At 56.0% G+C, this 115,343-nt stretch carries 100 protein-coding genes, 3 pseudogenes and 3 riboswitches (2 of these 106 only partly in view); of the genes and pseudogenes, 76 read left to right on the top strand and 27 right to left on the bottom strand.

Features of this window, described 5'->3' with window-relative positions; genetic code table 11:
• The 17 genes from JD108_RS21585 to JD108_RS21505 all read left to right on the top strand — a co-directional run.
• Nucleotides 1–19, top strand: the 3' portion of a protein-coding gene (locus tag JD108_RS21585; protein WP_198830226.1) for an ABC transporter ATP-binding protein. The gene continues 725 nt to the left of window position 1, outside the view; only the last 19 of its 744 coding nucleotides appear in the window; its start codon lies beyond the left edge, outside the window; the stop codon is at nt 17–19.
• A 37-nt stretch (nt 20–56) separates the two neighbouring features.
• Entirely contained in the window at nt 57–1,280 is a 1,224-nt protein-coding gene (locus JD108_RS21580) for an ABC transporter substrate-binding protein (RefSeq protein WP_198827952.1), read from the top strand.
• 106 nt (nt 1,281–1,386) lie between these two features.
• A complete protein-coding gene (locus JD108_RS21575) occupies nt 1,387–2,214 on the top strand; it encodes a methyl-accepting chemotaxis protein (RefSeq protein WP_198827951.1) in 828 nt (275 codons plus the stop codon).
• 137 nt (nt 2,215–2,351) lie between these two features.
• A complete protein-coding gene (gene paaA, locus JD108_RS21570) occupies nt 2,352–3,320 on the top strand; it encodes a 1,2-phenylacetyl-CoA epoxidase subunit PaaA (RefSeq protein ID WP_198827950.1) in 969 nt (322 codons plus the stop codon).
• A gap of 9 nt (nt 3,321–3,329) precedes the next feature.
• A complete protein-coding gene (gene paaB / locus JD108_RS21565) occupies nt 3,330–3,680 on the top strand; it encodes a 1,2-phenylacetyl-CoA epoxidase subunit PaaB (protein ID WP_198827949.1) in 351 nt (116 codons plus the stop codon).
• Between the two features lie 15 nt (nt 3,681–3,695).
• A complete protein-coding gene (paaC, locus tag JD108_RS21560) occupies nt 3,696–4,529 on the top strand; it encodes a 1,2-phenylacetyl-CoA epoxidase subunit PaaC (RefSeq protein WP_198827948.1) in 834 nt (277 codons plus the stop codon).
• Nucleotides 4,530–4,543: 14 nt separating this feature from the next.
• Nucleotides 4,544–5,047: a 1,2-phenylacetyl-CoA epoxidase subunit PaaD gene (paaD, locus tag JD108_RS21555; protein ID WP_198827947.1), complete on the top strand. Its 504-nt coding sequence runs from the start codon at nt 4,544–4,546 to the stop codon at nt 5,045–5,047.
• A gap of 29 nt (nt 5,048–5,076) precedes the next feature.
• Entirely contained in the window at nt 5,077–6,501 is a 1,425-nt protein-coding gene (locus JD108_RS21550; protein WP_198830225.1) for an NAD-dependent succinate-semialdehyde dehydrogenase, read from the top strand.
• 65 nt (nt 6,502–6,566) lie between these two features.
• Nucleotides 6,567–7,355 (top strand): alpha/beta hydrolase, encoded by a 789-nt coding sequence (locus tag JD108_RS21545; RefSeq protein ID WP_323958393.1) that lies wholly within the window; start codon nt 6,567–6,569, stop codon nt 7,353–7,355.
• A 252-nt stretch (nt 7,356–7,607) separates the two neighbouring features.
• Complete coding sequence (locus JD108_RS21540; RefSeq protein ID WP_323958392.1) at nt 7,608–8,435, top strand: undecaprenyl-diphosphate phosphatase; 828 nt, start codon at nt 7,608–7,610, stop codon at nt 8,433–8,435.
• 227 nt (nt 8,436–8,662) lie between these two features.
• Nucleotides 8,663–10,858 carry a DNA topoisomerase III gene (locus tag JD108_RS21535; protein WP_198827945.1) on the top strand — a complete coding sequence of 732 codons (2,196 nt, stop codon included), beginning with the start codon at nt 8,663–8,665 and terminating at the stop codon, nt 10,856–10,858.
• A 213-nt stretch (nt 10,859–11,071) separates the two neighbouring features.
• A complete protein-coding gene (locus tag JD108_RS21530; protein WP_198827944.1) occupies nt 11,072–11,572 on the top strand; it encodes a DinB family protein in 501 nt (166 codons plus the stop codon).
• Between the two features lie 86 nt (nt 11,573–11,658).
• A complete protein-coding gene (locus tag JD108_RS21525; protein WP_198827943.1) occupies nt 11,659–12,723 on the top strand; it encodes an ABC transporter substrate-binding protein in 1,065 nt (354 codons plus the stop codon).
• A gap of 4 nt (nt 12,724–12,727) precedes the next feature.
• Complete coding sequence (locus JD108_RS21520; protein ID WP_198827942.1) at nt 12,728–13,501, top strand: ABC transporter ATP-binding protein; 774 nt, start codon at nt 12,728–12,730, stop codon at nt 13,499–13,501.
• Between the two features lie 4 nt (nt 13,502–13,505).
• Complete coding sequence (locus tag JD108_RS21515; RefSeq protein ID WP_198827941.1) at nt 13,506–14,297, top strand: ABC transporter permease; 792 nt, start codon at nt 13,506–13,508, stop codon at nt 14,295–14,297.
• Between the two features lie 172 nt (nt 14,298–14,469).
• Nucleotides 14,470–15,054 carry an RNA polymerase sigma factor gene (locus JD108_RS21510; RefSeq protein WP_198827940.1) on the top strand — a complete coding sequence of 195 codons (585 nt, stop codon included), beginning with the start codon at nt 14,470–14,472 and terminating at the stop codon, nt 15,052–15,054.
• The gene (locus JD108_RS21505) at nt 15,029–15,946 is read left to right on the top strand and encodes a hypothetical protein (protein WP_198827939.1); all 918 of its coding nucleotides are present in this window, start codon (nt 15,029–15,031) and stop codon (nt 15,944–15,946) included. Before JD108_RS21510 ends, JD108_RS21505 begins: the two co-directional genes overlap by 26 nt.
• 150 nt (nt 15,947–16,096) lie before the next feature.
• Here JD108_RS21505 and JD108_RS21500 read toward each other — a convergent pair whose 3' ends face one another.
• Nucleotides 16,097–16,600 (bottom strand): CarD family transcriptional regulator, encoded by a 504-nt coding sequence (locus tag JD108_RS21500; RefSeq protein WP_323958391.1) that lies wholly within the window; start codon nt 16,598–16,600, stop codon nt 16,097–16,099.
• A 306-nt stretch (nt 16,601–16,906) separates the two neighbouring features.
• Between JD108_RS21500 and JD108_RS21495 the strand changes: the two genes are divergently transcribed.
• The 3 genes from JD108_RS21495 to JD108_RS21485 all read left to right on the top strand — a co-directional run bounded on the left by JD108_RS21495 (nt 16,907) and on the right by JD108_RS21485 (nt 19,499).
• Nucleotides 16,907–17,683, top strand: a complete 777-nt coding sequence (locus JD108_RS21495) for an ABC transporter ATP-binding protein (protein WP_198830222.1) — start codon at nt 16,907–16,909, stop codon at nt 17,681–17,683.
• Between the two features lie 68 nt (nt 17,684–17,751).
• Nucleotides 17,752–18,726 carry an ABC transporter substrate-binding protein gene (locus JD108_RS21490; protein WP_198827938.1) on the top strand — a complete coding sequence of 325 codons (975 nt, stop codon included), beginning with the start codon at nt 17,752–17,754 and terminating at the stop codon, nt 18,724–18,726.
• Nucleotides 18,727–18,731: 5 nt separating this feature from the next.
• The gene (locus tag JD108_RS21485; RefSeq protein ID WP_198830221.1) at nt 18,732–19,499 is read left to right on the top strand and encodes an ABC transporter permease; all 768 of its coding nucleotides are present in this window, start codon (nt 18,732–18,734) and stop codon (nt 19,497–19,499) included.
• Nucleotides 19,500–19,547: 48 nt separating this feature from the next.
• On the opposite strand, the gene JD108_RS21480 is transcribed toward JD108_RS21485, so the two are convergent.
• Nucleotides 19,548–20,000, bottom strand: coding sequence for a winged helix-turn-helix transcriptional regulator (locus JD108_RS21480; protein ID WP_198827937.1), 453 nt, complete (start codon nt 19,998–20,000; stop codon nt 19,548–19,550).
• Between the two features lie 170 nt (nt 20,001–20,170).
• On the opposite strand from JD108_RS21480, the gene JD108_RS21475 reads away from it, so the two are divergent.
• The 5 genes and pseudogenes from JD108_RS21475 (at nt 20,171) to recQ (ending at nt 25,878) form a co-directional block, all read left to right on the top strand.
• Nucleotides 20,171–20,704 carry a DUF4242 domain-containing protein gene (locus JD108_RS21475; RefSeq protein WP_198827936.1) on the top strand — a complete coding sequence of 178 codons (534 nt, stop codon included), beginning with the start codon at nt 20,171–20,173 and terminating at the stop codon, nt 20,702–20,704.
• Nucleotides 20,705–20,792: 88 nt separating this feature from the next.
• Complete coding sequence (locus JD108_RS21470; protein ID WP_198827935.1) at nt 20,793–21,896, top strand: acyl-CoA dehydrogenase family protein; 1,104 nt, start codon at nt 20,793–20,795, stop codon at nt 21,894–21,896.
• Between the two features lie 133 nt (nt 21,897–22,029).
• Nucleotides 22,030–22,233, top strand: a pseudogene (locus tag JD108_RS21465) (lipoyl protein ligase domain-containing protein); the annotation flags it as partial.
• A 346-nt stretch (nt 22,234–22,579) separates the two neighbouring features.
• Nucleotides 22,580–23,938 carry an MATE family efflux transporter gene (locus tag JD108_RS21460; protein ID WP_198827934.1) on the top strand — a complete coding sequence of 453 codons (1,359 nt, stop codon included), beginning with the start codon at nt 22,580–22,582 and terminating at the stop codon, nt 23,936–23,938.
• A 143-nt stretch (nt 23,939–24,081) separates the two neighbouring features.
• Nucleotides 24,082–25,878 carry a DNA helicase RecQ gene (gene recQ, locus JD108_RS21455; RefSeq protein ID WP_198830220.1) on the top strand — a complete coding sequence of 599 codons (1,797 nt, stop codon included), beginning with the start codon at nt 24,082–24,084 and terminating at the stop codon, nt 25,876–25,878.
• Here the strand turns inward: recQ and JD108_RS21450 are convergent.
• A complete protein-coding gene (locus JD108_RS21450) occupies nt 25,862–27,703 on the bottom strand; it encodes an SH3 domain-containing protein (protein ID WP_198827933.1) in 1,842 nt (613 codons plus the stop codon). The two genes, recQ and JD108_RS21450, sit on opposite strands and share 17 nt — an antisense overlap.
• Before the next feature lie 14 nt (nt 27,704–27,717).
• Nucleotides 27,718–28,656 carry a hypothetical protein gene (locus JD108_RS21445; RefSeq protein WP_198827932.1) on the bottom strand — a complete coding sequence of 313 codons (939 nt, stop codon included), beginning with the start codon at nt 28,654–28,656 and terminating at the stop codon, nt 27,718–27,720.
• A gap of 355 nt (nt 28,657–29,011) precedes the next feature.
• Here JD108_RS21445 and JD108_RS21440 point away from each other — a divergent pair, with 355 nt between their 5' ends.
• The 7 genes from JD108_RS21440 to JD108_RS21410 are packed head-to-tail and all read left to right on the top strand — an operon-like array spanning nt 29,012 to nt 42,643.
• Nucleotides 29,012–30,805 carry a VWA domain-containing protein gene (locus tag JD108_RS21440; protein WP_198827931.1) on the top strand — a complete coding sequence of 598 codons (1,794 nt, stop codon included), beginning with the start codon at nt 29,012–29,014 and terminating at the stop codon, nt 30,803–30,805.
• A gap of 12 nt (nt 30,806–30,817) precedes the next feature.
• Nucleotides 30,818–34,207, top strand: a complete 3,390-nt coding sequence (locus tag JD108_RS21435; protein WP_198827930.1) for a tubulin-like doman-containing protein — start codon at nt 30,818–30,820, stop codon at nt 34,205–34,207.
• A gap of 34 nt (nt 34,208–34,241) precedes the next feature.
• On the top strand, nt 34,242–36,674 hold the full coding sequence (locus tag JD108_RS21430; protein WP_198827929.1) for an FtsZ/tubulin family protein: 2,433 nt from the start codon (nt 34,242–34,244) through the stop codon (nt 36,672–36,674).
• A complete protein-coding gene (locus JD108_RS21425) occupies nt 36,671–37,954 on the top strand; it encodes a vWA domain-containing protein (RefSeq protein WP_198827928.1) in 1,284 nt (427 codons plus the stop codon). Before JD108_RS21430 ends, JD108_RS21425 begins: the two co-directional genes overlap by 4 nt.
• 24 nt (nt 37,955–37,978) lie before the next feature.
• Nucleotides 37,979–38,614, top strand: a complete 636-nt coding sequence (locus JD108_RS21420; protein ID WP_198827927.1) for a beta-mannanase — start codon at nt 37,979–37,981, stop codon at nt 38,612–38,614.
• Between the two features lie 13 nt (nt 38,615–38,627).
• On the top strand, nt 38,628–39,896 hold the full coding sequence (locus JD108_RS21415; protein WP_198827926.1) for a TRAFAC clade GTPase domain-containing protein: 1,269 nt from the start codon (nt 38,628–38,630) through the stop codon (nt 39,894–39,896).
• Complete coding sequence (locus JD108_RS21410) at nt 39,893–42,643, top strand: GAP1-N2 domain-containing protein (protein ID WP_198827925.1); 2,751 nt, start codon at nt 39,893–39,895, stop codon at nt 42,641–42,643. The genes JD108_RS21415 and JD108_RS21410 overlap by 4 nt, the downstream gene beginning before the upstream one ends.
• A gap of 179 nt (nt 42,644–42,822) precedes the next feature.
• Here JD108_RS21410 and lplT read toward each other — a convergent pair whose 3' ends face one another.
• From lplT to JD108_RS21385, 5 genes are all read right to left on the bottom strand, one after another.
• Nucleotides 42,823–44,022, bottom strand: coding sequence for a lysophospholipid transporter LplT (lplT, locus tag JD108_RS21405; RefSeq protein ID WP_198827924.1), 1,200 nt, complete (start codon nt 44,020–44,022; stop codon nt 42,823–42,825).
• On the bottom strand, nt 44,019–46,133 hold the full coding sequence (locus JD108_RS21400; protein WP_198827923.1) for an AMP-binding protein: 2,115 nt from the start codon (nt 46,131–46,133) through the stop codon (nt 44,019–44,021). Before JD108_RS21400 ends, lplT begins: the two co-directional genes overlap by 4 nt.
• A 150-nt stretch (nt 46,134–46,283) precedes the next feature.
• The gene (locus tag JD108_RS21395) at nt 46,284–46,931 is read right to left on the bottom strand and encodes a response regulator (protein WP_198827922.1); all 648 of its coding nucleotides are present in this window, start codon (nt 46,929–46,931) and stop codon (nt 46,284–46,286) included.
• A gap of 50 nt (nt 46,932–46,981) precedes the next feature.
• Nucleotides 46,982–48,355, bottom strand: coding sequence for a sensor histidine kinase (locus JD108_RS21390; RefSeq protein WP_198827921.1), 1,374 nt, complete (start codon nt 48,353–48,355; stop codon nt 46,982–46,984).
• A gap of 233 nt (nt 48,356–48,588) precedes the next feature.
• Complete coding sequence (locus JD108_RS21385; protein ID WP_198827920.1) at nt 48,589–49,137, bottom strand: GbsR/MarR family transcriptional regulator; 549 nt, start codon at nt 49,135–49,137, stop codon at nt 48,589–48,591.
• Between the two features lie 253 nt (nt 49,138–49,390).
• Here JD108_RS21385 and JD108_RS21380 point away from each other — a divergent pair, with 253 nt between their 5' ends.
• The 3 genes from JD108_RS21380 to JD108_RS21370 are packed head-to-tail and all read left to right on the top strand — an operon-like array spanning nt 49,391 to nt 52,502.
• Entirely contained in the window at nt 49,391–50,710 is a 1,320-nt protein-coding gene (locus tag JD108_RS21380; protein WP_228728242.1) for a quaternary amine ABC transporter ATP-binding protein, read from the top strand.
• A gap of 1 nt (nt 50,711) precedes the next feature.
• Nucleotides 50,712–51,551, top strand: coding sequence for an ABC transporter permease (locus JD108_RS21375; RefSeq protein ID WP_198827919.1), 840 nt, complete (start codon nt 50,712–50,714; stop codon nt 51,549–51,551).
• Nucleotides 51,552–51,563: 12 nt separating this feature from the next.
• Nucleotides 51,564–52,502, top strand: a complete 939-nt coding sequence (locus tag JD108_RS21370; RefSeq protein ID WP_198827918.1) for a glycine betaine ABC transporter substrate-binding protein — start codon at nt 51,564–51,566, stop codon at nt 52,500–52,502.
• 136 nt (nt 52,503–52,638) lie between these two features.
• On the opposite strand, the gene JD108_RS21365 is transcribed toward JD108_RS21370, so the two are convergent.
• The 4 genes from JD108_RS21365 to JD108_RS21350 all read right to left on the bottom strand — a co-directional run bounded on the left by JD108_RS21365 (nt 52,639) and on the right by JD108_RS21350 (nt 56,424).
• Nucleotides 52,639–54,819: a sensor histidine kinase gene (locus JD108_RS21365; protein WP_198827917.1), complete on the bottom strand. Its 2,181-nt coding sequence runs from the start codon at nt 54,817–54,819 to the stop codon at nt 52,639–52,641.
• Nucleotides 54,797–55,489, bottom strand: a complete 693-nt coding sequence (locus JD108_RS21360) for a response regulator transcription factor (RefSeq protein ID WP_198827916.1) — start codon at nt 55,487–55,489, stop codon at nt 54,797–54,799. The genes JD108_RS21365 and JD108_RS21360 overlap by 23 nt, the downstream gene beginning before the upstream one ends.
• 207 nt (nt 55,490–55,696) lie before the next feature.
• On the bottom strand, nt 55,697–55,996 hold the full coding sequence (locus tag JD108_RS21355; protein WP_198827915.1) for a YxcD family protein: 300 nt from the start codon (nt 55,994–55,996) through the stop codon (nt 55,697–55,699).
• Nucleotides 55,984–56,424, bottom strand: coding sequence for a hypothetical protein (locus JD108_RS21350; RefSeq protein ID WP_198827914.1), 441 nt, complete (start codon nt 56,422–56,424; stop codon nt 55,984–55,986). The genes JD108_RS21355 and JD108_RS21350 overlap by 13 nt, the downstream gene beginning before the upstream one ends.
• A gap of 345 nt (nt 56,425–56,769) precedes the next feature.
• On the opposite strand from JD108_RS21350, the gene cspD reads away from it, so the two are divergent.
• Both cspD and JD108_RS21340 read left to right on the top strand, forming a co-directional pair.
• On the top strand, nt 56,770–56,967 hold the full coding sequence (gene cspD / locus JD108_RS21345; RefSeq protein ID WP_407649383.1) for a cold-shock protein CspD: 198 nt from the start codon (nt 56,770–56,772) through the stop codon (nt 56,965–56,967).
• 116 nt (nt 56,968–57,083) lie between these two features.
• Nucleotides 57,084–58,589, top strand: coding sequence for a degradosome RNA helicase CshA (locus JD108_RS21340; RefSeq protein ID WP_323958390.1), 1,506 nt, complete (start codon nt 57,084–57,086; stop codon nt 58,587–58,589).
• A gap of 226 nt (nt 58,590–58,815) precedes the next feature.
• Here the strand turns inward: JD108_RS21340 and JD108_RS21335 are convergent, their stop codons facing one another.
• Nucleotides 58,816–60,093, bottom strand: a complete 1,278-nt coding sequence (locus JD108_RS21335; protein WP_198827913.1) for a Glu/Leu/Phe/Val family dehydrogenase — start codon at nt 60,091–60,093, stop codon at nt 58,816–58,818.
• A gap of 202 nt (nt 60,094–60,295) precedes the next feature.
• On the opposite strand from JD108_RS21335, the gene JD108_RS21330 reads away from it, so the two are divergent.
• A complete protein-coding gene (locus JD108_RS21330; RefSeq protein WP_198827912.1) occupies nt 60,296–61,201 on the top strand; it encodes a glutamate biosynthesis transcriptional regulator GltC in 906 nt (301 codons plus the stop codon).
• On the opposite strand, the gene JD108_RS21325 is transcribed toward JD108_RS21330, so the two are convergent.
• The 3 genes from JD108_RS21325 to JD108_RS21315 form a co-directional block, all read right to left on the bottom strand.
• Nucleotides 61,173–62,399, bottom strand: a complete 1,227-nt coding sequence (locus JD108_RS21325) for an ABC transporter permease (RefSeq protein WP_198827911.1) — start codon at nt 62,397–62,399, stop codon at nt 61,173–61,175. The two genes, JD108_RS21330 and JD108_RS21325, sit on opposite strands and share 29 nt — an antisense overlap.
• On the bottom strand, nt 62,396–63,106 hold the full coding sequence (locus tag JD108_RS21320) for an ABC transporter ATP-binding protein (RefSeq protein ID WP_198827910.1): 711 nt from the start codon (nt 63,104–63,106) through the stop codon (nt 62,396–62,398). Before JD108_RS21320 ends, JD108_RS21325 begins: the two co-directional genes overlap by 4 nt.
• Before the next feature lie 103 nt (nt 63,107–63,209).
• On the bottom strand, nt 63,210–64,283 hold the full coding sequence (locus JD108_RS21315) for a YeiH family protein (RefSeq protein ID WP_198827909.1): 1,074 nt from the start codon (nt 64,281–64,283) through the stop codon (nt 63,210–63,212).
• Nucleotides 64,284–64,453: 170 nt separating this feature from the next.
• Here JD108_RS21315 and JD108_RS21310 point away from each other — a divergent pair, with 170 nt between their 5' ends.
• From JD108_RS21310 to JD108_RS21275, 9 genes are all read left to right on the top strand, one after another.
• Nucleotides 64,454–65,362 (top strand): LysR family transcriptional regulator, encoded by a 909-nt coding sequence (locus tag JD108_RS21310; protein WP_198827908.1) that lies wholly within the window; start codon nt 64,454–64,456, stop codon nt 65,360–65,362.
• Between the two features lie 98 nt (nt 65,363–65,460).
• A complete protein-coding gene (locus JD108_RS21305) occupies nt 65,461–66,090 on the top strand; it encodes a PucR family transcriptional regulator ligand-binding domain-containing protein (RefSeq protein WP_228728241.1) in 630 nt (209 codons plus the stop codon).
• Nucleotides 66,091–66,125: 35 nt separating this feature from the next.
• Nucleotides 66,126–67,010, top strand: coding sequence for a PucR family transcriptional regulator (locus JD108_RS22495; protein WP_228728453.1), 885 nt, complete (start codon nt 66,126–66,128; stop codon nt 67,008–67,010).
• 172 nt (nt 67,011–67,182) lie between these two features.
• Entirely contained in the window at nt 67,183–67,932 is a 750-nt protein-coding gene (locus tag JD108_RS21300; RefSeq protein ID WP_198827907.1) for an IclR family transcriptional regulator, read from the top strand.
• Between the two features lie 19 nt (nt 67,933–67,951).
• The gene (locus JD108_RS21295) at nt 67,952–69,475 is read left to right on the top strand and encodes an OPT/YSL family transporter (RefSeq protein WP_198827906.1); all 1,524 of its coding nucleotides are present in this window, start codon (nt 67,952–67,954) and stop codon (nt 69,473–69,475) included.
• 11 nt (nt 69,476–69,486) lie between these two features.
• A complete protein-coding gene (locus JD108_RS21290) occupies nt 69,487–70,542 on the top strand; it encodes an S-methyl thiohydantoin desulfurase family protein (RefSeq protein ID WP_198827905.1) in 1,056 nt (351 codons plus the stop codon).
• Nucleotides 70,543–70,586: 44 nt separating this feature from the next.
• Nucleotides 70,587–71,519, top strand: a complete 933-nt coding sequence (locus JD108_RS21285; RefSeq protein WP_198827904.1) for a DUF1177 domain-containing protein — start codon at nt 70,587–70,589, stop codon at nt 71,517–71,519.
• A gap of 47 nt (nt 71,520–71,566) precedes the next feature.
• Complete coding sequence (locus tag JD108_RS21280) at nt 71,567–72,244, top strand: AroM family protein (RefSeq protein WP_198827903.1); 678 nt, start codon at nt 71,567–71,569, stop codon at nt 72,242–72,244.
• A 17-nt stretch (nt 72,245–72,261) separates the two neighbouring features.
• A complete protein-coding gene (locus JD108_RS21275) occupies nt 72,262–73,203 on the top strand; it encodes an aminopeptidase (protein WP_198827902.1) in 942 nt (313 codons plus the stop codon).
• Here JD108_RS21275 and JD108_RS22490 read toward each other — a convergent pair.
• Nucleotides 73,174–73,434, bottom strand: a pseudogene (locus JD108_RS22490) (aromatic ring-hydroxylating dioxygenase subunit alpha); the annotation flags it as partial. The gene JD108_RS21275 and the pseudogene JD108_RS22490 sit on opposite strands and share 30 nt — an antisense overlap.
• Nucleotides 73,435–73,442: 8 nt before the next feature.
• On the opposite strand from JD108_RS22490, the pseudogene JD108_RS21270 reads away from it, so the two are divergent.
• Nucleotides 73,443–74,007 (top strand): annotated as a pseudogene (locus tag JD108_RS21270) (solute carrier family 23 protein); the annotation flags it as partial.
• A gap of 92 nt (nt 74,008–74,099) precedes the next feature.
• Here the strand turns inward: JD108_RS21270 and JD108_RS21265 are convergent.
• The gene (locus JD108_RS21265) at nt 74,100–74,492 is read right to left on the bottom strand and encodes an OsmC family protein (protein ID WP_198827901.1); all 393 of its coding nucleotides are present in this window, start codon (nt 74,490–74,492) and stop codon (nt 74,100–74,102) included.
• Nucleotides 74,493–74,595: 103 nt separating this feature from the next.
• Nucleotides 74,596–75,777 carry an amino acid deaminase/aldolase gene (locus JD108_RS21260; RefSeq protein ID WP_198827900.1) on the bottom strand — a complete coding sequence of 394 codons (1,182 nt, stop codon included), beginning with the start codon at nt 75,775–75,777 and terminating at the stop codon, nt 74,596–74,598.
• A 186-nt stretch (nt 75,778–75,963) separates the two neighbouring features.
• On the opposite strand from JD108_RS21260, the gene JD108_RS21255 reads away from it, so the two are divergent.
• The 16 genes from JD108_RS21255 (at nt 75,964) to JD108_RS21180 (ending at nt 94,120) form a co-directional block, all read left to right on the top strand.
• Nucleotides 75,964–77,388: an alanine/glycine:cation symporter family protein gene (locus JD108_RS21255; protein WP_198827899.1), complete on the top strand. Its 1,425-nt coding sequence runs from the start codon at nt 75,964–75,966 to the stop codon at nt 77,386–77,388.
• Between the two features lie 305 nt (nt 77,389–77,693).
• Nucleotides 77,694–77,793: riboswitch (purine riboswitch) on the top strand.
• 51 nt (nt 77,794–77,844) lie between these two features.
• Complete coding sequence (locus JD108_RS21250; protein WP_198830216.1) at nt 77,845–79,293, top strand: NAD(P)/FAD-dependent oxidoreductase; 1,449 nt, start codon at nt 77,845–77,847, stop codon at nt 79,291–79,293.
• Between the two features lie 194 nt (nt 79,294–79,487).
• Entirely contained in the window at nt 79,488–80,966 is a 1,479-nt protein-coding gene (locus JD108_RS21245; protein WP_198827898.1) for a methyl-accepting chemotaxis protein, read from the top strand.
• A gap of 81 nt (nt 80,967–81,047) precedes the next feature.
• Nucleotides 81,048–81,162, top strand: a riboswitch (SAM riboswitch).
• 166 nt (nt 81,163–81,328) lie between these two features.
• On the top strand, nt 81,329–82,360 hold the full coding sequence (locus JD108_RS21240; RefSeq protein WP_198827897.1) for a BMP family lipoprotein: 1,032 nt from the start codon (nt 81,329–81,331) through the stop codon (nt 82,358–82,360).
• A gap of 85 nt (nt 82,361–82,445) precedes the next feature.
• Nucleotides 82,446–83,975 carry an ABC transporter ATP-binding protein gene (locus tag JD108_RS21235; RefSeq protein ID WP_198827896.1) on the top strand — a complete coding sequence of 510 codons (1,530 nt, stop codon included), beginning with the start codon at nt 82,446–82,448 and terminating at the stop codon, nt 83,973–83,975.
• Nucleotides 83,950–85,020: an ABC transporter permease gene (locus tag JD108_RS21230; RefSeq protein WP_198827895.1), complete on the top strand. Its 1,071-nt coding sequence runs from the start codon at nt 83,950–83,952 to the stop codon at nt 85,018–85,020. The genes JD108_RS21235 and JD108_RS21230 overlap by 26 nt, the downstream gene beginning before the upstream one ends.
• Complete coding sequence (locus JD108_RS21225) at nt 85,007–85,930, top strand: ABC transporter permease (protein ID WP_198827894.1); 924 nt, start codon at nt 85,007–85,009, stop codon at nt 85,928–85,930. The genes JD108_RS21230 and JD108_RS21225 overlap by 14 nt, the downstream gene beginning before the upstream one ends.
• 82 nt (nt 85,931–86,012) lie before the next feature.
• A complete protein-coding gene (locus tag JD108_RS21220) occupies nt 86,013–86,675 on the top strand; it encodes a sulfite oxidase-like oxidoreductase (RefSeq protein ID WP_198827893.1) in 663 nt (220 codons plus the stop codon).
• Nucleotide 86,676: 1 nt separating this feature from the next.
• Nucleotides 86,677–87,402, top strand: a complete 726-nt coding sequence (locus JD108_RS21215) for a nucleoside phosphorylase (protein WP_198827892.1) — start codon at nt 86,677–86,679, stop codon at nt 87,400–87,402.
• Between the two features lie 323 nt (nt 87,403–87,725).
• A complete protein-coding gene (locus JD108_RS21210) occupies nt 87,726–88,328 on the top strand; it encodes a glycerol-3-phosphate responsive antiterminator (protein WP_198827891.1) in 603 nt (200 codons plus the stop codon).
• Complete coding sequence (locus tag JD108_RS21205) at nt 88,306–88,962, top strand: HAD-IA family hydrolase (RefSeq protein WP_198827890.1); 657 nt, start codon at nt 88,306–88,308, stop codon at nt 88,960–88,962. The genes JD108_RS21210 and JD108_RS21205 overlap by 23 nt, the downstream gene beginning before the upstream one ends.
• Nucleotides 88,963–88,965: 3 nt before the next feature.
• Nucleotides 88,966–90,135: an ABC transporter ATP-binding protein gene (locus JD108_RS21200; RefSeq protein WP_198827889.1), complete on the top strand. Its 1,170-nt coding sequence runs from the start codon at nt 88,966–88,968 to the stop codon at nt 90,133–90,135.
• The gene (locus JD108_RS21195) at nt 90,132–91,088 is read left to right on the top strand and encodes a carbohydrate ABC transporter permease (RefSeq protein WP_198827888.1); all 957 of its coding nucleotides are present in this window, start codon (nt 90,132–90,134) and stop codon (nt 91,086–91,088) included. Before JD108_RS21200 ends, JD108_RS21195 begins: the two co-directional genes overlap by 4 nt.
• 61 nt (nt 91,089–91,149) lie before the next feature.
• Nucleotides 91,150–91,977 (top strand): carbohydrate ABC transporter permease, encoded by an 828-nt coding sequence (locus JD108_RS21190; protein ID WP_198827887.1) that lies wholly within the window; start codon nt 91,150–91,152, stop codon nt 91,975–91,977.
• Between the two features lie 44 nt (nt 91,978–92,021).
• Complete coding sequence (locus JD108_RS21185; RefSeq protein WP_228728240.1) at nt 92,022–93,356, top strand: ABC transporter substrate-binding protein; 1,335 nt, start codon at nt 92,022–92,024, stop codon at nt 93,354–93,356.
• A 44-nt stretch (nt 93,357–93,400) separates the two neighbouring features.
• On the top strand, nt 93,401–94,120 hold the full coding sequence (locus tag JD108_RS21180; RefSeq protein ID WP_198827886.1) for a glycerophosphodiester phosphodiesterase: 720 nt from the start codon (nt 93,401–93,403) through the stop codon (nt 94,118–94,120).
• 168 nt (nt 94,121–94,288) lie between these two features.
• Here the strand turns inward: JD108_RS21180 and JD108_RS21175 are convergent, their stop codons facing one another.
• Nucleotides 94,289–96,283 (bottom strand): methyl-accepting chemotaxis protein, encoded by a 1,995-nt coding sequence (locus tag JD108_RS21175; RefSeq protein ID WP_198827885.1) that lies wholly within the window; start codon nt 96,281–96,283, stop codon nt 94,289–94,291.
• A gap of 80 nt (nt 96,284–96,363) precedes the next feature.
• On the bottom strand, nt 96,364–98,094 hold the full coding sequence (gene ggt, locus JD108_RS21170; protein WP_198827884.1) for a gamma-glutamyltransferase: 1,731 nt from the start codon (nt 98,092–98,094) through the stop codon (nt 96,364–96,366).
• Between the two features lie 135 nt (nt 98,095–98,229).
• Nucleotides 98,230–98,318, bottom strand: a riboswitch (cyclic di-GMP riboswitch).
• Nucleotides 98,319–98,584: 266 nt separating this feature from the next.
• On the opposite strand from ggt, the gene JD108_RS21165 reads away from it, so the two are divergent.
• The 5 genes from JD108_RS21165 to JD108_RS21145 all read left to right on the top strand — a co-directional run bounded on the left by JD108_RS21165 (nt 98,585) and on the right by JD108_RS21145 (nt 103,526).
• Complete coding sequence (locus JD108_RS21165) at nt 98,585–100,249, top strand: glutamine--tRNA ligase/YqeY domain fusion protein (RefSeq protein WP_198827883.1); 1,665 nt, start codon at nt 98,585–98,587, stop codon at nt 100,247–100,249.
• A gap of 224 nt (nt 100,250–100,473) precedes the next feature.
• The gene (locus tag JD108_RS21160; RefSeq protein ID WP_198827882.1) at nt 100,474–101,079 is read left to right on the top strand and encodes a QueT transporter family protein; all 606 of its coding nucleotides are present in this window, start codon (nt 100,474–100,476) and stop codon (nt 101,077–101,079) included.
• Nucleotides 101,076–101,924, top strand: a complete 849-nt coding sequence (locus JD108_RS21155; protein WP_198827881.1) for an energy-coupling factor ABC transporter ATP-binding protein — start codon at nt 101,076–101,078, stop codon at nt 101,922–101,924. The genes JD108_RS21160 and JD108_RS21155 overlap by 4 nt, the downstream gene beginning before the upstream one ends.
• Nucleotides 101,921–102,757, top strand: a complete 837-nt coding sequence (locus tag JD108_RS21150) for an energy-coupling factor ABC transporter ATP-binding protein (RefSeq protein ID WP_198827880.1) — start codon at nt 101,921–101,923, stop codon at nt 102,755–102,757. Before JD108_RS21155 ends, JD108_RS21150 begins: the two co-directional genes overlap by 4 nt.
• Nucleotides 102,738–103,526 carry an energy-coupling factor transporter transmembrane component T family protein gene (locus JD108_RS21145; RefSeq protein WP_198827879.1) on the top strand — a complete coding sequence of 263 codons (789 nt, stop codon included), beginning with the start codon at nt 102,738–102,740 and terminating at the stop codon, nt 103,524–103,526. The genes JD108_RS21150 and JD108_RS21145 overlap by 20 nt, the downstream gene beginning before the upstream one ends.
• Before the next feature lie 93 nt (nt 103,527–103,619).
• On the opposite strand, the gene JD108_RS21140 is transcribed toward JD108_RS21145, so the two are convergent.
• Nucleotides 103,620–104,441: a hypothetical protein gene (locus JD108_RS21140; protein WP_198827878.1), complete on the bottom strand. Its 822-nt coding sequence runs from the start codon at nt 104,439–104,441 to the stop codon at nt 103,620–103,622.
• A gap of 150 nt (nt 104,442–104,591) precedes the next feature.
• Between JD108_RS21140 and JD108_RS21135 the strand changes: the two genes are divergently transcribed.
• The 4 genes from JD108_RS21135 to JD108_RS21120 all read left to right on the top strand — a co-directional run bounded on the left by JD108_RS21135 (nt 104,592) and on the right by JD108_RS21120 (nt 110,091).
• Nucleotides 104,592–105,332 (top strand): gluconate 2-dehydrogenase subunit 3 family protein, encoded by a 741-nt coding sequence (locus JD108_RS21135; RefSeq protein WP_198827877.1) that lies wholly within the window; start codon nt 104,592–104,594, stop codon nt 105,330–105,332.
• A 12-nt stretch (nt 105,333–105,344) separates the two neighbouring features.
• The gene (locus JD108_RS21130; RefSeq protein WP_198827876.1) at nt 105,345–107,063 is read left to right on the top strand and encodes a GMC family oxidoreductase; all 1,719 of its coding nucleotides are present in this window, start codon (nt 105,345–105,347) and stop codon (nt 107,061–107,063) included.
• Nucleotides 107,064–107,358: 295 nt separating this feature from the next.
• Entirely contained in the window at nt 107,359–108,567 is a 1,209-nt protein-coding gene (locus JD108_RS21125) for a trans-sulfuration enzyme family protein (protein ID WP_198827875.1), read from the top strand.
• Between the two features lie 42 nt (nt 108,568–108,609).
• Nucleotides 108,610–110,091, top strand: a complete 1,482-nt coding sequence (locus tag JD108_RS21120) for a sigma-54 interaction domain-containing protein (RefSeq protein ID WP_198827874.1) — start codon at nt 108,610–108,612, stop codon at nt 110,089–110,091.
• Between the two features lie 196 nt (nt 110,092–110,287).
• On the opposite strand, the gene JD108_RS21115 is transcribed toward JD108_RS21120, so the two are convergent.
• Nucleotides 110,288–110,806, bottom strand: coding sequence for a stalk domain-containing protein (locus tag JD108_RS21115; RefSeq protein WP_198827873.1), 519 nt, complete (start codon nt 110,804–110,806; stop codon nt 110,288–110,290).
• 290 nt (nt 110,807–111,096) lie between these two features.
• On the opposite strand from JD108_RS21115, the gene JD108_RS21110 reads away from it, so the two are divergent.
• Entirely contained in the window at nt 111,097–111,819 is a 723-nt protein-coding gene (locus tag JD108_RS21110) for a uracil-DNA glycosylase (protein WP_198827872.1), read from the top strand.
• A 45-nt stretch (nt 111,820–111,864) separates the two neighbouring features.
• Here JD108_RS21110 and JD108_RS21105 read toward each other — a convergent pair whose 3' ends face one another.
• Nucleotides 111,865–112,530 carry a thiamine diphosphokinase gene (locus JD108_RS21105; RefSeq protein ID WP_198827871.1) on the bottom strand — a complete coding sequence of 222 codons (666 nt, stop codon included), beginning with the start codon at nt 112,528–112,530 and terminating at the stop codon, nt 111,865–111,867.
• Nucleotides 112,531–112,684: 154 nt separating this feature from the next.
• Between JD108_RS21105 and JD108_RS21100 the strand changes: the two genes are divergently transcribed.
• Complete coding sequence (locus tag JD108_RS21100; RefSeq protein ID WP_198827870.1) at nt 112,685–113,074, top strand: YkvA family protein; 390 nt, start codon at nt 112,685–112,687, stop codon at nt 113,072–113,074.
• A 1-nt stretch (nt 113,075) separates the two neighbouring features.
• On the opposite strand, the gene JD108_RS21095 is transcribed toward JD108_RS21100, so the two are convergent.
• On the bottom strand, nt 113,076–113,522 hold the full coding sequence (locus tag JD108_RS21095) for a DinB family protein (protein WP_228728239.1): 447 nt from the start codon (nt 113,520–113,522) through the stop codon (nt 113,076–113,078).
• 186 nt (nt 113,523–113,708) lie between these two features.
• On the opposite strand from JD108_RS21095, the gene JD108_RS21090 reads away from it, so the two are divergent.
• Entirely contained in the window at nt 113,709–114,599 is an 891-nt protein-coding gene (locus JD108_RS21090; RefSeq protein ID WP_198830213.1) for a GNAT family N-acetyltransferase, read from the top strand.
• On the opposite strand, the gene mutM is transcribed toward JD108_RS21090, so the two are convergent.
• Nucleotides 114,596–115,343, bottom strand: the 3' portion of a protein-coding gene (mutM, locus tag JD108_RS21085) for a DNA-formamidopyrimidine glycosylase (protein ID WP_198827869.1). 62 nt of this gene lie beyond the right edge of the window; 748 of the gene's 810 nt are visible here — the last part of the coding sequence; its start codon lies off the right edge, out of view — the gene reads right to left on this strand; its stop codon occupies nt 114,596–114,598. The genes JD108_RS21090 and mutM overlap by 4 nt on opposite strands.

Genomic DNA, 115,343 nt, shown 5'->3' with positions numbered 1-115,343 from the left:
TGCTCATGAAGCGGTTTGACCTATACATGAAAGCAAAAAACCAAGGGGGATTTACCATGCAAAAGAGAAAGATGAGCAACTGGCTGTATCCGTTGGCACTCGCTTCCCTCGTCCTGCTCAGTGCCTGCGGCGGGGGCGCGAAGCCAGCCGCTGATGCCGGAGCCGGACAAAATGTCGGCGCGGGACAAAGTGCCCCGGCTGCCGAGGCCAGCAAAGATCCGATCAAGGTCGGGGCGATCTTCTCCTTGACCGGTCCGAACAGCCCGCTCGGCGTACCGGAGAAGCAGGCCGTCGAGATGCTGGTCAAAGAAGTGAATGCCGCAGGCGGCGTGGATGGGCGTCCGCTGGAAGTCATTTTTGAAGACGACAAGTCGGACAACACCGAAGCTGTGAAAGCGATCAAGAAACTGGTATCCAAAGAGAAGGTTGTCGCGGTCCTGGGCTCCTCCGGAAGCGGCCCGTCACTCGGGATGGCTGAATTCGCCCAAGCGGAAAAACTGCCGATGATCTCCATGGCAGCAGCCGACCAAATTACCAACCCGGTGCGTCCCGGCATCTTCAAAACACCTCACACCGATGTGCATGGTACCAAACGCGTCTTTAAATATCTGAAAGAAAAAGGCATCACCAAAATCGCCACGCTGAACGACAGCAATCCGTACGGCAGCGGCTGGACGGCACAGATTCAAAAATATGCGCCTGAATACGGGATCACCATCGTAGCCGAAGAAAAGTACGGCACCAAAGACCCGTCCATGAGCTCCCAACTGACCAAAATCAAAGGGACCGATGCCCAAGCGCTGATCATAGCAGGCACCAACCCGGGGCCGGCGACGATCGTCAAAGAAGCCAAGCAGCTGAATCTGAACATTCCGATTATCAGCAGCCACGGTTCCGCCAACAGCAAGTTCCTGGAGCTGGCCGGCGATTCGGCCAATGGCGTCCTGATGGTAGCGGGCAAACTGCTGGTGCCGGACCAGGTAGATCCAAACGACCCGCAGGCCGCGATCATCAAGAAGTTCGTAGACGGTTACAAAGCGGCTTACAATACGGAGCCGGACGGTTTTGCAGGTTACGGCTACGACGGTCTGAACCTCTTGGTCGAAGGCCTGAAGCAAGCAGGAGGCGATGCATCCAAGCTGGGCGAAGTGCTGGAAAAAGTGAAATACGTAGGGGTAACCGGTGAGTTTGCCTTCTCCGCGGAAGATCACAACGGTCTGACGGAAGACAGCATGATCATGGTCGAAGTGAAAGACGGCAAATTCCAGATCATTAAATAGCCTGCAAAAGATACGACACGGCAACCTATACGGCTGTTCTTTCCGCGAAAGGATGGATGCGGAGGGAATAGCCGTTTTCGTGACCAGATGCGAGGAGGGTACGAACATGTCTCATTTGCTGGAAAGTATTTTGACCGTTGCGCCCATTTTGCAAAAGGCGTTTTTATTCGATTGCATGGTCGGGGTTACGGACAGAGAAAAATTTTTGGCCTATTATCCGGCACCGGGGTTACATCTGGGGATCAAGGTGGGCGACCCGCTCCGTCCGGGTAGCATCAATGCCACGGCAGTAGCGGAGGGGCGGCGTGTCGTGCGCAAAATCAGCAAAGAGATATACGGAATTCCCTATGTCGCCGTAGGCTATCCGATTATGGAAGGCGGACAGGTAGTCGGGTGCCTGTCGACGGGTGTCACCACTGAGCAGGAGGACCGGCTGCGGGAGATTGCGGAGAATCTGACCGGTGCGCTAGGAGATATCGCACTGCATACCGAGAGCCTGGCCAAAGAAGCGGACTACCTGGCCCAGGCCTCTCACACGCTGAGCGACACGGCGGCGCAGATGGAGAGCAAGATTGCGGAAACCTCCCAGATTAACGACCTGATCCGCACGATCTCCACGCGCTCCAATGTGCTGGGCCTCAACGCGGTGCTGGAGGCGGCACGTGCGGGAGCAGCCGGACGCGGTTTTTCCGTCGTAGCGGAAGAAATCAGGCACTTATCCCAGACCACATCGACGTCCGCCAAGAGCATTTTCCGGATCCTCGATGAAATGAATCAACTGGTCGGCGTGGTTTCCGCGGAAATGGAGCGAACATTAAACCACAGCATCGAGCAGTCCACGCGCATCCAGGAGCTGTACGCCGTCATGCAGCGGCTGCGGGACATGGCGGAACAGCTGAAGACAGCCGCGGCAACCACTGCGTATGAGGAATAACCGCATCCAAAATAAAGCATGAATCAAATGAAAGTTGCGCCTATTGCGAAAACGTATGACGGTATGTTATTATAACGTTACAAAAACGTATTATAAAAAATTCATTGATCATATCGGCATAAAGGAGGGCTTACTCCATGCAAGCACAAATTGACCGTTCTCATTTGACAGAGGAAGAAAAAATGGAAGCGTTTTTGGCGCGGATCGACCGCGGCGAAAAAATTGAAGCAGACGACTGGATGCCGGATGCGTACCGCAACCAGCTGATCAAACTGATCTCGATGCACGGCATCAGCGAAATTATGGGAGCGCTTCCGGAGAAGGAGTGGGTCCCGAAGGCGCCGACGCTGCGCCGCAAGCTGGCGATCATGGCGAAGGTACAGGACGAGATGGGTCACGGGCAGCTCCTGCTTCGGGTAGCCGAAGACCTGATGGCCCCCCTGGGCAAGACGCGCGAAGACTTGATGCAAGATCTGTTTGCCGGCCGGCTGAAGTTTCACAACGTATTCCACATGGAGGCGCCCACCTGGGCAGATGCCGGCGTGATTGGCTGGCTGGTAGACGGGGCGGCGATCATCACCCAAACGATGTCGCTCGACTCCTCTTACGCTCCCTACGCCAGAGCCCTGCATCGTATCTGTGCGGAAGAGAAGTTCCACGCGCAGCACGGCGAGAGCATCGTACTGGAGCTGGCCGAGGGAACGGAAGCTCAGCGACAAATGCTCCAGGAAGCGATTACGCGCTGGTGGCCCTCTCTCCTGATGTTCTTCGGACCGCCGGAGAATGGCGTGATCACGAGCAACCAAGAGATGAACATGCGCTTTAAAATCCGCTCGCAGACAAACGAAGAGCTGCGTCAGGCATTCCTGAAGAAATACGTCCCGCGGATTTTTCACCTCGGATTTACGCTACCGGATGAGACCATCCACTTTGATGAGGCCGCCGATCAATGGGTGTACCAACAGCCTGATTGGGAAGAGTTCAAGCAGATTGTCAAAGGAAACGGCCCTCGTTCGGCCCATCGACTGAATTTGCGGCAGATGTCCTACGAAGAAACCAAATGGGTGCGCGACGCCATCATGTCGTACGGCCGCCAAGCAGGGTAGGTGAAGGAAATGAGCATGGATACACAGGCAAAAGAGAGTTTTTTCATCTATGAAGTATTCAGTCAAAAAAACGTAAGCAGCTCGTTTGTGCATCAATTCAGCCTGCTTGCGCCAAACGCCGAGGTAGCGCTGGCCATGGCGCGGGAGAACTTCCTGCGCCGCGAGCCTTGCTTCAACCTCTGGGTGGTCAAGCGGGATGACATTCACGGCCTGGCCCCCGAGGATCGTCCGCTATTGGAGCGCCTCGACAACAAGAGTTACCGGGAAACCAAAGGCTATGGAGATCTGCAAGCCAGATGGCGGACCCATAAGGAAAAATACGAAGAACAGCAGCAGAAACGTGCAACAAGCGGCAGCTGAGAAGGAGGAATCAAGATGGGCGACCTTTTACGGGTAGAAACAGTAGAACAAGCAAAACAGAACCGGGAATACGCGCAGGCCTTGACGGATCTCCTGTTCCAGCTTGCCGATGACGATTTTATTCTCGCGTATCGCGGGTCGGAGTGGCTCGGCCTGGCCCCCCATATTGAAGAGGACGTAGCCTTCTCCTCCATGTCGCAGGACATGATGGGCCATGCGGTTATGTTTTACGAAATGCTGGAGGAGCTGGGTGTGGGCAAAGCAGACGACCTCGCGCAGCTCCGCGAAGCCAAAGATTTCCGCAATGCCATATTGGTCGAGCGGAAAAACGGGACGGGCGAATACAACGACAATCCCCATTACGACTGGGCCTATGCGATTGTCCGCAGCTACGTATACGGGCTGCACAAGCTGGTCCGTCTGGAGGCGCTGCAGAACTCCTCGTATGTGCCGCTCACGCTGGTCAGCCGCAAGATGCTGACCGAGCACCGCTATCATCTGATGCACTGGCACGTATGGCTGAAGCAGCTGGCGAACAGCACGGATATCGCCCGCCAAAAGGTAGAGGCTGCGGCCCAAAAAGTATGGGCGGATGCGGGTGAACTGAGCGATCTCGGACCCAATGCAAAGAATATCGCGCGCTTTGGCCTGATTGCCGGCGAAGAGCTGCTCCGGCAGAAGTGGGTAGCCAAAACCAAGGACGTATTCAAAAGCGCAGGCCTGGAATGGCCGGGCGAACCGGGCAGACCGGAGAAGCGCGGTCGCGCCGGAGAGCATACCGCAGATCTGACAGTGGCACTGGGGACTTTGTCGGAAGTGTATCGCATGGATCCAGCCGCGAGCTGGTAAAAGGGGTGATCCGCATGACGCAAGACATCAATAAGCGACGGGAAGCGGCATGCTGGGAACTGCTGCAAGAGGTAAAAGATCCGGAGATCCCGGTGATCAGCATGGTAGAAATGGGCATGATTCACCGGGTGCGGGTGGACGACGGAGTGGCGCACGTTGAGGTGCTTCCCACTTTTGTCGGCTGTCCGGCGCTGGAAATCATGAAAAAGAACATCACGGAAAAATTGGTGGAAGCAGAGGGGATCTCGGGTGTGCAGGTGCAATTCGTCTACGATCCCCCGTGGACATCGGACCGCATCGCCGTCGAGGCGCGGGACAAACTGCGCAGCTTTGGAATCGCTCCCCCGCCGCTTGATTTCAAGGCGGGCGACGAATGGAAAGTGGTCTGTCCGTACTGCGATTCACCGTATACACAGATGGAGAATCTGTTTGGCCCTGCAGCTTGCCGCAGCATTTTGTACTGCCGGCACTGCAAGAATCCGTTTGAAGCCTTGAAACCAATCTATTCAGGTGATTGAAAGGAGCGAGTGTCGTGGAGAGCAAGCAAATGTATATCAATGGAGAATGGGTTTCCGCTGAAAGCGGGGAGACGGTGGAGATCGTCAATCCGGCTACGGGAGAGATCGTCGGGGCGGCCGCTTTCGGCGACGGCCGCGATGCCAAGAAAGCAATTGACGCTGCGCACGAGGCATTCGCAAGCTGGTCCCGCCTGACAGCACGCGAGCGTTCCAAGTATCTGACCAATCTGGCCGAGCTGGTGAGAAAGAGCCGCGACGAGCTGGCCGGCATCATTTCTGCCGAGATGGGCAAGCCGCTGGGCGAAGCCAAAGGCGAGGTGCTGGGCGCTGCGGACAACTTCCTCTGGTACGCGGAAGAAGCGAAGCGGGTCTACGGTGAAACCATCCCCTCATCCCTGGCCAATAAGCGCATCATGGTGCTGAAGCAGCCCGTCGGTCCGGTCGGCGCGATCACCCCGTGGAATTTCCCGGTCAACATGGTCGCCCGCAAGATCGCTCCCGCCCTGGCAGCAGGCTGCACCGTCGTGCTGAAGCCGGCTGAAAGCACACCGCTGTCTGCGATTCGCCTGTTTGAGCTGATTGAGCAGGCTGGATTCCCGAAAGGCGTGGCAAACCTCGTCATCGGCAAACCGGAATCGATCGGCCAGGAGTTCATCGACAATCCGAAGCTGAGCAAAATCGCCTTTACCGGCTCCACCCGCGTCGGCAAACTGCTGATGGAGGGCGCCGCCAAGCATGTGAAACGCGTCAGCATGGAGCTGGGCGGTCACGCGCCATTTATCGTCTTTGCGGATGCGGACCTGGATGCGGCGGTCAAAGGGTTGTTTGAGAGCAAATTCCGCAACTCCGGTCAAATGTGCATCTGCACCAACCGTCTATACGTGCATGAGGACGTGGCAGACGCATTTACGGAGAAATTGGTGGAGCGCCTCAAGCAGACCAGGGTGGGCGACGGCCGTCAGAAAGAGACGGAGATCGGTCCGCTGGTGAACGAGCGGGCGCTGAACAAGGTCCTGGAGCACATCGAGGACGCCAAGGCCAAAGGCGGTCAGGTCGTATACGGCGGTACCCGGTTGACGGATGGCGAGTACGCCAACGGCTTCTTCTGCGCACCGACGGTCATCACCGGTGTGACAGATGAGATGAAAATCTCCTACGAAGAAACATTTGGTCCGGTGGTGCCGATGATTCGCTTCACGGATGAAGCGGAAGTGGTGCAAAAGGCAAATGACACGCGCTACGGTCTCGCCGCGTATGTCTACACCCGCGACAATGCCCGCTGCTTCCGCATGGCAGAGCAGCTGGAGTACGGCATCGTCGGCATCAACGACGGTGCGCCGACCCAGACCCAGGCGCCATTTGGCGGCTTCAAGGAGAGCGGAATTGGCCGCGAGGGCGGACATTTCGGCATGGATGAATACCTCGAGACCAAGTTTGTTTCCTTTGGTTTGTAAGCCGGGTTAGAGATTCGAAAAGGAGAAGCTGACACCTGTATTTTGCGGGCGTCAGCTTTTTTGACTTGGAGCATCCCCTGCATCTCCTCTATGATAGGAAACATACGGCTTGCACAGGAAAATGTAAAAAGGAGACGGTGGAGCGTTACAACCAGGCGGGCTTCTCGGTATTCTCCATCGACTACCGTCTGGCTCCGGAAAGCCGACTGCCCGAGATCGTGGAGGACGTGCGGGATGCCCTCGCCTGGCTGAAACAAGAAGGCCAGAGCCGCTTTGATCTGGATGTCTCCCGGATCGCTGTGGCGGGCAGCTCCGCCGGCGGCTACCTGGGCTTGATGACGGGGACGTTCGCGGACAAACCGACAGCCATCGTCTCCTTTTACGGATACGGAGACATCGTCGGGGATTGGTACGGCAGACCCGACCCGTTCTACTGCCGGATGCCGCTGGTCACCCGGGACGAGGCGTATTCGATTGTCGGCAATCGGGTCATTTCAACAGCCGGGCTCGGCAGATTCTCTTTCTACCAATACTGCCGCCAACAGGGGGTCTGGGCCAAGGAAGTGAGCGGCATCAATCCTCGTCTCGACAAGCAGCCGCTCTTGGCGTATTGCCCGCTGTACCGAGTCGAACCGGATTATCCGCCCACCCTGCTCCTGCACGGCACCAAGGACACGGATGTACCGTATGAGCAGTCCGCGCTCATGGCCGAAGAGCTGACGAGAAAAGGCGTCCCGAATCAGCTCATCCGGCTGGAGGGTATGGGTCATCTCTTCGACCGAAACATGAGTGATCCTGTCGTGGCGCAAGCCTTTGATCAAGTAATCGATTTTCTCCAAACACATCTGCGCTGATCCGAATCGGCTACATGAAGCCTCTCTCCGCCAATGGGGGGAGGCTTTATCGTTTGTAGGCAAATCGTAAGCCCATTTCAACCATTTGAAATTTATGTAAAAGCCAGAGGGCTGCCAGATAGGGGTTGGATTCCGGGCGGCGTTCATGTATTTTAAATAGGTACTGCTTTTTACAAAGGTATTTTGCCAAATACCCGCCTGGCTTTTTTAATAGAGAGGAAAGTGCACAGCCAAGAGGAGTGTGAGAATCCGTTGAATTTGTATGAATTGTTTGTCGCCCTGATTTTGGGAATGGTCGAAGGGCTTACCGAATTTGCGCCTGTGTCCTCCACGGGCCATATGATCATTGTCGATGATTTTCTGTTCCAGACCCAGCAGATGTTTGCCCCGGGCGTAGCCAATACGTTTAAAGTGGTGATTCAGCTGGGCTCCATCCTGGCCGTCGTCGTGCTGATGTGGGACCGTTTCATGAATCTGTTGGGGTTGAAAAAAATGCCCGGACAGACGGCATCCGGCCCGCGCCTGAACCTGCTGACCGTCTTGATCGGCCTCATTCCGGCAGGGGTATTCGGCGTCTTGTTCAATGATTACATTGATGAATACCTGTTTTCGACCAAAACCGTGATCATCGGGCTCGTCCTGGGGGCCTTGCTCATGATCGCAGCGGACTGGTTCCGACCCGCTCGTCCCAAGGTGGATACCGTCGATCAGATTACGTACAGACAAGCCCTCTTGGTAGGCTTGGTCCAATGCCTCTCGCTGTGGCCGGGATTCTCCCGCTCCGGCTCGACGATCTCCGGCGGGGTGCTGCTGGGGATGAGTCACCGGGCTGCGGCTGACTTCACCTTTATCATGGCGGTACCGATCATGGCAGGGGCCAGCTTCCTCTCGCTGCTCAAAAGCTGGGATGCGATCACGATGGATGTGGTGCCCTTTTTCGTCGTCGGCTTCATCAGCGCGTTTGTCTTTGCGCTCATCTGTATCCGCTTCTTCCTGAAGCTGATCAATCGCATCAAGCTGGTGCCGTTTGCGATTTACCGCCTGGCTTTGGCTGCGGTCCTCTATTTTGTCTTCTTTTAAGATCAGGTGATCATGGTAACCAGCCCTGCTGGAAGCGCAATAACCCGGAGTGAAAAGGCTCCGGTTTTTTTGTGCGGCACAGTCTACGGTGCCGGCTGCGGGACCGGCTGCGACTGGCGGTACCCCAACTGGCGATGATCTCTGACCGGAGCCCGGGCAGTCGATTCATCACCCGGTTGGTCAAGGACGAAGGAATTGTTTATGATGGAACTGGAGGTGTTTTTTATATGAGCAAAACACTGGTGTTGGCAGAGAAACCTTCTGTGGGGCGCGATATAGCCCGTGTCCTGCATTGTCATAAAAAAGGGAACGCTTTTCTGGAGGGCGACAAATACATTGTGACGTGGGCTTTGGGCCATCTCGTCACGCTGGCTGACCCGGAAGGATACGGGGAGCAGTACAGCTCGTGGAAAATCGAGGATTTGCCGATCCTGCCGCCGTCTTTTCGCCTGGTGGTCATCCGCGAGAGCAGCAAGCAGTTTCATGCTGTGAAAACGCAGTTGAACCGAAAGGACGTAAAGGAGATCGTCATCGCCACCGATGCGGGACGGGAAGGAGAGCTGGTCGCAAGATGGATCATCGACATGGCCCGGGCGCAGAAGCCGATCAAGCGGCTGTGGATATCATCGGTGACGGACAAAGCGATCCTGGAGGGATTTCGCCGTCTCAAGGACGGCAAGGAGTTCGAGCCTCTCTACGCCTCTGCGGCCGCTCGGGCCGAAGCCGACTGGGTAGTGGGCATCAATGCGACGCGGGCGCTCACCTGCAAACACAATGCCCAGCTGTCCTGCGGCCGGGTACAGACCCCTACCTTGGCGATCATCGCCAGACGGGAGCAGGAAATCCGCGATTTTGTGCCGCGCACCTATTACGGCATCACGGCAGTGGCCGAGAACCAGCTTCGGCTGATCTGGCAAGACTCCAAGTCCAAAGACATCAAAACCTTCTCCAAAGAGACCTGCGATCAAATCATGAAGGCGATCAAGGGGCAAAAAGCGGAGATCACCGATGTGATCAAAACCCAGAAGAAAAGCTATGCCCCGCCGCTCTACGATCTGACCGAGCTGCAGCGGGACGCCAATAAGCTGTTCGGCTTCTCGGCAAAAGAGACGTTATCCGTCATGCAAGGTCTCTACGAACATCACAAGGTGCTGACCTATCCGCGCACCGACTCCCGCTATCTATCGTCCGATATCGTGGAGACGCTTCCCGATCGGATCAAAGCGGTGCAAATCAAGCCCTATGCGCCGCTCGCGGCCAAAGTGCTGCGCTCCCCGATCAAAGCAAATAAAGCGTTTGTCGACGACAGCAAAGTAACGGATCACCATGCCATTATCCCGACGGAGCAGTCGGTATTTCTCGGAGATCTCAGCGACAAGGAACGAAAAATCTACGACTTGGTCGTCAAGCGCTTTTTGGCTGTCCTGTTCCCGCCTTTTGAATACGAGCAGACCACGATTCAGGCCAAGATTGGCGATCATTCGTTTTTTGCCAAAGGGAAAAGAGTGACCCAGCCGGGGTGGCGGGAAGTATACGATTTCGAGTGGGAAGAAGACGAGAGCGGGGATGGCATCGGCGATCAGCTCCTCCCTCGCATGGAAAAAGGCGATCGTCTGTCGATTGCCTCGTTGACCCAGACCGCTGGAGAGACCAAACCGCCGGAGCCTTTCACGGAGGCCACACTCCTTTCCGCGATGGAAAATCCGGCCAGGTACATGGCGCATGAGAAGAAAGAACTGATCCAGACGATCGGGGAAACGGGCGGACTGGGGACGGTGGCTACGCGGGCCGACGTGATCGAGAAGCTGTTCAATACCTTCCTGATCGAAAAGAGAGGGAAGCACATCCACCTCACGTCCAAGGGAAAACAATTGCTGGAGCTGGTCCCCGACGAACTGCAATCCCCGACACTGACGGCCCAGTGGGAGCTGAAGCTGGCCGCGATCGCCAAAGGAAAGCTGAGCAAGCAAGCCTTTATCGGCGAGATGAAGGCGTATGCCCGGCAAGTGGTTCAAGAGATCAAGAACAGCGAAAAAAAATTCCGGCATGATAACCTGACGCGCAGCAAATGCCCCGAGTGCGGCAAGTTTCTGTTGGAGGTTAACGGGAAAAAGGGAAAAATGCTGGTCTGTCAGGACCGCGAGTGCGGTCACCGAAAGAAAATTTCCAAAGTCACCAATGCGAGATGCCCGCAGTGTCACAAGAGACTGGAGATGCGAGGCGAAGGGGAGGGGCAAACCTTTGTCTGCAACTGCGGGCATCGGGAGAAGCTTTCTGCCTTCCACGAGCGTAGAAATCGCGAGAAAAGCAGCAAAATGTCCAAGAAAGAGGTATCCAAATACCTGAAGCAGCAGAGCCAGGACGATGACGATATGGTGAATCCGGCCCTGAAAGAAGCGCTGGCCAAGCTCAAGCTGGAATAATACAGAATGACAGAGACCGAGATCGCCTCACGGAAGAGAATATAGCGGGCGGCTCATCTGGCGGCGGCAGGTCCTTTGGTTCGTTGCAATGGCAGAAAAAATGTCCAAAACGGCTGGAGCGGCAGCCGTTTTTTCTTTGCAGGCAATTTTTGGCTTGGCAACCGTCGCGAAGAGACTGTGGTATGCTTAGGAACGAGAGGGGAGAGGGAGGTCATGCATCTGTTTTACAAACAAACGCTGCACCTGCTCGATACGGAGCTGGACCGCATCCAAACAGCGGTGAACCGCTTGCCGGAGGAGCATTTGTGGAAAAAAGCGCGCGAGGGGACAAACAGTATTGGCAATCTCTGTCTGCACCTGGCCGGAAATGAGCACCAGAACATCATCAGCGGCATCGGACAAAAGCCGTTCATCCGCGAGCGGTCTGCGGAGTTTTTGGCCGAGGGGGGCATGGAGTCTTCTGCTTTGCTGACGAAGCTGCGCGATGTGCGCGAGCAGTCGAGAAGCGTGCTGGCAAATCTCTCCGCCGCCGATCTGGACAGAGAGGTATTGATCGTCTATCCGCCCGGCAGCGGCATTGAGTCCTATACGCGAACCGTGCTGGAGCTGCTGTATCACACCACGTCGCATTACTCGTATCACACGGGTCAAATCGTGTATATGGCCAGGCTGCTCCAGCATATGGACGAGCATATACTCAAGTGGAAGCATTGATCTATCGAGCTTTTTATGTTACTTTGTCGAAATATAAAGTCAATAGTTTAGCCTTATAGAAAAAGAAAATTTTGGAGGGACGTTTGGTGAAGAAATCAGTATTGTTTGCTGCAAGTGCACTGCTGACATTGTCATTGGCACTGGCTGGCTGTGGGCAGAAGGACACAGGAAATACAGCCGAGCCGAAGCCGGAACAGAAAACGGAAGCGGAAGCCGCAACCGTACAGATCGGAATGCTGAAACTGACCAGCTCCGCACCCCTGTTTATCGGGATTGAAAAAGGCTTTTTCCAAGAGGAAAATATCGATGCGCAGGCCAAGTGGTTTGAGGCGGCTCAGCCGATCGCTGTCGCGACTGCAGCGGGCAGTGTGGATGTAGGGGCTACCGGGATCACGGCCAGCCTGTACAATATGGTGGCCGGCGGGCAAAAACTGGTCATCGTCGCTGACAAAGGAAGAGAACAGCAAGGTTACTCCTCCTCTGCTTTATTGGTCCCTGGGGATTCACCGCTTAAAAGCATCGAAGAGTTAAAGGGCAAGAAAATCGGGATCACCCAGACGGGTTCCACCTACCACTACATGGCGGGCAGAATGCTGGAAAAGTACGGGGTTGGTCTCAGCGATGTCGAGCTGATTCCGCTGAACAGCATCAAAGGTCTGATGGAAGCCCTCAAGAGCAAGCAGGTTGATGCCGTGCTGCTGAATGAACCCAATATCTCGACCGTCGTAGCGGAGGGCTACGGAAAAGTGATCGCGCAGGTAGGGGACGAAATCGAGTACCAAACTTCGGGCATTTTCTTCTCTCCCGCGTTGGCTGACAACAAAGACGTGGCCGAGCGTTTCCTCAAGGCGTACGCAAAAGCAACGCGCTACTACTATGATGCCGTCCTGACGAAGAAAGACGGTCAAATCGTGCCGGGCGAAAACTTTGACGAAGTCGTTCAGATTATCGCCAAGTACACGGATCAAGAGCCGGACATGATCAAAAAAGGTCTTCCTTATATGGATCGAGACGGCAAACTGTTGGAGTCCGATATCAAGACGCAGGTAGAATGGTACGCCAAAGAGAAGCTGATTGACAAAGCGATTGATACGAGCGAAATCGTGAATACCCAACTGCTGGAAGACGCCTTGCAGAAATTAGGGAAGTGATTGCATGAGAATTGTCATCGAGGATGTGGGAAAGTCCTTTCTCGATTCGAAAAAAAGAGAAGTGACCGCCCTGCAGAACATCAATTTTTCCATCGAAGAGCAGGAATTCGTCGTGCTGGTGGGCCCGAGCGGCTGTGGGAAGTCCACGCTGCTCAACATCGTCGGGGGGCTCATGTCTCCGACGAGCGGCAGCGTCTATTTTGAGGGAACCGGGGGCAAAAAGCCCAAGCTGGGCATCGTCTTTCAGGAGATTGCCCTGTTTCCCTGGCGGACCGTCTATGAGAATGTGATCTTCGGTCTGGAGGAAAATGGCGCAAGCAAACAAGAGCAAGAGGAAAAGGGCAAGCATTATATCGAGATGGTCGGCCTGCAAGGATTTGAAGGCGCCTATCCCAAACAACTGTCAGGCGGTATGAGGCAGCGGGCCGGAATCGCCCGGGCACTCGCGATCGAACCGGATCTGCTGCTCATGGACGAGCCTTTTTCCGCTCTCGATGCACAGACGCGGACGCTGATGCAGGAGGAGCTCTTGACCATCTGGGACCGCACGCGGCTCAGCACGCTGTACGTGACCCATAACATCCAGGAAGCCGTATACCTGGCCGACCGCGTGATTGTCCTGTCGAGACATCCCGGCCAAATTAAGAGCATTATCCACATCGATTTGCCAAAAATGGGCAGAGATCAAGAGGAATACCGCAGCCAGTTTGAGCAGTACGCCGATCAAATCTGGCAGTTGATTCGTCACGATGCCCAGGAAGCGCTGAAAGAGGGGTGAGGGGATGAACGACCAAAGACAAGTCATCACCAACCGCGTCGCCTTTCTGGAACAAAAAATTCCCGGGTACGCGGCGGCCATGGGGATCGCCGGTCTGTTAATCCTGTGGGAGATCGTGTGCCGGATGAACATCGTTCCGCCGCTGTTTTTGCCAGCTCCTACGGCGATTCTGGCGGCAGCGTGGGATATGCTGACCAATGGCGAGCTGCTGCAAAATCTGCTCGCCAGCATGTCGCGGATCGGGGCAGGCTATGCGATCGGAGCGCTTTGCGGCATTGTGATCGGGCTGCTCCTCGGCTTCTCCCGCTGGGTGGACGCGATCCTGACGCCGATTGTCTATTCGATTTACCCGATTCCCAAGATCGCCTTGCTGCCGCTGATCATCCTCTGGCTGGGGATCGGCGAGATGCCCAAGGTGGCGATCATCGCACTCGGCGTCTTTTTCCCGGTCGTCATCAACACCTACTCCGGCGTGAAGAGCGTGGACCCGATGCTGATCAAGGCAGCCGTCACCTTTGGCTCCAATCACTTCAACGTGATACGCAAGGTGATCTTGCCCGGTTCGCTGCCGATGATTTTCGCCGGGCTGAAGCTGGCGGCCGGCACCTCGCTGCTGCTGCTGGTGTCCGCCGAAATGATTGCGGCCCAACAAGGGATCGGCTCCATGGTGCTGCATTACGGGAACCTGATGATTACGACCAAACTGATGGTCGGCGTCCTGCTCCTCTCCCTGCTGGGCCTGATCTTTAACCGTACGCTGCAATGGCTGGAGCGCAAGCTGCTCCCGTGGAAATAAACACAACCAAGCGCTTCTCCTCAAGCGGGGAAGCGTGCGAAGCACCACCAAAGCTGATGTCTGTATGCGAAATGCATAGCAGATGTCGGCTTTTTCTTTTTGCGGCAATTTTTTCAAACACGTCACAAATGACGCATGCGATTTGTTATACCTAACAAAGGGGGTGAAGATTGTGGAAAGAGAGCATATGGAACAAATCGTAGAGGAGATCAAAGTCTCCGGTTCCCTGGAGCAATTTGGAGTCCTCGTGGAAGCTCTGCAACAACCGATTTTTACCTACTGCTATCATATGCTGGGCCATAGACAGGAAGCCGAGGATGCCGTGCAAGAGGTGTTGATCAAAGCCTATGAGCATCTGGAAAAATACAATCGCTCCGTATCCTTTTCCGCTTGGGTATACAAGATTGCCTACCACCACTGCCTCAACCTGATCAAAAGGAAGAAACTTCATCAGCTCATCCTGTTCTGGAAAAAGGATGAGGCTATACAGGAACACCATCAGGCAGCGGTCCGGCTGGATCAGGAGCCAATCAGCGAGCCGCTTCATCAGGCGCTGTCGATTCTATCGCCGGAGGAACGAAATCTCGTGATCCTGCGGGTGATCGAAGAAAAGGGCTACGAAGAACTTGCGGCATTATTCCATACAAATTCAGCTGCCTTGCGAAAAAAATACGAACGAGCCATCAAGAAATGCAAACGTCAAATTTTGTCACAGAAGGGAGGGGAAGCGAATGAAGCATACCGAGCCATTCGATGAATTCGAGAAAAGTTTGAAGCACATGCCTGTTCCGCAGATTGATATCAAGGACCAGGTGTTGAATCGATTGCGTGAGCAAAATATGCAAAAGGAGGCAGTTCGAGTGAAAAAGAAAATGAGTTTGATCGTAGCGGCATGTTTGGTGTTTGGCGTAACGTCGGCGTATGCGGCGGTCAAGGTGTATGAGTTGAAAAACGAACAGGGAGAAGTGATCTCCAGGGTTGAGCATACGATGGAGAAACCGGATGTGGAGAAGCCCATGACGTATATGGAGTTGCTTGAGGAGGTTCGCAACTCCGTCACGCCGGGCGGTGCGGTGGCCGTCTATATCGTCCCCGATAATCCGGATAAACGGATCAGCTTCTTCCAGAAGCCGAAGTCGTTTGAAGACCGCTCGGCGCTGCTGGAGGCAGTAGGCGGGGGAGTCACTCTTCCGGAGGAGCTTGCCGGCGGCTACCAATTTAAAGAAGGTGTACTTGGAAATGAGATCATCCGCGATTACAAAGACGAAGATTTTTACAAAGAGGCAGAGGAAACCAAGAAAGATGTGGTGGTGAAGGAACTGAAGGTAAAACCGGACTATCAATATGCGGTGGCGAGATACGCCAAAGACGAGAGCGAAGTAAGCATCCGGATCGAAAATTTCGAGAAGGTGCTCTATACCACCGCGGAAGCCGGTCCCGATGACACCGTTGAAAACATCAAGGTAAAAAACAGAGACGCCCTCTACATCCTGCGCAAATTTATGGACCAAGACGGAAAGGTGGCATCGATCCAGCAGTCCGTCGAACTTTACAAGGATGATGAAAAACAGCTCTACACCGTTTTTACCTCCTCTCCGAACGTGACCAAGGAAGAGTTGATGGCGATCGTAGACAAAATGGAATGGTAATGCCCGTGTTTCTTTGCTGAAAAAAAGGGCGCTCCCTAAATGGAAGCGCCCCTCAGCCACATCAAAACAGAGAAAGCCCATAAAAAGAGGCTGCCCCCGCCCCTGCAAAAGGACGGTGGACAGCCTCCATTCTATATAAGCGGCCTGCATTCAGGCGATAGATCCGCTGCCTTGAATCGCCTGGATCAGCATGTCCGACGCTTCTTCTGTCGAAATGCCTTTGACCAGTTCCACTTCGCTGATTAACAACTGCTGGGCCTGATCCAGCATCAGCCGATCGCCGGTTCCCAGCCCTTTCAGTCGATTGAGATAGGACAAATCGCGGATGACGATAGCGCCTTCATAGATATCGCCGCTTTTGAGTTTTTCGTGGTTGATCCGCTGCCTTTGCGCGGCGGTGACGCTCAGATCCGGTTCGCCCTCATGAAGCAAGACAAGCACCTCATTCAAAGTGCTTTCTTCTACGACGGGTCGAATATTTAGGCCATCGATTTTATGCAGTGGGACCATGATATGCAGCTCTCGGAGCAGCATGTCCAAGACGTAATACTGTTGTTTTTCCCCGAGGAACTCCTTCTCAACGATCGTTTCGACAATCCCGGCACCATGGACAGGATAAAAGATCTTGTCGCCAATCTGAAACAATAAGCCCACCCCCGATCTCGTAATATCTTTATTATATCACAAAATGGCGATTGAAATAAAATTATTAATCTTACCATAGAAAAATATTTACTGTCAATATTTCTGACTAAAAAAATGTAAGCGCTTTTATCGCAGGAAACGCTTTGTTTTTTCACGTCAAAAATAAGGGCGCGAATGTTCTCATTTTTAAGTTGTTTTTTTAAACAAAGTATCATAAAATAACCTCTAAATAAAACCGATTAAAAACATAGGAATTAACGTATTTAATGTGGCTACGGCTTGACCGCGGGCGAAGGAGGGGGTCAGGTGGAGCATATGGATGCCGTGCGGGTTGAGCATGTGTGGAAAAGCTTCTCTTCCCGAGAGAAGAACCAGCCGGTGCTGGCCGATGTTTCGTTTCAGGTGAAAAAGGGAGAAATCGTCTCGATTCTGGGGCAGAGCGGGTGCGGGAAGAGCACGCTTCTGAATATGATCGGAGGCTTTGAGCGGCTGGACAGCGGACGGATCGAATGCGGAGGGACGGCCGTCGAGAGACCGAGCCGGAAGTGCGTGATGCTGTTTCAGCATTATGGGCTGCTGCCCTGGCGCTCCGTCCTGAAAAATGTGGAGCTGGCTCTCGAAGAGCTGCCGCTCTCGCCCGCAGAGCGCAGGGAGCGTGCCGTGGAGTATCTCAGGCTGGTTGGTTTGGAGGATAGGCTGGAGATGTTTCCTCACCAACTGTCCGGCGGGATGCAGCAGCGGGTGGCCATCGCCAGGGCGCTGTCCATCCAGCCGGAGCTGATCCTCATGGATGAGCCGTTTGCCGCGCTGGATACCTTTACCCGCTATCACCTGCAAAATGAGCTGCTGCGCATTCAGAGCCGGGAACAGACGACGATTATCCTCGTGACGCATGACATTGATGAAGCCGTGTATCTGTCTGACCGCGTGCTGATTATGGGCGCGGGTCCCGGACGGATTCACCGGGAGATCCGGATTCGCGCATCGCGTCCAAGAGACAGGGGACATGACGAATTCCAGTATTTCCGCAAATTGATCCTGGAGGAATTCTCTTTCAATAATCCGTTGCCCACTGTGGAGTTCAGCATCTAGCGTCGCCGGGCAATGGGATTGCATTGCCAAGCTTTCCCATATCAGAAGAGTGGATAGGAGAACGACAAATGGACAAGAGACTGAGAAGATGGTTAACCTCATTTATATTGCTGGCTCTGGTGATCGGCCTGACGGCTTGCGGTCAGGGAAATGCGGAGAAGGCTGGCAAAGAGACAGGGAAACCGACGATCAAGATCGGCTATCTGCCGATTACGCATGCCGCACCGCTCTACATCGAGGATGAGCTGGGCAAGGGGAAGTTTCAGCATTTTCAGCTGGAGCTGGTGAAATTCGGTTCCTGGCCGGATTTGATGGACGCGCTGAACACGGGGAAGATCGACGGCGCCTCAGTGCTGGTCCAGCTGGCGATGAAGGCCAAGGAGCAAGGCATTGACCTGAAGGCCGTAGCACTGGGCCATCGAGATGGCAATGTCATCGTCACGGCCAACGATATTCATAGCGTGAACGATCTGAAGGGAAAGAACTTCGCGATCCCGCATAAATTCTCCACCCATAACATCCTCTTGTACCAGATGCTGAAGCAGGAAGGCTTGCAGTATACCGATGTCAATGTAATCGAGCTGCCACCGGCGGAAATGCCGGCTGCGCTGGCAGAAGGAAGAATCGCAGGCTATGTGGTAGCAGAGCCTTTTGGCGCAAAATCAGTCGTGATCGAAAAGGGGAAGGCTTTCCTGCAGTCTGAAGAGCTGTGGAAGGATTCCGTAGATTGCGCTTTGGTCGTTCGGGGAGAGCTGATCCGGGATAACCGGGCAGCGGCAGAGGAATTTATCACCGAGTATGCCAAGGCGGGCGAGAAGGCAGAGTCCAAGGATGAGCAGGTAAAAAGCATCCTGTCCGCCTATATGAATGTGGAGGAAAAGGTGCTGGATTTGTCCCTGCAGTGGATCGCCTATGATCATCTGCGGCTGGATGAGGAGGCGTATGAGAAGCTGAGGCAGTATCTGATCGAGATGGGACTGTCGGAGAAGCCGCCGACCTTTGCCGAGTTTGTAGACAATTCATTCATGGATAAGGCGAAGTGAAGAAGATGAATGCGCTGAAAAAGACCTCCAATATCCTGATTGGCGTTGTGATTTTGGTGGCTATCTGGCAGGCGATTATCATCGTGGGCAAATACGAGCAGTCCCTGCTGCCGCCGCCCGGAAAAGTGCTGCGGGGAGTCATCTCGCTGATCCAAGACGGCACCTTGTTTGTCCACCTGCAGGTAAGTCTGGTTCGGTTCGCCGTCGGCTATCTCGCCGCGGCGATACTGGCGATCGGACTGGGACTGGTCCTCAGCCGCCTGCAGCGGGTATGGGAAATCGTCGATCCCATCGTCCAGGTTCTGCGCCCCGTTTCCCCGATCGCGTGGTCGCCGTTTATTGTCCTGTGGTTCGGGATCGGCGATGCGCCTGCCATTGTGATCATCTTTTTGGCCGCCTTTTTTCCCGTGCTGCTCTCTACCATCGCCGGTGTGAGAAAAGTAGATTCTACCTATTTGAAGCTGGCGGAGAATCTGGAGATTCGCAAGACGAAGCTCTTGACCAAGATTATTTTCCCGGCCGCTTTCCCCTCGATCGCCAACGGCTTGCATATCGCGATCGGCACATCCTGGATTTTTCTCGTATCCGGTGAAATGGTGGGAGCCCAGTCCGGGCTGGGCTATCTGATCGTCGATGCGAGAAATCAACTGCGTCTGGATCTGGTGTTAGCCGGTATTATCCTGATCGGTCTCTGCGGACTGCTGCTGGATAAAGGGATTCGGCTGTGCGAGCGCTGGATAGAGCGGCAGTGGGGGATTGTGCCCAAGACGTAAGCTGCCTTCGCGAGCCGTCCTCCCGTGTCCGCCCGGGAGGACGAAGACTCAGGAAGAGGCCGTTTCCCGCACGGCCGTATCCAGCTCGACGACGGCCACGTCTTCCACCGTTTGCTTGCAGTGAGGGCAAAAGTAAGCCAGTTCCACTTCATGGTCGCAGGAGAGGTGCACCATCTTTTTGTAGCACTTTTGCAGATGGCGTCTCCCCCAGAGGACCAGCGCGTGAAAGACGCCCTCCAGATCCCGGCCGCTTTCCGTAATCGTGTAGCGGTAGCGCGGCGGGTGCTCGGAATAGAGCGTGGAGCTGATCAGCCCTTGTTCCTCTAAATACTTGAGGCGGTCGGACAACAATTTGGAGGAGATCCCCACCAGCGATTTTTTGATCTGGTTAAAAGTGCTGTGGCCGATCAGCACCTCGTGGATGACGAGCAGGGTCCAGCGATCGCCGATGATGTTCAGCGCCTGGGCGATATTGCAAGGCAAGTCGTATCTGTCTTTCATGGAAAAAGCAACCTCCGTTCCGTCTCGGTAGGTTCATCATAACACATTTTGTCAAAAACAAGGTTGAATTTATAAACCAAGTAACTTATTATTACCTTAATACCAAGTAAACAGGTTTGTATTGTTTAGTTTAAACAAAAAAATCGATTACAGTCAGGAGAGAAGAACCTATGTCCCTTTATCTCGTGGAATCTGTATTGCATGGCATCGTCCAGGACCAGGAATCATTTGAGCAAAAAATCGCCGATCTGCAGGAGCAGCTGGCCCAAAAGCAGATTCACCTCATCGAGGTGCAGGTCTCCAAGGATTTCGCGCGCGCCTTCTTTATCTTTGAAAGCGAGGAGCGCTCCGTCTTGAATGAGAGCTTGCGCGCGCAAGGCGTGCCTGTCGCTCTGATCAAGCCCGTTCGCCTCGTCGGCAGCGATCTGGACGAAGTGAAAAAACAGGCGGACCGCGTCAACTACCTGGTCGAGTGGAATCTGCCCGAGAATCTGACGATGGAGCAATACCTGGACCGCAAAAGCAAAAACTCGGTTCACTACGCCGAAGTACCGGAGGTTTCTTTCTCCCGGACCTATGTCTGCGAGGATATGACCAAGTGCCTCTGTTTCTATCAGGCGCCGGACGAAGCCGCGGTGAAAAAAGCGCGCGAAGCCGTAAAAGCGCCGATCGACACGATTACGGAGATCGCTTCGGGCAAATAACCTGGCCGGAAAGCCGGGCAGGCAGAACCGGCGGGGAAGGATCGGCGCGGCAGGAGAGACACTAGCAAATGTCAGGGGGGGAACAGGGATGGAAAAGAAGGAAGCGGGGGGAGCCGCCGAGGACCTCGTGCAGCGGATCATTCATCAGACGGTAAAGCCGATCGTCAAAAAGATTGATGAAGAAGCATGCTACCCCCTGGCGTTTTTTGAGGCACTGGGCCATTCCGGCCTGCTGCAATCCGCCGGCCGAACCGACCAGGAGGTGCTGGGACAGGGCGTCCGGCTGGTGGAGGAGACAGCGAAGACCTGCATGACGACCGCGTTTAATCTGTGGTGCCATATGGCGGCACTCACCTATGTGCGCAAGAGCGAGAACTCCTTTCTGCGGAGGTCGATTTTGCCCAAGCTGGAAAACGGCGAGCTTCGCGGCGGCACCGGACTGTCCAATCCGATGAAATATTACGCCGGTCTGGAGCGGCTCTGCCTGAAAGCCGAGCGTGTCCGCGGCGGGTATACTATCAGCGGACAGCTCCCGTCCGTCTCCAATCTCGGGCCGGATCACTGGTTTGGGATCGTCGCTGCGGTGGAGGAGAAGTACCGGGTGATGGCATTGGTTCCATGCCGTGCGGACCATCTCGTCTTGAAGGAAAAGCGAAACTACCTCGGGCTGAACGGGAGCGCCACCTATGCTTGCGAATTCCGCGGGGTCTTCGTCCCGGATGAATGGGTCATATCCGAAGAGGCGGATGATTTTATCAAAGAGATTCGCCCGCCCTTTCTCCTCTATCAAATTCCGCTGGGGCTGGGAGTGACGGAGGCGTCGATCTCATCTATCGAAAAGGTGAAGGGCAAACAGGGCGGCTGCAACCAGTACCTGCCCGTACAGGCGGAGGATTTGCGCGAGGAGCTGCTGCCGCTGCGCGAGGAGCTGTACCGCCTCTCGGTATCCGCAGAGCTCGCCGAAAAATGGCCGGAGTTGGTGAAGCTTCGCTTGGCCGTCGTCCATCTGACTTCGAAAGCGGTCTACGCCAGCATGCTGCACCACGGGGGAGCCGGCTATCTGCAAGCGAGCGATCCCTCGCGGAGACTGAGAGAGTCGCTTTTCCTGGTGAACCTGACGCCCACGGTCAAGCATCTGGAAAAGCTGGTCCGGGAGGCAGCGCCGCTTTCTGCCTCCGCGCGGGCCAAGTAGGCCATACAACAGGATGGGATGGGGAGAGAAGCCTTCGCGCTTCTCTCTTTTTGTTTGGTGGGAAAAGGCAAGCAGATCAGGTATAGTCAAAGGTGAGGAAACTCGCATACACCCATCTTGAGGAGGGAAACGGATGCTGTTTATCGACAATCAAAACATCACCGATCCGCGGATCAATCTGGCCATCGAGGAATACGCGCTGAAGCATCTCCCGGCCCAGCAAGACTACCTGCTTTTTTACATAAATGAGCCTTCGATCATCATCGGCAAGAACCAGAATACCGCGGAGGAAATCAATGCGGACTACGTGGCGAAAAACGGAATCCATGTCGTGCGCCCGGCGCCGCTCAGGAGCAGCTCGCTACCAATGAGGAGATCAGCTCTTCCATCGAGACCCTGCATCGGTTGGCCGATGAGCTGAAGCGGACCATGCAGCGGTTTACGGTCTAGAGATGGCCACCGGTAAACGGAAGCCTCCAGCCGAGGGCGGAACATGCCAGTAAAAAAGGAAAATCAAGCGGGACTGCCCCCGAAGTAGACGACTACAAAGGGAGGCGGTCCCGTTTTTTTCCTCTATCCACCAGGGGGCGGCAGGCGCACATTTCTTTGCTATTCCCCCCGCCTTTCCCTATAATAACATTCAGTATGTTTCAAAATTCTGTAGAGCAAGGATGTTACCAGCCATGTACCAGACGTATTCGCTAGGAGAAAAAGTCCGTCAGTTTCTCACGGTCGTGCTTCCGATTTTGGTCACCCAACTGGCCCTGTTCAGCATGACTTTTTTTGATACCGTCATGTCCGGCCAGGCGAGTCCGGTAGATTTGGCGGGAGTGGCCATTGGCTCCAGTTTGTGGACGCCGATTCAGGCCGGATTGACAGGCATTCTGCTCGCTGTCACGCCGATGGTTGCGCAGATGGTGGGCGCGATGCGAAAGGATCAGGTGCCCTTTACCGTCATGCAGGCGATGTACTTGTCCGTGGTGATCGCCGTGGGGGTTGTGATAGTAGGAGCTCTCGCTTTGGGTCCCGTGTTGAATGGGATGAGTCTGGAGACTGAGGTGCGGCATATCGCCTTTTATTATCTGGTCGCTATCTCGCTGGGGATCATTCCCCTGTTTCTCTATACGGTTATTCGCTGCTATATCGATGCGCTCGGCATGACCCGAGTGACGATGGTGATCACGCTCGCTTCCCTGCCGATCAACGTAGCGCTGAATTACGTGCTGATTTTCGGCTATCTCGGGTTTCCCCGGCTGGGCGGCATCGGAGCCGGACTTGCGTCTGCCATTACCTACTGGATCATTACCCTGATCAGCCTCTATGTCGTGCATCGCGTAGAGCCATTTGCGGAATACGGCATCTTCCGCAAGTTCTTCCGCGTCTCGCTCGCTTCCTGGAAGGAGCTGCTCAGGCTCGGGGTTCCGATCGGATTTGCCATTTTTTTCGAAGTGAGCATTTTCGCGGCCGTCACCCTCTTGATGAGCCAGTTCAACACGACCACAATCGCCGCACACCAGGCGGCGATGAACTTCGCTTCGTTTCTCTACATGGTGCCGATGAGCATCTCGATGGCGCTGACCATTGTGGTCGGATTCGAGGTGGGAGCACAGCGTTACCGGGACGCTCGCCAATACGGCTACATGGGAATTGGCGGAGCGCTTGTGATGGCCTCCTTGTGTGCAGTCGGCCTGTTTTTCTTTACCGAGCAGGTAGCCGGATTTTATACCAATGACCCTGGCGTGCTTGATCTCGCCCAGCACTTCTTGATGTACTCGATCCTGTTCATGCTGTCTGATGCTGTTGCTGCGCCGATTCAAGGGATCCTGCGCGGCTACAAGGATGTGACCGTCACCTTCGGCGTCGCATTGGTATCGTATTGGGTGATCGGACTTCCGCTGGGCTATGTCCTGGCCAATTACACTGCGATGGCCGCCTTTGGATATTGGGTGGGCTTGATCGCAGGTCTGGCCGCAGGCGCGATCTTCCTGTTCGTCCGCCTGCTCTCTCTGCAGAGACGGAAGATCAGAGAGATGGCGAGCTAATCGCGGGGGAGATCGACAAAACGGACTGGATTTGTCCCAGTCCGATCTGGCATAAGTGATTCGAGAGCGGCCCTCGGGCATGCGCTCGAATTCTTTTTTACGCGAATGCTTTGACCAGAATCACGGGATGGAAGGTGATGGGATTGTTGCAGAAAGCGGAGGAGAAGCTGCGGACATACTTTGGCTACACCAGTTTTCGGCCTGGACAACAAACAATCGTGAAGAGCCTGTTGTCCGGATGCGACACGCTCGGCATCATGCCGACCGGGGGCGGAAAGTCGATCTGCTACCAGATTCCCGCCCTTTTGTTCGACGGCGTCACGATAGTCATTTCTCCCTTGATTTCCTTGATGAAGGACCAGGTGGATGCGCTGGCCAGCGCCGGGATCGCTGCCGCCGAGATCAATAGCACGCTGGATGCCGCCGAGGTGCGGGAGCGGATGAGAAAAGCCCGCGAAGGGGTGTACAAGCTGCTCTATGTCGCCCCGGAGCGGCTGGAGACGGACAGTTTTATGGCGCTCGTGAGCGAGCTGCCTATCGCGATGGTAGCCGTCGACGAGGCACATTGCGTCTCGCAGTGGGGGCATGATTTCCGTCCCAGCTATCTGGCCATCTCCCGGTTCATCCAATCCCTGCCAAAGCGGCCTGTCATCGCGGCCCTGACCGCCACCGCCACACCGGAGGTCACAGCAGATATTCAGCGTCTGCTCAGCCTGCAGGACGAGCGCATCTACATCAGCGGCTTCGGCCGGGATAATCTTCATCTCTCCGTCCGCAAAGGGGAGGACAGGCGCCGGTTTATCCGCGACTATCTGGAGGCGCGCCGCGAGCAGGCGGGCATCGTCTACGCCGCTACGCGAAAAGACGTGGATGCCTTGTACGATTACTTTCAGGAGCGGGGCTTTTCCGTCACCCGCTACCATGCCGGGCTGTCGGAGGCGGAGCGGGCGCGCAATCAGGAGGCCTTTCTCTATGACGATGCCCGCGTGATGTTTGCGACCAATGCGTTCGGGATGGGCATCGACAAGTCCAACGTCCGCTACGTGATTCACTACAGCCTCCCAAAAAATCTGGAAGCCTATTACCAGGAAGCGGGACGGGCCGGACGCGACGGGGAGCCGAGCGAGTGCATCCTGCTGTTTCATTCGCAGGATATCCAGACCCAGATGTTTTTTATCGAGCAGAACCAGCAGGGAGCCGAGCGCCGGGAGCATGAGTACAAAAAGCTGTACGCGATGATCGATTACTGCCGGACACCGCGCTGCCTGCAGCAGTATATCGTGCAGTATTTTGGGGACCACGCCGCCGGGGAGTGCGGCCGCTGCGGCAATTGCACCAATGAAGCGGAGCTGGCTGATATCACCCTGGAGGCGCAAAAGGTCTTCTCCTGCGTCAAAAGGATGCGGGAGCGCTACGGAGCCTCGCTGGTCGCTCAGGTGCTGAAAGGCTCCCGCAATAAAAAGGTGCTGGAATTCGGCTTTGACAAGCTGCCCACGTACGGTCTGATGAGCGATTACACCGAAAAACAGATTGTCGATTTGATCGAGCTGTTTATCGCCGAGGGCTATCTGCGGGTCACCGAAAACAAATACCCGATCCTCGCGCTGGGGGACCGGGCACTCCCTGTATTAAAAGGGGAGGAGCAGGTATGGCAAAAGGTGCTGATCCGGCCAATCAAGCGGGAGGAGGATGACGAGCTGTTCGAGCGGCTGAGACAGCTGCGCAAAGAGCTGTCGCAAAAAGAAGGCGTGCCGCCGTATGTCATCTTCCACGACAGCACGCTCAAAGAGCTGAGCCAGATATGCCCGACAGACAAGGAAACCATGTTGACGATCAAAGGGATCGGGGCGGCCAAGTTTGAGAAATACGGATCCTATTTTCTCGCTTGCGTGCAGGAATACCTGCAGAAGAAAGAAGGGGCCGCTACGGCATCCGATTGATCCAGCCCTTCTTGCCTTGGTAGGAGATCTGATACCACCCGTCCGCCTCCGCCAGCACCTCGACGGCTGCCTTTGCGGGGAGATCCCCGATCTGTCCGTACTGCTCGCCCGGTCCCGCGTAGAGCGTGATCGGGGCCGCTGCGCCAGCGATGTCGGGCGGCGCTCCCGATTCTTCCTGATGTGTACCCGTACCCGGCTCCCGGTGTTGATCCTGCCCCGTGCGCTCCGTCGCAGTCGGGGGTGCAATATCCGGGGGCGCTCCACCCGGAGTCTCCATGCCTTCCTCAACTGGAGGCGTATCCGCCTCGTCTGCCCCTTCCGGCAGATAGTCCTCTATTTTTCCCGTGTAGACGAGCCCCTTTTCCTCCAGCCGGAACGAGGCGACCTCATTTTCCCCGTCTCCAGTCGGATGCGTGAGGATGATCTCCTCCGGATTCTCGGCTTGAAACCCTTCCGCCTCGATCTCGAATCCTTTGACGAGTGAGGATCGTTCCATGTCCGGAATGAATCCCGAATACAGATGCGTGCGCTCCGTCCCCTCTGCCTCCAGCAGTATCAGCGGGGCTTTTTTGATGCCTCGGATGTCGGAGAGAGTGAGCCGGAGCGGCTTGCGGCCGGAGCTGACCGCTCGCTCCAGGTAGACGACGGTGCCGTCCGCCATTTTGCCGGCGAGATGCAGCTCGGGCTGATCGCCCTGGGTCAATCCGATGGCGTAAGCCTGCGTACCCCAGAGCTGTTCTCCGGTCAAAACGAATCGGTAGGTGTTGTCCGGATGTTTTTCCGCCAGCAAGCGGGCGGGGTCATCCTCGCTCCAGCGGCTTTCCGCTTCGGCAATCAGCGCGGAAGTATTCTGGAGCGGGCCGATCTGCCGGTACAGTTCGATCGCCTTTTCATACTGGCCGGCGGCGATGTACCGTTCCGCCTGGCGCAACCGGGCTTGCAGGTGGCTTTCGATCTCGTCCAGCGCTTCCGACTCAGGAGGAAGCACATCCTCGATCTGCCGATAGGCCTTGGCGAGCGCGATGAAAACAGCCAGGTCGTCTTGTCTGACGGCTGTGCGGATTTCTTTTTCCGCGTAGCTTTCCAAAAGGCTGGTCAGCCATTCGGCTTCGATGTTCAGCCGCTTATAGGCGCGTAGGCTGTCGGCCGTGCGGGCGACGACTTCGGAAAACGTTCCCGTGCCGGTAGAAGCGCGAAATTTCTCCCGGTCGTATGCGCGCAAGAGACGGGACAATTCCCGCTGTTTGTTCTCTGCCCCTCCATAGTATTCGTCCGGGATCAGGACGAGCGTGGCGACAAAGCTGTCGTCGTGAAAACTCTTTTGCGCCAGATTGGTTTCAAGTGTCCGCCTCGCCCCGTCCTTTGCCCGCTGAAAATAATCGTCTACCTGTTTCCCCAGCGCGAGCCGTTGGGCGGTCTGCCGGAAGAAAGAGGCATCGAGACCGCCGGGCGAAGCATAGTTCCCCGCCAGCGTGCGATAGCGCTCATAGACGGCCAGCATCCGGGCATGATCCTGTTCCCGGCTGGCAGCCTCGGCCTGAGCCGCTAAGGACTCCAGCTCCGCGCGTATGGCGGTCAGGGCAGACATGGAGCGGCTCCATGCCTCGTCCCCATAGCGGATGGCAGAGATCGCCTCCGCGCGGGAAAAGGTCTCTTCGGCCAGCAGCAGGTTGTCGTCCCGGTAATAGGCCAGCGCCCGGTCATACAAGCTGATCTTGTGCACCGTCTGGCCCAGTTTCCAGAAGACGGCGGCCATCGCAATCGCAAATACCAGAGAAAGGACGCGCAGCACCCAGAGAGATTTTCGATAGGAAGAGACAATCATGCCACCATACTCCTTCACAGCACGCCTTTGAACTCGGGATCGAACGAGTAGCGGGTCTCGATCAGTCTCGCCGCAGCTTCATAGAGAGGAGCCCAATCCTCTTGGGGATGGGCCTTCAGCAGCTGGGCGAGGCGGAGCAGACGCTCGCGGGGCATGTACTCCAGCGACTCCCGGATAAACTCCTGGTATTGCACCACGTACGACTTCATGCGCAGGGCGCAGCCCGCCACCAGGCCCAGCACCCGCTGACCGTCTTCCTCCAGCAGGATATTTCCCTTGTAGCGGATGACGTAGTCGATCACCGCTTTCTTCAAGAGCCAGGGCTGCACCTTCAGCACGTCATGCAGATACTCCACGAAATCCCGGTCGTAGCGGGAGGGGATGAGCGAAGCCAGCTCCAGCTCCATATCCTTGCGCAGAACGAAGCGGCCCAGCAGCATGATTTGACACTGCTTGACCGAATCGGAATCGAGTAGGAAGCCCACTTCCCGCATTTTTTCGTAGGCCTCCTTGTACCGCTCCGCCTCCACATCCTCGTTTACCTCGACGGCATTTCGCTTCAGCCCGTTTTTGATCTTGTCTGCTTCCCTGGGGAGGAAGCGCAGAAAATGGCCGTTTCTCTCATAGACGCCATACTTTTTTTGCATCCATAGAGCGACCAGGAGGGCCAGCACGCCCCCGATCCCTGCGGCCGCCAGCTGTCTGACTGTATCAGCACTGAGGATCGCGACACAGATCAGCAGCCCCAGGATCAGCAGTTGTTTCTGAAAGCGGTGGCGGGTCAGGACATGGGAGAGCTGACGCAGGGTGAGAAAGCGGCTTTTGCCGCAGACATCGCACTCCTCATGCCAGAGCACGGTATACGAGTGGCAGTGCTTGCAGCAGCGCAAGCGTTCAAAGGCGTACGTCGTTTTCGGACTTTTGCGGAACTGGACTCCCAGCTTTTTTCTCATTGGAACCCCTCTCGTCGTGTAGCAAAGTAAGTAACTGCCGATCAATCTCCATCTCCGACACATTTCGCCGCTTGTGCATCAAAAGGACGATGTACCGAATCACCAGCATCAGCAGGACTACGGCAAGGATATAGTACGTGAGCATCGAGCATTCTCCCCACTTGGTTTGTCGGATGATGTAACAAAAAAAGAAGTGGCCCGTATTACGTTATAGAGGCCGCGAGATTCTTTTTGTTTCAGATTCATGTAGAATATAATGGTAATATTGTTATAATCTTGGTTTGTTTGCAATTCATTCAAAATCTTCCGACCTATTCGATTCGACAAATATCTACATAAGCGGAGGTTCTTACAGATGATACGTTTACCCGCACTCTTTCGATACATCCTTTGTCTGATTCTTCTGCTGGGAATGTTCATGTCCGGGGAAACGGCAGCCTTTGCCCAGACAGCCTCAGGGGCTGACAAAATGGACGCCGTGCTGGTCGTCGACGTCAGCAACTCCATGTCCCAAAGCGATAAAAACGGCGTCAGCCTGGAAGCGATGAAGATGTTCGTCGACATGACGTCGGCACAGGGCAACAAAATCGGAGTGGTCGCCTACACGGATAAAATCGAGCGGGAAAAAGCGCTCATGGGCGTCAATGCCGAGCAGGACAAGAAGGACATCAAGGCCTTCATCGACAGCCTGCAAAAAGGAGCGTACACCGATATCGCGGTCGGGGTGAGCGAGGCGATCAAAATCCTGGAGGACGGGCATGACCCGGCCCACTCGCCGATCATCGTACTCTTGGCCGACGGCAACAACTATCTCAATCCCGCCACCGGACGCACCCAGCAGAAGTCAGACCAAGACCTGGACGAAGCGGTCAAAAAGGCCAAAGCCAAAGGGTATCCTGTCTACACGATCGGACTGAATGCGGACGGCCAGCTCAACCGGACACCTTTGCAGCAGATCGCCGCAGAGACAGGCGGCCTGTTTTTCGAGACGAGCACGGCTGACAAGCTGCCGCAGATTTTAAGCGAAATTTTTGCCAACCATTCAAAAGTTAAGGTAGTTCCGTTGAAAAATTTCACTTCAAACGGGCAGTTCCAGGAGGTGCCGCTCTCCATCCCGAACAGCAGCGTGCTGGAAGCCAATATTTCGATCACATCGGGCCAAGCAGTCGAGCTGAAGCTGATCGATCCCTCCGGCAAGGAAGCGGCCATCCCGTCCGCAGATATCCTGCTGTCCCGCTCCCGCGCCTATACGATGGTGAAGATGATCCAGCCGGCCCAGGGCGAGTGGAAGCTGCAGGTAAAAGGAGCGGACCGGGACAAGATCGCGATGAACCTGATATTCAATTACGACGTCCTGCTGGAGATGGAGCCGATTGCCGCGCAGCCTTACAAAAAAGGGGATATCATCCCGATCAAAGCGGCGCTGGTCACGGCCGGACAGCAAGCGGTCAGCCCCGATCTCTACAAAAAAATGAAGGCCAAGCTGATCGTCCGCGAACTGGGAAGCCAGCAGACCAGCGAGCTGGAGCTGGCCAATACGGGCAGCGGCTTTGAAGGCAGCTTCACCGTCCCGGACGCCAAACAGTACGAGCTGAAGGTAAAGGCGGAGGAGACCAGCTTTTACCGGGAGACGAAGCCGGTGACGATAGACGCTTCCCAGGGAGCTGGCGGAAGTGCGTCCCAGCCGCCCGCCGGAGCGCCCGCAGCCGAGGACGACAGACCATTTCCCTGGCTGCCGGTCATCATCGGTACGGCTGGCCTGATTCTCGTCGCCGCTGGGGCCCTCGCTCTCCTGTCCGCCTGGAAAAAGGCAAACAAGGGCTTCACCGGCCAGATCGCCATCGAGATCGTCGACGAGGATACCGGGGAGAAATCCCATCCGCAGTATAAAAAGCTGAATGCCTTCAAAGGAAAGGTGAAGCTGCATCAGCTCTTGCAGCTCGCACCCGAGTTCCAGGAGACGGACAAGGTCCTCTTTTTCCCCGGGAAAAACGACACCCTCGTCTTGGAAAACCGCTCCGGCTGCCGGGTGGAAAAGGCCGGCCGCGTCCTGGACGCCAGCAAGGGGCGGGAGCTGAAAAAGAATGACCGCATCAAGATTTCCCTGACCAGCGTCAACAAGTCCGTCTATGTAGACTACATCGTGTAGGAGTGATCGAAGATGAAAGCAGTCGTCAGAGAACATATTCAGCAATTGGACGTATCGCTCGGCGGCGGGATTGTCAGTGACAAGATCCGCGTCGATACCATCGACAATCCGATGCTCGTCATCGGCCTTGGCGGCACGGGGATCGACGCGCTGCTCCGCCTGAAGTATCAGGTGAACCGCCGCTTCAAGCTGCCCGTCGACCCGCTTTCCAAAAAGCGCAAGGAAAAGCCGGACAATATCGAATTCCTCGCCTTTGAAACCAATGAGCATGACCGCAACAAGAAATACAAGGGCATCGGCCTCGACCCGGTCACCGAATTCGTCCTGTTGTCCAACCCGGAGATTGGCGGCGTCCTGCAAAACAGGAGCATTCTGGAGCCGTACATCACCGACTGGCTCTCGCCCGAGCTGACCATCACCGACGGGATCAGCGGCGCGTCCGGTGTGCGTCAGGCCGGACGTCTCCTGCTCTTTACCAAAATCACGCAGGTCGTGCAGACCATCGAGAAAAAGATCAAGATGCTGTCCGAGGGCACGAACAAAAAACTGATCGTCTTTTTGCTCACCGGGATCTCCGGGGGCACGGGCAGCGGCTGCTTCCTGGATGTGGCCTACATCGTGCGCGGGATCATGGAGCGCGACTTCGGCAGCGCGGGCGTAGACAAGGTGAACACGCTCGGTTACCTGTTCACGCCGGACGTCAACCTGTCCAACAAAAGCCTCAGCTCGCACACGCGCGACTACATCATGAAAAACGGCTACGCCGCGCTGAAAGAGCTGGACTACTGGATGAATGCCGACGAACGGATGGAGCGCTTCCGCCAGCAGTACGGCAATGTGCTGACGGTCCAGTCGCCGATGCCGCCATTTAACCTCTGCCACCTGATCTCTGCCACCAATTTGGAGGGCAAACCGCTGGAAAACGCCTATGACTACTGCATGAACGTAACAGCGGAGAACATCACCAACTTCATGGCGAGCGAAGAGAAGCGGTCCGGCGAGGAATTTGCCATTCACGACTACATCAGCAATATCCGCACCAATATCAACCAGATGCCCAAGGCCTACGCGGCCAACTACCAGTACAACGTCATCGGCGCCTCCTCGGCCGTGCTGCCGATCGAAGAGATGACCACCTATCTGGCCTACCGTCTGTTCAAAAAGATGGAAAAGATGTTCGCGGTGGCGCCGTCGCAGGAGGATGCGGAGAAATTCGCCCGCAAGCTGGGCATGGATGTGGACTCCATCTCCCGCAAATTCGAGGAGCGCGTGCCCGATCCGCTGCCCGGCTACGAAAACAGCGAAAGACTGAATTACAGCAACGTCATCAGCCAGCAGGTGGTCAGCATCGATCACGAGCTGGAGCAAGGCTATCTGGCCAAAGCCCGGGAAGAGTACATCAAGAGCAAAAAGCAGCTTCCCGGCGAGCTGACCGCCGCTTTTGGGGACATGATCACCCGCGTCTTCCTGCATCCGCAGCAAGGGCCGTTTTACGCGTCCCGCCTGATTCATTCGGATAAAGGCTACTGCCTGCTGAAAATGATCCAATCCTACATCGAGACGCTGAAGGCCAATCTGGAGAGTTATCCGCGCGAAATCGAGGGCGCCCGCGACAATGCCCTCGAAAAGCTGGGCGACGCCCGCAGCGCCTTTATCTCCAAGGAGAAAAAGAAAAACGCCTACATCGAAGCGAAGATTAGCGAATACCAGCTCCTGGCCGACCAGGAAAAGCTGGAGCAGATGATCGAGTTCTACGAAGAGCTGTATCGTCTGCTGAACGATGAGAACAACCGGATTTACAACGTCTTTACCGAGATTTTGAATACGCTGAACCAGATTTTTGAGAAGAACGGCGACATCCTGATCAACGGCAGCGAGGAAGTGGACCGCACCGGCAACAAGACCTACTACTGGAATATCGTCGGGGTGCCGGACATCGCCAAGGTGATCAGCAGCATCATGGAGCAAAAGGAAGCCGAAGACCTGATCCGCGACTTTACGAGCGAGCTGTTGAAGCGCTCCGACCAGTGGGTAAAGGAGCAGGAGCTGGATATCGTCAGCGCCATCTCCGAGTTTTTGTCCGAGAAATTCGGGGATTTGATCACCAAGTCGATGGAAGAATTCCTCGTGATCAAATACGGGCAGGAGGAGACGCTGGACCGCATCGTAGAGCGCAAGATCGCCGGCAAGCTGGACGAGGAGGCGATCCCGGTCTTCCATCTGAGCAACAATCTGGGCAATCTCCACTTCCCGTCCTGGGGCTTCGTCTCGGTGCCGGTGAAGGCGCCCGGCATCCTGAAGGGGATCAAGAACTACCAGAATACCTCGATCAGCGGCTCCCGCTTTACGGTCAAGGAGAGCGAGGTCAAGAACCGCATTTTCTGGCTGAACACCAAAAACGGCATTCCGCTGTTTGTCTATACGCCGCTCAAGGTCTACGAAGAAAGCTACGAGCGCACCATCCTGGAGCGGGAAGGCATTGGCCGCCACCTCGTCCAGACAGAGAAAAACAACTGGGCCTATCTGCCGTCGCCGATCCCGGAAAAGTCCTGGGGCGATGTCTACAGCAACAACCGGGTCAAGGAATACAACGCGCAGGTCAGACGCTTGTTTGACCGGGCGCTGCGCTATGGCTGCATCCGCGAGAAGGGGATGAGCAGCCAGACCAGCAGCCGCTACGAGTGCGTGATCACGAAGCCGTTTGCGCTGAAATCATTCCTCGCCGGCTTTGGCCTGGACGGGGAAGCGAAAAAGGCCGCTCCCGGGGAAATCAAGCGCTGTCTCGCCGCGCTGAAGGGCTTCATGGCCGAGGGGCTGGAGCAGGAAGCGATCCGCGACATCTTTGGCAGCACCAATGAAGAGATGGCCAAGGAAAACCTGATCCGCTACCCGGAGCTGATTCGCCTGATGCAGGAGGAAGTGCGCAAATACGAAGAGATCGAGCGAAAGATCGGCGAGCTGGAGACGATCGTCAGCGCGATGCAAGGGGAAGAAGAGCTGATCAGCCTCTTTATCGAAGCGATGTACACCGGAACCATCTGCAAAAAGGGTGCGCTCTATGTGTATGACAAGGATGAAGAGGAAGAAGCCTGGGAGCCTTTCGTCAATTTAATGAAGGTAAACAAGCACGCCGAGTTCGTCATCTTTGACCAGCTGCGCAGTCTGGAGCCGAAGCGCATGTCCAGCCTGAAGCGCAAGGCGGACCGGCGCAGCGATGCCATGACCATGTCCGAGGATACGTCCGCGCTGATCGGCAAGCTGGACGAGATCGCGGCCGCCTTCCAGGAAGCGAAGAATGATCTGGAATACGACCGCGACCAGTACGTGAACGGAGAAGAACTCTATCATTTCTATAAAAAAGTGTGGGCAAAGGTAAACGACATGCGCAAAACCCTGCAGTAACTGCAGGAGCGGCGGACCCACGCGGGAGGATCGCATGAGGGAAGGAATCGAACAGCTCGCGACGACATACGCCACGGGACTTCATTCACAGCAGGACAGCGAAAACGGGCAGCGAAGCATACTGAACCCCGTGCTGTTCCTCTTTGTCGGGGACGACAGCCTGGAAGCACTCCAGGCTGTTTATGCCCTTAATGAACGACAGTGGGAGAATCATGCCGGTGCGCTCTATCTCCATGCCGGCACGGGCTGCGGTACTGGCCCCGGCACCAGCGACGGCCCCGGCCACAGTACCAGCCCCACCACCGGCCAAGGCACCGCTTCCACCGCCGGTCACGCCGACCGCATCTACACCTGCCCGCTGCCCCGGCTCCAGACGGCCCGGCATACGCTGCGGCGGAATCTCTATCAACAGTTTTACGAGAGGGAGACCCTGCGCATCGAGATGAACAAGATCATGAAAAAAGTGAGCATCCATCTGGCAGAAGCCGCGAAGCACTGCTCGCAAGTCCAGCACGTCAATCTGGCCGTTGTCGCCCGTGCCGATGACCCGGCCACTGTATTGATGCCGGAGCTGGTGCTGTTGATGAAAAGCTATCTCGCCGAGGTATTCAAGTACGTGACAGTAGACCTCTACACGTTGATCCAGGAAAAGAGCAGCGGCGAGGAGTTCGGGTTCTCCGCCTCTCTGGGCGTCAGCTTTTTGGAGGAGCTGACCGCGTACCAAGAGAGCGGCTACCGATTCCGCGAAGCGCTGCAGGTGACCGAGGATCACGTCACCCTGGAGGTGGCGCATGAGGGTCCCCTCTTTTCGCTGATGTATCTGCTCTCCGACAAAAACGAGCGGGGGCTGTTTGCGGACAGAGGCCAGCAGGAGAATTACGAGCTCATCAGCCGGCTGGTCCTGTTGAACAACAAGCCGGCGGAGTCGGAGCTGGAAGAGGGCAATGAAAGCTACAACAAGCATCAGTTTACGCGCAGCATCGGCGTAGACAGCGGCCATGCCGCCTTTGCTACCGCAGGCCTGTCCAGGGTGCGGCAGCCCCGGGAGGCCATCGCGCTGACGGTGCTGGCCCATGTATGCGATGACTTTCTCCAGCGCATGAAAGAAACGGCTCTCCCCGATATGGCCGAACTGCTGGAGGGGCTGGAGCTGACACCCCGCCACATCCAGCGCGAGGTGCGCTCCCTCTTGCCGGATGGCAGCAAGCTGGACGAGATGAGCGGCCTGATGACGGCTGGGATCAGCTACGCCGAGCTGAAGGGCATGACGCTCAAGGAAGCGGAGCAAGCCCTGTTTAGGGGGAGCAGCCAGGCGTTTTTTGACAGGCATTTTGCCGAGCGGGCCCGCAGCCAGCTGGAGCATCTGCAAAAGCAACGCAGACTGACCGGGTTGCTCCGCGATATTGTCGTGGATGAACCGCGCTGGGGCCTGTACGCTGCCTGCCTGCTTACATCGGCACCGGAGACGGGAAGCGCCAAGAGCAGCATCCGGGCCGAACTGCTCGCCAGGATCCGGGAGACCACTCGGCTGCTGGAAGAGACTCGCGCAGAGTGGGAGGAGCTGTACCGGGAGCGGGTGGAGCAGCAGGATTGGAAGCTGGGCGGCATTTTTACCCGGGATAAAGAGCGTGTGCGCAGCCTGATTCGCCATCTCCTGCCGCATCTGTACGAGAAGCGCTACGAGCTGCTCGGACTGGAGCTGGAGCTGGAGCTCCTCAGAAGCTACGAGCAGGAGGTGGAAGAGCTCCACGATCGGCTCCGGCAGGATTGGGAGCGGCTCGAAGCGCTGCAAAGGCAGCTGCGGGAGCTGGCCGAAAAACATGTGAGCGAGGCATCTGATTACCTGGGGAAAAACATCCACGAATACTACGGTATGATCGCGAGGGAAGCCCTGGCCTCCCTGGAGGCGCGCAGGGGCCCGTTTTTCTACTGGGAAGACCGCTCGGCTGTCCCGCCATCCCGGATCGTGCAAGCCGCCGATGCTTCTGTGCTGATCGAACGGCTCACAGAGCTCTGCCGCCGCGAGATATGGAGCCGTGCCCCGTTCGCCCTTCCCTTTGAGGATGAGCTGCTCGCACGCGCCAATGTCGCGGTGGCGTATGAAAACAGAGAGGTCTTGACCAAAGAAGAGCTGTTTGCCGATCTTTACCGGGCTTTGGAAGAGAGGGCGGCGGTGCACGTGGAGATCTTCCACTTTTCGCAAAAGCACCGCTACGAAGAAAAGTACTTTTTTGCGGACAATCGCAGTGAATTCATCCAATACGTGATCGGACGGGAGCAGGGCTTCCGCACCTGCAAGCAGGGTTATCTCCATGAAGCAGGCAAAAGCGGGATTGAAAAGCTGAACCTGATGGGCGGCTTTGCCAAAAATGATTTGATGTACTACCGCAACAACAAAAAGTATTACGACTCCTACGTGGCCAATGGCTTCGCATTTCACCGCCGGGAAGAGGGGGTATCCATATGATTCAAAAAAGGATCAGCGTGCCGCTGGTGATGTCCAGTCTCTTCGGCGGACTCGTCGGGTTTGGCATCGGGGAGATTTTGCTGCACCGGCTCTCGGGAGAACTGGCGGAGTGGCTGCTGGTGGGACTGTACATCGGGCAGTTTGCCTTTTTCGTCGGGCTGTTCTGCCTGATCGCCGAGATGATTTCGCCCAAGCTGAACGGGATGGGCTGGCGGCAGCGTTACGCCGGATTTTCCTGGAAAATGCTTGTCCCCGCGACGTTCGTGATGCTGGGGATCGCCGGTCTTTTGTTCCAGTTGTTGTACGGTTCCACCTTTCAACGTGCGGCTGGCTCCGACAGCATCGTGATGCTGCTGGACACCTCCGGCAGCATGAGGGACACGGACCCGGACGACCAGCTTTTTGCGGCAGCCGCTGATCTCATCGGCCGCATGGACCATGACATGCGTGTGGCCGTTATCACCTTCCAGGACGATGCCCGCGTGCTGCAGCCGATGGTGTCTCTGGGCGATCCTGCCGCACGGGAAGCGGTGCTGCAGAAGCTGCGGGATCACGAAGCGCCCGGTGGGGGCACGAACATCGAAGCTGCCCTCCAGCGGGCTTTGGAGCTGGTGCAGGACCCGGCATCGGGAGCGGGCAACAGCACCGTCGTTCTCATGTCGGACGGGTACAGCAGCGTGAATATGGGCCGCGCCCTGCCTCCTTATCAGGAGCAGCAGATTCCCATCCACACGGTCGGGATGAGCCAGGTCAGCGCGGACGGCACCAATCTGTTGAAGCAAATCGCGGCCGAAACAGGCGGTACATACACGGACGTGGTCAACACCCAGCAGCTTTCCGCCGCTTTCGGCCAAATTTACGAGCTGAACCGGCAAGAACGCAATCTGCTGACGGAGAGGACAGGAGCAGACAGTGGCCGCATGTTGTATGCGGTGGAGCGCGTCGCCTTCGTGACGGTCATCGGCGCTTTGCTGGGGCTCGCCCTTGGACTTATTTTTGATAACAAATTCATAGCCAAAAGCTTTTCGATCGGCGGCGCGGTGGCCGGGGTGCTGGCCGGTTTGGTGCTGGAGGCGGGGTTTGCCTCCGCGGCTCTTCCGGACTTTGTGCTTCGCATGCTGGCGGATCTGTTGCTTGCTTTGGTGCTGGCCTTATGGAGCGTGAGCGTGTCGGCTCCGGCGAGCGGCCAGGCGTCGGACCGCGGGAGTTTTTCGCGGCGACGCTATGCACCGGCCCAGAGCCTGGATGCCGGGTCCTCCGGATCGAAGCGGTTTCACTAGCCTTACCGAGGAGCATGATGCCAGATGATAGAGCGGGAAGAAACGGTTGAACGACTGATCAAGGATGTGGTTTGTCAGATTCAGGGGAACGAGTGCGTGATCACGTGGCATTGGCCGGAGTCGGTCCCCTTTGTGTACGTGCACAGGATGCCGTTCGACGCCTCTTTTGAGCCTTCCGCGATCACCCCGGGGGATGTGAAGTTGTACACCCGGGAGGAGTACAAGGCAAATCTCGGCTATCGGGAGCCGGTGGAAGGAATCGGACGGCATACCTACCGGATTTTTCCCGGCCAGCTGAGGGACGGCAAGCGGGTGATGCTGCTCCCGCGGGGCGAAGCGCATCTCGGCCATCTCAGTACGGGAAAAGCCAAAATCTATTACTCCGTAAAAAGCAAGAAAAGCTGGTTTCGCCCGTATCAAACGATCCAGATCCGCATCTTTTCCGAATGGCCGATCGCAAGCGAAGTGCTGTGCTACGTCAAAAAAGAGGGCGGCTACCCGAGCGGCAGGGAGGACGGCACCCAGTACGCGTTTATCCGCGACCTGGAGCCAGGCGAAAACCTGATGCCGGAGATCGAGATCGGGAAAAACGACTTTATCCGGCTATTCTTTACCGATGGAAAAAAATACGGGGAACTTTACGAACTGATTCCCGAATAGGAGGGAACGGAGAATGCTGACCTTTTTCAAAAACATGTTTGAAAAGAAGCCGCCGCAAAAGGAGAGGCTGCCTTTTTACGATATCGTCTGTCCCTTTTGCTTTGCCAAGTTTTCGCCGGAGCAGGTCGTCTTTCGGGCCGCCCATCACCGGGAGGAGGACGAGGATTACGCCCTTCAGGAAGACGTGATTTTGAACCAATACCGCAATAAATTCGGTTTGGACGACATCGAGGAGATCGAGGCGGTGATCGACCCCGAGACGATTCCCGACGAGAACCGGATCGTGGTGGACAATGTGCTGGTGGGCATCACGGACAAGTACGGCGTCGCGACCAAGCGGAGACTGTGTCCGCACTGCCACAACGAGCTGCCGATTACCGCGGGCAAAGCCCCGAGCAATATCATCTCCATCGTCGGCGCTTCGCAGGTGGGCAAGTCGGTCTACATGACCTCGCTGATCCACACGCTGCAAAACACGACAGCGAACCGCTTCGATGCCGCCTGCATGCCGCTCAACGCCCAGATCAGCCGGAAGTTCCGGGAAAACTACGAGTCCCCCTTGTTTGAGCGCGGACAGCTGCTCGATTCCACGCAAAAAGAAAAGCGGCAGGAGCCGTTTATCTTTCAGTTTATCTTCAAGGACAACGAGCGGGCGCCGCTGATCCTCGTCTTTTTCGACGTCGCCGGCGAGGGCATGGTGGATCGCGAATACCTGGAGATCTACGCGGCTCACGTGCGCAATTCCTCCGGTATCCTCTTTCTCGTCGATCCCCTGCAGATCCGGACGATCCGGGACAAGATCCAGCTCAACATCGGCGACGAGCCGGGCGAATTCACAGCCAGATACGACGAGCCGCGCGAGGTCGTCATCACGATGTTTGAGAATTTCATCGGGTACGAGCAGGCGAGCAAGACGCATATCCCGACGGCCGTGGTGCTGACCAAGAGCGACATGCTGCACATGCTGAAGGAAGAAGACGGCGAGTACATCAAGACCAACAGCAATGTGTTCCGCAATTATGTCCATGAAAAATACCTGAACCTGTCCGAGTTTGAGAACATCAACGGGGAAGTGCGCCGGTTTATCGAAAAGGTGGATCGGCCGTTTAAGGATGCGCTCGACGTGTATTTTACCAACACCGCCTTTTTCGCCGTATCCGCCCTGGGGAGCAATCCGGTCAATCAAAAGGTAAGCGGTGTCGTCACGCCTGTCCGGGTCGATGAGCCATTCATCTGGCTCCTGCATCAATTGGATTACATCGAGGGGAGAGAACGATCGTGACGCGGCATTTGATTGGGCAGCAGTATTACACACGCGGGCGTGCGGGCGTGTTTCGCTCCAATGAAGGTTACGATACCGTCGCCAAATCGCCGGGACTGGACTCCTCCTTTGTCAAAAAGGTCCTGCATCCGTTCTGCGTCTACGACGCACCCCGCGAGCTGCAGGAGAGAGAGGCGGACCCGGGCGAGTACCCGGAAGCACTGGTCTCCTTTCGCGCCGAGACGGGGGAGCTCGTGATCGGCAACAGCGTGTATGCCGGTGCCGATTTCACCGGCCAACGAAATACCTTTTTCTCCCATAACTACGTGATCCCGGCCGCGAGACAAGAGGAATTCATCCGGCATCCGCGCAAGATTTTCGGGATTGACTCCTTTGCCAAACGGCACGATGAGGGAGCCGGAAAAGAGTTGCCCGCACTGGAAGATCTTCCGTATGCGGAGAGTACCTCCGCCGCTCCCAGACAAGCTCTGGCTCGCATGGGGATCGGGGAACACGAGTGGAAGCAATTGCTCTATGCGGTGATGGTGTCGCTCTCCGCGAGGAAAAAGGTATTCATCAGTCTCGCAGGCGGGGAGAGGGAAGCGGCCCAGTCGGCCAAGGAGCTGATGGAGATCCTCTACGGCTGCCTGCCTTACGAGATGCGCCGTCATCTCGGTTTTCTGACGTACAGCGGCGAGCCGCAGAGCAAAAAGCATATCCATGTGATGTTTGTGCCAAAGGGAAGCATCCGGCCGGGAAACGGCCATATCGACAAGGAGTTTCTCTTTGACTTTGCCGGTCAGCGGATATGGAATGCGGACCTGCAGGAGGGGGAGCACGAGTACCTCCATTTTGCCTGGGAGTATCTCCAGGAGCCGCGCGTCATGGAAGAGTTTTTTCTGTTTGCCGAAGAGGTGCTCGCTGGCGATGACAGCGGGCTAGGCTTGCGGCCGGGCACCTATTACGAGCTGTGCGCGCTGTTTTTGATCGAAAAAGGGCGGATGGCTGTATACGAGCAAAGCCGCGCGGCCGTGTGGCAGGTGCTGCTCGGTTATCTGGAAAACGCTCAACTGACCGGGAAAAAGCGTCTGTATGAACTCTTGGCCAGTCTCTTTCGCGAGGAAAAGAAGGAGCTCGCCGCGCGAAAGCTGCCCGCCACGGAGCTGGTGCGGCTGATCATCCAGTCCAGTCGCGTCGTGGAGGGACGAAACAGGCAAACGGAGCGGGTGCTGTATCTGATGGATGTGCTCCTCAAGGGGCGATTGCTGCAGGAGAAGGCGTATCTGGACGAGGTGTACAAGCATTTGGCGGCTTGCCCGGAATTGTTTTCACCCGTGATGAACACAGCCCTCAGACATGAACAATTTGCAGCACCGCTCTTTGAGGCGTATGTAGCCCAACGGCTGAGTGCGGCTCTGCGGATGGAAGACGTGCTCCGGGAAGTGGCGTTTTGGGAGGCGCATGTGCCGGATGCGCTGCGGAACCCCTTTTTTAAGGAGGCGACGCAGAAGAAGATGCTGGCCACATTCAAAGGGAGCGGACAGAAGGTGGAGGCCGCCCTTGCGATTCACCGCTTCTTGGAACCGATGCAAAAACGAAATGCGTTCGCGAGCGACATCCTGGACGAAATCGACCGCTGCCTGCTGAAATACACCGAGCTGGACGCCTTGACGCCGCAGGAATTCGCAGGCATTGTGTCGCTGTTGGAGGATAAGCCGCAAACCTTTTTCTGGGAGCTGGATCTGGAAAGCCGCGCTACCTGTGATCTGCTGCTGAAGCTGGCTTCGCTGCAAGAGGGAACCGGGGGCGATTGCCCGCCGCCGGAGGTGTTCTACCGCTCTTTTGACCAGGAGGAGAGGTACCAGCTGCAGCGCTTGCTCCGGAAGCTGCTCGGGGAAAAACTGGACGAGCCGGACTTCCCCAAAGTGTGGCTGGCTTTTTACGAAACGGAATCAGGGGGAATGCATTCGCCGGCTTATGAGCAGATGCTGACGTTTGTGCAGGAGCGCGGCGGCGAGCAGATCATGCGCTCGTTTATCCGCTGGACGCTCTCTGTGGATGAATTTTTCCGGGGGACATCGCTGACCCCGGTCTATCGCGACGCGCTGAAGCGCTATTTCCTGGAGGAGAAGGGCATCCGGCTGCGCAAAAAAGAGCAGCGAAAACAGTGGTACGGATTGAGACATGCTGAACTTCGCAAGCTGCTGGATGAGGTGCGGGACGAAACCGCAAATGGGCTGGTCCGGCTGTTTCGCCGACATACGGGGATCATGGCGGCCGTGACGCTGTTGATCGTGGCTGGAGGCACTGCGGGCGGGTTCTACTTGTATGCCGCGACGCAGGCACCTGCCACCGATCAGACGGTAGAGCCCGGCCCTGATGCTGACCCCGGCGCGACTCCTCCCGGCGGTACGGAAAGCCCTGCCGCCTCCGATCCTCTGCCTCCGCCGATCTATGGGCCGTTCTTGCCCGGTGGGGACAGGGAGCCCGGGACAGGCTCCGATGGAGAGACGAGCCCGGCAACCGGGGGCTCCGGCGAAGGAACCGGCAGCGCCGGAACTGGAAACGATGGGGCCAGCTCCGGAGGAACTGGCGGCGCAGGAGCAGGAAACGGTGAAGGCAATCCCGAAGGAACCGGCGGCGCAGGAACCGGGAACCGAGGAGGCACTCCCGGAGAAACCGGCAGCGCGGACACCGGAAACGGAGGAGGCACTCCCGGAGAAACCGGCAGCGCGGACACCGACAACCCTGGAGCCACTCGTCCTTGAAGCAGCGCTAACCGCCCGCAGCGGGAGGGATATTCCCGCCTCGCGCTATAAGCAAAGAGAGGCCGTGACGATCATTCCGTCACGGCCTCTCTCGATTGGCTGAGAAGCGATCAAATTGTCCTTATCCGTATAATGACACCAAGGCTTCGTTGCACCATTCTCCCGCTTTGGCTGTCCGTTTACACTCGGCCCGCTGCCAGCCGCTTTGTCTGGCCTGCCAAATAGAGCAGGAACAGCAGGAGCAGCAGCCCTTGGGCGACGATGGCGCCGGAGATCGAGACGCCCAGGTAGACGATGATGTAGTAAATGCCCGATCCGATGAGCATGAGTGCATTTTCCGCGAAGTTTTGGATCGCGATCGTCTTGCCGGTGCCCATCATTTTCTTGCCTTCATCCTGAAGCACGGTGTTCATCGGGACGATAAACACGCCGCCCATAAAGCCGACCATAAGCAGAAGCACGATCGACACAGCCGTGATGTGGAAGAATGGGAAGAGCAGAATCAGCACGAACATCAGAAAGCCGTACAGGAGGGAGCGATAAAAGCGCTGCAAAGGGATCAGCCTGGGGGCCAGGAAGGCGCCCGTGATGATGCCGATCGACGTCGTCGCCAGGATCAGCGAGACAGCCGAGCTCTTGGGATCGATCCCGAGGGAGATCGGGATCCAGGCGATGACCGCTACCCGCAGCACTGCCGAGCTCATCCAGAAGGCTCCCGTGCCGATGATCGCAAATCCCGTCTCCGGCTTTTTCAGCAGCTGGAAAAAGTGGGCGAAGAACAGTCGGGTCTCCGTGCCGTAGCGTGTCATCGGATTTCCGTTGATGCGCGGAATGGCGAATGTCATCAGGACGGAGAGGCCGTACATCCCGAGACAAATCAGCGAAGAGACGACGGTGGGAGTCATCGCGGCGATCGCCCCGCCACCCCCGATCCCGGTCAATATCGCGATGATGGTATACGCTTCGATGCGAGCATTGGCGTGAAACAGCTCCTCTTCGTTTTTCGTCAGCTCCGGCAAAATACCGTACTTGGCCGGCGAGTAGACGACGGCTCCTACACCCACCGTAAAGTAGGAGAGCATCAGCAGGAGAATGCTGCTCTGGTCGATCACCAAAAGAAGCAGGACGCCCAGTACTTTGATCAGGTTGCCGATGACCAGTACGTATGACTTGGGATGCTTGTCGGCGAAGGGCCCCACGAGCGGGGCCAGGATGATGTAGGGCAAAAAGAAGGCCATCGAGACGAGCGCCAGCATGACGGGCGAGAATCCATTGTCTTGCAGCAGGTTGGCGATCACGAAGAGAATCATGTTGTCGGCAAAGGCAGACAAGAATTGGGTAAAGTAGAGTGCTTGCAGCGGTCGCATGCGGAATCTCATGCCGAGCCATCTCCTTTTTCAGCCATTTGTTTGAGCGTCACGTAATCCGTCTTTCCGCTGCCGAGCAGGGGCAGGGCTTTGATCCAGCGTACAGCGGTCGGCAGCAGCAGCGGGGAGTACTGTTTTTCCGCCAGATGCGCGCGCAGGCGATCCAGCTTCACAGTCTCATCTGTGGTGTAGAGCAGGATTCGCTCTCCTCTGCGGGCATCGGTGATCGGGACAGCGGCGAACTCGGAGTGGCCGAAGCACTGACCGGCGAGCTCCTCCACCAGATTGAGTGAAATCATCTCTCCGCCGATCTTGGCGAAGCGCTTCAGCCGGGACTGAATGGTCAGATACCCTTCCGCATCCGCTTCCACCAGGTCGCCTGTCTCGTACCATTCTCCAGCCGGGATAAAGCCTTTGCCGTGGATCAGGTAGCCCTTCATGACATTGGGCCCTTTGACGAGCAGCTGACCGCCGCGATCGATGCCTTCCACTTTTTCGAGCCGGTAGTCGATGCCGGGCAAGAGACGGCCGACTGTACCCTGCTTGTTTGCCAGCGGCGTATTAAGCGACAGGATCGGAGAGGTTTCGGTCGCGCCGTAGCCTTCAAAAATCCGGACGCCGAATTTTTCCATCCACATTTGCCTCACATCTGCCTTCAGCTTCTCGGCTCCGGCAAAGATGTAGCGGAGCGAGTAGAAATTGTACGGATGCGCGAACTTGCCGTAACCCGCCAGGAACGTAGAGGTGCCAAACATGATCGTGATGTTCTGGTCGTAGCATAGCTCCGAGATGACTTTGTAGTGAAGCGGGCTGGGGTAGAGGTACACGGGCAGCCCGGTTGTGATCGGCAAGATGGTGCCTGCGGTCAGGCCAAAGCTGTGGAACATCGGCAGTGCATTCAAAATCTTATCCTGGCTCGTGATGTCGATGCTGCTCAGCACCTGCTGGATGTTGGCGTGCAGATTGGTATGGGTCAGCACGACGCCCTTCGGCTTGCTTTCGCTGCCGGATGTAAACAGAATCAGTTCGTTCGTCGTGGCGTGGGACCGCTTGCCCGCGAGATAGGAGCAGAGGGCAGCGAGTTTGTCGCCTGTGGTGGCTGTCGCTTTTACATCCTCCAGATAGACGATCTCTACCTGTCCTTCCAGGCCGGCGATCAGGTGATGCAGCTTCCCTTTTTCAATAAACACGCGGGAAGTCAGGACGGTGCGGATGCCGGCTGTCTCGCAGCAGTCCAAAAGCGAGCGGACACCGAGCGAAAAGTTGAGAATCGCCGGAGTGGTCCCGATGCGAAACAGCGACAGGAGCGTCACCAGGTGGCCGACGGAGTTGGGCAGCAGCACGCCTGCCGTCTTGCTGCCTTTTAAAAGATGGTGCAGCTTGTTGCCGAGCAGATAGCTGCCGATCAGCAGGGTGCGATACGTGATGGACGTCGTCAGGTCTTTGGCGATGACGGTTTTGCTGCCGTGCAGCTTGGCGGCTTCCCACGTTTCGTTAAACAGATTTACATTCTCTTTTTTGCGTGCCTCGAACAATTCGCGCTGCATCGTCCGCAGGATCAGGTCGCTGGCCGCTGCTTTTTGTTCGCGCATGGAGACGTTCTCTTGTCTTTGCAGGGTATAGGGGGTGCCGACGGAAATCGTGACCTTCGGGAACCAGGTGATGCGCACTTTTCCTTTCAGGTAGGAAAAGATCGAGCGTTCCAGGCCTTGGATGATGACGGGATAGACCGTAGCGCCGGTCCGCATGGCCAAGTAGCCTACGCCGCTGTAGATTTTCATCAGACCGCCGGTTGTCGTGATGCGGCCTTCCGGGAAGATCACCAGCGACTCGCCGCTCTTGACGACGCGGATCATGTGACGAATCGAGTAGGGGTTCATCGGGTCGACTGTGATAAATTTTCGGAAACGCATGAAGAATGAAAATTTCTTGGCGATTTCTGTGTTGGCGACAAAGGTCACGCCTGCCGGGAGGAAGAAGGATAAGAGCACCGCGTCCAGCAGGGATACGTGATTGGGAGTAATGATGCACGGCTGGGAGAAATCCAGCTTGCGCAAGCCTTTGACATGAGGGCGGAACCACAACAGGAGAATCCATTTGATGAAGGTATGAATAAGTACCATCAGAACCACACCTTTTCGAATGATAGATGATGAATCCGTTCTTGATAGTTCTCATTCTACGGGGTTCTGGAGGTAAAAAAAGTACCAACTTTTATTGGTACCTGGTCATAAGACTGACTCAAAGGGAAGGAAGGATCGTTTTCCCCTGAGTCAGAACAGCTTTTTCTGTTTGGCTTTGGCAGCGGCTTCTTTGCTCGTTTTGACGCCCATTTTTTTCAAAATCCGGTTGATGTGGTTCTTGATCGTCCGCTTCGCGATGTGCAGATTCTGTTCGATCTGGGACTGGGTCTGTCCCTCGTGGATCAACTGCAGGATTTCCTTTTCCGCCGGGGAAAGCAGCTTCTGGTCCTCTTCGCCCTTCAAGCGGAGGAATTCATTGCGCAGCGCAGCGGCAGCCGTCGGGTGAATTGCCGAGCGGCGCTCATAGGCGTCGCGGATGGCGCCGGGGATCTCCCGGAAGCTGGATTTGCTGATGTAGTTCACGACCGCTGTGGCGGCAAACGACTCGATGATCACCTCTTCGTCCGTCAGTGACGTCAGCATGATGATGGCGATCTCTTGATCCCGCTCCGACAGGGCGAGGGCGGCCTCGATGCCGTCCAGGTTATTATCCGTCAGATTGATGTCCATCAGGACGACGTCTGCGGTGTGCTGCTCCTCTTCAAACCAGGCTAGAGCCGTCTCCTTGGTGCCGGCTTCGCCGACGACGTCGATGTCCGCCTCTTTCCGGATGAGATCGATCAAGCCTTTTCGCCAGACGGGGTCGTCCTCCACGATAAAGACGCGTATTTGTGCCATGGTGAAACCCTCCTTCCCCCGTTTGCTATTACGGATGGGTATTGTCGCCCTCAGCCGGCTTCTTCCACGCGCTTGAGCGGGAAGAACAAAAAGACGGTCGTCCCCTCGTCTTTTACGCTGTAGATTTCCAGTGTGCCTTGGTGTTTCTGCATCACATTGTAGCAGTAGGACAGCCCGAGTCCGAAGTTTTTCCCGGTCTTTTTGGTCGAGAAAAACGGATCGAGGACATGGGGCAGATTCTCTTTGGCTATGCCGGTGCCGGTGTCTGCGACAGCGACGACGAGATGCTTTTTCGATAAAAAGAGCTGCAGGGTGAGGGTGCCGCCGCCTTTCATCGCTTCGATGGCATTCATGGACAGATTGATCAAAATCTCGCGCAGCTGGACCGGGTCGCAGAGAAGCAGCCAGCGGTCGTCCAGCTCTGTTTTCAGCTCGATTCTCTGCTGTTCGGCGAGCGGACGCAATTGGGACAGCACATCTTGGATCAGGGAGGCGGGGCTGGTGACCTCCTCCCGCAGGCGAATTTCTTGCAGCTGTCCTTGAATGCGGCTCACCATGTCGAGAAGATGCCGGGTGGATTGTTCGATGACCTGCAGATCTTCCCGCAAGACAGGCTGGCCGGTTTCCTCCGCATAATCCTTCATCCGCTGGGTGTAGAGCGAGATTTTTCCCACTTCATTCTTGATCGTGTGATTGACGATTTGCGCCCCGGATGTCATCGCCCGAAGCGTGCTGTCCAGGCGACGTTTTTCCACGCGCCATTTGACGCCGAGAAAGCCGTACTTCACGCTGATGACCAGAATCAGGAGAAACTGGATGCCTACGATGAGGCTGTTGTATCGCCAGGCGTCGTAGTTGTTTTGCGTGCGCATGACGTAAATCGTGATAAATACCAGAAGAATCGGAAAGATGACGAGTATATTGGTAAAGAGCCTGCTTTTCTTCACGAGCGGGTCTTTTTCTTTCCAGTACAGCAGGACGAGGATCAGACTGGCTCCGATAAAGTAGGGAAATACCCAGGTGATCATCAGCCAGTAGTTGAATTGCAGCACCGGATAGATGGGCGTCACCGCCAGCATCGCGAGGGGCGGGAGCAGGGATGCGTACTGCAAAACGGTTTTGGTTCTCCTGCTCAAAAAGTCTCCCGAGTAGACAGCGAACATGAGAAACGTATAGGGAAGGCCCACCTGACAGAGAAAGGATGAGATCCGGCTGGCTGCCAGCAGGTAAGCAGGCAGGGTCGTGGACAGCGGGAACGCATCGGTCAACAGCGGCAGAAGGGTTTCATCGAAGACCGCTGATAAAAAGCCGCATCCTCCCACAAAAGCGGTGGCGCTGGCCCAACGGATCGAAATGTTTTTCGGGTCTGTGTATAAGACAAAGGCGCCAAAGGCCCATATCGCCAGCAAGATCAGTACCATCATGGCGGCAGTCTCCTGTCAGTGGTATCTCCTTCATTATAGCGCATGGAGGTAAAGGGTGTCTTATTCCGGGTCATTTCCTTTTTGCAAAGAATTGGATTGGAAAAAAGGGGCGAATGGTTGCTGCCCGCATGGTATCGGCAAGGCGGAGGATGACAGCAAAAAGACTCCTTTTCTACGAACTTCAACGTAGAGAAAGGAGTCTTTATCATGTCAACGATCGACTCGGCAGCTTTCTATTCCTGTACCGGATCCTTTGGAACAAGCTCAAAAATTTCATGCGATTCCAGTGCGTCGATAAACCGGGACAGCCAGTTGTAGTAGGCCAGTGCATTGTCGATGCGATCGATGCTAAGCTCAATGCGGCTGCGGAGGTCGTCCGAGAGATCCCCACTTTGGAGCAGCGAAAGCAGTTCCTGCCGCGATTTTTTCATCGCGTGCACATTTTGTTCGGAAGCCGCCCTCCACTTGAGGGAGAAGAAGTCAATGAAGGTTTGGTGCCAATCCAGATTGACCTCGTAATGATCCTTCCGCGTCCCTTTTTTCCATATCTTGTCAACCATCTGCAAATCCATCAGGGTGCGGACACCCGTGCTCATACTCGTCTTGCTCATTTCCAGAGCTTCGCCCATTTCGTCAAGCGTCATCGCCTTATTCTGAAACAGCATGGTGCCATACAAGAGACCGGTAGACATCGTAATTCCATACAAATCCATGTTTTTGGCAAGTGTCTCGATGACCCGATCCTGGGCCTTATACAGTTTTTCTTCATGTTTGTCTTCCATTTTGAAAAGAGCAGCTCCTCTGGTCAATTTACCTGTAACCGATTGTACTAATGAACCCGGGGATTGTAAATAAACGAATCGAACCGTATATGCTAGATAAACGGAGTATTCGGAATGAAAAGTACGTAAAGTTTTTTCTGAACAAAGATTACGCCCGAATATGGCCGATTACCAAATTTGAGGAAATGCAAGGGCAATCGATACAATAGAGGAGTCAAAAGTTCGAGCGAACAAACCATACGGAGGTGACGGTATGCCGAAAATTCGGGTAGAGCAGTTGACAAAAGTTTTTGGACGTCAGCCGCAACGGGCTCTCCCTCTTTTGAAGAAGGGAAAAAGCAAGCAGGAGATCCTGCAGGAAACGGGTCTAACCGTTGGGGTCAATCAAGCCAGCTTCGATGTGAATGCAGGCGAGATTTTTGTCATTATGGGTCTGTCTGGCAGCGGGAAATCTACGCTGGTCCGGCTCCTCAACCGACTGATTGAGCCTACAGAGGGAAAAGTTCTGATAGACCATACAGACATCGTCGACATGAATGAGCAGCAGCTGCAGGAAGTGCGCAGGAAAAAGCTGGGTATGGTCTTTCAAAAGTTTGCCCTTTTTCCTCATCGCACGGTCCTGGAGAACGTGGAGTTCGGATTGGAGATACAAGATATTCCAAAAGCGGAGCGGGAACCGAAAGCGAGGGAAGCCCTGGCGCTGGTAGGTTTGGCCGGATGGGAAAACAGCTATCCGGATCAGCTGAGCGGCGGGATGCAGCAGCGCGTAGGCCTGGCCCGGGCGCTGGCCAATGATCCCGATGTCCTTTTAATGGACGAAGCCTTCAGCGCACTGGATCCGCTCATCCGCAAAGACATGCAGGATGAGCTTCTGGAACTGCAGGCGTCGATGCAAAAAACGATCATCTTTATTACGCATGACCTGGACGAAGCATTGAAGATCGGCGATCGCATCGCACTGATGAAAGACGGGGCGATCGTGCAGATCGGGACGCCGGAAGAAATCCTGACCAATCCGGCCAATGAGTACGTGGAGAAATTCGTCGAGGACGTAGACCGCTCCAAGGTGATCACCGCAGAGCATGTCATGAAGCGAGCCCAGACCATCACGCTCGACAAGGGTCCGCGGGTAGCTTTGCAGCTCATGCGAGAGAGCGGCGTATCCAGTCTGTACGTCGTCGACCGAAAAAAGACGCTGCTTGGCGTCGTTACGGCTGATGCCGTGAATAAAGCGCAGCTGGAGTCGCTCACACTGGAAGCCGTCATGCGGCGGGACATTCCGACGGTCCCCCCCAAGACGCTGCTGAATGAACTTTTTGATCTCGTGGCCTTTTCCGACGTGCCCATCGCGGTGACGGGTGAGCAGGATCGATTGCTCGGCGTGGTCGTCAAGGGCTCTGTCCTCGGCGGTCTGGCGGGCAAGGTAAATCTGGCCCACTCGAAAGAACCGGATCGTCAGGGCGAAAACAGCGAGACTGCCGGTCCCGCCGGCACCATGAGCCAGGCAGGGAAAGTAATCGAGTCAACCAATGGATTTGCTGATGCCTTAGGAGAAGAAAGGCAGGTGAACTAACATGGGAGAACTGTTTCCGAAAATACCGCTCGACCGTTGGATCGAGACGATCGTCGACTTTCTCGACGAGCATCTGGGGATTGTCTTTGATTTGATCTCCACAGTTATTGGCGGTCTGGTGGACGTGTTTACCCTGGTGTTTTCCGGTGCGCCGTCATGGCTTTTGATTCTTCTGTTGGCCGTGCTCGCCTACCGGGCAGGAAAGTGGCCGATGGCGCTGTTTTCATTGATTGGACTCATCGTCATTGAAAATCTGGGGTATTGGGCACATGCAATGGATACCTTGGCCTTGGTGATGACGGCCGGGCTGATTTCGATAGTGATTGGGATTCCGACAGGGATTTGGTGTGCGAGATCGGATCGCGCCCGCAATGTTTTGACCCCTATTCTCGACTTTATGCAGACGATGCCTGCCTTTGTCTACTTGATTCCCGCTATCTTCTTTTTCGGTTTGGGCAAGGTGCCAGGTGTTATCGCCTCTGTCATTTTTGCAATGCCGCCGACAATCCGGCTGACCAACCTCGGGATCAGACAGGTGCCCGGCGAGCTGGTCGAGGCTGCCGATGCTTTCGGCTCGACAGCGTGGCAAAAGCTGATCAAGGTGCAGATGCCGCTGGCGAAGCCTACGGTGATGGCGGGAATCAACCAGAGCATCATGCTCGCGCTTTCCATGGTCGTGATCGCGTCCATGATTGGCGCCAAGGGGCTGGGGGCGGACGTCTACCGCGCTGTCACCCAGATCAAGATTGGCGCCGGATTCGAAGCCGGTCTGGCTATCGTGATCATGGCCATTTTATTGGATAGAATCACCCAAAGCATGGGGAAAAAGAAAAGCGCCTAGGGAGGGGTTTTCATGAAAAAGAGATGGACGACAGGAGCAGCTGTATTACTGGGGCTCAGCTTGTTGATGGCGGGTTGTTCGGGAGCGCAGCCGGAGAATCAGCCCAATTCCAATCAAAATGCCGCAGGCTCTGAAGGGGCAAGCGGCGGCCAAGGCAGCGTAGGCGCCGAGGTCAATTACCAAATCATCGGGATCGACCCTGGCGCCGGTCTGATGAAAGCGACAGAGAAAGCGATCGAGGAATACGAACTGAAGGACTGGGAGCTGGTAGAAGGCTCCGGTGCGGCGATGACGGCGGCATTGACACAGGCCATCAAGGATAAAAAACCGATCATCGTCACGGGCTGGACACCACACTGGAAGTTCTCCAAGTTTGATCTGAAGTACCTGAAAGATCCCAAAGGCGTCTACGGAGCGGATGAGCAGATTCACACCATCGTCCGCAAAGGGCTGAAGGAGGAGCATCCGTCCGCGTATGCCTTCCTCGACAACTTCCATTGGACGACAGATGATATGGGTAAAGTGATGCTCGATATCGCCGACGGAAAGCAGCCCGAGGAAGCGGCAGCCGACTGGGTGAAGGCAAATGAGGAGACCGTTAACAAATGGGTGGAAGGCCTGGAGCCTGCGGAGGGCAAAAAGCTGATGCTGGCCTATGTCGCTTGGGATTCCGAAATTGCCAGCACAAACGTAGTCAAAACCGTATTGGAACAAAAGCTGAAGTACACCGTGGAGCTGAGCCAGGTCGAAGCCGGCCCGATGTGGGCGGGTGTCGCCAATGGCGATGCGGATGGCATGGTAGCGGCTTGGCTGCCGACCACGCACGCGGATTACTATGAGAAGCTGGGCAAAGATCTGGAGGATCTGGGACCGAACTTGGAAGGCACCAAGATTGGTCTGGTCGTTCCAGCCTATATGGAAATTGACTCGATTGAGGATCTGAAGAAGTAAACCATGGAAAAAAGAGCTCTGTCCCGGCTGTGAAGCGGGGGACAGGGCTCTTTTTTACGTGTAGGGATCGGAAGTGCTTCCCGTCCCCAGCAGGATGTGCGGCCGGGTGGCAGGATCGGCCCGACACGGCCATGAATCACTTGGGAAACGCTACGTTCACCTTGAAATAATCGCCGTCAATCTCGAGGGAAAGGCGTCCACCCTGCAGTTCGACGATGTTTTTGGCGATCGCAAGACCCAGGCCGGAGCCTTCGGTGTGGCGCGATTTGTCTCCCCGCTTGAAGCGCTCGAAGAGTTCCTCGGCGTCAAAATCAATTTCATAGGCGGATACGTTTCGCATGCTCATGATGACGTATCTGTCCTGCTCGTGCAGCGTGATGAAGACGCGGGTGTTGGGCATGGAGTATTTCAGGGCGTTGACGATCAGGTTTTCCATGACGCGCCAGGTTTTTTTGCCGTCCAGTCTGGCGAACATCTGCGGATTCTCCACCTGCACCCGGAAGGTGAGGGAGGAGGCTTCGATCTTGTCGCTGAATTCGGCGAGAGCCTGGTTCAGCAGCGAGGCTACATTGACGTTGTCCAGCTGCAGCTCGACCGCGCCGCTGGCCATTTTGGAGGCTTCGAAAAGGTCGTCAATCAGCACCTTCAGTCTATCTGTCTTCCTGTCCAAAATTTCGATGTATTGGGCTCTCTCCTCCGGCGTGAGCTTATCGCTCTTGAGCAGGTTGACATAGTTGACAATAGAGGTCAGCGGGGTTTTCAAGTCGTGCGACACATTGGTGATCAGCTCCGACTTCATCCGCTCGCTTTTCATCTGTCCCTCCAAGGACTGTTTGAGGCCCTGCTTGATGTTGTTCAGGTTGTTGGCCAGGCGGAACAGGTTTCCCTTTCCTTTGCCTTTGGCTACGATCTGATGGTCCAGATTGCCTGCGGCCATCTCTTCCACGCCGCGGAAGATTTTGTTGATCAGGCTGATCCGGCGCAGGGTGTACGGCAGCACCAGGACCAGGTAGAACAGGCAGTAGACGACGGCCACAAGTGCCAGGAACTCATCGTGATTGCTGACGGCGATCAGAAAGACCATGGCGCTGACCGGGAAGGCGATGGTGAGTGATCCGACGAGCACGAGCTTGAACAGCAAATGGCGGTTGGCAAATAGATCGGTCAACAACTCACGATATTTGACGAACAGGCTCTTTTCCCATTGGGTCTGCCAAAGCGTCTTGTCCTGAATCATTTTGGCGGCTTCAAACAGGCAGAGCGCGAAGTAGATGACGGCAATGGCTTCGAGGCCGAGAATGACGAATTGTTCCGGTCTGATCGGCAGTCGAAAGAACGAAACGACAGAGGCCAGCGTCAATGAGCAGAAGATAGCGAACAGCAGGACGAGCATCCGGACATCGATCGGTATCCGGCGAAACCTGGTAAGCGCACCTTCTACAAAGGACAGCTCCCCCGCGTGCTTCCGCAAATGCAGGAACAGTCCGACAGCCGCCGCCAACATGACGACGAGCAGCCCGCACTCTTTAAACAGTCGCTCCCGAATGGACATATAGTACTGGGCATTCGAATGAACCATGCTGTAGCCTTCGGCATGCCGGGGAACGGCAATGATTCCTTCCAGTTGGTTGGTGACGAAGTCGTGATTGATCCATTGCAATTGGCCGCGGGTCCCGGTCTGGTTGCCGGGAAACCGAATGGAGTACAAATAGTTTTTGCGCAATTCCTCAGCGGTGGGAGGGCTGGTGACATTGGCATAGACATCGCCGTTGGCTTTATTGCGGATGTAGTAATGGAAGGAGCCTTCGCGCAGCGCCAGGCTGTCCCGCAGATGCTTATACTCCTGATCCATGTTCGCGACTCTTTCTTTCACCTGCCGCTGAAACGCTTCTTCCTCTCGTTGGCGCACTCTTTGCACCTGTTCGTCTCGTTCCCGGGACAGGCTCGCAACTTCCTCCTGTGTCCCGCCCGTGACTTCCTGCGCGATTCCGGGAGCGAATTGCTGCGTGGTTTCCTCGACGGCAACCGCGGTCTGATCTAGGTATTCCCGTTTCATTCGCGCATATTCTTCCGCTCCTATTTTTTCCTCATCCGACCAGTTCGGGTAATCGTGCAAGTCGACATAATACCTTTTCAGGATGTCGGCAAACTGGCCCAGCTCCTGCTCGAAGTTGTCTGTCGAATAGTAGTGGTCTTCCTGCAGATAATCGGTCCGCTGCAGGATGTCGGCGGCCGCCAGCAAGGAGAGGGCGACCAGGCAGACAAACAGGAGAGAAGCGGCTGCCAGGCTCCATTTATTTTTCGATTTTGTATCCAATGCCCCATACCACCTTTAGATATTTCGGATCTTTTGGGTTGATCTCGATCTTTTCCCGAATCCGGCGGACGTGGACAGCCACGGTGTTTTCGGCGTTTAGACAGGGCTCTTTCCATACGAGCTCGTAGATCTCTTCGATCGAGAAGACCCGTCCCTTGTTTTTCATCAAAAGCTCCAGGATTTTGTACTCGGTCGGGGTCAGACGCACTTCCTCCTCGTCGACGTAGACCGTTTTGTTGGTGGTGTTCAGCACCAGGCCCCTGACGCGAATCTCGTCTTCGCTGGCTGCATGGGTCCCCAGGCTGGTATATCTGCGCAGCTGGGATTTGACCCGGGCGACCAGCTCCATCGGATTAAACGGCTTGGTCACGTAATCATCGGCTCCCACATTTAACCCGAGGATCTTGTCCGTATCCTCCGATTTCGCGGAGAGCATGATGATCGGGATGTTCCGTTCCTCCCTAATGGCGAAAGTCGTTTTGATGCCGTCCATTTTTGGCATCATGATGTCGAGGATGATCAGATGGAGGTCTTCGTTCTCCAGCACCTCCAACGCTTCGAGGCCGTTTTCCGCCTTGAACACCTTGATGTCTTCGTTTTTCAGATAAATTTCGATCGCGTCGCGGATTTCCGCTTCGTCATCGACGACGAGCACATTGTATTTGGACATGCCTGTTTCCCACCTTGCTTTTCTATCTCGACCCTGGCATCGCGATTACCGGGGGGATGTCTCTATCATAACGGGCACTCTTTACGAAAGGGCTTTGAAAATCCTTACAAAATTCTTACGAAATGATTATATGGCATCTCTTGTCGGGCACACAAAAAAACCAACCTTCCCCTCGTATCCGGGGCGGTTGGTTTTGGTGCTTGTGGCTTACGATCCGTAGCTGGCGTAGGCGATGATGCCTTCCTCGTCGTCGAGGACCAGCTCGAGCCGAGCGGCGAAGGGATCGCGATTCATGTAGTGCTGCAGCCAGTACCGGATGGCTTCGATCAGGTTGATCTCGACGAAGATTTGCTGCCGTCCGTTTGCTTCCACCTCGGCGGAGAAGCCGTACTCTTCATCCCACATCAGCTCGACCATAACTTCTTCGGGTTTGATCTGCTTTTTGCTTGCGACATGCAGGCATACCGCATTGATAATATCTTGTTCCAGAATTTTTATTTTTTCCATGGATCCAATTCCTGTTTTTTCCGTTGGTTTTTAAAGAGAAGGTACACCTTTCGGATGACCACGAACAAGACGACGAGGGCCAGGACATTGATCATAAAGCCCAAGATCGAGCCGAGCATGCCGAGGTCGCCAAACAGGCTGCCAAACAGGAGCCCAGCCAGACCGCCAACCAACAGGCCTTTCATGAAGCCGCCTTTGCTCGGAGCAGCTGTCGATGTGTTTTTCATCGGCGTCGTCGCATTGGTCGAGTTGGTGTTGGTATTCGTCGTGGCATTTACATTGGAATCCGCCTTATTCGGTGTGGTTTTGGTCGGGGCGATCGATTTCTTCCCGGATTTGTAGCCTTTGGCATCAGCGTGATCGACATCCAGCCCGCCGGGAGCGAATACGAGTGCAAAAGCCATCAGCAGCATCAACAATTTTTTCATGAGAATAACCTCATCTCCTTCATATCTGCCTTTCACTATATAAGTTTATGATTATTTGTCCGATTATTCAACCAGAACAACTTGTAAATAGCGGGATGTCACAAAATAGCCGTTATTTTTTGGAAAGCGGTGTCGACAACCCTTGAGGAAAGTGTTCCCAATTGCCACAAATAAGGGTCTGTAGTGTTTGCTTATTTGCGCAAATGGTGTTATGATATGATGTATGTTAAAAAGACATGAATACCCGGGAACGATTTTGCGGCCTCATGCATGGGGTTTCAAGCGGAAACGGTTTGCAAGGGTTTCTTGCTTTTTATCAATTGTTTACATGAGGAGGCAACAATCGTGATCGGAAAAGTAAAATGGTTTAATGCAGAAAAAGGTTTTGGTTTCATCGAGCGTGAAGATGGTGACGACGTATTCGTACACTTCTCCGCTATCCAAGGCAATGGTTTCAAAAGCCTGGAAGAAGGACAAAGCGTAGAATTCGACATCGTGGAAGGCAACCGCGGACCACAAGCAGCTAACGTAAACAAGCTGTAAATCCTTCTGATAAATAAGGATAAGAGGGCTGATTCCAATTCAAGGAATACAGCCCTCTTTTTCGGTCATTTTAAGTAGTTGGTACTGTATATTGTCGTAAAGGAGATTGACGTGCATTGGCAACATTTTATGAATTTGGGCTCCATCATTCGGTGACCCGCGCCCTGAGTGACATGGGCTTTGAGGAAGCGACTCCGATTCAGGAGGAGACGATTCCAGTCGTATTGCAGGGGCAGGATTTAATTGGTCAGGCCCAGACCGGTACAGGGAAGACCGCGGCTTTCGGAATTCCGCTAGTGGAAAAAGTGAGCGGCGAAAAGGAACAGATCCAGGCTGTCGTCCTGACCCCTACCCGGGAACTGGCCGTTCAGGTCGCAGAGGAATTGAACAAGATCGGCAACGTCAAAAGGATTACGGCGCTCCCGATCTACGGCGGCCAGGATATCACTAGGCAGATCCGGGCGCTGAAGAAGCATCCGCAGATTATCGTCGCAACGCCGGGCCGTTTCATGGACCACATGAACCGCAGAACCATTCGCCTCCAGGGAGTGGAAATGGTCGTTCTCGATGAAGCGGACGAGATGCTGAACATGGGCTTTGTGGATGACATCAAGGCGATCCTGAAAGAGATGCCGGAGGAACGGCAAACGCTGCTGTTTTCGGCGACGATGCCGCGTCCGATTCAGGAGATCGCCCGCAACTTTATGAAGGATCCGGTGACCATCTCGATCAAGGCCAAAGAATTGACGGTACCCAACATCGTGCAGCATTACATGGAGGTCCCGGAGAAGCAGAAGTTCGACGTGCTGTGCCGTCTTCTGGACATTCACTCGCCCGATCTGGCGATCATCTTCGGCAGAACCAAGCGGCGCGTAGATGAGCTGTCGGAGGCATTGAACAAGCGGGGTTACGGAGCGGAAGGCATTCACGGCGACTTGAACCAGGCGAAACGGGACAGCGTCCTGCGCAAGTTCAAGGAAGGGACGATCGAGGTGCTGGTCGCGACGGACGTAGCCGCACGCGGTCTGGATATCAGCGGCGTGACGCATGTTTACAACTTTGACATCCCGCAGGACTCGGAGAGCTATGTCCACCGCATCGGCCGTACGGGACGGGCAGGCAAAACCGGTCTGGCGATCACGCTGGTCACCCCGCGTGAAATCGACCATCTGCGCTATATCGAAAAGACAACCAACCGCAAGATGGAGAGAAGGCCTGTGCCTACGCTCGCCGAAGCGATCGAAGGGCAACAGCGCCTCACGGTGGAAAAATTGATGGAGACGGTCGGCAGCGATGGTCTGACGATGTACAAATCGCTGGCCGAGCAGCTTCTCGATGACGTCGACTCCGTTTCGCTGGTCGCCGCCGCGTTGAAGATGCTGACCAAAGAGCCGGACACGACGCCAGTCCGCTTGACAGAGGAAGCCCCTCTCCGCGTCGGCAAGAAGAAATTCACGGATCAGTCCCGTGGAAGAGGCCCGCGTCCAGGAGCCGCAAAGCGCGGGGGCGGCGGCGGTTTTGCGAGAGCCGGACAAGGAAAAGGCAGACCGCCGGTCAACCCTCGAGGCAGAAGAGAGCGGGACACCAGCAGAGATCGGGCTTGGGGCAGAGACCGCGACTAGTCTATAGTCCCTATCCCCGATTCGATGCCTGGCTGAGCCAAGCCTATTGGCGCTGGCGAAGCGAGGGCAGCGCTGATGTCGACAGTACAATTTTATAAATACCTGACGACCAAAAAAGCCGCTCAGCATATTCATGCGAGACGGCTTTTTTCGTTTGTGGCGGATGTCTGGACACTGGCCTGGCGGGACCATGTCAGACTTCCATGGTGGAAAAGGGCCGAGTCGATCAGACCCAGCCTCTCGCTCTCATGGCTTCAGCGATGCGCTTCAGCGAGATCATGTAGGCAGCTGTGCGGAAATCGGTGTTGTATTCCTGGGCGATGCTGCGAACAGCGCGGTAGGACTGCGTCATCACATCGCGGAGCTTCTGGTTGACCTCTTCCTCGCTCCAATAGTAATTCATCAGGTTTTGCACCCATTCGAAGTAGGAGACGGTCACGCCGCCTGCATTGGCCAGGATGTCCGGGATGACCAGGGTGCCGTTTTGATGCAGCACCTTGTCAGCGTCTGGGGTCGTCGGGCCGTTTGCGGCTTCCGCGATGATGCGCGCTTTGATTTTATGTGCATTTTTCCGGGTAATCACATTTTCCAGTGCGGCCGGCACGAGAATGTCTACATCCAGCTCCAGCAGCGCCTCCCGATTTTGCAGATGGTAGCGCGAGTCGTAGTCCAGGATGGACGAGGTATCCTTCAAGCGCTCCACTTCGGCCAGATCCAGTCCGGCAGGGTTGTAGAGGGCCCCTTTGGAATCGCTGATGGCCACAATCTTGCAGCCCAAACCGGACAAGAGATCGGCTGCGATCCGGCCGGCATTGCCGAAGCCCTGGATGGCGACGGTGGCGTTTTGCAGCGGTTTGCCCATATCCTTCAGCGCTTCTTCGATGGTATAGACACAGCCGCGTGCCGTGGCTTCGCTGCGTCCTTTGGAGCCGCCGATGATCAGCGGTTTGCCGGTAATGACGCCCGGGCTGTAGGCGCCTTTGATGCGGCTGAACGTATCCATCATCCAGCCCATGATTTGCGGATTGGTGTAGACGTCCGGGGCAGGGATGTCTTTATCCGGACCGACGATCTCGGCGATTGCTTCCATGAAGCCGCGGCTGATGCGCTCAATTTCTCCCTTGCTGAACTCATGCGGATCACAGATGACGCCGCCTTTGCCGCCGCCGTACGGCAGGCTGACCACGCCGCATTTGAATGTCATCCACATCGACAGAGCTTTGACCTCGTCCATGGTGACGTCGGGGTGGAAGCGAATGCCCCCTTTTGTCGGCCCGATCGCGTCGTTATGCTGCGAACGATAGCCTTCAAATACGCGAACGCTGCCGTCATCCATCTTGACCGGAAAGGAGACGTACATGACCCGTTTGGGTTTTTTCAAGATCTCGACGACCCCGCGCTCCAATCCCAGCAACGCTGCAGCTGTTTCAATCTGTGTCTGCACGATTTCATACGGATTCAGGTTTTCTCCTGCGCTTTGTAAAACCTCCTGTGTGATAGCCATTGGCTCTCTCCCTCTCTATTTCAGAATCTTTCCATAACTCTCTCTGCATATGCGGCGCAAATGGGTGAATCAACTTTTGACCAGATGCGGACTTCGTTTATGAGAACATTTTACGCTTTTAGAATTGATCGAAACAATATAGAATGTAGATGAAATTAATGCCGAAATGAGATGAATGAACGGGAGAGGAGGGGAGTCGCCGGTGGAACTCAGGCAGATCCAGTATTTTATCGAGGTAGCCAAGCGGGAGCACGTGACGGAAGCATCCCATGCGCTTCATGTCGCACAGTCTGCCGTGAGCAGGCAGATCGTCAATCTGGAAGCGGAGCTGGGCGTCGATCTGTTCATCCGGGACGGGCGGAATGTGCGGTTGACGCCGATCGGCAAGGTGTTCCTGGATCATATGATGCAGGCGATGAAAGTCATCGACAAGGCCAAGCGGGAAATCGAGGAGTTTCTCGATCCGGAGAGAGGCACGATCCGCATCGGTTTTCCCAGCAGCCTGGCCGCCTATACGCTGCCTACGGTCATCTCCGCTTTTCGCGAGCAGCATGAGCATGTGCAGTTCCATCTGCGGCAAGGGTCGTACCGCTCTTTGATCGATGCCGTGATCAAGGGGGAAATTGACATCGCTCTCCTCGGGCCGGTTCCCAAGGACGAGAAGCAGGTGATCGGCCATACGTTGTTTTTGGAAAAGATCGTAGCGCTGCTCCCTTCGCATCATCCGCTGGCGAAGGAAAAGAAGCTGCAGCTGAGCCAGCTGCGGGAGGAAGCATTTGTCCTGTTTCCGGAGGGGTTTATTTTGCGCGACTTGGTCGTCCATGCTTGCAGTCAGCAAGGCTTTCGGCCGACCGTTTCCTTCGAGGGAGAAGATATCGACGCGATCAAGGGGCTGGTCGCCGCCGGACTCGGGGTCACGCTGCTTCCCGAAATTACGCTGACCGACAATCGGCCCCGCAACACGGTGACGATCCCGGTTACGGAGCCGAATGTGACGCGCACCGTGGGCTTGATCATCCCTGCCGACCGGGAATTGCCGCCCACGGAGAAGCTGTTTTGCGAATTTCTGAAGCGATTTTTCAGCGTTTTAGAGGGATACGATTTGTAGACAGCGCGGGCTTTCCGCGTAAATAGAAATGGGTCAGCAGCACCGACCAGATCAGGCAGATCGCCGTGAGGGCCAGTTTATCGGGGAGCGGTGCCGTTTTGCTGAACAGGATGGCGGCAATGCCCGCCGTCAAAAGCCACAACAGCGAGAGACACAGGCGCCTCGCTGCTTTTTGTCTTTGGCCGGGCGAGATCGGCAAGAGGCGAATCGCCGGCGGATGGACAATGGTGCGCATATGCTGGGTCACCTGTTTGCCGGCGGCAGCCAGACTGGCCAGGCAGAGCGTATACAGGAGCAGGTGTGACTGGGCCCAGGCCAGGATCACCCAGGTCACTGCGGACAGCCGCAGGTAGATGGAAAACGTCTCGCCCGTCCGCAGCACATGGCGAACGAGAAGGAAGAGGTAGGCATTCTGTTTGGCACCTGTCAGCTTATCGAAAAGGCGGACGGCCCAGCTTCTGCCGCGAATCTTTTTGCGCTTGTGAGGAACGTCGATGAACATGTTCAGGATGCTGTAGTAAAGGTCAATCCGCTTGTTTTCCTTCTCCATCAGGACCGGCCAGGGCAGATGATAGCGCGCAGCATGCACGGCCGCCTCTCCCGTCAGGATCGCCATGGCCAAAAGGGCGCTTCCCAGGGAAATCAGGCTGCCGGTCCAAAAGCCGAACAGGAACAGTGAAATGACCGCCCAGCGGATGAGCAGCGGCATCAGCGAGCCGCGATGAAGGCGCAGGTGCCGCCAGTGCAAATCCAGACTCCAGGCTTTCAAAAAAATCAGGCAAGCAGCCAGCACCAGCCACGAGCCGGGAGCCTTGGCCGTCGCCTCGTAGACCGGGCGGACGATCACTGCGAGCAGCAGCATGCCGGCCGCTTGTACCAGCAGACTATAGAAAAAGGCAGTGCGCAAATAGGCCGCCATCGGATAGGGAGAAGGGGCCAGCAAGGCCAGGTCGGCATTGCGCAGGAAAGTCCGGACGGCCGCAGGCGCCACGACCGCAGCCGTCAACAGAGCAGCCGCCAGCTGTGTCCACAGACGGGGGGCGAGAGACTCCGCCGTTTGGGTATACAGATAGGCGGCCAAAAAATAAAGCACGACCAGCCCCAGCGAATTGCTGCCGGAGACGGCCCGCTTGGCCCAGCCCATGCCTGTATGCCAGGCCGCCTGCAAACGGGCGGCAAATAGCCGATCAACCGTCATGGCCGCACACCTCGCACGCAAGCCAGGAAAAGCTGGTCCAGAGAAGCCTGGGGAAGCTGGGCCTGGCTCTGCATCTGGGCGAGGGTGCCGTGGAGGGCGATCTTCCCTTCGTGTACGACGACAAAGCGATCGACATAGGTTTCGGCCAAGGCCAGTACATGCGTGGACAGCAAAATCGCGGTCCCTTCTTTTTTCAGTGCGGTCAGCTGGTCAAGCAGCGTCTCGGTCGCCAGCGGGTCGAGGCCGACAAAAGGCTCGTCGACGACCAGCACATCCGGTTTGACGAGAAAGGCACAGAGGATCATCACTTTTTGCCGCATGCCCTTGGAAAAAGAGCCGGGAAAGTGATCCGCTCTGGCTGTCAGCCGAAACAAATCCAGGAGCTGCCGGGCACGCTCCTCAAATTGCTGGTCCTCCAGCTGGTAGGCATGGGCCATGAACTGCAGATGCTCCCAGAGGGTCAGCTCCTCATACAGCTCCGGGGTCTCCGGTACGTAAGCGATCAGCGGCTCCTTATCCGTGGCGAAGGAGATCGAGCCGGATGTCGGCTGCAAAAAGCCGAGAACATGCTTTAAGATGGTGCTTTTTCCTGCACCGTTGAGACCGATCAAGCCGACGATTTCGCCGGCCTGAACGGTAAAAGATATATCGTGAATGGCGGGCCTGGCAGCCGTGTAGCCGCCCGTAATCCGCTCCAGTGTAAGCATTCCGTTTCACCTCGTCGTCCGTACTTTTCCCCGTAGACGGATCATCCTCCCTCCATCATATCACGAATCAGAGAAAAGCCGAACCGAGGCTGGACCCTGGAATTTATACGATTGCGAGCAGGAACGTCAGACCCGACAGCAGGACAGAGGTGACGGCCATCGCGATCAGCGGCTTCGCGGCCTTGGTGCGCATGTCGCGCAGGTTTACGTTGAGCCCGAGGCCGACCATCGCCATCGTCAGGACAAAGGTGGTCAAGCTGGCGACTGAACTGTGGAAGCTGTCGGAGACGGGGATGAGACCGCCCAGCACGTAGCTGCCGATCACACTCATCGCGATGAAGCCGATCAAAAACCAGGGAAATTCAATTTTGGCTGCGCCCTCCACCTTGCCGGTTTTTTTCATCCAGACCATCAGGAGAAAACAGAGCGGAACCAAAAGCAGGACGCGTCCCAATTTGGCCAGCAAACCGATCGCCAGCCCGTCATCTCCTGCGGGAGCGGCTGCCAGCGCGACATGCGCGATTTCGTGAAGACTCACCCCGGACCAGGTGCCGTATTCGAGAGGCGACAGCGGCAAGAGCGGTCTTACGAGGGTATAGGCGACGGCAAAAACCGTGCCCACCAGTGCGATGATTCCGACGCCGATGGCCGTGTCTTCATCCTTCGCCTTAATAATCGGCGAGACGGCGGCGATGGCGGCAGCTCCGCAGACCCCGGTCCCGACGCCGAGCAGCATCGATAAGGACATATCGGCTTTAAGGCTCTTGGCAATCAGCAAAGTAAGGCCGATGGCAAAGACGATTACGCCCGCATCGTAGAGCAATAGCCCCAGCCCCTCATGCAAAACGACGTTGATATTCAGCTTGAGGCCGTAGAGAATAATCGCCAAACGCAGCAGGCGCTTGGCGGAAAACTGAATGCCGGAGCGAATCGATTCCGGGTACCCCCAGATTTGACGGTAGGCGATGGCGATCAGAATCGCACAGGCCAGCTGTCCTACCCGGTCAAAGCCGGGAATTTGCGCCAGTGCGTAGCCGAGGATCGCGACGACAAAGGTAAACCCGACGCCCAGGAGCCAATGGCGGGAGGACGGGGTTTGGCCTGCTTTGGCAGGAAGCGCAGCGGCGACGGCGTCCTGCGGCCGCTCTCCTGCCGGCTGTTTCCATGGTGTTCGCATAGCATTCAACTCCGTTGCAGTATGGTACGTGCGATGTTCCCAACCACTTTCAGCATAAGGGAAACTTGTATATAAGAAAAATAAATCATTGTGATAGAGTAGATAAGGAAAACAGTATAATGAAACCATGAGGAATGAAGAAAAAGAACAGGGAGGCAGGTCACCGCGAGATGGATCAGTCTTTGCTTGTCTTTGTCACCGTCGCAGAAAAAGGCAGCTTTTCCCGTGCAGCGGAGCAGCTTCACATGACGCAGCCGGCGGTAAGCCAGCAGATCCAGGCGTTGGAACGAGGGCTCGGCACCCGTCTGCTGGAGCGGAACAATAAATACGTTCGCCTGAACAAGGCGGGAGAGATCGTCTACCATCATGCCAAAGAAATCCTGGGGCTGCACGGGCGCATGCGAGATCTGGTCAATGATCTTCTGCATACCCCAAGCGGCAATCTGGTGATCGGGGCCAGCTATACGTTCGGAGAGTACGTACTGCCCCACGTGATTGCCCGCATGCGCGAGCGCTATCCCCTGATCCGGCCCAGCATCTCGATCCACAATACGAAGGAGATCGTCGAGCTGGTCCAAAACCGTCAGCTGGACGTGGGGATCGTCGAGGGGGAATGCCGGGACGACAAGCTGAGTATCGAGCCGTTTGCGGATGATGAGATGCAGATCATCGCCTCTCCGGCTCATCGGCTGGCCGGGCGGGATTCGGCGGCGATCCCGGAGCTGGAGGAGGAGACGTGGATTGTCCGGGAAGAAGGGTCGGGAACCCGGGAAGCGGCAGACAAGATGTTTGACAGGCTCGCCTTCCGTCCGGAGAGCTTGATGGAATTCGGCAGCACACAGATCATCAAAGAATCGGTGGAGGCGGGCCTGGGCGTAAGTCTGCTGTCTACCTGGGCGATCCGCAAAGAGCTGAAGCTGGGCACACTGACCATCATCAGGCACCCGGAGATGCCCATCCGGCGGAAGTTTTCACTGGTTACCCAGGCAAATCCGTTCCGCACCAAAGCGCTCGAGATCTTTTTGGAGCTGGTGCGTCATGATGAGGTCGTCACGACCGGAGCGGGAGAGTCGGAATAAGGAAACGCGGAGACTCCCGTTTCGGATCGCTCCTTTTTCACCGAACGCAGAAAAGGGTAAGATGGTAGCAAGAAGGTTAAACAAGGGAGCGGAAGAACGTGGGCAAAGAACCGTTTACGGTCGAACAGTTATTGCAGCTGTCCGCTTTTCAGGGGGCAACCATTATCGCCGGCATCGAGGGGCTGAAAAATGAAATCTACTATGTCGACAGCATGGAGATACCGGATCTGACGGGCTGGCTCCGCCCCAATGAGCTGATCATCTCGACCGGCTACTCGTTTCGCCATGAACCTTATCTCCTATGCCGCCTCCTGGACGAGATGCACCGGGTCAAAGGAGCGGCCATTGCGATCAAGACCAAGCGTTTTTTGCAGGAAATCCCGGAGGAGGCCCTGCGAAAAAGTGACCGGTACCGCATCCCGCTGATCGACATTCCGGCAGAAATTCCTTCCATCGACCTCACGCATTCGGTCATGGAAAACATCCTGAACCGGCAGGTCACGGTCATGAAGGGGGTACAAGAGGTCAGCCAGCAGTTTACCCAGCTGGTGCTGAACCGGAGGAGCCAGAGCTGGTCGTGCTGCTGGGGCAGCTGCTCCACTGCGATGTGGCCGTGCTCAATCTGGACGGAGACGTGGAGAGCAGCACGCCCCGCTTTTTGCCGGAATCGATCAAGGAGAGGCGGAGCATTCAGGTCAATAACCGGGTCGTCGGTTATCTGGCGGTGACGCGGACCATCGAGGAGCAGGATCGCTATGCGCAAATGTGTCTGGAGCAGGCGGTGACGATTCTCGCCATCGAATATACGATCCGGCAATCTCTGCAGCTTCAGCGCGAACGCGAGCAGGAATCTTTTCTCGTCGAGCTTTTGTCGGGGACGGCAGGGCAGGAGGAGCTGTTGCGCCACCGGGCCAGGCAAGTGGGCATGCCGCATGGCGCACGCCGGTATGTGGTCATGCTGGAGCTGGCGGAGGAGGAGCTCCCGCCACAGCAGAAGGAAGAGCGGCTATTAAAACTGCTGGAGGAGATCAACCGCGGCGAGAATCAAAGCAGAAAAGGCGTCCTGATCCACGAGAAAATCGCGGTCATCTGCAGCACCTCCACGCAGGATGTGGCGGAGCAAAGAGAAGAGGCGGTCGGGGATCTGGAAGAGCTGACCGGCTGGGGCGGCGAAAAGGAGGGGGCAAGCTGGCGCTGCGGCATCGGCTGCCTCCGGGAGCGTCTCGAAGATCTGCCGGACAGCTACCGCGAAGCAAAGCGGGCCCTGCGAATCGGCCGCCTCATGCGTCCGGGTCAGCCGGTGGTCCATTTTGAAGACATCCTGGTGGAGGATCTCTTGGAGGAGGCAGCCGACCACCCGTCTCTGGCCTCCATGTCCCGGATGTTTATCGAGCCGCTTGTCGCCTATGACCGGGAATACGGGACGGAGCTGTTAACCACGCTCGCATCCTTTTTGCGTTCAGGCGGGCAAACCAAAAAGGTGGGCGAGGAGCTGTTTATCCACCGCAACTCGGTCTTGTACCGCCTGGAGAGAGTGGAGGAAGTTCTCGGCGTCGATCTCCATGATGCGGAAACAAGATTTCGTCTCGATTTGGCGATGAGAGCATGGAAGCTGAGAGAGCTGGCGGAGGATACGGACCGTTTGTGAGGCCGCCAAAAAATATGCCGTTTCTTTTGGGTCTCTTCCCATAGGGGGAAAAGACCCGTTTTTGTTATAGTGGGAATTACCTTTCGAGTACAAATTATTCGACAAATGGGAGGGGGTTTGCTCTCAGAGCGAACCAGTGGTTCGTTAACAGAAACAGAGAAGGTGGACAAGCATGCTAAAGACGCTGGATAACGCACTGGATCTGCTCACGTATTTTACCAGGGAAAAACGGCAATGGGGCGTTCGTGAACTGGCCAAAGAGATGCATGTGAGTCATACCGTCGTGTACCGGATTCACGCCACGTACGAGCGCTACGGATTTGTCAGACAGGAAGCCAAAACGAAAAAGTACGAGCTGGGCTTCGCCTTTTTGGAGTACGGTTCCATTCTCCGGGACAATCTGGATATGACCCAGTTGATTTACCCGGTGATGAAAAAGACCGCCGATGCGACCCGCGAATCTGTCTTCTTAACCTGGCTGGATGGCACGGAGGGCATCTGCCTGGAGATCGCCGAGAGTCAGCAAGCGGTCAAATACGCATTTTCGGTCGGTACCCGGACGCTGCTGTACGCGGGTGCCTCGAACAAGGTGATCATGGCCTATCTGCCGCCGGATGTACAGACTGCCATCATCGGGAAAGGCTTGCTTGCCAAAACGGCGCATACCATCCAAAGCGAGGAACGGCTGCTGGACGACCTGTCCCGGATCAGAGAGCAAGGCTGGGCGTACTCCGTCAGCGAGTATACGGACAATGTGTTCGGAATCGCCGTGCCTTTGTTTGCCTCGGACGGGAAAGTAACGGCTTCGCTGACCATAGCGGGTCCGGATTACCGGATGCCCGCTGAAAAAGTGCCGCATGCACTCGAGGTGCTGCAGGCGGCAAAAGAAGAGATACAGACGTATCTGCAACGCATTCTTTAACCCAAAGGGGGGTATTTCAATGAGCAGCATGAACGGCGAAAAGACAAAAAAGGAAAAACACCCTTCCATTTTTGAGCCTTTTGCGTTGATTCTCAATATTGTTACGGCAGTGATCGGTGCGGTGATCGGGATGCAACTGGTGACCTCGCTCGGCATCACGCCAAACACAGCTATTATCGGGGCATTGATTGCCATGCTTATCGCCCGTTTGCCAATCACCCTTTTTTCCAAGTACAAATCGGTTCATCGTCAAAATCTGGTGCAGACGTCGATCTCTTCCGCGACGTTCGGGGCGGCCAACAGCCTGCTCATCCCGATCGGCATTCCGTTCGTGATGGGAAAGCCCGAGCTGATTATGCCGATGCTGATCGGTGCCGCTCTGGCCATGTTTGTCGATGCGGCCCTGCTCGGCATCGGTACGGCAAGCGGACTGCTCGGCTCCTGGCTCGGCGTCTCCATGTCCGCCTTCGGGGTGGCGTTCATCGGGAATATCTGGGCGTTGTCCATGTTTGGGATCGGTCTGTTGCTTCGTCAATATTCGGTGCCGCTGTTCGGTGTGGATGTGAACACCGTCTTTATCCCGCACGGCTTCATGATCGGGGCCGGTGTCGTCGCACTGATTCAGGTCACGATGGTCATTATGAAAGGAAAAACCAAAGCGGGCGGGACTGCGAAAGCGTCTGCGGCAGGTACGGCTGGCGACGATTCTTCCGAAACGTATACCACGCCGGACAAGCAGACCACTCGCACGTTGGGTCTCGGTTTTGTCGCCTACTTGATTATTTCGTTGATCCTCGCGATCACGGGCGGACTGATCACCGAAATGTCGCCGGGCATGTTTATCGGCTTTTTGATCTTCGCCGCTTTTGCCGCTTATGTCCATGAGCTGATCGTCGGGATCGCCGCGATGCACTCGGGCTGGTTCCCTGCCTTTGCGGTGGCCCTGATCACGCTGATCATCGGCCTGTTGATCGGCTTTCCGCCGGTCGCGCTGGCCCTGCTGGTCGGTTTTAGCGTGGCGACAGGCCCTGCTTTTGCCGACATGGGCTACGATCTCAAGACGGGGTATATTCTCCGCGGCAACGGGCAGGACAAGGAATTTGAACTGAACGGCCGCAAACAGCAGTACGTCACCGGGATGATTGCCTTTGGCGTGGCGCTGATCACGGTGATGTTCACGTACCAGGGCTTCTTTGCCCAGGGTCTGGTGCCGCCGGTAGACGCGGTATATGTGAAGACGATCGAAGCGGGCGCTTCGCCGGAAGTAGCCAAACAACTGCTGCTGTGGGCCATTCCCGGTGCCATCCTGCAATTTGTGGGCGGACCCAGCCGCCAGCTGGGCGTCCTGTTTGCCACCGGTCTGTTGATTATGAATCCGGGTGCCGGTTGGGCGGTTCTGGCCGGTATTCTGATCCGAATGATCGTTCTGAAGGTAAAAGGCAAAGAGGCGGAGAGTTCGATGGGCATTCTCGCGGCCGGTTTTATTGCCGGGGATGCAATTTACAGCTTCTTTAGCTCCATGTTTAAATTCAGCCAGAAATAGGAGGAGTTCACATGGCAAAAATCCGCTTGGATGAACGGATGATGGAGGCTGCCGTATACGGCGGGGCTGTGCTCGGCGGAGGCGGAGGCGGCTGGATCGAAGACGGGCTGCAGATCGGGCGGCTAGCTTTGGAGGTCGGCCAGCCTGTGCTGGTGACCGATGACGAAATGGCCGAAGACGATCTGCTCGTTACGGTCTCGCTCGTCGGGGCACCAGCCGCCAAGGATAAATTTCTCAAGCCGATGCACTATGTGCGGGCACTGGAGCTTTTGTCCGAAAAGCTGAAAAAGCCGATCAGCGGCATTCATACCAATGAAAACGGTGCAGGGACCAGCGTAAACGGCTGGTTCCAGGCAGCGGTGACCGGTCTTCCTGTGGTCGATTTGCCGTGCAACGGCCGTGCGCACCCGACCGGGACGATGGGGGCATTAAACCTGCACGAGCTGCCGGGATACGTCTCTCATCAAGCTGCTGTAGGCGGGCAAGGCGAGCGGTATGTGGAGATGAGCGTCTCCTCTACCATCGAAAAGGCAGCCTCGATGGTCAGAAAGCTGTCCGTCGAGGCAGGGGGCCTGGTAGCGGTAGCCCGCAATCCGGTCACGGTCGCCTACGCCAGAGCAAACGGTGCGCCCGGCGGTATCCGCCAGGCCATCGCGGTAGGCGAAGCGCTTTTGGCCAATCGGGGAGAGGCGGCGATCGCGGCTGTCTGCGACACACTGGGCGGACGGGTCGTCGCCGAAGGAGATGTGCGCGAATGCGCGCTGGAAACCACGGGTGGCTTTGATGTGGGCCGAATCGTTGTCGGCACGGCGGAGATGACGTTCTGGAATGAATACATGACGCTGGAGATAGACGGCAATCGGGTGGCTACTTTTCCCGACTTGATCATGACGCTGGATGCCCGCACAGCGCGCCCGGTCGTGACGGCGGAGATTGAAAAAGGACAAGCGGTCGCGGTCATTCATGTGCCAGCCGAAAAATTGATCCTCAGTACCACGATGCGAAACAAGGACTTGCTGGGACCGATCGAAGATGTGATTGGCAAATCGATTTTGCCCTATCTCTAAGATAAGACCTGATACTTTTAGACAACGAAGACGGAGGGATCATCATGTCGTTGAAACAAACCATCACTGTTTTTGAAACGATGGATAGTGCGTATGTAAATGGAGAAAAGATCAAAAGCTTGTTTGACGGTTATGAAAATGTAGAAGTAACGGTCCAGACCGTGACGGGGGAAAAAGGCAGCACCGACTTCGTCAAGATCGTCATCCCCGGCAGCGAAGGGAAATCCAAAGGGGGCAACGCTCCTACCTTTGGCATCATCGGACGATTGGGCGGCATCGGAGCGCGCCCGAGCCGGATCGGGATTGTATCCGACGCGGACGGCGCCGTCGCGGCGGTAGCCAGCGCACTCAAGCTGGCCGACATGCAGAAGCAGGGCGACGTCCTCAAAGGCGATGTGATCATCACCACCCATATCTGCCCGGATGCGCCGACTCGCCCGCATGAACCGGTAGACTTCATGGATTCGCCTGTCGACATCCTGACCATGAACAAGTATGAAGTCGTACCTGAGATGGAAGCCATCCTCTCGATCGACACGACAAAGGGCAACAAAGTGATCAACCACAAAGGAATTGCCATCTCGGCAACGATCAAAGAGGGCTACATCCTGCGAATCAGCGACGATCTCCTGCGAATTATGGAGATGACGAGCGGCCAGCTTCCGGTCACCTTCCCGGTCACGATGCAGGATATCACTCCATACGGAAACGATCTCTACCATATCAACAGCATCGTGCAGCCTTGCGTAGCGACAGATGCGCCTGTCGTCGGGCTGGCGGTTACGGCTCAGTCCGCAGTTCCCGGCTGCGGCACGGGGGCCAGCCATGAGGTCGATATCGCCCTCGCCGTCAAATACGCGGTCGAGGTAGCGAAGGAATTCACCAACGGCACTTGCCGCTTCTACGATGCCGAGGAATTCGCGCGGATCACGTCGCTGTACGGCTCGATGAAAGTGCTGCAGACGCTGGGCAAATAAGACAACAGGCGAGGGGAGCTTCCCCTTGCCTTTTTCTAAGGAGGAGTATGTGCGTGAAACGCTTGGGGATGATTACAATCGGACAAGCTCCGCGCCCGGACGTGGCCCCGATGATCGAGACGTATCTCGCCGGACGGGCCGAGCTGGTGCAGGCCGGTGTATTGGACGGATTGAGCGCGCAGGAGGTAGCGGAGAGGCTATCCCCCGGAGACGGAGAGTATGTATTGACCTCCCGGATGGCGAGCGGAGAGGCGGCCGTCATGTCGCGGGAAAAAATCCAGCCAATTCTGCAGGAGAAGATCCGGGGGATGGAACAAAGCGGCATCCAGACGATCCTGCTCCTTTGCACAGGAGTTTTTCCGGGTCTGGCCGCAGAAAAAGCATTTTTGATCGAACCGGATCAAGTGATTCCGCCGACGCTGGCGGCGATGACAAAAGGCAAGCGGCTGGGTGTTCTCCTGCCGCTGGAAGAGCAAAAGGAAACGCTGAAAGAAAAGTATCATCAGCATGAACTTTTTCCCGTATTTGCGGCGGCATCGCCGTATGAGGAAGACGAAGGGAGCTTTCGGGCGGCTTGTGCCGAACTGAAGGAACAAGCGGACATCGTCATCCTGGACTGCATGGGCTATACTGAAAAAGCGAGAGAAATCGTCTCGGCGCTGACCGGATTGCCGGTCATCCTATCCAATGCTATGATGGCGAAATTGGTGTCCGAAATGATTTAGGAAGGGTTGAATTTGAAATGAAGCTGATCGAAGTCAGTAAGGGAATTCTGACCAACTGCATGGCGCTAAAGGCGGGAGAGTCCTTCTTGGTGGTGGCCGACGATGCCAAGCGGGAGCTGGGCGAGGCGCTCTGGGAAGCGGGCCGTCAGCTCGGCGCGGAAGCGATGCTGGCCGTCATGAACGAGCGCGAAAAATCGGGGCAGGAGCCGCCCGAGTCTATCAGTCAGGCGATGAAGCACGCGGATGTAGTCGTCTGCGTCACCCAGCATTCGCTCACCCATACCAAGGCGCGCAAGGAAGCGGCTGCAAACGGCACCCGCCTTGCGACGATGCCGTCCATCACCGAGGACATGTTCCTGGAAGGAGCGATCACCGCTGATTACTCCGAGGTGAAAGCCTTGACGGAAAAGGTGGCCGAGCTGTTGACTCAGGGAAGTGAGATTCGCATCGAAAAGGAAGGAAAAGCGCTTCGCTTTTCTACGCAGGGGAGAAGAGGCATTCCTAGCACGGGGGTCTATGTCAACCCGGGTGAGTCGGGCAATCTGCCTTCCGGTGAAGCCTACATCGCGCCGCTGGAGGGGACTGCCGAGGGACAGATCGTCGTGGATGGCTCCATCGCGGGAATCGGAAAGATTGACAGTCCGCTTCTTTTGACCGTCAAAGACGGACGCATCGTCCAGGCTGAGGGCGGCGCCGCTGACCGGCTTCTCAACATCCTCGGCGATGGCGACGGCCGCCTGCTGGGCGAATTCGGCATCGGGACCAATGACAAAGCCCGGATTACCGGTGTGGTGCTGGAGGACGAAAAGGTATACGGCACGATCCACGTCGCTTTTGGCAGCAACAATACCTTTGGCGGCACGATTGCGGCCGGAGTGCATATCGATTTGGTCGTAAAAGCCCCGGATGTGTATGCAGACGGGACGCTGATCATGAAAGAGGGCAAGCTCCTGGTGTAGACCAGAGGTTCCCGTGTCGTAGTTGAAGGCAAGCACGCCGTAGGCGACGGTTTTTCCTTCTTCGGTCGGACATACGGTGAGCAGGATGGACATCAGGTTGCCGGTTTCCCGGTCCCGCTTGGTGAATTTTACGGACAGGGGACGCATGATTTCATAGGTGTAATACACATGCTTGGACTGGCCGCTGCCGTCCGGGTCGGGCTGAAAGATCGCGATTTTATCGGAACGGATGCCCCGCGAACAGTCTGGTCGCAGCGGTATCCGCGGCGGTCCTCGTCGCCTGCATGCTGCTCGGACAGAAAACAGGGAAAGCGGGAACCTTTTTCCGTCTCGTCTCGGTGCTGATCGCCATCTTTGTTGGTACCGTCACCGCCTCGTTTTTCGGAGGCGTCGATTTCAGCCCGGGGGTATTCCTCCAATGCGGGTCTGCTTGCCGTCACCGGCGTAGCCAGCCGGATGGCGATCATGGCAGGAGGATTGATTCTGATCGCCCTGGGCCTGGTGCCTAAGCTGTCTGCCGCGATCACCTGCATTCCGGAGCCCGTGATTAACGGCATCTTTGGCATCGTCTGCGTCGCGATCGTCACCAACGGGATGAAAGTGATCCAGCATATCTCCCTAAACGACCGCAATATGATGGTGATCGGTCTGCCGATTCTGCTCACCATCGCTGTGACCGTGCTGCCCAAGGATGCGCTGCAGGGGGCCCCTGACTTTGTCGGCTATATCCTCTCGTCCAACATCACGGTGGGAGCATTGGCGACACTGGTCCTGAACCAGCTGATTCCGGAAAACAAAAAATGACGCAAAAACAAGAGGGTGCTCCTGATGCGGGGCACCCTCTTATCATTTTCCTTTCAGCATTTCTATCCGAAAGCATCCATTCGCGGCAGCGATTAAGCGGATCGGGAGACAATCTCAAAGCTCTCCGTGAGGACGATGCTCCCCTCTACGGACTGAGCCATCGGGCAGTTTTTTCTCGCCAGGTCGACGGCTTTCCTGACTTTCTCCTCCTCCAGGGCCTCTCCTATCACCACAAAATGGAGGTGAATCTTTTCTATCCGATTCGCCTGTTCTTCGTTTCGCTCCACTTCGGCCGTTACTTTCATGTCCGTGCAGGGCATTCTCATTTTTTCCAGCACCTTGCGCAATACCCCGCCGCTGCAGACAGCGATAGAGGAGACGAGCAGTTGAAACGGGCGAAACCCGTACTGTTCATCGCCGGATACGTGAAGCTCTCCATAAGCGAACTGGCCTACAAAGCCATTTTCTTTGGAATGGAATTCCATGAGCAGCTAACCTCCTGGCACCGTTTATTTGCTTCATTATAGAAAAAGAATGGGTATCGTTAAACAGGAGAAGTGCTCGGAAACAGAAAAAGCGACACTTTGTTCAAAACAAGCCGTCTCCCCGGTAGGTGGTCACTTCGTTAACGATCCGGCCATCGGACACGCAGTAAAGCCGGGGAAAATGTTCGCACAGCTCTCCAGCCTTGGCATGGCGGAAAAAGATCGGATCGCCCAGCTTCAATGTCTCGGGGCCGCGGTAACGGACGGGCGTCTGGACTTCACCGGCACCTTCGGCGGAGAGGAGAGCGGCACCTTCCGGCAAGAAAGGCCGGGGCAGCCTGTCAGCGCCTGCCGGGCCGGAAGCGACATATCCCCCTTGGGCACAGGTATAGATCCCTGCCACGGGTTTGCGAACGATCTCCACGGCGTAGCCGGCAGCCGGCTGAAAGCGGAAATCCAGGTAATGATCCATGAGTACGGGACAAAAAAAGCCGGAGCCTGCCGTTACCTCCGTGATCGCCGGTTCTTTCCCGGTCCAATGCAAGCTGCCTGTACCGCCGCCGTTAAAAAAGCGCAGCTCCGTGCCCATTTGCTGGATCGCCTCCAGGAGCAGAGCGCGTCGTCCGCGTACTTCCCGCCTGGCTGCCTGTTTCAACAGCCGGACGGCTAGATTTTGCAAGACGCGCCGCGGAGCCCGGTCCGCAGTCCCGGCAATCTGTTTTTCATAGCCCATGACTCCTTCGATGCGGAGGTGCTCGGATGCGGCGATCCGACGGAGAACGTACAGGGCTTGTTCCATCGAGCGGATCGGCGATCGCCACACGCCGAAGTGGAATCCCAGGATGTCAGTAGACATATCGGCATCCAGACAGACGGGCAGCTGGACTTGTGCCTGCTTGGCGAATTTTTCGAGATGCTCCACATGTTCGACAGAGTCCACCATGAAGGTGATGGTTTGTCCCCCCTTCACGGCGGCGGCCAGCTTTTCCAGCCAAAGGGGCTCCCAAACCGGGTAGCCCAAGAGCAGATCATCCAGCCCGTGATCGGCCAGATGAAGGGCTTCCTGCGCCGAGTAGCACATAACGCCTTGGAAAGAATCATCGATCTCCAGGATGTGCTTTAATAGAGCGACGCTGCGGACGGCTCCGCTCGCTATCCGTACGTTTTTTCCCTGACTGCGCAAGCGAATCTGCTGGGCGTTTACCCCGAGCAGATCCAGATCGACAAAAGCAAACGGCTTGGGGATCCCTGTAAAGATCGCTTGATAGTAGCGGTAATCGCGCATGGAACAACCACCTCCCCGCAGCAACCTGCTACACCCATCATAGTACAAATATTCCTTTAATTCGAAAGTTATTTACTTTTTCTTATTACACAATAAAAAAAATTGGAACCCTACTTTATGAATATTTTGTGATAAACTATCTCCCGTGAGATTATAAACAATAGGACAGCGGGGGTATTTTACATTATGTTAGCAGGTCTTGAGAGTCTTGTAGGTGTTCTCAATGATTTTCTGTGGTCAAAAATCCTCATTGTTATGTTAATTGCCCTGGGAATGTACTTTACCATTCGAACTAAATTTGTTCAGTTTCGTTTGGCGGGCGAAATGTTTCGCCTGCTCGGCGAGGGGGCAAAGGGCGGAAAGAACAAGGGAAGCATCTCCTCCTTCCAGGCTTTTTGTATCAGTACCGCCTCGCGGGTAGGGACGGGAAACCTGGCCGGTGTCGCCATGGCGATTTCCGTCGGCGGTCCCGGTGCCGTTTTCTGGATGTGGCTGATTGCGTTGATGGGCTCCGCTTCTGCGTTTGTCGAAAGTACGCTGGCGCAGATCTACAAAGTAAAGGACAAAAGCGGTTTTCGCGGCGGTCCTGCCTACTACATGGAGCAGGGGTTGAAAAAACGGTGGATGGGTGTGCTGTTTGCTGTTCTGATCACGCTCTGCTTCGGATTTGTGTTTAACGCGGTTCAAGCCAACACGATCTCGCAGGCGTTCGGCACCGCATACGGGATTGACCCGCGCTTGATGGGCATCATCTTGTCTGTCGTCACAGGCATCATTATTTTTGGCGGTGTCAAACGCGTGGCGAAAGTAGCCGAATTTTTGGTTCCTTTCATGGCGGGCGCTTACGTGCTGGTAGCTTTGTACGTCGTTTTGACCAATCTGGGACAAATCCCAGCCGTCTTTGCGCTGATCTTCAAATCCGCCTTTGGCTTGGAGCAGGCCGTCGGAGGCGGGATCGGGGCGGCGATGATGCAGGGAATCAAGCGGGGCCTCTTTTCCAATGAAGCGGGGATGGGAAGCGCGGCCAATGCCGCTGCCACCGCCGATGTCACGCATCCTGTCAAACAGGGTCTGATTCAGGCGCTGGGCGTCTTCGTCGATACCTTGCTGGTCTGCAGTGCGACCGCTTTCATCGTCTTGCTCTCCGGCATGTATTCGACTGAGGGTCTGGACGGCATCGCCCTGACACAGGCGGCACTGAGTTCCCATGTGGGCGGCTGGGCCAGCTCGTTTGTGGCTCTAATCGTACTCCTGTTTGCTTTCAGCTCGGTCATCGGAAATTACTACTATGGAGAGACGAACATCGAATTTATGAAATCGGACAAAAAGTGGCTGACGGTATACCGTCTGCTCGTCGTCGGCATGGTGATGTTCGGATCGGTGGCCAAGATCAGCATCGTCTGGGATATGGCTGACTTGTTCATGGCATTGATGGCGTTGCTGAACCTGGTGGCGATCGCTCTTCTGGGGAAAGTGGCTTTCACCGCTTTGAAGGATTACATGCGCCAGAAAAAAGCGGGCAAGAATCCGGAGTTCCATGCGAGTGTGATCCCTGGCTTGCAGGTCGAATGCTGGCAAGAGGAAGCAGGCCGTGATCAAAAAGCAGTGTAAGTGAAAGAGAAGCTTTGAAGAATAACAGCAGGAGCGAGTGCCTCGCAGGAGGCCGCTCCTGTTTTTTTGTTTGCCGCCGTAAACGGGATCTCGTCCGGCCTCTTCTGCGTGGCGGGAGACAGCGGGAAGCGCTCTATGGCGAATGTTCGGATTTAATGTTCGTGTTTTCTGTATTGGGACGACTATTTACTTACGAAATATTAGTATATATCCGCAAAAGGCGAATAAAAATTATCCAACAGGTTGACTTAGTTACTGTTTTGCGTTATTATCCTAATTGTTGCGAAAAGGTGTTTCCAAACGAATAAGGCAGCTTCTCAACAATTCGTATATCCTCAGAAATAAGGTTTGAGGGTCTCTACAAGGAACCGTAAATTCCTAGCTACGAATGGGTGTCTCCGTGTACCCGTTCGCCAGTTAGGATTTTTTTGTGAGGAGGATATGAACATGAACAATATGAACGAAAAGAATAATAATTACGATGTGATTATCGTGGGGGCCGGACCGGCGGGAATTTTTGCGGCCTATGAGCTGACGCGGAAAGCGCCCAAAGCGAAAGTGCTGTTGATCGACAAGGGGCATGATATTTATTCGCGCCGTTGTCCCATCCTGGAAGAGAAAATCAAGCTCTGTCCGCCCCCGGCGGGGAAAAAGGATTTCGCCGGATGCTTGCCAGCCTGCTCTATTACGGCCGGTTTCGGCGGAGCAGGTGCATACAGCGATGGGAAGTTCAACATTACCACTGAATTCGGCGGCTGGATGACCGATTACTTGCCGCCTTCCCAGGTGCTTGACCTGATTAAATACGTGGATCAGATCAACCTGGAGCATGGCGCGACGACCAATATCACCGATCCGACGACGGAGACCATCAAGAGTATCGAGCAGCGCGGTTATGCGGCTGGTCTGAAGCTGCTGCGCGCGGAGGTTCGTCACTTGGGGACGGAGCAGAATCTGGAGATCCTCAAGTCCATTTACGAATACCTCAAAGAGCGCATCGACATGATGTTCAAGACAGAAGTAGAGGATATCCTCACAGTGAAGGATACAGAGGGACATCACATACAAGGCGTGGTTTTGAAAAACGGCGAGGAGTATCGGAGCGACTACGTGATGATCGGGCCTGGCCGGGACGGCTCCGCGTGGCTGACCGGGATTTTGAAAAAGCGCCGACTCAAGATGTACAACAACCAGGTGGATGTCGGGGTGCGTGTCGAGACCTCCGATGTCGTGATGCGGGAAATCAACGAACATCTGTATGAGGGTAAATTTATCTTCAACACCTCGGTGGGGACGCGTGTACGCACGTTTTGCAGCAACCCCTCCGGTCACGTGGTGGTCGAAAACCACAGCGGTGTGATGGCAGCCAACGGGCATTCCTATCAAGACCCGGCGCTCGGCTCCCAGAACACCAACTTTGCCCTGCTTGTCTCGCACAAATTTACCGAGCCGTTTGACAAACCGAATGAATATGCCCGCGAAATCTGCAAACGGGCGAACGACCTTTCAAACGGCGGTGTCATCGTCCAAAAATACGGCGATATTCTGCGCGGCCGCCGCTCCACCGAGTCTCGCATCCGCGAAGGGTTTTTGGAGCCTACGCTGAAAGAAGCCGTACCGGGTGATTTGGGACTGGTGCTCCCGTACAACACGATGAAAAGCCTGATCGAGATGATGGAAGCGCTGGACAAAGTAACGCCGGGGATCGCTTCCGAGCATACGCTCTTCTACGGCGTAGAGGCGAAATTCTACTCCGCCCGTCCGAAACTGACAGAGGAGTTCGAGACGGAAATCAAGGGGCTGTATTGCGGCGGCGACGGTGCGGGCATTACCCGCGGACTGGCACAGGCCGGAGCAGCCGGCGTGTGGATTGCGCGCAATATGATCAAAAAATGGATGGCATAGGCGATCGCCATAGGTTTGCCCCGAGGATGTCCCGTTATGATGGTAACGGGGCATTTTCTTTTCCCGTTTGGGCCAGTCGGGAAGCGGAACTTTTTTCACACATTTTTACAATCTTCGTAGTTCTTTCGACTATTTACAGTCTATAATGACAGAAGATACATTTTCCCAGTAAGACAGGTTACGAGGGGGTACATATGATTCGATTGATTCGCAACACCTTAACGAACAAGGAAGGCTTCATGATCTTTATTCTCTGGAATCATCTCTGGATTGCCGGGTGGATTGGACACCAGCTCAATGTGAACTTTTGGCAGCTGACCTCCTTGGGGTTGCTGGTTACTCTCATCGTTTCTCCGTTGTACTTCATCCGCAAGGACAGTCGCATCATACGCTATCTGGTAGCGGTGGGACTTCTCTACTATTCGATCGCATTTGACCACTTCACCCCTTATCAGGAAATCTCGTTCCTCGCTTTTATCGTCCTGGGCTTTTTAGCGGCGTACCTTGACTGGAAATTGATCGTCTTCGCGGGTGTCGCACAGGTCGCGGCAACTGCGGTCGGGTTTTATACCGGGTATTACCACTTGTTTGACGGAAACTTTACGGAAGTGAATCTGTTGCTGCGGATCGTCATGTTTATTTTGATGATTGCAGGCTTGGCTTATCTCTGCCTGGCCGGACAAGCCTCTCTCTCCATCGCCGAAAAGGCCAGACGCGTCGCGGAAGAGAAAGAACACCGCCTCACCGAGCTGCTGCGGGATATCAAGCTGGTGACGGAGCAGGTCGAGCGCACCTCCGAGCATGTGCATGAACATGCCGAGACGACCAAACGCAATACGGACGACATGATGATCGCGTTTAAAGAAGTGGCGACAGGCATGGAATCGCAGGCCAATTCTACGGTCAAAATCGAGGAGGAAGTGCAGTCCATCGACCAGGAAATTGTCACGGTCCATGAGCAGGCGGCCACGATGAAAGCAGAAGCCGATCAGAACAGCCGCCGCCTGGCCGAAAGCATCAGCATGATGAATGAGCTGTCGGGGCAGATGGAGCAAATCGTGCAGGCCGTGCATGTCGCCTCTTCGACCATCCGCGAGCTGAACAAACAGGCCAACCGGGTAGAGGAGATCGTGGAGACGATCAATCAGATCGCTACGCAGACCAATTTGCTCGCCTTGAATGCGGCGATTGAGTCGGCCCGGGCCGGCGAGCATGGACGCGGCTTCGCCGTTGTGGCGGACGAAGTGCGGAAACTGGCGGAACAAAGCGCTACCGCCACACAAGAGATCGCGGAAATTTTGCAGTCTTTGCACCAGGAGAGCGAAAATGCCGTCAAGCATATGAGTACGGGCGAAGTTTCGGTGGAGAAGGGCCAAGCACTGGCCGTAGAGACCGTCGCTTCCATCGAGACGGTGCGTTCGGGGATGGAGTCGTTCCTGGAGGCCGTGGAGCACGTCCGCACCAGCATGGATCGCGTGAAAATGCGTTCCGGGGAAGTGGCCGCCGAGATGTCTACCATTACGGCCGTCACCGAGGAATCGGTTGCCAATTTGGAAGAGTTGTTCGCCACCGCAGAAAATCAGCACCAAAAAGTGCGGGAGATCACCGAGGAAATCGGCGAGCTGACGGCCCTTTCCGCGAAATTGAAGCAATCGTTCCAAAGCCAATCCTAAACTTTCGCAATCGGAAAAAAAGAATTGCAATTTCGTTTTGTTCTGCTAGAATGAATTCATCCAAGTGAATAGTTTCACCTTACCTTATCAAGAGCGGCGGAGGGACTGGCCCGATGAAGCCCGGCAACCTATGTACATGATGTGTACAGATAGGTGCCAATTCCTGCAGAACCTATGGGGTTTTGACAGATGAGGAAGAGGTTGGCGATATACGGCAAACTCTTCCTTCGGGAAGAGTTTTTTTCATAGGCGGGCGGATGCGGTAAGCGGAGGCTATTCCCTGGGGAGACTTGGTGCCAGCCGAGTTTTTCAAATAGAAACAAAATACGAAATGATCTGTAGGAATAGGAGAGAAGGACATCATGAAAAAACTGCTTTTGGCTTTGACGACATTTGCACTACTTGCAGCGGGCTGCTCGTCTGGAGGCTCCGCCCCCGAAGACAAAGGACAGGCGCAGGCAGGCGGACAGGAAGCTCCGAAAAAACGCGTCGCTCTGGTGCTGCCCGAGAAAATCGGGGTAAACCCGTTCTTTCAGCAAATGGACGACGGCGCGAAAAAAGCGGCGGCGGAATTCGGCGTAGAAGTGAAGACCATTGAATCGACGGACCACGGAGCGATCGAGGAGAATATCCGCGTAGCAGTGGCCGAGCAGTACGATCTGATCATCACCTCCTCCTTTGAAGCGGAGGACGCGCTGAAAAAAGTGGCGACGGAAAATCCGGACCGCACTTTTGCCATCATCGATACTCAAGTGGACCTGCCAAATGTGCGCAGCGTCATGTTCCGCGAGCAAGAAGCTGCTTATCTGGTGGGAGCCGCGGCTGGATTGGCTACCAAGACCAATAAGGTGGGCATCGTGGCCGCGATGGACATTCCGATTTTGAAAAAGTGGACGGACGGCTTCCAGGAAGGGCTGAAGGCCACCAATCCCAATGTGGAAGTGCAAATCAACTACGTCGGCAGCTTCAGTGACCCGGCAAAAGCGAAGGAGCTGGCTCTCCTGCAAGCGTCGAAGGGAGCCGACTTTATCTACGGGGCAGCGGCAGTAGGGGATCTCGGCGTATTCGAAGCCGCCAAGGAAAAAGGCTTCTACACCTCCGGCCAGGACGTTGACCGCACCAGCATCGACCCTGAGCACATCGTCCTGTCTCAATTGAAGGGGACCGATTCCGCCGTGTATGAAACGGTCAAAGCCTTTGTCGAGGGCAGCCTTGAGCCAGGTGCCGTAGCCTACGGACTGAAGGAAAACGGCGTGGGTGTCACCTATGTCACCCATGAGAGCGCGACTCCGCTGAATTCGTTCATCGGCGAGGAGGTCGTGGCCAAGGTAAAAGCGATCAAGGATGAGATCGTAGCCGGCACACGCACCGTGACGGATCCGCTGAAACAATAAGAACCCGTTCTATACGGAAACCGACTGCACTCCTGTAGTCGGTTTCCTGCTCTACGCAGAGGAAAAGGAAAAAGGAGGGAAACCTGTGACATACCGACTGGAGATGCGGAGCATGACGAAGCGGTACGGGGATTTCACCGCCAACGACAACGTATCCTTCACGCTAAAAGAAGGGGAAGTCCATGCCATCGTCGGCGAAAACGGCGCGGGCAAAACGACATTGATGCGCATGCTCTACGGCATGGAGCAGCCGACATCGGGAGAGATCGTCGTCAATGGAAAAGCGGTTGTCTTTCGCGGCCCGGAAGATGCCATCCGGCAGGGGATTGGCATGGTCCACCAGCACTTCATGCTCTTCCCCGACTTTACCGTCGCCGAGAATATCGTCATCGGGTACGAACCGCAGAAAAAAGGAGTCTTTCAGCGCAAGGAAGCGATGCAGGCGGTCCGTGCCCTCAGCGAGCGCTATCGGATTCCCATCGCAGAAGGCGCCAAGGTGTCTGCCTGTTCAGTAGGAGAGCAGCAGCGGGTGGAGATCCTCAAGGTTCTCTACCAGGGAGCGGATATTATCGTCCTGGACGAGCCGACAGCCGTATTAACCCCACTGGAGGTAAAAGAGCTGCTGCAGACGATTCGCCATCTGGCGGCTAGCGGCAAAAGCGTCATTTTGATCACGCACAAGCTGCAGGAAGTGATGGAGGTGGCAGATCGGATCACGGTGCTTCGCGGCGGACGCGTCACCGGGACCGTTTCCCGGCAGGAGACGAATACGGACGATCTCGCCCGCTTGATGGTAGGCCGCGAGCTCCAGCGATTGAGTGAGCGGGTGCATCTGGAGGGCAAGCCGCTCTTGGAAGTGCAGGGCGTGACGGTACGGGAGAAGCAGACGTCCGTCGACGATGTGACATTTACCGTCCATCACGGAGAGATCGTCGGCATCGCAGGGGTCTCGGGCAACGGGCAATCCGAACTGCTCGAAGCGATTACCGGGCTCAGGCCCGTATCCTCCGGCGTCATCCGTCTGGGCGGCAAAGAGATCACCCGCCACTCGGTTGCACAGATCCGCGAGGCCGGCTTGGCCCATATCCCGGAAGACCGCTATTTATGGGGGACAGCCAAACGGGAGAGTGTCGAGGAAAACGCGTTGATGGGCTATCAGCGAAAGCCGGAATACTCCCGGCGCGGCATCATTATGCGGAAGGCGTTTCGCCGCGTCGTGGAAAGCTGGGTGGAGCGGTTCGCGATCAAGACGGGCTCCCGCCATCTGAAGGAAGAGGCGGGCAATCTCTCCGGCGGGAATTTGCAGAAACTGATCGTCGCTCGCGAGCTGGGGCAAGAGACGCCGCTCCTGCTCGCAGCTGAGCCGACACGCGGCGTCGACATCGGGGCGATGGAGTACATCCATCAGGCCTTGCTGGAGAAGCGCAACAGCGGCGACGGCATCCTCCTGGTATCGTCCGAATTGACGGAAATTCTCGCGCTGTCGGATCGGATTCTGGTCATGTACAAAGGGAAGATTGCCGGGGAATTGAAGCGTTCCGAAGCGACGGAAGAGAAAATCAGCGTGTTGATGGCAGGAGGAAGTATTCATGGAAGCACTCAAGCAGCTATGTAAGTCGCTGGTTCAACCGCTGCTGGCAGTCGTCATCGGCCTGTTGACCGGAGCCATCGTGATTGCCGCGGTGGGTGAATCGATCGCGGGCACGTACCAGGAGATGTGGAAGGGGGCATTTGGCAGCTTTTATTTCCTCACCTCCACGCTGGCGCGAGCAACGCCGATTATGCTGATCGGGCTGGGGCTCTCCCTCGCTTTCCGGGCGGGCGTCTTTAACCTGGGCGCCGAGGGGCAGATGGTCTCTGGAGCGATTAGCGCTACACTGGTGGCCCTCTATCTGCCGGCGCCCGGATTGGTCAAAATGCTCGCTGCCTTGGCAACGGGCGTGCTGGCGGGAGGGTTGTGGTCGCTTTTGGCTGGATATATGGAAGCGAGATTCCGCATTCAATTGCTGATCTCTTCCCTGCTGCTCAACTACGTAGCCGTCCTGTTTGCCGGGTATCTGGTAAGTGATCCGTTTCAGGACAAGACCGGGTCCGCGGCGATGCCGCAAACACCCATGCTGGAGAAAAGCGTTTGGCTGCCCAAGCTGTTTAGCGGCATGAGCCTCCATGCGGGCTTCCTGTTTGCCTTAGCCGCGGCGCTGCTGATTTTCTTTGTGATTCGCTACACGGCGTTCGGATATGAAGTGAAGATGCTCGGACAAAACCCGTTCTTTGCCCGTTACGGTGGGGTAAACCGGGTCCGCGTAATGCTGACGGGCATGTTCCTCAGCGGCGGTCTGGCTGGCCTGGCCGGGACGGTCGAGGTGCTGGGCTCCCACTATCGCTATGTGGAAGGGGCGCTGACGCTGCCCAATTTTGCCTGGACGGGACTGATGGCGACGCTTTTGGCCAACTCCCATCCGATTGGGGTCATCTTTACCTCTCTGCTCTTGGCCGCTTTGCAGACCGGAGCGATGGGTGTGGAGAGAAATACGGAGGTTCCGCTGGAGCTTGCCAGTGTGATTCAAGCTGTATTAATATTGTTCATTTCCGCGAAATTCAGCTACGACTGGTGGAAAAACCGCCAGAACAAGAGGAGGGAATCGCATGGCGCTGCTTGATTTGCTGGATTGGTCCCTCATCAGTTCGACCGTGCGGATGGTGACGCCGATCCTGCTTGCGGCCCTGGGCGGGGCGCTGTGCTCGCGCGTCGGCATCTTCAATGTCGGTCTGGAAGGCTTGATTCTGGTAGGTGCATTCTCCGCCATCGTGGGCAATCATTTTACCGGCAGCCTGCTGTTGGCGGTGCTGTTTGCGGCAGCCGTCACCGTGCTGTTTTCGCTCTTGTTCGCCTATATGACGATCGGCCTGCGGGCCAACGAGATCGTCGTCGGGGTGGCGATCAACTTTCTCGCCTTGGGACTGACGACGTTCGCGCTCCGGGCCATCTTTGATGTAAAAGGGGCGTTCTACGACAAGGATATGGCGGGCCTTCCCAAATGGCAGCTGCCGGTGATCGGCGATATTCCGGTGCTGGGCGATGTGCTGTCGGGACATTCACCGCTGGTCTACATCGCGTTTGTGGCGGCCATATTGCTGCACCTCTTTTTTACCCGAACGGTGACCGGCTTCCGCGTGCTGGCGGTCGGAATGAACCATACGGCAGCCCGCAGCATTGGCCTCAAAGCCACTCGCCTGCAAGTGCTGGCAATCGTGGTCTGCGGCGTCCTCTGCGGGATGGCCGGAGCGCAGCTCTCGTTGGGACAGGTGACCATGTTTTCTGAGGGCATGACGGCGGGACGCGGTTTTATCGCACTGGTGGCGATGATGCTGGGGCAGTCTCATCCGCTGGGAATCGTGGCCTCCAGCTTCCTGTTTGGACTGATGGATGCACTCAGTATTCGTCTGCAGGGCCTTTCCCTGCCGACCCAGTTCACGGCCATGCTGCCGTACGTGCTGACGATTCTGGCGATGTTCTTCCTCAAGGACAAAGGAGCCTCGACTGCCTCCGGCCAGCAAAGCACGCGGTAGGAGAGCAAAGCACGCGATGGGCAGAATAAACCGCGCATAAGAGCGGAAACCGTTTTGACATGTCAGGAGAGGAGAGATCGAGATGAATAAAGCGGATCGAATCAAACGCATGAAGGTGCCCGCTGTCGACCCCGCCCTGGCCAAAAGGCTGCCGCCGGGCCAGGTGCTCACGGAGCGCTTTCCGATTTTGCACGAGGGGGAGGTGCCGGTCTACGACCTGAAGACCTGGACGCTGCGGGTATATGGTGAAGTGGAACAGGAAGTGACCCTGCGCTATGACGACCTGCTGGCGATGCCGCAGAGCGCCCTCACCTGCGACATCCATTGCGTCACCCGCTGGTCGCGCTTCGACAACCGGTTTGAAGGAGTGCGCTTCCGTGATTTCCTCGCGGCTGCGGGCGTGGTGCCGAAGGGCAGCTACGTGATGCTGCACGGCGACCACGGGTACACGGCAAATCTCGCGCTGTCCGATCTGGATCGGGATGATGTCCTCTTGGCCCACTCCTTTGACGGGGAGCCGCTGACTGACAAGCACGGGTGGCCGCTGCGGCTGATCGTCCCCCACCTCTATTTTTGGAAAAGCGTGAAATGGCTGCGAGGCATTGAATTTATGACCGAAAACAAGCCCGGCTTTTGGGAGCAAAACGGCTTTCACCTGAACGGAGATCCTTTCCGCGAGGAGCGGTTCTCCGGCGAAGCCCTGCCGATCCCGGAAGATGAGTGGGAGAAAAAGGAGTTTGATTAAAATGCTGCCGAATCTAAAAATTGACCCGGCCCAACTGCCGGAACGGGTGATCGTGTGCGGAGACCCGAAACGCGCGGGGCGGATCGCCTCTCTGCTTGCGGAGCACACTCTGATCGGGGAAAACCGCGAATACCACAGCTACAAAGGAAAGTGGAACGGCATCGAGGTAGCGGTGGTCAGCCATGGCGTCGGTTCGCCGGGCGCAGCCGTCTGCTTTGAGGAACTGGCCAAGGGCGGGGTAAAAACCATCATCCGTATAGGAACGGCCGGTTCTTACCAAAAGGAAATCGAGCCGGGCAGTCTGGTGATCAGCACGGCGGCCGTACGTCAGGATGGACTGACCAGTCAGCTGGTTCCTCCCGGATTCCCGGCACTGGCGGACCGCCATGTGGTGAATGCTCTGGTCAAGGCGGCAGAAGAGCGCCGGACAGGCCTCTATGTGGCGGAGGGCATTACCCTGACGATGGACATGTTTTACAACGGCGTCGTGGAATTTCCGCATAAGCTGTATCAAAAAGCAGGCGTCCTGGCCGTAGAGATGGAAAACTCGGCGCTCTTCGTCATATCGGCTTTGCGAGGCATGAAGGCCGGATCGATTCTGGCGATTGACGGCTACGCGGATGCCGACCTGCTGGAGACCTACGACCCGCATACCGAGACGACGCAAAAAGCGATTGAGGCGGAGGCGAAGATCGCTTTGGATGCGGTCGCGGCTGTATCGATCTGATCTGGCTGTTTTGGCTGGGAGAACAGCATTCATACATCGGGCACACCCAAGAGGGGTGTGCTTTTTTGTATTCGCGAGGAAATATGCTTCATCTCCCCGCAGCCTCGTGCCTGGGAATTTACAGAGACATTTCAGAACATTAATGGAATGTTCACGTTCTCTTAACTCGAGTGCCTTATCATACGAACTAACAAGTGAATCGTTTTCGGTTGGAGCCCTGGAGAAACCCCCGACATTCATTACCAAGCACTTTCATCCTGAAGTCTTTGGCAATTGTCTTGTCGCATGGGGTTTTTTGGTTTTGGAAAAGGAGGCAGGCCGACGTGAATCAGGCAGAATTTTATCAACGGCTTCACCGATTCAAAATGATTGCATCCGTCAAAGAGGCAAAATTTCTGGAGAAAGCGGCAGAGGCACAGGTCAGCGCGGTGGTGCTCTCGACGGGCAACATCGGGGTCATCAAACGCTACGTCGATCTGTTCAAGAGCCGGGACATCCCCGTCTTTCTGCATCTGGAGCGAATCGGCGGGATCAGCTACGACCGGGAAGGCGTCGCCTTCGTCGCTCATTACGTCAGGCCGGACGGCATCGTGACGACGCGCAATACCTTGGTGAAGCTGGCCAAAAAAGAAGGTCTGCTCACGATCCAGCGGCTTTTCCTGGTAGACAGTGACGCGCTCCGGTCGGGTCTGCAGTCGGTTCAGGAGACAAAGCCGGATGCGGTCGAGCTGATGCCGGCGCTGCTCCCCGAGATGATCGCGGAGTACGCCCGGGAGCTGGGGGAGACGCCGATCATCGCGGGCGGGCTGATCCGCAAGCGGGAGCAGATGGAGCATGCCCTGCAATTCGGGGCAGCGGCCGTCTCAGCAGGAAGCTATCCATTATGGAAGGAGTGTCTGGCCGATGTATCCATGCCTGTTGTTTGATCTGGACGGGACCCTGTTGGACAGCAAAGAGGCGGTGATTGACGCAGTCGTCTACACGGCGGAACAGTTTGCCCCGGGACGATTTGGCCGCGCCGACCTGGAAGATCGCTTTGGCGAGTCCTTTGATGACTTTTTGGCCTCGGCAGCGGAAAAGACTTATGACCGAAAAGCTGTGATGGACTGCTACTTTTCCTATGTCCGTGCGCATCACCAGGAGCATGCCCGCCTGTTTCCCCATGTTCGCGAGGAGTTGGAAAAGCTGTCGGCAGCGGGCTTTCGCCTGGCGGTGGTGACGAATAAACAGCGGGAGTTCGCCGTAGCGGGTCTGGAGCTGGCGGGAATCGCCGATCTGTTCGAGGTAGTGGTGGCTGTCGATGACGTCTCGCGGGGCAAGCCCTCAGCGGAGCCGATCGCGAAGGCATTGCAGCTGCTCGGCATGGAGCCCGGACAGGCGCTGATGATCGGAGACAGTCAGTATGACGTCCTGGCAGCGGTGGGAGCGGGAGTCAAATCGGTCGTCCTGGAGTGGTACGGACCGATGGAGTGGAAGTATGCCGTCCCCGATTACCGCTTTGCCGATATTCGCCGCTTTGCGGAAGAGATGATGGCCGTAAAGATCCAGGGAGGGGAGTAACGGATGGCGGAAGTGGTGTTGAAGCAGATTACCAAGGCTTTTCAGAGCCAGAACGCGGTCAAAGGTCTGGATTTGGTCGTCCCCGACGGCTCCTTTACCGTACTGGTCGGCCCGTCGGGATGCGGGAAATCGACGACGCTCCGGATGATTGCCGGGCTGGAAGAGGCCACGAGCGGGGAGATTTTGATCGGCGAGCAGCCGGTTACCCATCTGCCTCCGGGCAAACGGGATGTCGCAATGGTTTTTCAAAACTATGCTCTCTATCCGACGATGAGTGTCTATGACAATATCGCCTACGGACTCAGAAACCGGGGATATTCGAAAAAGGAATGCCAGCAGCGGGTCGGGGAAATAGCCGAAGTCGTCGGCCTGACGCCGTACCTGACGCGGAAGCCCGCCCAGCTCTCCGGCGGACAGAGACAGCGCGTGGCCCTGGCCCGCGCGATGGTGAAAAAACCGCAGGTGTTCCTGATGGACGAACCGCTCTCCAATCTGGACGCCAAGCTGCGCAACCAGATGCGGGTCGAACTGACCAGCCTGCACAAGCAGTTGGGGAGCACCTTTATCTACGTCACCCATGACCAGGTGGAAGCGATGACGATGGGGGATCAGATCGTGGTGATGAACGAGGGCCAAATCATGCAGGTGGCGGCGCCGATGGAATTGTATCTGGAGCCGGAGAACCTGTTCGTCGCCCAGTTTATCGGCTCTCCGCCGATGAATATCATCCCCGCCGATGGAGACGGACAGGAGCAGTGGGGGTTCCGCCCGGAGAAAGCGCATCTCTGTCATGCGGATGCTGTATCCGCATCGACCTTGGATGAACTGCTCCTTCCCGGCCGAATCCATTCCCGGGAGATTCTCGGTTCGGATGCGCTTTACCATGTGGAAACCAAGAAGGGACGCATCGTGGTCAAGACCGCTGTGGACACCTTAATGGACAGCGGTACACCGGTGATGGTGACGGTGCCGCGGAGCAGTCTCTACGTCTTTGACCGGACCACGGGAAGACGGGTGAGACGGGCGGAAAATCGCTTGCGGCAATCAGGTAACAGTCAGCAGACACCCGATAGAGGGGCGAATGAGCCAGCATCCGGCTTTACGCCAGGCAAAGGTTCGCACTCGCCGGGCAGCTCGCCCGAGCCCGCCCTGGCCAAAGGAGTGGTTGGATGAGAAAAGCAGCTGCTGCTCAAGAACTGCCCGCCGCTGACGGGCCAGCGGTTACGCGGACGGAAGCGCGATACGGTCTGGCTGAGTGGCTTGAGCGGATCCGGCCGTATCTCTATGTCACACCGGCCCTTGCTTTTTTCGCTGTCTTTTTCTTCTTTCCCATCGCCTATGTAATCTACCTGTCGTTTTTTGACTGGTCCCTGCTCAATCTGGAGGAGATCGAATGGGTCGGATTGGCCAACTTCGCGGAGATCCTGCAGGACAGCGATTTCCGGCAGGTGCTGGGCACGACCGTGGTCTACACGCTCAGCACGGTGGCGCTGGGGATCAGCTTGTCCTTTTTCCTGGCCCTCTGGCTGAACCGGAAGGCCCGGATTTACGGACTGATACAGGCGGCTGTTTTCAGCCCCCACATCATCTCGCTGGTCTCCGTGGCGATGCTCTGGATGTGGCTCATGGATCCGCAGTACGGCTTGCTCAATGCCGTTCTGGAGTTTTTCGGCCTGCCGGGCTACACGTGGCTGTCTGACACCAAGAGCGCACTCTTGTCCCTGATCCTGGTCAGCGTCTGGAAAGGGGTCGGCTACAATACGATCGTCTTTATTGCCGGGCTGCAGAGCATTCCGCGGGACATCTACGAAGCGGCTTCGCTGGACCGCTCCCCCTGGTGGCGGACACTGTCGCGGATCACGATCCCGATGCTGTCGCCGACGATCTTCTTTTTGCTCGTCATCAACACGATCTCGTCGTTTCAGGTATTCGACACCATCTACATCATGACGCAGGGGGGACCGGTCAACAGCACCAACATGCTGGTCTTCTACATCTATGAGCAGGGCATGGACTTTTACAACGGGGGCATTGCCTCGGCAGCTTCTGTCATCCTGCTCGGACTGGTCGGTCTGCTCACGCTGATCCACTTTCGGGTGATGGAGAAGCGCGTTCACTACCGGTAGTCATCGGATTGAGGCAGCATCGCAGCAAAAAGGATGAAGAGTGGAAAGGAGGCGGATCGGGATGCAACGAATCGGCATCAAGGCCTGGAAAGCCGTGGAGTGGCTGCTGCTTGCGGCAGTGGCGCTGGCCTTTGTGTTTCCGTTTCTCTGGATGTTTTTGACGGCATTTAAAACCATGCCGGAGGTCTACCAATTCCCGCCGACCTGGTGGCCGGAGTCCTGGCAGTTTGAAAATTTCGAGACCGCCTGGAGATCGGGACCGTTTCTCACCTATGTATGGAACAGCTTTCTCGTGGCGGCAGGGATTCTCGTCCTCCAGCTATTGACCGGAGTGCCGGCGGCGTATGCCTTTGCCCGCTATCGCTTTCGCGGCAGAGAGGCGCTGTTTGGCCTCACCCTGATCGCCCTGATGATCCCCGCGCAGGTCATTTTTCTCCCCGTCTATGTGGAACTCAGCCACTGGGGGCTGGTCAATACCCTGTGGGCCTTGATCCTCCCGTATGGGGCGAGCGCGTTTGGCATCTTTCTCTTGCGCCAGTCATTCATGCAGGTCCCGGATGAAATCATCGAAGCGGCCCGGCTCGACAACGCCTCGGAATGGAAGATCATGTGGACGATCATGGTGCCGATGGCCAAGCCAGTGCTTGTCACTTTTGGCCTGTTCAGCTTCATCTACCACTGGAATGACTATTTCTGGCCGCTGATCATGACCAACAGCGCGGAGGTCAGAACGCTGCCTATCGGCATCTCCATGCTCAAGGCGGTAGAAGGCGGCAAGCTGTGGAATGTGATCATGGCGGGCAACATGATTCTCGTCCTGCCGATTCTCGCCATATTCTTTTTCGCGCAGCGGCATATCATCCGCGCGTTTGTCTACCAATCCAAGTAATCCGGAGAGCATGTTTTCTCTGATAATAAAAGGAGGCATTTGCGGTGAAAAAAGTTCGTATATCGATGATGGCATGTGTATTGGGTCTGACGGCTGTGCTCGCTGGATGCGGCACCGGCAATCAACAGGGGGCAGGCGGACAGGCAAGCGGTGCGGGCGGTTCTGCCTCCCAGCCCCAGTCCCAGGCGGCTGATGCGAAGCCGGTCGAAATCGATTTCTGGTACGCCCTCGGCGGCCGCAACGGCGAAATGATCGAGAAGATGGTAAAGGAATTCAACGAGTCCCACAAGCACATCGTCGTGAAACCATCCTATCAGGGCAGCTACTACGAAAACCATGCCAAGGTGCTGGCCGCCGTATCCGCAGGGAACCAGCCTGATGTGACGATGGTGGAGGTAGGTTCGATCGGCGCTTTTGCGGAGGCAAAAGTCTTGCAGGATCTGGGCGAATACGCGAAAGGCGCGGAAGACAAGTACATTCCCGGTTTGATGGGCAACTCCTACTGGAAGGAAAAGCTGTACGCCATTCCGTTTAACCGCTCGACCCCGCTGCTGTATCTGAACCGGGATCTGCTGAAAGCGGCAGGACTTGATCCGGAAGGGCCGAAAAGCTGGGAAGAGCTGCGCCAGTTCTCCCAAGCGCTGACGAAAAAAGAGGGAGACAAGACGAAAACCTACGGATTCTCCACGCCGATTGACATCTGGTTTTACGAAGCGCTGGTCTTCCAGAGCGGGGGAAATATCCTGAGCGAAGACGGCAAAAGCCTGCTGATTTCCGAAGAGTACGGAAAAGCTCCACTGGCCTTCTGGACGAGCATGCTGGAAGAGGGCATAATGAAGGCACCTCCCGGCGAGAAGTACAATGCCTGGGATGTCGCCAAGCAGGATTTCATCAACCAGCAGGTAGCCATGATCTTTACGTCGACCGGAGATCTGCGCGGATTGAAGGAAGCGGCCAAGTTCGACATGGGTACAGCCTTTCTCCCGGCCAACAAGAGCTATGGAGCCCCTACCGGGGGAGCCAATCTGGTGATGCTGGCCAAGTCTTCCGATGAAGAGAAAAAAGCTGCCTGGGAATTCATAGAATGGATGACAGACACGAAACAAACCATCCCGTGGTCCCTGGAGACCGGGTATATGCCTGTAACGAAAGCAGCCGTGGACTCCGATGAGATGAAAAAGGCTTATGAGAAAGAGCCGAACTTCCAAGTAGCGGTCAAGCAGCTGGAGTACGCTAAACCGCGTCCGATGGTGCCGGGCTACAAGGAGCTGCAAGAAGTGATTATGACGGAAATCCAGCGGGCTGTATTAGGGCAGGCGACTGTCGACGAGGCGATTGGAAATGCTGTGGAAAAAGGGCAGAAGCTCTTGAAGAAGTAAGGAAACAGGCCACGGGGCAACCGAAGCAAAATGGAGGGAAGAACATGAACATCTGTATGGCACACCGCGGCTGGTCGGGAAAGGCGCCGGAAAACACGATGACCGCCATCCGATTGGCGCTGGCAGAACCGGCGATTGGCGCGATTGAGATCGATGTGCAGCTGTCCAAAGACGGCGTACCGGTGCTGCTCCATGACTTCACGCTGGAGCGAACGACAAACGGCAACGGGTTGGTTTCTGCATTCACCTATGAAGAATTGCGCACCCTGGATGCTGGACGCTGGTTTGGCGAGCGGTATGCCGGTGAACGGATTCCCTCCCTGGAGGAAGTGCTGCAGGCAGTCAAGGGACGCTGCCTGCTGAACATCGAACTGAAGACGGCCCCCGGGATGCATCCGGGCCTGTCCGAGACGGTCCTGGCTCTGCTGGAGCGGCATGATATGAAGCGGGACGTCTATGTCACCTCTTTTGACCATGAGGAAATCCGCCGATTCCGGAGCCTCGACGCCGAAGTGAGATGCGGCCTGATTGTCTGCGCAAATCCGGTTATGATGCTGGAGCAGCTTCGCGAGGCAGGAGCCACTGTCCTGTCCATCGCCTATCCGTATCTGACCGAGGAGTTGGTCAACGCTGCCTTTGAACAGGGGATCGAGGTAATCGCCTGGACAGTAGATGATCCACAAGCGATTCAGCAAATCGTAAAGACATATCCACATGTGCAAATCTGCACCAATCATCCGGATCGCATGCTGGCCATTTGCTAGCAGTAGGGTGCCAAGCTGATGCCCGCAAGTCGAGGGGCATCAGCTTTTTTTTGCCAGTCGAAAAAAAACGAGCCCCCGAAGTGACCCATCTCGCTTCGGGGGCTGTTTCCTGTATACGCAAAGGGAGCGCTTTGTCACTGCTGCGTGCGGGATGCACGGGAGGCGCATCTACCGGTAGAGGACAAACTTTCGCACTTGTTCTTGCAAATCCTCGGCCACTTTTGCCAAGGACTCCGCCGACGAGGTGACCTGCTGGATAGCAGCCAGCTGCTCTTCTGTCGCCGCGGACACATTTTGCGTGCCATCCGCCGAGTTTTCCGCAATCGCAGAGATCTGTCCAATCAGCTGGACGACTTGTTCGGTATCTTTGGTCATCAGCTGGGAATAGGCCTGAACCTCCTGAATCTGGCTGGCCACCTGCGAGACAGAATCGCGTATCTGCACAAAAGATTTACCGGCTTCGTTTACGACCTCGATGCCCAGGGACACTTCTCGCGTGCCTTTTTCCATCGAATCGACAGCCTGATGCGACTCGTTCTGGATCGAGGCGATCAGCTGCTCGATTTGTTGGGCGGAGCTTGCCGATTGCTCAGCCAGCTTGCGCACTTCATCGGCTACTACGGCGAAGCCGCGGCCATGTTCGCCCGCCCTCGCGGCTTCGATCGCCGCATTGAGCGAAAGCAGATTGGTCTGTTGGGCAATATCGGTAATGACTTGGACGATTTGGCCAATTTCCTGAGAGCTGTCTCCCAGTCGTTTGACGATGGTAGCGATATCGTTCACGGTAGCATGGATCAGTTCCATCTGATGCATGACCGTTTCAATTGCCTGGTTGCCGTGAGCCGCAATTTGCGAAGCTGTCATGGCAGACTCTGCCGCGTGTTGAGCGTTGGCGGCGATGTTTTGGATGCCCTTGGACACTTCGTTGATGGTGCTGACGCTCTCTGATACGCTCTGCACCTGCTGCTCCGCGCCGTAGGCGACTTCTTGGATGGAGGAAGCGATTTGTTCGGTCGCCTTGCTGGTCTCCTCTGCGTTTGCAGACAGCTCTTCCGCCGAGGCGGCCAGTTCTTCCGCAGATGTATTCACTTTTTGGATGATGTCGTGCAAGTTCGCCACCATGAGGTTGACGGATTCTGAGAGTCGACCGACTTCGTCTCTGCTTCTGATCTTCAATGGGTCTACTGCCAGATCGCCATCCGCGATACGGCCGGTCACGGAAGCCACTTCCACAATCGGGCGGCTGATTTGACGGGAGACAAAGAAGGCTGCTGCTAGCACGATGGCGGTAACCACACATACCAGGATGATGATATACCTCGTGATGGCCCATACCTGCGAGGTAATTTGCTCGCTGGGCATATGGAAGAATAGACTGTAATTCGTACTGGGAATCGAAGAGAAGGTAACGACGTATTCTTTTCCGCCGTCCTGATAAGTCGAGGATCCTGATTCCGCTGCCCCGGTCTTCAGGATGGTGGTCAACCCTTCTGGCAATGCAGCTTCTTCAATGCTTTTGCCGATCAGTTCTGGATTGGGGTGTACCTGGATCAGCCCTTTGTTGTCCACGAGTATCGGATAGCCGTCTTCACCAAGGTTCAAATTTTGCAGGAAGGTGGATGTGAAGGAATCTACATTGACAAGTCCCGTTAACACCCCAAGCTTTTGCCCTTCCTTGTTAATGACAGGGGAGGCGACGACAATCGAGCGATTGCCCGTCGTTTTTGCGATCAGCATGTCAGAAAAGCTGGATTTGCCCTCCATTCCCAGCTTGAAAAACGGACGCTCCCCGAGGTTGATTCCTAGACTGCCTTCGAAGGTGTCCGCTGTGACGATCCCGTCAGGGGAGATAAAGGTATTGCCGTCAAAAATTTTGAGTTCTTTGGTAAATCGGCGGATAAAATCGTTTTTTGCCTCGGCATCTGTAGACTGAATGTCCGAAGAACGTGCCAGTACCGTCACTTCCGTCAGTCTTCTGTCTAACCACTGATCCATTCCCTGGGCGGTGGACTTCGTCAAGTCGACCATTGATTCCTTTTGTTTCTCAATGAGAATCTGGGTGCTCTCAGTCAGGACCAGGTAAGAGTTGATGATCAGGGGTACGACAGCCAAAAGCAGAAACCAGATGACGAGCTTATTGCGAAGCTTGCTGAACAGGCGCATGGATGCAGCATCCTTTCGTGATTCATGCTAGGAAATCAGACTGCTGAGCCTTTTGCCCAGCAGTCTGATGACTGACAGTATTAGTAGCCCATCGCGGCTCCTTCACCGCGGGGGTCGGCACCGCCGAATTTAATGTTGGTTACAGGATCGATCAGGATCGCGCCGGATTGACCCATCGCATCCGTATAGGCCGCTTCCAGCTTTTCAACCGGATGGCCTCGCTTGATCAACTCATCCAAAACGTCCTGCGGAATGCGGCTTTCCACTTTCAAGTTGTTGGAGGAAGAACCCCAGTTGCGTCCATGCAGCCATCTCGGCGCTTCGATCGCATCTTGGACGGAGAAGCCGAAGTCGATAATCCGCGTCGCCAGAGCCGCTTGTGTCTGTGGCTGGCCTTCACCGCCCTGTGTGCCGTACAGGAGGTATGGTTTATTGTCTTTCAGCATCATCGCCGGATTGATGGTATGGAAGGTGCGTTTTCCCGGCTCCAGATGGTTGATATGGTTCGGGTCGAGGGAGAAGTAGCTTCCCCGGTTTTGCAGCAGAACGCCCGTGTCTTTCGCAACGATGCCGGAACCCCAGTCGAAGTAGTGGCTTTGAATCATGGAAACGGCATTTCCGTATTTGTCAACGACGGCCAGCCAGGTGGTGTCCCCTTTTGGATCCAGCGGTTCGACTGTTTTGGCCGCTTGCTTCATATCGATGCGGGCAGCCAGTTCTTTTCCATGCTCTTTGGACAACAGCTTGTCCACAGGAATATCCACAAATTCCGGATCGGTCAGCCACTTGTCACGGTCGGCAAATGCCTGTTTGGTGGCTTCAACGATCACGTGGTAGTAATCCGGTGTTCCTTCACCCAAGCTCCTCAGATCGATGTTGTTCAATATGTTTAGGATAGATAAAGAGGCCATGCCTTGGGAGTTGGGTGGCACATTGTACGCCTGGAAGCCGCGGTACTCAACGGAGATTGGATCGGCCCACGTGGATGTGTGTGTCTCAAAGTCTTTCAGCGTGAGCAAACCGCCGTTTGCTTCCATGTCTTTGACGATTTTTTGGGCGATTTCGCCTTTGTAGAAACCGTCCGCACCTTTTTTGGCGATCACTTTCAGCGTGTTCGCCAGATCTTTTTGCTTGAGGACTTCGCCCGCCTGATACGGCTCGCCGTTCTCTTTCAGGAAGGTCTTGCGGAACTCTTCAAAGCGCTGCAGATTCTTCAGGTCGTTGTCGGTCGGGTCAGTGGCGTATTTCGTCCAGTACACCTGGTTGGGCGATACCGGGTAGCCGTTTTCCGCGTAGCCAATCGCGGGATCAAGCAAGCGCTCCCACTTCAGCTTGCTGTCTCCGGCCAGCTCCTTTTGCGCGTAGTGGTAGGCCTCCCACCAGCCGGACACGACACCGGGCACGGTATTCGCAGACTCGTACCCGCGCGACGGGATCTTTTCATAGCCTTTTTCCTTGTAATACTCGATCGTCGCTTTTTCACCGGCACGACCGCTTCCGTTCAACGCCCGGACTTCTTTCGTCTTGGCGTTGTAAATCAGCCAGAAATTGTCTCCGCCGATGGCCGTGTAGTGAGGGTACACGACAGCCAGCGTCGAAGCGGCGGTGATCGCTGCGTCTACGGCATTTCCGCCATCTTCCAGCGTTTTGAGGGCCGCGGCCGTAGCCAAATAATGCGGAGTGGTGACCATCGCGTTCGGGGCCATCGTAGTCGGACGATTGGCCGCTTCCGTTACAGAGGAAAAGCTGGACAATCCGATCACAGCTGTCAAAGCAAGCGCAGAAGCCTTGCGCCAGAAACTCTTTTTCACGATTCTTCATCCTCCATTCTTTATGAATAAAGCAAAAAAACAGTGGAAACGATTGCTGATAGAGCCACCTCCTTTTGCTGAACACAACAAAAAGACCAATGACATAGGATCATCGGTCTCGTCCTACATCAATACTTCGGCAGCTGGCTGGCTTTTCTACCAAGTAGAGATGAGCCCCTATAGCTTTGCGTCGCCGGATTCCCCCGGGTTTGCCATTATCGATATTAATGAAAGGTATTGGTTAACATGTGTTCAATAAATATCTTCGGCATAATCTGGTTCGTTTTTTAGTAGAAAATGATATTTGTCACAACTACCTTGGATGATTGTCACGCTATTTATTCACCTATTCCCTGTTTTTCACAGAACGAATCCACGATTTGCAAATTTTGCACTTGCAAGTAGGCTTGGCCGGAGGGCGATTTTGTTGAACTATCGCGATGGAATCAGTATTATGGAATGTAAAGGTGAAGGGAAAGGTTGATTTTCATTGGAAAACAAATCGGCATCATCCAACTTTATCCGCAACATCGTCTTGGAAGACCTGCAAGAAGGCCGAGTCAAGGAAATCGTGACACGCTTTCCTCCAGAGCCGAACGGGTATCTGCATATCGGGCATGCCAAAGCGATTTGCCTCAATTTTGAACTGGCAAAGGAGTTTTCGGGCAGAGCCCACCTGCGCTTTGACGACACCAATCCGCTGAAGGAAGATACGGAGTACGTAGAAGCGATCAAGGAAGACGTGAAGTGGCTGGGATATGAATGGGACGGGCTGTATTTCGCATCGGACTACTTTGAAGAGATGTACGAGCGGGCTGTTCTCCTGATTAAAAAGGGACTGGCCTATGTGTGCGACCTGTCGGCTGAAGAGATTCGGCAGACCAGGGGGACATTGACGGAGCCGGGAACCAACAGCCCCTACCGCAATCGTTCGGTGGAAGAGAATCTGGACTTGTTTCATCGGATGCGCAATGGCGAGTTTAAGGACGGCGAAAAAGTATTGCGCGCCAAAATTGACATGAGTTCTCCTAATATCAATCTGCGCGACCCGGTCCTCTATCGGATCGCTCACGCCTCGCATCATAACACCGGAGACAAGTGGTGCATCTATCCAATGTATGACTTCGCCCATCCTTTGGAGGACGCCATCGAGGGTGTTACGCATTCGCTCTGCTCCCTGGAGTTCGAGGATCACCGTCCGCTCTACGACTGGGTGATTCGCGAGTGCGAGATGGATAAGGTGCCGAGACAGTATGAATTCGCCCGTCTGAATCTGACCAATACCGTGATGAGCAAACGGAAGCTGAAACAGCTGGTGGATGAAAAGGTAGTGGACGGCTGGGATGATCCCCGCATGCCGACCATCTCCGGACTGCGGCGGCGCGGATACACCCCGGAATCGATCCGGACATTCGCCCGCGAGATCGGGGTAGCGCGAACCAACAGCACCGTCGATGAAAAAATGCTGGAACATTTTATTCGCGAGGACTTGAAGCTGAAAGCGCCGCGTACGATGGCCGTGCTCCGTCCGCTCAAAGTCGTGATCACGAACTATCCGGAAGATCAGGTAGAGATGCTGGATGCCGAGATCAACCCGGAAGTACCGGAAATGGGCATGAGAAAAATACCGTTTTCCCGTGAAATCTATATCGAACAGGATGATTTCATGGAGAATCCGCCGAGCAAATACTTCCGCCTCTTCCCGGGAAATGAAGTGCGGCTGAAGCACGCGTATTTCATCAAGTGCAATGACGTGATCAAAGACGAGCAAGGAAACGTGATCGAAATCCACTGTACCTATGATCCGGAAACAAAAAGCGGCAGCGGCTTTACCGGCCGCAAGGTGAAGGGGACGATTCACTGGGTAGACGCCAAGCATGCGCTGCCGGCCGAATTCCGCTTGTATGAACCGTTGATTCTGGATGGCCAGGAGGAAGGGGCCAGTTTTCTGGACAATGTGAATCCCAACTCGCTGGAGACGCTTCAGGGGTTTGTCGAGCCGGATATGAAGGCGACCAAGCCGCAGGATAAATACCAGTTCTTCCGTCATGGCTATTTTAACGTAGACCCGAAATATACGAGAGAGGACAAGCTGGTGTTCAACCGGATCGTCTCTCTGAAAAGCTCGTTTGAATTGCCGAAGCAAGGATCTTGATAGTATGCGGGAAAAGCTGTTGACGTCTGTTGAGGACGCTCGACAGCTTTTTTGCGCGTGAGGCGCAAGCCTGTGTCTCTGTATGCGGGCGCTCCGGTTTTCTTCGGCAGGGCATCGGGCGTAGGCTGTCACAAGTTCCAGCATTGCGAGAGTGATCGCAGAGGGGTAAACTAGCATCATGTTACTCTCATTATCTTTTTTCACATAAAAGGAGGATATTCGAGATGGGAACGTCTCTCTTTCGGCGCAAGTGGACGACCGTCGATTTTGTTCTGATCGTCGTCACGGCGGCATTGTACGCAGTCGCCCTGATTATGCTGGCAAACGTGAAGCTCATGGTGGGCGTTCCGCTTCGCCCGGCCAATGCGCTGCAGCCTGTATTCGGCATCTTGTTTGGCATTCCCGGCTGTTTGGGACTAGCTTTTGGCAATGTGGCGAGCGATCTGTTGACGGGCAGCGCACCGCCGCACGCAGTGGCTGTCGGCTTTCTCGGAAACTTTTTGGGCGGATATATCAGCTATCTGGCAGTCAGCCATCCGGTCTTGAAAACGAAGCGCAGTATTTTGCAATATTTCATATTCGTTGTTCTGATCGCATCGGCCGTCGTCGCTTGCTCCATCCTGATCAACGTGGCACTCGGGTTTACCCCGATGGCGATCGCCACGATGTTTATCCCGACCGTCTTCTTGAATCAAGCGGTCTCCACCGCGATCCTGGGGCCGTTTTTGCTCAAATTGCTGTATCCGTTCGTCAAACGGGCAGGACTGTACCGCGGACGCGTCTATGGCAGCGACCTGCTGCCGGTTGAAGAAGGCGGGCTGCGTCCGTGAACGGAAAGCCGCTGCTGAGGCTGGACGATGTGAGCTGGCAGTATGAGAGCGGCAGACGGCCGGCTTTGTCCAACCTTACGCTGTCCCTCTATCCGGGGGAGGTAGTGGGCATCGTCGGCCCCTCGGCAGCCGGGAAAACGACGCTTCTGCTGGCTCTGTCCGGGCTGATCCCGAGCAATTACACCGGCCATTTCTCCGGCAAGCGAGAGGTGGAAGGGGAGCTGGGCATCGTCTTTCAAGACCCGGAGACCCAGTTTATCGGTTTGACGGTCGAAGAGGAAATCGCCTTCAGCCTGGAAAACAGCGGGCGCCCGGATGAGGAAATCGCGCAGCGGATTGATGAGGTCCTGCGGCTGGTCGGACTGGAGGGATTTGCGCCGCGATCCCCCTTTGAACTGTCGGGGGGAGAAAAACAGCGCGTGGCCATCGCTTCTGCCCTGGCCCATCGCCCGCAGATCCTGCTGTTGGATGAGCCTACCTCGGAGCTGGATCCCAAGGGGGCGAAGGACGTGTTTCACTTGCTCCAGAGGCTCAAGCAGGAGCAGGAGATCGCCATCGTCGTCTCCTCGCATGCGACCGAGGAACTGGCACAGTTTTGCGATCGCGTCTTGCTGATCGCGGACGGGCGGATCGAGCTGGACCTGCCCACCCGTCCGTTTTTCGGCGAGATCGAGGAGCTGGAGCGGCACGGCATCCTCATACCCGACGCTGTTTTGCTGTATCAGGAACTCTGCCGGGCGCATCTTTTGCAGAAGCGGGAGGAAGGCGTCCCGCTCCATGTGGAGGAGTTGGCCGCATGGTGCCGTGAAGAGGGCATCGGCCCGGGCGGGAGGAAGCAAACATGAACGAACTGATCCGCTTTGATCACGTCTCTTATGGCTACAGCGCCCAAAAACAGGTGCTCCAACATATTTCCCTGTCGGTTTATCAAGGCGATTTTATCGCGATCATCGGCGGGAATGGTTCCGGGAAGACGACGCTTGCAAAGCACTTCAATGGTCTCTACAAGCCAACCGAAGGGACGGTTACGGTCGCCGGCCGGGATACCCGGTCGCTTTCGGTGGCCGAGTTGTCGCGCTTTGTGACGTATTGTTACCAAAATCCCGATCATCAGATTTTTCAATCAACCATCTACGAAGAAGTGGCATTCGGCCCCAAAAACATGGGCCTCTCCGGCACGGAGCTGGAGGAGCGCGTGACCGAGGCGCTCCGGGCGGTGGGTTTGGAGCAGATGCGGGAGGCAGAGCCGTACTTTTCGAGCAAAGGCACCCGGCAAAAAATTGCGGTCGCTTCGATTCTGGCCATGAAACCGGAAGTGATCGTGCTGGACGAGCCGACGACAGGCCTGGATCATCGGGGGGTCCGGGACATTATGGAGCTGCTCAGGCAGCTGCACCGGGCCGGCCATACCATTATCGTAGTGACCCATGACATGAAGCTGGTGGCCGAATACGCATGGAGAGTGCTGGTCATGCATCAGGGGAGTCTTTTGTACGACGGCACGCCGCGCGAGGTATTCACCCGTCCGGATGTGTGGGAAAAGGCCCAGGTAGAGCCGCCGGCTGTCTATCGATTTGGGGTGGCGGCAGGCTGGAGTGCGCCTGTCCCGCTCACGATGGAGGAAGCCAAGGAACGGCTTGCGGAGGAGAGAGTCAAGCATGAAACATGCCCATCCTAGCTTTGTGCTGCTGTCCTTTATCCTCTTGGGGACATTGCCGTTTCTATTCCAGGACCCGCGCTTTCTCGCTGCGGCCCTATTGATCAATGTTCTCTTGATCGCCAAACTGGGCTGGAATCGCTCGATGGTAAAGGGGTATCTCCTGATCGGTGGAGTCGGGGCCGTCTTTGCCGCCATCACTTGGCTGCCGTTCACAAACCTGGGCAAGCCTTACTGGAGCAGTACGATTCCCTGGATCGGCTATCCGGTTCAAATCACGGACACAGGTGTTCTCTGGGCGCTGGGGATGGGGCTCAGGCTGGCAAATGTCGCGCTGCTGTCGATGTACTATCTGTTCCAGTCCAGTCCCCGGGAGATTGCCATGGGGCTGCGGGGGCTCGGCCTGCCGTTTTCCATCAGCTACATGCTGTCGCTGATCTTCCGCTTTATCCCTCTGGTCAAGCGCGATTTGGCGACGATCCGCGAGGCACAGATGGTGCGGGGGCTGGAATTGGGAGAGGGCTCCCTCTCGGAAAGACTGCGGAAGTACGGATTTGTCCTCGTTCCCCTGATCTTCAGCTCGCTCAAGCGCGTGCAGTTGATTGCCAATGCACTCGATGCCAAGGGTTTTCAGATGAGAAACAGCCGTCACCGCTTTTACCGTATGCCCAAGTGGAAAACAGGCGAGCGGGTCATCCTGCTGCTGGGCTTGGCGGTCGTCATGACCCTGTTTTACTTTGCGCGCATCCATCCCGAGCATGTGGGTGTGCTGATTCCCGGAAGAATCTGATCCGGGCTTCGATCAAAAAAGGACAAGCAGACTGGCATAATGCCAGCCGGGCTTGTCCTTTTTTGTCATGCCTTCCCTAAGAGAGGGTATGGTCTAACGGCCGCCGCCGGGTGATGCGCTGCGCAGCAGGAGAGCGAGGTCCTGAGCCAGATTGGCGTTGCCTGCGGCATTTGTGCTGCCGGCCGTCCTCGTAGTACGGTTGTTGCCGGCCGTGCCGGAGATACCAGTCGTGCTGGCGTTGTTCGGGTCCAATTGTCTTGCGCCCCCCATGCTCTGCTTGATTCGCTCCAAGGCTGCAATCGCTTGGGGCTGGGTGACCGTCCGAATCTGGACGCCGCCGCCGTAAATCCGCTCCAGCTGGTCTTTTGCCTGGGCCAACAAGCCGTCTCGATCACTCGTACCCAGCGTGCCCACCTGTCCATCCTTGAACTGCGTGCCGCGCTGGGAGCTTCCGCGATAATTGCTCAGCACATGAGATTGTGTCTCGTCCATCTGATTGACGGAAAGGGTTTTTCCGTCGGCAGGGGCGATAAAGACGCTGTCATGGACAACCAGCACCTGTACGCCGTTTACTCCGGCCGCCGCCAATTGAGACTCCAGGTTGGTGGAAGGCCCGCCGTCCAAAAGACCGGAGCTGCCCATCCGGCTGTAGGTGGCGGTGCCCATGCCGCTGTTCGTTCCGCCATGCCGATTGGTGGTCAGCTTTTTATCTCGGTCGACACTGGGGATGACCGTCATCTGGTCATGTTCATGTCCCCCCGCTGCCTGCTGGTGCATCGACTGGGTCTGTGTCCCCTGGTTCTGGCCAGCCTGATTCGCGGCGCCTTGATTCCCCTGGTCCGGCGCTCCCTGGCCTGCGCATGCCGCGAGCAGGCAGATGAGGCTGAGGCCGCTGATGATTTGTGGTATACGCATCCATCTATCCCTCCATTTTTCCAGCTAGGGTTAGGATTTACCGATTATTGCCTGTTTATTGATGGCGCGATATGGAAAATTTTCACCCAAAACGATTAATTTGGCACGATATTGCGCAAATAAAAGATAGACATTCAGGAGGTGGACGCTTTGGCACAGACAGATGAAAGACAAGAGCAGGCCGTATCAAGACGAAAATTCTTGAAAAACTCCGGTTTGGTTCTGGGCGGCCTGGTGATTGGCGGCGTGGCGGGCAGCTTGCTGAAAACGCAGGGACCTCCTGTTCCGCAGGCGGCTCCGGCAGCTCCGGATTTTAACCAGGCGCTGATGTATTTCACTCCTGAGCAATTCCGCGTGGTAGATGCAGCGACGGAACGGATTTTTCCAGAGGATGAAAACGGCCCAGGAGCGAGGGCATTGGGGGCCGCTTATTTTATCGACCACCAACTGTCGGGAGATTGGGGATTTAACGCCCGCGATTACATGCAGGGGCCTTTTTTTCCGGGTGAAGCCACGCAGGGCTACCAAGGCAGGCTGAAACGCCGGGAAATTTTCGATATTGGGATACAGGAGATGAACAACTACAGCACGTCCAAATTCGGCAAGCGTTTTTACGAGCTGGAGGCGGATCAGCAGGATGCGGTGCTGAAGGCCTTTGAGACGAATGAGGTCAAGCTGACGACGATCTCCGCCAGCGGTTTTTTCCAGATGCTGCGCGCATCTACGCTGGAAGGGATTTATGCCGATCCGCTCTACGGAGGCAACAAAAACATGGACGGCTGGAGGCTGAAACGCTATCCGGGCAACCAGATGGCCTACACGCAGGTGATCGAGCAAGATCAGTTCGTCAAAATGGACCCTAAAAGCTTACGAGACCATCAGCATGGATAGGAGGGGACGGAAATGGCACGCAGACTGCCGAAAGTGGATGTCGTCATCGTCGGTGTCGGATGGGGCGGGGGGATCATCGCCTCAGAATTGACCAAGCAGGGCTTGACTGTGGTCGGGCTGGAGCGTGGAAAAGAGCGGAAGACGGAAGACTACTACATGGTCCACGACGAATTGCGCTACGCCCTCCGCTATGAATTGATGCAGGACTTGTCCAAGGAAACGATTACCTTCCGCAGCAATACGCGGATTCGCGCGCTGCCGATGCGGCAGTACGGTTCTTTTCTGATCGGGACCGGTCTGGGGGGAGCGGGTGTCCACTGGAATGGACAGACCTTCCGCTTTTTGCCCTATGATTTCGAAATTCGCAGCAAAACCATCGAACGATACGGGGAGGACAAGATCCCCGAAGGCATGACGATTCAGGACTGGGGCATCACCTACGAGGAGATGGAGCCGTATTATGACCGATTTGAGAAGATGGCAGGGATCTCCGGGGAGGAAAATCCACTAGGGGGCAAGCGCTCCAGCCCATATCCAACCCCGCCGATGAAGCAGACGCCTGCGATCAAGCTGTTTGCCGAAGCCGCCAAAAAGCTCAAGCTGAATCCGTACATGATGCCGTCAGCCAACCTCTCGCAGGCGTACACCAACGAGGATGGCGTCTCCCGTGCAGCCTGCCAGTATTGCGGATACTGCGAGCGTTTTGGCTGCGAGTACGGGGCAAAGGCCGATCCGGTCGTGACCGTCATCCCGGTCGCGAAAAAGACAGGCAAATTCGAGATTCGCACGCATTCGTACGTGCGGCGCATCCTGCATACCGGCAACCGGGCGACGGGCGTCCTGTACACGGATACGACGACGGGTGAAGAGATCGAGCAGCCCGCAGACATCGTCGTGCTGACCAGTTACGTATTCAATAACGTCAGATTGCTCCTGCTGTCCAATCTCGGACGGCCGTATGACCCGGCAACCGGGAAGGGCGTCATCGGCAAAAACTATGCCTACCAGGTCATCCGCGGCGGAGCGACAGGCTTTTTCGAGGACCGGGAATTTAATCTGTACGCAGGCGCCGGTGCGCTCGGCATCACCCTGGATGACTACAACGGGGACAACTTTGACCACTCCGATCTCAAGTTCCTGCACGGAGCCAGCATCAGCTTGTCGCAAACCGGGCTTCGTCCGATCGCCAACAATCCGGTGCCGTCCGGGACGCCGAACTGGGGCAAAGAGTTCAAGGCCGCTTCGCTCAAGTATTTTTACCGGACGCTGGGAGTGGGAGCGCAGGGGGCCTCGATGCCGTTCCGCCACCACTTCCTCGATCTTGATCCCACGTACCGCGACGTATTTGGCGATCCGCTGATCCGCATCACCTTTGACTTCGAGGAGCAGGATCGGCAGCTCGCTGCTTTTACGGCGGACAAATGCGGGCAGATTCTCAAGGAGATGGGCGCGACGCATGTGGACGTGAGGCGGGAGCTGGGTCCCTACGACATCACGCCCTATCAATCCACGCACAACACCGGCGGGGTGATCATGGGGGCATCGCCGGACACCTCGGCTGTGAACAATTACCTGCAAATGTGGGATGTAGAAAACCTCTTCGTGGTCGGGGCTACGGCGTTTCCGCACAACAGCGGCTACAACCCGACGGATACGGTCGGCGCACTGGCCTACCGGGCAGCAGAGGGTATCGCGAAGTACGCAAAAGGAAACGGCGGACTGCTGGTCTAAGTAGATCGATCCGCACATCCATCTCGAAAAGGAGGGAAGCGTCCAGAAGGGCGTTTCCCTTTTGCCATTTTTGCGAAGGGCGGCTTTGCAAGTTTGCGAAAAGCAGGCAGATTTGCGGGCGAGAGGACGAGGCGAGAGAAAATGCCACTAAGCGGAAAACGGCCAGCAGACTGGATTCTCCGGGATTGTAACGGGTAAAGCCAGATGGTGCCCCGCGATGGCACGATCTTTGCTATGCCTTTTGGATAAGGTCTGCCACGAAAGGATTATCCAACTGGAGAGAGGAAGAGACAGCATGGAGATGAGAAAATGGAAAATGGATACGGCCCTGATCCATGCGGGACAGGAGCCATGTGAGAAGACAGGCGCCGTCGCTTCGGCCGTCGTGCCTGCGGTTGCGTATGCGTTCACGGATGTGGATGCAGCTGCGGCCGTGGTCGCCGGCGAGAGGGAGGGGACCTACTACGGCCGCTATGGCAACCCGACGATTGCTTCCCTGGAGGCGAAGATCGCCTCTCTGGAAAAGGGGGAAGCCGCCCTGGGGGTCAGCAGCGGGATGGCAGCGATATCGGGGGCGCTGCTGGCCTTTCTGAAACAGGGGGATCATGTGATCTGCACCCGGGATGTGTACGGGGGCAGTTATAAATTTTTGACCTCGCTCGCACCGCGCTACGGAATCGAAACAGATTTTGTAGACTGTACCGATCTTGCCGCTGTCATGCGGGCGATTCGGCCCGAGACACGCGTTCTCTATCTGGAGACGCCGTCCAACCCTTGTCTGACGATCCTGGATATTGGCCAGCTTTCCCGGCTCGCTCACGCCCATGGCCTTACGGTGATCGTAGACAATACCTTCATGACGCCCTATTTGCAACAGCCGCTGGAACTCGGCGCAGATGTGGTCGTGCACAGCGCTACCAAGTACCTCAACGGCCACGGCGATGTCATCGCCGGTTTTATCGTCGGCAAACGGGAAGCGATCCAGTATATGCGCAGGCACATCATGGGCGATCTGGGGCAGAATCTGAACGCATGGGATGCATTTTTGATCCTGCGCGGGCTGAAAACGCTGGGCCTGCGCATCCGGCAGCACTGCCAGAGCGCCGGCGAGATTGCCCGGTATCTGGAGGCTCATCCCGCGATTGAGCGTGTCTACTACCCGGGACTGGCCTCCCATCCGCAGCACGAGCTGGCCCGGCGGCAAATGAGCGGAATGGGCGGCATTGTCTCCTTTGAGGTGAGGGGAGGCTTGGAGGCGGCCAAAACTTTCATGAACGGACTGCGCCTGGCTATGATATCGTTTAGCTTAGGAGATCCGGAAACACTGGTGCAGCACCCGGCATCGATGACACATTTCGCCATCCCGTCCGGGGAGCGGGAAGCCTTCGGCATTACGGATGGACTGATCCGCTTTTCGACAGGTCTGGAGGATGCATCCGACATCATCGATGATCTGGAGCAGGCTTTGCAGCCGCTTTTGAAGCAGGTGGCTTCCAGCGGATAACATAACGGCAGTGATTGACGGGAAACAGCAGGAGGTCGGAGCATGACGGAATTTTCACGCATCCGCACATTCATACAGGGATACGCGGAAAATATTGCAGAGGTGCTGGGGTTGGATGTCACCATTCTGGACGAACAGGGGATCCGAGTGAGCGGCACTGGCTATTATCAGGACCTGGTCGGTCTGCCCGCCCCGGAGGGATCGTTTTTCCGCATGATCTTGCAGACGGGGCAGCCGGGCATCATCTACGACATGAAAAAGAATGAAGCGGAGTGCAGGAGCTGCAAGTTCCTGCAGCAGTGCCGCGAGTTGGCCACGATCGGCTTTCCCGTACACAAGCGGGAAAAAACAGTGGGCGTCATCGGCCTGATCGGGTTTTCGCCGGAACAAAAGGAAAAGATGGTCCAGCATGCGGAAAAGCTGATGACGTTTTTGGACCATACCAGCGCCCTGATTGTGCACAAGCTGCTGGAGCTGGAGGAAGAGGGGCGGCTCGGCTGTCATCTGCAGGAGGAAGTGCCGCCCGAGTCGGGTGAAGCCATCTATTTCGCCCAGTTGATCGGGGCGGAGACCGGCCTCCGTGAAGTGATCCAAAAGGCAAACAAGGTGAAGAACAGCATCTCCACGGTGTTGATACGCGGGGAGAGCGGGACGGGTAAAGAGCTGTTGGCGCGGGCGATCCACTGTGAAGGGGGACGTGCCCGGCATCCGTTTATTGCGGTGAACTGTGCGGCGATACCGGAGGGCCTGCTGGAAAGCGAACTGTTTGGCTACGAAGGGGGAGCCTTTACCGGTTCCCGCCGGGAAGGCAAGCCGGGGAAATTTGAGCTGGCGCACAGCGGAACAATCTTTCTCGATGAAGTGGGAGATATCCCGCTGTCCTTGCAGCCCAAGCTACTGCGCGTGCTCCAGGAGCGAACAGTCGACCGGGTGGGCGGGGTAAAGCCGGTTCCGGTGGACGTCCGGGTCATCGCCGCCACCCATCGCGATTTGGAGGGCATGGTCAGGGAAGGGCTGTTTCGGGAGGATCTCTACTATCGCCTGAACGTGATCCCGATCCGGCTGCAGCCTCTCCGCGAGCGGCGGGAGGATATCTCGCTGTACATCGGCCATTTTTTGCACAAGTACGGAACGCTGCTGCAAAAGGGACGCCTGGAACTGGAGCCGCCGCTCATGGAGCTCTTGGGCCGCTATGACTGGCCGGGAAATATCAGGCAGCTGGAGAATGCGATTGAGTACATGGTCAATATGGCGGAGGATGCGGTCATCGGCATCGGTGATGTGCCGGAGTATCTGGAGCCGCTGGCCGCCCGCGCAGGGACGACGGCCATTTCTCGGCCGGAGCGGGATGAGATGCTGGCGGCGGGTAGTCTGGAGGAGCGGATCGCCCGCTATGAGAAGGGGGTATTGGAGCGGTATCTCCAATCGCCCGAGTGGGGAGGAGACAAGGCGCGGATCGCCGACGACCTGCAAATCAGCCTCTCCACCCTTTATCGGAAGCTGGAGAAGCATCAGCTCGTCTGAGCTCTCGTTGGGGATAGGGGATGTCTGCGGAGGCCCGATGGCGATTGTCTCCGCCAGTCCAATTGCATAGCCAAAAAAGCAGCGGCCCAGGGGACTGCTGCTTTTTCATCGATGGGAATGTATGAAATGGTACTGATTCAAATGAGCGAGTAAGAATACGGATGATCGCAGTGGTCAAACAAGAAAACCTGGACGCTTACTGCAACAGAGAGCGAATCTCTCCCGTATTGGGATTGACGACAAACCATCCATAGGTGCTGGTATAGCTGTCGCCGGACTGGAAGTTATTGACCACCGTCTGATAGACCTGGATGACATAATGCCCCTTTTCATCGTCGTGATCGTATTCCACGACATGTTGGGGCGTCAGGTTCCCGGCGAGCTTCTTCTTCACCAGATCGACCGCTTCCAGCTTGGAATACATCTTGGCGACTGGCAGCTTGCCGATGAAGATCGATTTGGTTTTTCCATCGTAGATGACCGTTTTCCCCAGATTTTCCGCGACAAAACGGATAGGCACATAGACTGAATTTTTGTACAGAATGCCTTGCACATCCATTTTCGGCGATTTGGGGATGCCGTCAAAGTAGTAGGTAAATGGTTCTTTGTTGATGTCTCCCGCATCCGGGAAAGCGGGTGCAGCGATTGCCAAGCCGGAGAACAGAACCGAACCGACGAGAATGCCCCCCGCGAATGACTTCCAATCCCATTTCATGATATGAAACTCTCCCCCGTCTATCGTAATAGAATCCAAGGGATATTATGTCAAAAAACATAGGACCAAGCTATCAAGCAACGGTCATAGGAACGGACGCCCATATGGCGGGTGCAGCAGCACGGTCGCCTTCTTCATAAGTCCCGGGTATGCGGGGAAGCTGGAGCGGCGGGCAGGGAAAGAAGGCCTGATTGCCGCGGGCATTGGATTTTCCCGGTCTCTTTCCTATTAAAATGGAAGGGGGTATGATAGAGAAAAGTCCTACGAGAAAAAAGGCCAGGTGTAGATGGATGTCGATATTGAAAAACGATTGGGCCGCATTGCTGGCAGATGAATTCGAAAAGCCGTACTACTTGCAGCTGCGCGATTTTTTGAAAAGGGAGTATCAGCAGCAGACGGTCTATCCCGATATGTTCGATATTTTTAACGCGCTTCACCTCACCTCCTACCGGGAGGCCAAGGTGGTCATTCTGGGACAAGATCCCTATCACGGTCCCGGTCAAGCGCATGGTCTCAGTTTTTCCGTGAAGCCGGGAGTAGCCACACCCCCCTCCTTGCAAAATATCTACAAGGAGCTGAAAAGCGACCTCGGCTGCACGATTCCGCAGCACGGGTATCTGGTCGAGTGGGCCAAGCAGGGCGTACTGCTGCTCAACACCGTGCTTACGGTGCGAGGCGGCACCCCCAACTCCCACAAGGGGAGGGGCTGGGAGCAGTTTACGGACCGGGTGATCCGGGTGCTGAACGACCGGGAAGCTCCCTTGGTCTTTATCCTCTGGGGGCGGCATGCCCAGGAAAAGGCGTCTTTTATTGACACACAAAAGCATATGGTGATTCAATCGCCGCATCCCAGCCCATTTTCGGCAAATCGCGGCTTCTTTGGCAGCCGTCCGTTTTCCCGGACCAACCGGTTTTTGCGCGAGCAGGGGATGGCGGAGATCAACTGGCAGCTTCCGCTGCAGGCGGAGCTTGCGGAAAACGATCCAGCCACGGCCAGCAGGGCTTTTTCATAGAGCTGCCCGGAGAGTCGGTTCATAAAAGGCGGCGCGGCTGCATAATCAGGCATCGAACGGGGATTCGTCACTGCTCTGAACGGCGATCAGCCGGCCGCTCTCGACCGATATCGTTCCTGTCTCGCCCAGCAGAACATTGCTGATCCCCAAGGTATCGCCGGTTTGCAAGGTGGCGTTGTTGAGCGGGTATTGAAATCCGGTCAGGGTAATGCCTGTGACCTTCTCCGTCAGCGGCAGCAGGGAGACATGCGAAAAGCGGCTGCGTCTGATGGTGGCGTGCCCTTCTACCAGCATGATCTGGTTAGTTTCGTCCACGATGCGGCAGGGCACCCCGGCTTCGAGCGCTTTCGCGAGGAGGTGCACATTGGCCAGCGCGTGGTCAAAGCGGGAGCCCAGCGCGCCGGTGAGAACGATCTCGGCAGGTCTTCTCTCCAAGGCCCAGCGCAGGCCCATCTCGGTGTCGGTCAAATCCTTCATGACCGGGTCGCAGGTGAGCATGCCCTCGCTGTTTTGGCGAATGAGCTCGCGTTCCTCCCGTGTGACCGAGTCGAAATCTCCGATCGCCAAATGCGGCCGCTTCCCGTGCTGGAGCAGAAACAATGCGCCGCGGTCAACGCCGATCAGGCAGTCATTTTCTTCGATTTCCTCCAACGCCCAACTGCCCAGGCGGCCCCCCGCAAACAGGATAATTTTGGCTGGTTTGGTGGTCATGTTGTTCGCCTCATTTTGCATGAATTCGTGACCGTCAAGAGTTAACCGGAAAGCCGCGATGGCGGCCGGACCGCTCTTGACAGTTGCTGCCCTTATCTTACCATGTACAGACGGATGCCTAAACAGTCTCCCTGAGGAGTCAGGAGGTGCAAGGATGTCGGATAAATACGCCAAGGTATATTCGGAGGAGTCTTTTTGGACAAAGGTGAAGAAATTCGCCAAAAAAGCAGGAGGCAAAGTCGTCTACGTTGCGCTCCTGCTTTATTATGCGCTGCAGAACCCCAAAACGCCTGCATGGGCGAAGACGGTCATATTGGGGGCCTTGGGCTATTTTATCAGTCCCCTGGATGTAATGCCGGACATGATGCCGGTGGTCGGCTACGGCGACGATTTGACGACGTTGATCAGCGCTTTGGTCGTCGTCGCGGTCTACATCAATGAGGATGTCAAAGCAAAGGCGCGCGGCAAGCTGACCGACTGGTTTGGATCAGAGGTGCTGGCCGAGCTGGATGAGATCGACGAGAGATTGGAAAAAAAGGAGTAGGTTAGGACGTCGTTGGGATCTGCTCAATTTTCAGGCCGAATATCTGGGGAGGCTGGATTCCGTTTGCCTGCAGGTAGGCGGAGAGCTGCCCGCGGTGATGAATTTCATGCTCGGCCATCGCCATCAGAAGTCTCCAGACACTCACCTCATAGCCCAGCATATTTTTTACTTTCCCGGTAAGCGACTCCGGCTCCAGCTGATTCAGCCCCTCCTGCGCTGTCTTGTGGCAAGCCTGCAGATAGGCGATGGCCTCGGGCAGCGTTCTGCCTTTTTCCGGCCCATGTCCCTCATACTTCCACTCCTGATGAGTCATGGCGTGAAGAAACATGAGCTCCGTCGAACCGAGATGGCGGATCAGGTCCCCGATAGAAAATTTGTCTTCACCCGGCCGCCAGTCCACGAGCTCCTCGGGAACAGCCTGCAGGTACATCATGGTTCGCTTGCGCACATTTTTACCAGCATACAGCAAGAACGAGCGGGTTTCCCGCAAAACAGATTGAATTTTTCAAATTTATCGATTAAAATTTTTTTATCAATCACAAGCAGAAGGGTTCGGCTGTTGTCACCGAGTCGGTGCGAACGTGATTTGCGGCGGTCCCATCGCTGATAAAAGAAAGGGTGTTGTGTGGTGCCGATGATTTCCATCAAACGTTTCCCCGCATGTACGCTGGACGAAATTACCATGGCCTGGAACCGGGGGTTCGAGGGGTATTACTTTCCCATTACCATGACGGTAGAGACGATGATGCAAAGGCTGGGAACGGAAGGGTATACCTCCTCGCTGTCCGTGGTGGCATTCGCAGACGGAGAACCGGTCGGTCTGGCCGCCAGCGGCGTCCGCACCGTGGGAGGCAAAAAAATAGCGTGGAATGGCGGCACGGGGGTAAAGACCGAGTACCGCCGCCAAGGGGTGGGCCGCAAGCTGATGGAGGCGACGCTGGATTTGTACCGGGAAGAGGGCGTGCACCTAGCCACGCTGGAGGCTGTCAGTCAGAATGACAAAGCGATCGCACTCTACCGGCAGCTCGGCTATGAGATCAAGGATCGGCTTCTGTTCTGGCAGCACACGGAGCCCTTTGTCGGGGATCCCTTTGGCGATCTATCCGCCCATCCCTATCGAATTCGCCGCGGGATCCCGCAGGAGGCGGCTGCCCTCTCCTTTTACCCGGAGCTGATTCCCTGGCAAAACCAATGGCAGAGTCTCCGCGACGGCGAGGCGATTTTCGCGGAGGACCCTGCGGGTGAAGTGGTCGGGTATGTGCTGTTCCGGCGCACCTTTGACGAGGAAGGAAAGCTGGCCTCGATTACGCTGCGCCAGTGCGCCTGTCAGCCGGAGCGCTCCGATCGGGAAGAGATCGTCCGTGTCTTGCTGGGGCATGCTTACGCGCCGCTCAGCGCCCCTTGCCGGAGAGGGACGTTTAACCTGCCCGCCTCGGAGGAATGGGTGCTGCGCGTACTGGAACAGGCCGGCTTTGCTCCCTCCGGCACTGAACAGGTGTACATGGTCCGCCCGATGGAGGCCTAATGCTGGCAATGGGGACAGTAGAAAACTTTGCGCGAGGACCAGACATCCTGCGTGATCGGGTGACCGCAGCGGGGACAGGGCTCATTGCCACGGGCGTAGACCAGGCAGCGCTCATTGTATCCCCCGGTCAGCCGGTCCTCGCGGAAGAGCGGCGTTTCCATGTAGCCTCCGTACCGGATCGCCTCGGGGAGCAATGTCCGCATCGCTTCATACAGCCTGCCGATGTCCTCCGGCGAGAGAGTAGGAATCCGGCGCAGGGGAAGAATCCGGGCGCGGAAGCAGATCTCATCCGCATAGCAATTGCCGATTCCCGCCAGCAGATGCTGATCGACCCAGGCGCTTTTCAAAGCGCTGCGCTTTTGCTTCAGCAGCCGGGAGAAGGCGTCGGCCGTAAATGACGGGTCGAGCGGTTCGGGGCCGAGATGGCTCATCCGCTCATCTGCTTCCTCCCGGGTCAGAAGGTGCAAATACCCCAGGCGCAAACCGTGAAAATAGAGGATGCGCGCTCCTGTAGAAAGGGCAACCTGCGCCGTCCTGTCTAGTTTGTCTTCCTCGGTGCCCCAATACAAAAAACCGCCGAGCATGAGATGAAGCAGCAGGACGCGGCCAGATTGCAAATGAAACAGCAGGTGTTTCCCTCTCCGTTCGATGGCGGTGAAGGAGTTGCCCCTTAGATGCGAGGCAAAGTCGGGCACCGGGAGATTAATCGTTTTTTCGCGCTCCACCTGCACATCTGTAATGGGG

Origin of the sequence: Brevibacillus composti (assembly GCF_016406105.1) — a bacterium.
GTDB lineage: Bacteria > Bacillota > Bacilli > Brevibacillales > Brevibacillaceae > Brevibacillus > Brevibacillus composti.
The sequence above is the reverse complement of the archived record's forward strand: the minus strand, read 5'-3'. Positions and strand labels throughout refer to the sequence as shown.

What these genes read in the sequence shown, in the direction of transcription:
- JD108_RS21145 (WP_198827879.1), top strand. Translation starts at nt 102,738, where the DNA reads ATGAAACATGCCCATCCTAGCTTTGTGCTGCTGTCCTTTATCCTCTTG.
- JD108_RS21150 (WP_198827880.1), top strand. Translation starts at nt 101,921, where the DNA reads ATGAACGAACTGATCCGCTTTGATCACGTCTCTTATGGCTACAGCGCC.
- JD108_RS21375 (WP_198827919.1), top strand. Translation starts at nt 50,712, where the DNA reads ATGGGAGAACTGTTTCCGAAAATACCGCTCGACCGTTGGATCGAGACG.
- JD108_RS21300 (WP_198827907.1), top strand. Translation starts at nt 67,183, where the DNA reads ATGCTAAAGACGCTGGATAACGCACTGGATCTGCTCACGTATTTTACC.
- JD108_RS21240 (WP_198827897.1), top strand. Translation starts at nt 81,329, where the DNA reads ATGAAAAAACTGCTTTTGGCTTTGACGACATTTGCACTACTTGCAGCG.
- JD108_RS21255 (WP_198827899.1), top strand. Translation starts at nt 75,964, where the DNA reads ATGTTAGCAGGTCTTGAGAGTCTTGTAGGTGTTCTCAATGATTTTCTG.
- JD108_RS21480 (WP_198827937.1), bottom strand. Translation starts at nt 20,000, where the DNA reads ATGAAAGACAGATACGACTTGCCTTGCAATATCGCCCAGGCGCTGAAC.
- JD108_RS21440 (WP_198827931.1), top strand. Translation starts at nt 29,012, where the DNA reads ATGATACGTTTACCCGCACTCTTTCGATACATCCTTTGTCTGATTCTT.
- JD108_RS21490 (WP_198827938.1), top strand. Translation starts at nt 17,752, where the DNA reads ATGGACAAGAGACTGAGAAGATGGTTAACCTCATTTATATTGCTGGCT.
- JD108_RS21360 (WP_198827916.1), bottom strand. Translation starts at nt 55,489, where the DNA reads ATGTCCAAATACAATGTGCTCGTCGTCGATGACGAAGCGGAAATCCGC.
- JD108_RS21420 (WP_198827927.1), top strand. Translation starts at nt 37,979, where the DNA reads ATGATAGAGCGGGAAGAAACGGTTGAACGACTGATCAAGGATGTGGTT.
- JD108_RS21190 (WP_198827887.1), top strand. Translation starts at nt 91,150, where the DNA reads ATGCAACGAATCGGCATCAAGGCCTGGAAAGCCGTGGAGTGGCTGCTG.
- JD108_RS21505 (WP_198827939.1), top strand. Translation starts at nt 15,029, where the DNA reads ATGAAGCATACCGAGCCATTCGATGAATTCGAGAAAAGTTTGAAGCAC.
- JD108_RS21515 (WP_198827941.1), top strand. Translation starts at nt 13,506, where the DNA reads ATGAACGACCAAAGACAAGTCATCACCAACCGCGTCGCCTTTCTGGAA.
- JD108_RS21215 (WP_198827892.1), top strand. Translation starts at nt 86,677, where the DNA reads ATGCTGCCGAATCTAAAAATTGACCCGGCCCAACTGCCGGAACGGGTG.
- paaA (WP_198827950.1), top strand. Translation starts at nt 2,352, where the DNA reads ATGCAAGCACAAATTGACCGTTCTCATTTGACAGAGGAAGAAAAAATG.
- JD108_RS21475 (WP_198827936.1), top strand. Translation starts at nt 20,171, where the DNA reads ATGTCCCTTTATCTCGTGGAATCTGTATTGCATGGCATCGTCCAGGAC.
- JD108_RS21285 (WP_198827904.1), top strand. Translation starts at nt 70,587, where the DNA reads ATGTCGTTGAAACAAACCATCACTGTTTTTGAAACGATGGATAGTGCG.
- JD108_RS21535 (WP_198827945.1), top strand. Translation starts at nt 8,663, where the DNA reads ATGAGCAAAACACTGGTGTTGGCAGAGAAACCTTCTGTGGGGCGCGAT.
- JD108_RS21160 (WP_198827882.1), top strand. Translation starts at nt 100,474, where the DNA reads ATGGGAACGTCTCTCTTTCGGCGCAAGTGGACGACCGTCGATTTTGTT.
- JD108_RS21355 (WP_198827915.1), bottom strand. Translation starts at nt 55,996, where the DNA reads ATGGAAAAAATAAAAATTCTGGAACAAGATATTATCAATGCGGTATGC.
- JD108_RS21275 (WP_198827902.1), top strand. Translation starts at nt 72,262, where the DNA reads ATGAAGCTGATCGAAGTCAGTAAGGGAATTCTGACCAACTGCATGGCG.
- JD108_RS21175 (WP_198827885.1), bottom strand. Translation starts at nt 96,283, where the DNA reads ATGCGCCTGTTCAGCAAGCTTCGCAATAAGCTCGTCATCTGGTTTCTG.
- JD108_RS21430 (WP_198827929.1), top strand. Translation starts at nt 34,242, where the DNA reads ATGAGGGAAGGAATCGAACAGCTCGCGACGACATACGCCACGGGACTT.
- JD108_RS21205 (WP_198827890.1), top strand. Translation starts at nt 88,306, where the DNA reads ATGTATCCATGCCTGTTGTTTGATCTGGACGGGACCCTGTTGGACAGC.
- JD108_RS21100 (WP_198827870.1), top strand. Translation starts at nt 112,685, where the DNA reads ATGTCGGATAAATACGCCAAGGTATATTCGGAGGAGTCTTTTTGGACA.
- JD108_RS21195 (WP_198827888.1), top strand. Translation starts at nt 90,132, where the DNA reads ATGAGAAAAGCAGCTGCTGCTCAAGAACTGCCCGCCGCTGACGGGCCA.
- JD108_RS21350 (WP_198827914.1), bottom strand. Translation starts at nt 56,424, where the DNA reads ATGAAAAAATTGTTGATGCTGCTGATGGCTTTTGCACTCGTATTCGCT.
- paaD (WP_198827947.1), top strand. Translation starts at nt 4,544, where the DNA reads ATGACGCAAGACATCAATAAGCGACGGGAAGCGGCATGCTGGGAACTG.
- JD108_RS21580 (WP_198827952.1), top strand. Translation starts at nt 57, where the DNA reads ATGCAAAAGAGAAAGATGAGCAACTGGCTGTATCCGTTGGCACTCGCT.
- JD108_RS21415 (WP_198827926.1), top strand. Translation starts at nt 38,628, where the DNA reads ATGCTGACCTTTTTCAAAAACATGTTTGAAAAGAAGCCGCCGCAAAAG.
- JD108_RS21485 (WP_198830221.1), top strand. Translation starts at nt 18,732, where the DNA reads ATGAATGCGCTGAAAAAGACCTCCAATATCCTGATTGGCGTTGTGATT.
- paaC (WP_198827948.1), top strand. Translation starts at nt 3,696, where the DNA reads ATGGGCGACCTTTTACGGGTAGAAACAGTAGAACAAGCAAAACAGAAC.
- JD108_RS21435 (WP_198827930.1), top strand. Translation starts at nt 30,818, where the DNA reads ATGAAAGCAGTCGTCAGAGAACATATTCAGCAATTGGACGTATCGCTC.
- JD108_RS21390 (WP_198827921.1), bottom strand. Translation starts at nt 48,355, where the DNA reads ATGATGGTACTGATCTTGCTGGCGATATGGGCCTTTGGCGCCTTTGTC.
- JD108_RS21495 (WP_198830222.1), top strand. Translation starts at nt 16,907, where the DNA reads ATGGATGCCGTGCGGGTTGAGCATGTGTGGAAAAGCTTCTCTTCCCGA.
- JD108_RS21265 (WP_198827901.1), bottom strand. Translation starts at nt 74,492, where the DNA reads ATGGAATTCCATTCCAAAGAAAATGGCTTTGTAGGCCAGTTCGCTTAT.
- JD108_RS21260 (WP_198827900.1), bottom strand. Translation starts at nt 75,777, where the DNA reads ATGCGCGATTACCGCTACTATCAAGCGATCTTTACAGGGATCCCCAAG.
- JD108_RS21290 (WP_198827905.1), top strand. Translation starts at nt 69,487, where the DNA reads ATGGCAAAAATCCGCTTGGATGAACGGATGATGGAGGCTGCCGTATAC.
- JD108_RS21380 (WP_228728242.1), top strand. Translation starts at nt 49,391, where the DNA reads ATGCCGAAAATTCGGGTAGAGCAGTTGACAAAAGTTTTTGGACGTCAG.
- JD108_RS21125 (WP_198827875.1), top strand. Translation starts at nt 107,359, where the DNA reads ATGGAGATGAGAAAATGGAAAATGGATACGGCCCTGATCCATGCGGGA.
- JD108_RS21130 (WP_198827876.1), top strand. Translation starts at nt 105,345, where the DNA reads ATGGCACGCAGACTGCCGAAAGTGGATGTCGTCATCGTCGGTGTCGGA.
- JD108_RS21310 (WP_198827908.1), top strand. Translation starts at nt 64,454, where the DNA reads ATGGATCAGTCTTTGCTTGTCTTTGTCACCGTCGCAGAAAAAGGCAGC.
- JD108_RS21220 (WP_198827893.1), top strand. Translation starts at nt 86,013, where the DNA reads ATGAATAAAGCGGATCGAATCAAACGCATGAAGGTGCCCGCTGTCGAC.
- JD108_RS21320 (WP_198827910.1), bottom strand. Translation starts at nt 63,106, where the DNA reads ATGCTTACACTGGAGCGGATTACGGGCGGCTACACGGCTGCCAGGCCC.
- JD108_RS21385 (WP_198827920.1), bottom strand. Translation starts at nt 49,137, where the DNA reads ATGGAAGACAAACATGAAGAAAAACTGTATAAGGCCCAGGATCGGGTC.
- JD108_RS21470 (WP_198827935.1), top strand. Translation starts at nt 20,793, where the DNA reads ATGGAAAAGAAGGAAGCGGGGGGAGCCGCCGAGGACCTCGTGCAGCGG.
- JD108_RS21090 (WP_198830213.1), top strand. Translation starts at nt 113,709, where the DNA reads ATGATTTCCATCAAACGTTTCCCCGCATGTACGCTGGACGAAATTACC.
- JD108_RS21315 (WP_198827909.1), bottom strand. Translation starts at nt 64,283, where the DNA reads ATGCGAACACCATGGAAACAGCCGGCAGGAGAGCGGCCGCAGGACGCC.
- paaB (WP_198827949.1), top strand. Translation starts at nt 3,330, where the DNA reads ATGAGCATGGATACACAGGCAAAAGAGAGTTTTTTCATCTATGAAGTA.
- JD108_RS21335 (WP_198827913.1), bottom strand. Translation starts at nt 60,093, where the DNA reads ATGGCTATCACACAGGAGGTTTTACAAAGCGCAGGAGAAAACCTGAAT.
- JD108_RS21230 (WP_198827895.1), top strand. Translation starts at nt 83,950, where the DNA reads ATGGAAGCACTCAAGCAGCTATGTAAGTCGCTGGTTCAACCGCTGCTG.
- JD108_RS21250 (WP_198830216.1), top strand. Translation starts at nt 77,845, where the DNA reads ATGAACGAAAAGAATAATAATTACGATGTGATTATCGTGGGGGCCGGA.
- JD108_RS21225 (WP_198827894.1), top strand. Translation starts at nt 85,007, where the DNA reads ATGGCGCTGCTTGATTTGCTGGATTGGTCCCTCATCAGTTCGACCGTG.
- JD108_RS21450 (WP_198827933.1), bottom strand. Translation starts at nt 27,703, where the DNA reads ATGATTGTCTCTTCCTATCGAAAATCTCTCTGGGTGCTGCGCGTCCTT.
- JD108_RS21425 (WP_198827928.1), top strand. Translation starts at nt 36,671, where the DNA reads ATGATTCAAAAAAGGATCAGCGTGCCGCTGGTGATGTCCAGTCTCTTC.
- JD108_RS21140 (WP_198827878.1), bottom strand. Translation starts at nt 104,441, where the DNA reads ATGCGTATACCACAAATCATCAGCGGCCTCAGCCTCATCTGCCTGCTC.
- JD108_RS21245 (WP_198827898.1), top strand. Translation starts at nt 79,488, where the DNA reads ATGATTCGATTGATTCGCAACACCTTAACGAACAAGGAAGGCTTCATG.
- lplT (WP_198827924.1), bottom strand. Translation starts at nt 44,022, where the DNA reads ATGAGATTCCGCATGCGACCGCTGCAAGCACTCTACTTTACCCAATTC.
- JD108_RS21105 (WP_198827871.1), bottom strand. Translation starts at nt 112,530, where the DNA reads ATGACCACCAAACCAGCCAAAATTATCCTGTTTGCGGGGGGCCGCCTG.
- JD108_RS21445 (WP_198827932.1), bottom strand. Translation starts at nt 28,656, where the DNA reads ATGAGAAAAAAGCTGGGAGTCCAGTTCCGCAAAAGTCCGAAAACGACG.
- JD108_RS21115 (WP_198827873.1), bottom strand. Translation starts at nt 110,806, where the DNA reads ATGAAATGGGATTGGAAGTCATTCGCGGGGGGCATTCTCGTCGGTTCG.
- JD108_RS21180 (WP_198827886.1), top strand. Translation starts at nt 93,401, where the DNA reads ATGAACATCTGTATGGCACACCGCGGCTGGTCGGGAAAGGCGCCGGAA.
- JD108_RS21395 (WP_198827922.1), bottom strand. Translation starts at nt 46,931, where the DNA reads ATGGCACAAATACGCGTCTTTATCGTGGAGGACGACCCCGTCTGGCGA.
- JD108_RS21400 (WP_198827923.1), bottom strand. Translation starts at nt 46,133, where the DNA reads ATGGTACTTATTCATACCTTCATCAAATGGATTCTCCTGTTGTGGTTC.
- JD108_RS21530 (WP_198827944.1), top strand. Translation starts at nt 11,072, where the DNA reads ATGCATCTGTTTTACAAACAAACGCTGCACCTGCTCGATACGGAGCTG.
- JD108_RS21200 (WP_198827889.1), top strand. Translation starts at nt 88,966, where the DNA reads ATGGCGGAAGTGGTGTTGAAGCAGATTACCAAGGCTTTTCAGAGCCAG.
- JD108_RS21110 (WP_198827872.1), top strand. Translation starts at nt 111,097, where the DNA reads ATGTCGATATTGAAAAACGATTGGGCCGCATTGCTGGCAGATGAATTC.
- JD108_RS21550 (WP_198830225.1), top strand. Translation starts at nt 5,077, where the DNA reads ATGTATATCAATGGAGAATGGGTTTCCGCTGAAAGCGGGGAGACGGTG.
- JD108_RS21370 (WP_198827918.1), top strand. Translation starts at nt 51,564, where the DNA reads ATGAAAAAGAGATGGACGACAGGAGCAGCTGTATTACTGGGGCTCAGC.
- JD108_RS21120 (WP_198827874.1), top strand. Translation starts at nt 108,610, where the DNA reads ATGACGGAATTTTCACGCATCCGCACATTCATACAGGGATACGCGGAA.
- JD108_RS21280 (WP_198827903.1), top strand. Translation starts at nt 71,567, where the DNA reads ATGTGCGTGAAACGCTTGGGGATGATTACAATCGGACAAGCTCCGCGC.
- JD108_RS22495 (WP_228728453.1), top strand. Translation starts at nt 66,126, where the DNA reads ATGTGTCTGGAGCAGGCGGTGACGATTCTCGCCATCGAATATACGATC.
- JD108_RS21325 (WP_198827911.1), bottom strand. Translation starts at nt 62,399, where the DNA reads ATGACGGTTGATCGGCTATTTGCCGCCCGTTTGCAGGCGGCCTGGCAT.
- JD108_RS21460 (WP_198827934.1), top strand. Translation starts at nt 22,580, where the DNA reads ATGTACCAGACGTATTCGCTAGGAGAAAAAGTCCGTCAGTTTCTCACG.
- JD108_RS21575 (WP_198827951.1), top strand. Translation starts at nt 1,387, where the DNA reads ATGTCTCATTTGCTGGAAAGTATTTTGACCGTTGCGCCCATTTTGCAA.
- JD108_RS21295 (WP_198827906.1), top strand. Translation starts at nt 67,952, where the DNA reads ATGAGCAGCATGAACGGCGAAAAGACAAAAAAGGAAAAACACCCTTCC.
- JD108_RS21520 (WP_198827942.1), top strand. Translation starts at nt 12,728, where the DNA reads ATGAGAATTGTCATCGAGGATGTGGGAAAGTCCTTTCTCGATTCGAAA.